Here is a 115,343-nt window from a genome sequence, read left to right on the forward strand (position 1 = left end):
GCGACCGCCAGCACGAGGATCCGCTCCAGTACGATCTTCGAGATGTTCTGCTGGCGGGCATCGGTCCCGGGCGGCACGTCCTTCTGGGTGCTGACGATGATGTCGACGTAGTTGCCCGGCAGCGCGAAGCCGGCCACGCCGATCACGTCGTTCACGCGCACCGTGATCGCACGCTTGCCTTCCGTGATCAGTGCCGACAAGCCGCCGAGCGTGCCGGCCGGCGCCAGCTTGGTCTCGCTGACCGGCTCGCCCATCAGCAGGTTCGTCTTGAGAACGCGGCCGCCGAGTTTCTGCGGATCCGTGAAAGCACCTTTTGGCACGCTGTTGGCGGGCCAGTCGGCCAGCTTGAACATCTCGGGCGTCAGGCGCTGGCCGAGACTGATGTCGGCGGCGGCCACGACGATGCGGCCGCTGCCACTGCCCGGCTGCTTCAGCAGCCAGCGCGATGCGAACACGACGGCCGCGAATCCGAACAGGATCGCGACGGTCATGACGAGGATGGCACGCTTGTTCTTCATTTTTGATTCTCCGTCGGGCAAGCGATGAACATGCTGCGCCAGGCTTGCTCGACCGCCGCGATCGTGAGGCGCGCTTCGGTCCCGGCAAAGCCGGCGAAATCGGCGACCCGGTCGAGCAGTTCGCCCGGGTAGCAGGCCAGCAGCGCGCGCCCGGATTGCGGGTGCAGCCGCTCGATCAGGTGGTCGACCGCGGTGTCTTCGACATCGATGCGGCGCAGCCGGCACTGGCGGCACAACAGGGCGCGGTAGGCATTCGCCGACCAGGCGCCGATGTCGGCCTTGTAGCCGATACGGCGCAGCGCGGCGTCATCGAAAACGCTGGTCGGGGCCAGGTTGGTTGCGAACACCACGGCGGCATCGAACGGCACCAGTTCCGCCTGGCCGCCCTGCAGCGACAATTGGTCGGTCCCCGCATCCAGCGGACCGATGAAGCGGTTCAGCAGCTCGGCCGCGGCGATGCGCTGGCGGCCCACGTCGTCGAGTACCAGCATCCCGTTGTTCGCCTGAAGGTGCGGCGGCGCGTGGTACACGCCCTGCTCCGCGTCATAGCGCAGGTCGAGCATGTCGCGCCCCAGTTCGGCGCCGACGTGGACGAGCGGACGCTGGCACACGGTCCAGCGCGCATCGCAACTGCGCCGTTCTTCCTGCTGGCGCGCGACCGGCGGCGGCGCCACGTGGACGGCGGGATCGTACAGGCGGATCACCTGGCGTCCGGCCATCAGCGCATACGGCACCGCGATGGGGCCCGGCAGAAGGCGCCCGAGCTTGCGCGCCAGCGTCGTCTTGCCGCCACCGGACGGTCCGTACAGCAGCAGCGAACGGCGCGCGTACAGCGCCGCACCCAGCACGTCGCGCGCGGTCTGCGACAGGCCCTCGTCGCCCAGCGCACCCGCCAGTTGCGCGGGTGTGATGCGCTCCGCATCCGCATGGCGCAACGCCTGGCGTTCGACCACGGCGCGATACGACGCGAGCGTGACAGGCGCCGGGCCGACATAGCCGCAGCGCGCCATGGCGTCGGCGGCGCCGCGCTGGCCATATGCGGTCAGCTGGTATTGCATGTCGATGTCCGACTCGCCGCACCAGGCCACTTCCACCTGCTGTTCCGCGATCAGTGGATTGAGGACCTCGCGCAGCACGCTGATCGACAGCCGCAGCTTGCCGGCCAGATGGGTCAACGGGGTCTTGCCGCCGGCCTGGATTGCCTTGAGCACCAGGTCCGTCACGAAGCGCGGTTCGAGTCCGGTATCACGCACGGTCTTTGCCTGGCGCGGCAGGACTGGCGCGATCTCCGGACCGCCCGCAGGCGCAGGGTGCGCGGCACGGAATCCCGCCGCGGTATTGTCTGTCGATAGCGTTTCAAACATCGGAACCCCCTTGCCTTGCTTGTTTTCCGAAACAGGTCAGAATGATTCTAACGACCGGTCTTTTGGCCACCCTTGAGCTTTGCCAAGAGCGGGCTCATCCATATTGAGTGACCAGAACGACGATCGTACCGGCCGCGATGGCCAGCCCGTAGGGCATCGAACCGGCACTTTGCGGGAGCGTCATGTCGGCTAATTTCGAGCCCGGTACGATGAGTCCGGACAGCAGGTGGCCGATGTTGACAAGGGCCAGTCGCAGGCGACTGCGCAGCAGTATCAGCAAGAGCGCCATCACCCCCCCGGCACACCATGTGAAAACGGCGATCTGGAATGCTTCGGCCGGACCGGTGAAGAAGCCGATCACGGCCATCATCTTGACGTCGCCGGCCGCCATTCCCCGCACCAGGTAGAACGGCAGGAAGATGGCCAGGCCCAGCAGCATGCCGCCGACGGCGGACAGCAGGGCCGCGCCCGGTTCGGGGGACAGCAGGTGGAGGAACAGCGCACCGGTCATGCCGGCGGACAGAAGACGGTTCGGGATACGCCGCGTGGCCAGGTCGTTGACGGCGGCAATACTGACCATGAGCAGCAGCAGCGCATCGCGGTATTGGTCGATTTGCATGACGGCTCCCAAAAAAAAGCCCCCCGGGCTCGGGGACCCGGAGGGCTACCACGGCATGACGATTACGGGGTAACCAGCTTGCCTGCGACGTAGGTGAATACCCCTTCCACTTTCTCACCGACGGTTGTTGCCGCAGCGGCCATCGCCACGCCGATCAGGGCGGCGATCAAGCCATACTCGATGGCCGTTACACCGTTCTCGTCAGCAGCGAAGGTTTTGACTGCGGAGATGAAGTTGCTCATGACAAACTCCCATATGGTGGGTTAATAAGAACTGCTACTGGCCGGCGACGCTGGTCAAGTCACCACTTCCAGCTGACTTGCTACGTTCCGTGCCAGTGAGTTCACTATAAGTTTTGATGCCGTACGGCAAGTTGACCACCAACAACTTTGCTGCGCGGAACTATTTTTTGTTCATCAGAATCAAAATCCGCCTAGCCAGGGGAACACGTTGTAGTTTGGCTTTGAGAAAATTCACTCAGGCTAAAAAAATTGCATTTGCATAATTGCCTAGAATGCAAAAACGCTATATCCTGTTTCGCTTGCCCTTTGTGAAACGCCTGATACCTGCGAACGCGACGGCGGCTGTGCCCAGCCTGCAGGTCGGTTGATTACATTGCTGAGAACGACATGGATTCGCTTCTGAAACACATGGTGGACATGACCGGCCACCGCGATCACGCGATGCTCGATATTTCCGTGATCTCGGCAGTGCAGGAGCTTGCCGGTGCGGCACAAACGCGCATATTGGCCATCACGTCCGTGTCGGGACAGCAATACCTACGTGCGCGCGCGACCATCGTGCAGGGCGGTGCGGCGCGCCTGGAAGAATCGCAGGACGGCGTGCTGGGCGAACCGGTGGCCGCCCTCCCCGAACTTAAACGCTGCCTGGCCGAGCATCAAGCGAGCGCGGAAGCGATCACGGCCGACGGCATGCGCGTGCTGTGGCTGCCGATCTGGTTCGGCGACAAGGCCACGACGTGCCTGGAAATCCGCGACGACAAGGCGTTTTCGCGCGAGACCGTGTACGTGATCGGCGGCATCGTCGGCGTTTACCGGAATTTCCAGAACCTCCTCGACTACAGCGAGCGTGATTCGCTGACCGGCCTGCTCAACCGCAAAACGTTCGACGACCAGCTGGCGCGCATGCTGCAGAATGCCCACGAACGGGATCCGCGCCTGCCGGGCCAGCCGGAGCGGCGCCAGCACCATGCCCAGGAAAAGCAATGGCTGGCCGTCGTCGACGTCGACCATTTCAAGGCCGTCAACGACAAGTTCGGCCACCTGTACGGCGACGAAGTGCTGATCCTGATCGCAAACCTGCTGCAATCGTCGTTCCGCGCCCAGGACCGCGTGTTCCGCTTCGGCGGCGAAGAGTTCGTCGTGCTGCTGCGCTCGACCACGCTCGACAATGCCTGGAAGATCATCGAGCGCTTCCGCATCAACGTCGAGAGCCATGTCTTCCCGCAGGTGGGACGGGTGACGGTCAGCGTCGGCTTCGTCAGCATCAGCGCATACGATTCGCCTGTGGTCACGCTGGGCCACGCCGACCAGGCGCTGTACTACGCGAAAAGCAATGGGCGCAACCGCGCCTGCCATTACGACGACCTCGTCGCGCACGGCCTGCTGCAGACCGTCGCCTCCAACGACACCGCCGAATTCTTTTGAGGCTCAGGCCACCTGCAGGAAACGCAGCGGGTCGACCTGCCATTTGTCGGGCGATTCGTGGCGCACGATCTTGTCGGCGCCGCCGAAGCCCACGCCACGCGCCAGGTCCACCGTCTCCGGCTTGATATAAGTCTGGCTCTTCGTGCTGTAGAACACGTTGACCTTGGGCGTGAGCAGACTCGTTTCGTGCGGCTCGACGACCACGGCCAGCCGGCCAGATTCCAGCAGGACGAGCGTCCCGACCGGATAAATGCCGACGCAACGCATGAATTCCTGCGTCAGCGCGGGATTGAAGTGGAATTTGCTCCACTCGTACATCTTGCGCAGCGCCTCCGCCGCCGGGATGCCCTTGTGGTAGCAGCGGTCGGCCGTGATGGCATCGTAGACGTCGACGATCGCGGCCATCTGCGCGAGCTCGCTGATCTCCTGTTCGCCCTGGCGGTCCGGATAACCCGTGCCGTCGCGCCGCTCGTGGTGGTGCAAGGTGATGTCGAGAGGGATCGGACCGATCTCGGACGAACGGCGCAGGATGTCGTAGCCGTCCCTGGGGTGGCGGCGCACGATCTCGAATTCCTCGTCGGTCAGGCGGCCCGGCTTGTTCAGGATGGCGTCCGGCACCAGGGCCTTGCCCGTATCGTGCAGCAGGCCGCCGATACCGGCCTGGTACGTGGTCGCGGCATCCAGCTTGCGCGAACGACAGAAGGCGACCAACAGGGTGCAGACGCTGACCGAGTGCAGGAATGTGTAATCGTCCTTGGTCTTGATGGCGGACAGCCCCAGCAACGCGGATGAATTGCGCAGGATCGAGGCGGTGATGCTCTCGACCATCGGTGACACCTTGTCCATTTCCACCGCCTTGCCCAGGCGCGCATCCTGCATCACGGTCTTGACGAGGCCGGCGGCCTGGCGCCGGATCGCCAGGGCACGGTCGAATTCCTCGGCCAGCGTGGTGCGCAGCGGCGCCACCGGTTTGGCGGCGATCGCGGCAACCTCGGCCTCCGTTGCGGCTTCCGCTTCCGCCACCGTCGGCGCGTCGGCCACGTCCAGGCCGCGCGTGCAGTCGATCGTCACGGAGCGGATGCCGGACGTCACGATCTTGCGGACCTCATCCTCGGAGGTGAGGAGGAAGCGGTTGCGCACGAAAGGATGCTCCATCCAGCCGCAATCGAGGTCATGGATGAACATCCCTACGCGCAACCGGGAAGAAGCGACTTTCTTGAGCATGGGCTTCCAGAAGGTGTGTGTTAATCTCGCCGCGACCGACGTCGTTCAAGTATAACAACTTGATGAAAAGAAACTTTTTAATAATGAACTTTTGGTTGCGTTTTGTAGCCATAAAGAGACAGATATTTACAAGATGGAACTCCGTCAGCTGCGCTATTTCGTTGCCATCGTGGACCATGGGTCGCTGTCGCGGGCCGCACTGGTCCTGCACGTGGCGCAGCCGGCACTGACCCAGCAATTGCGCCAGCTGGAGGAGGAACTGGGCGTGCAACTGCTGCACCGTTCGGCACAAGGCGTACTCAACACCGACGCCGGCAAAGTGTTCTACGAACATGCACAAGCCATCCTCAAGCAGGTGGCGGATGCGCAGGCCGCCGTCGTGCAATCGGCCGAACGGCCATCGGGCAGCGTCACGCTCGGCCTGCCGCACAGTATTTCGGACGCCCTCGCACTGCCGCTGTTGACGGCCATCCGCCAGCGCTACCCGGAAATCACGCTGCAGCTGACCGAGGAAATCACCGGCAGCCTCGCCGAGCAGTTGCGTGCCGGCCGCATCAACCTGGCCGTGCTGTTCGACGATGGCCAGCTCGGCAGCTTCACCGCCATTCCGCTCGTCGAGGAAGAACTGCGCTTCATCTGCCGCGCCGACGCGGCCGCCGCGGCCGGCCATGACAGCCTGACCCTGCGCGATGCGTTGGACGCCACCCTGATCCTGCCGGGCCTGCAGCATGGCGTGCGGCCGCGCATCGAAAGCACGGCGCGCGCCGCGGGCCTGGCCACACATGGCGTCATCGAAATCAACTCGATCGCGATCCTGAAATCGGCCATCCTCGCCGGCATGGGCGCCACCATCCTGCCCGTCGCGCCGGTGCTGACGGAGGTCGAACGCGGGGCCATGCGCGCGCTGGCCATCCGCGATCCCGCCATCGCGCGCACCGTCGTCCTGTGCACCTCGCGCAATATCCCGCTCACGAATGCGGCGGCGGCCGTCAGCCGCCTCGTGGTCCAGGTGGCGCACGATCTGTGCGCCGAGGGCCGCTGGATCGGCGCACGGAAAGTGTAGTCCCGAGCCATCATTTTTTCTTATGGCTCCATCCCCATTCCGTATTTCCGTATACGTCAACTTGTCTCTACACTTGGTGTAACAGCCGCCAAAGCGGCACCCGGACCCATTCCGGCCAGCGCCTACCCGGCGCGCCTCCGGCACGGGTCCATCTGAAAACACAAAGTTTGGAGACACCATGCCTGACACCGTCCTGGGCCAGGGCGCATCCGCGTCCATCCCCGCCGCGCCCGCCGTTCCCGCCCCCCTCAAAGACGTTAGCCTCGACGACAAGTACACCGCCACCTCCGGCAAGATCTTCCTGTCCGGCATCCAGGCCCTCGTGCGCCTGCCGATGATCCAGAAACTGCGCGACGAGCAGGCCGGTCTGAACACCGCGGGCTTCGTCTCCGGCTACCGCGGCTCGCCGCTGGGCGGCCTGGACGAGAACCTGTGGAAGGCCAAGGGTCACCTGGAAGCGAAATCCATCCAGTTCGTGCCGGGCGTGAACGAGGACCTGGCCGCGACAGCCGTCTGGGGCACGCAGACCGTGGACCTGATCGGCCCGGCGAAGTACGACGGCGTGTTCGCGATGTGGTACGCGAAAGGTCCGGGCGTGGACCGCTGCGGCGACGTCTTCAAGCACATGAACCATGCCGGCACGGCGAAGAACGGCGGCGTGCTGCTCGTCGCGGGCGACGACCACGGCGCCTATTCGTCGACCCTGCCGCACCAGTCCGACCATATTTTCGCCGCCTGCATGATCCCCGTGCTGTATCCGTCCAACGTGCAGGAATACCTGGACCTGGGCGTGCACGGCTGGGCGATGTCGCGCTTTTCCGGCCTGGCCGTCGCGTTCAAGGCGCTGGCCGACACGGTGGAATCCAGCGCCTCGGTCGACGCCGATCCGTTCCGCGTCGACGTGAAAATCCCGCAGGACTTCGCGATGCCGGAAGGCGGCCTGAATACGAAGCTCTCGTCCATCCCGCTGGGCCAGCAGGCGCGCAATCAGGAAGCCCTGATGCAGGACTACAAGATCTATGCGGCGCTCGCCTATGCGCGTGAAAACAAGCTGAATCGCACGACGATCGACAGCCCGGATGCGAAGCTCGGCATCATCGCGTCGGGTAAATCGTACGTGGACGTACTGGAAGCGCTGGAAGAACTGGGCATCGACGAAGCGATGGCGGCACAAGTCGGCCTGCGCCTGTTCAAGGTGGCGATGATCTGGCCGCTGGAGCCGGAAGGCGTGCGCGAATTCGCGCAAGGCCTGGACGAGATCCTCGTCGTCGAAGAGAAGCGCCAGGTCGTCGAATACCAGCTCAAGGAACAGCTCTATAACTGGCGCGACGACGTGCGTCCGCGCGTGATCGGCAAGTTCGACGAAAAGGGAGAATGGGTCGCGCCGCGCGGCGAATGGCTGCTGCCGCCGAAGGCCGATTTCTCCGTCGCGCAGGTGGCGCGCGTGATCGCCGGTCGCATCACCCGCCTTGCCCTCGACGACCGCACGCGCGATTTGATCAAGGCCCGCCTCGCTTTCCTCGAAGCGAAGGACGCTGTCTTGAAAAAGGCCGTGACGACGCCGTTCCGCCCCGCTTTCTACTGCTCCGGCTGCCCGCACAACACGTCGACGAAGGTGCCGGCAGGGTCGTTCGCGCTGGCCGGCATCGGCTGCCACGTGATGGCCACGTCGATCTACCCGGAGATGAACAAGCTCACGACGCACATGGGCGGCGAAGGCGCGCCGTGGATCGGCCAGGCCGCGTTCTCCACGGTGCCGCACGTGTTCCAGAACCTGGGCGACGGCACCTATTTCCACTCGGGCTATCTCGCCGTGCGCGCCGCCATCGCGGCCAAGGTCAACATCACCTATAAAATCCTGTACAACGACGCAGTCGCGATGACGGGCGGCCAGCCGGTCGACGGCACCACGTCCGTGCCGTTGATCGCGCGCCAGATGGCGGCCGAAGGCGTCAAGCGCATCGCGCTCGTCACGGAAGACCTGTCGCGTTACGAAGACCGTTCCGCGCTGCCGGCGGAAGTGACGCTGTACGACCGCAGCAAGATGGACGACGTGCAGCGCGAGCTGCGCGAGATCCCCGGGGTGACGGTCCTGATCTACGACCAGACCTGCGCGGCCGAGAAACGGCGGCGCCGAAAAAAGGGCGAGTTCCCGGACGTGGCGAAACGCATGGTGATCAACGAGGCCGTGTGCGAAGGATGCGGCGATTGCGGCGTGCAGTCGAACTGCGTCTCGATCCTGCCGAAGGAAACGGAATTCGGCCGCAAGCGCGCCATCGACCAGTCGGCGTGCAACAAGGATTATTCGTGCGCCAAGGGCTTCTGCCCGAGCTTCGCCACCGTCGAAGGGGGCACGCTGAAGAAGAACAAGGCCGGCGTCAGCAGGAAGGATGGCGATGATGGCTGGGGTCCGCTGCCGACGCCCGCCCTCCCCTCGATCGCGGCGCCCTACAACATCCTGATCAACGGCATCGGCGGCACCGGCGTCATCACCGTCGGCGCGCTGATGGGCATGGCGGCCCACCTCGAAGGCAAGGGTGCGTCCGTCCTGGACATGACGGGCATGAGCCAGAAGAACGGCTCCGTCACGTCGCACGTGAAGATCGCCGAGACGCCGGAACGCCTGCGCGCCCAGCGCATCGCAACCGGCGAGGCCGACCTCGTGCTGGGTTGCGACATGCTGACGGCCGGCGCGGCCGACGCCATCTCGAAGATGCGCCCGGGCCGCACGATGGTCGTCGTCAACCTGCACGAGCAGCCGACCGGCACCTTCGCCCAGCAGAGAGATTGGGAATTCCCGGCCGACCAGGTCCGTGCGCTGATCGTGGAAGCGGTCGGCGGCGAGGCCGGCGCCGACTTCCTCGACGCGACGAAGCTGGCGACGGCGCTGATGGGCGATTCGATCGCCGCCAACCTGTTCATGCTGGGCTATGCGTGGCAGAAGGGCCTCGTGCCGCTGTCGGAAGCATCGCTGCTGCGTGCCATCGAACTGAATGGCGTCGCCATCGCATCGAACCAGCGCAGCTTCCTGTGGGGCCGCCGCGCCGCCGTCGACCTGCAACGCGTCGAACGCACTGCGATCCCGGCGCAGCCGGTGTTGCTGCAAATGCCGCAGAGCCTCGACAGCGTGATCAGGAAACGCGTCGAATTCCTGACCGCTTACCAGGACGCGGCCTATGCGGCGCAGTACGAAACGCTGGTCGCGCGCGTGCGCGAACGCGAGTCGGCGCTCAAGCTGGGCAACAAGCTCTCGATGGCCGTGGCGAAATCGTATGCCAAGCTGATGGCCTACAAGGACGAGTACGAAGTGGCGCGCCTGTACACGGACGGCCGTTTCGTGGAACAGCTGCAAAGCCAGTTCGACGGCAAGTTCAGCGTGAAATTCAACCTGGCCCCGCCGCTGTTCGCGAAGAAGGATGCCAAGGGCCACCTCGTGAAAGCCGAATTCGGGTCGTGGATGTGGGGTGCGTTCAAGCTGCTCGCGAAGCTGAAAGGGCTGCGCGGCACGGCGTTCGACGTGTTCGGCTACACGGCCGAGCGCAAGATGGAGCGCGCCCTCGTCACCGAATACCGTGACATGATCGAGGCGCAGCTGGCGTCGCTGGATGCCGCGAACCACGGCGTCGCCGTCGAGCTGGCGGCACTGCCGGAGCAGATCCGCGGTTTCGGCCACGTCAAGGAACAGGCCGTGGCCGAGTATCGCGTGCGCAAGCAGGCGCTCCTCTCTGGCAACATCAAGAAGCGTGCCGCATGATGCCGACAACCATTCTTGACGTTTACGTTAACGTCATATACCGTACAAAGAACCCCCAGTTCGCTTCCGTTTTCCAAGGAACACCATGAACGACATCACGCCTGCCGCCAAGCTCGACCTGCCGGAGCACGCCAAACTGTCCAACAAAGTCCGCTTCGTCACCGCCGCCTCGCTGTTCGACGGCCACGACGCCTCGATCAACATCATGCGCCGCATCCTGCAGACGAACGGCGCCGAAGTCGTGCACCTGGGCCATAACCGCTCGGTCGACGAAGTCGTCACGGCCGCGCTGGCCGAGGACGTGCAAGGCATCGCCATCTCCAGCTACCAGGGCGGCCACGTCGAATATTTTAAATACATGATCGACCTGCTGCGCCAGCGCGGCGGCGCCCACATCAAGGTGTTCGGCGGCGGCGGCGGCGTCATCGTCCCGCACGAGATCGAAGAACTGCATGCCTATGGCGTCACGCGCATCTTCTCGCCGGAAGACGGCCAGCGCATGGGCCTCGTCGGCATGATCCGCTCGATGCTGGAAGCGTGCGACGTCGACCTGTCGACCTATGCGCCGGCCACGCTCGAGCCGCTGCAGACGGGTCCGATCGAGCAGCGCCACCGCCCGCTCGCGCAACTGATCACGGCACTGGAAAACGGCAAGGCTGCTGCCTCCCTGCGCAAGCGCATCATGGACACGGCCGAAGGCCTGAAGGTCCCCGTGCTGGGCATCACCGGCACGGGCGGCGCCGGCAAATCGTCGCTGACGGATGAACTCATCCGCCGCATCCGCCTCGACCAGGGCGACCGCCTGAACATTGCCGTGATTTCCATCGACCCGTCGCGCCGCAAATCCGGCGGCGCCTTGCTCGGCGACCGCATCCGCATGAATGCGATCAACCCGTGGAACGGGCAGGCGCGCGTATTCATGCGCTCGCTGGCTACGCGCGAAGCGGGTTCGGAGATCTCGCAGGCGCTGCCCGACGTGATCGCCGCGTGCAAGACGGCGGGCTTCGATCTCGTCATCGTCGAGACGTCGGGCATCGGCCAGGGCGACGCCGCCATCGTGCCGCACGTGGACGTGTCGATGTACGTGATGACGCCGGAATTCGGCGCCGCGTCGCAGCTCGAGAAGATCGACATGCTGGACTTCGCCGACTTCATCGCCATCAACAAGTTCGACCGCAAGGGCGCCCAGGACGCGCTGCGCGACGTGGCCAAGCAGGTCCAGCGCAACAAGGAATTGTGGAGCAAGTCGCCGGACGAGATGCCCGTCTACGGCACGCAGGCGTCGCGCTTCAACGATGACGGTGTCACCGCGCTGTACCTCGGCCTGTTGCCGGCGCTGGCCGAATTCGGCCTCGAGACGGAAACGCCGAAGCTGCCGAAACCCGCGACCAGATACTCGAGCGGCAAGAACGTGATCGTGCCGCCCGCGCGCGCGCGCTACCTGGCCGAGATCGCGGACACCGTGCGCGGCTACCACCGCAACGTCGGCAAGCAGGTCAAGCTCGCGCGCGAGCGCCAGCAGCTGACGGAGACGAAACGCATGCTGGCCGCCGCCAACCGTGAGGTGGTCCTCGACGACCTGATCACGGAACGCGACAACGCGATGGAAGGCGAGGCGAAGAAGCTGCTCGCGTCCTGGCCGCAGCTGCAAGAGACTTATGCGGGCGACGAGCACGTCGTGAAAATCCGCGACAGGGAAATCCGCACGAACCTCACCTACACGACGCTGTCCGGCAACAAGGTGCGCAAGGTCGCCCTGCCCCGCTTCGAAGACCACGGCGAGATCCTGCGCTTCCTGATGCTGGAAAACGTGCCGGGCGCGTTCCCGTACACGGCCGGCGTGTTCCCCTTCAAACGCGAGGGCGAGGATCCGACGCGCATGTTCGCCGGCGAAGGCGACGCGTTCCGCACGAACCGGCGCTTCAAACTGGTCTCGCAGGGCATGGACGCGAAACGCCTGTCGACGGCGTTCGACTCCGTCACCCTGTACGGCGCCGACCCGGCGCTGCGGCCGGACATCTACGGCAAGGTCGGCAACTCCGGCGTGTCGATCGCGACGCTCGACGACATGAAGGTGCTGTACGACGGCTTCGACCTGTGCAGCCCTGCTACGTCCGTGTCGATGACGATCAACGGCCCGGCGCCGACCATCCTCGCGATGTTCATGAACACCGCGATCGACCAGCAGCTCGACAGGTTCGAGCGCGACAACGGTCGCAAGCCGAACGCCGACGAAACCGCGAAGATCCGTGCCTGGGTGCTGGCCAATGTGCGCGGCACCGTCCAGGCGGACATCCTGAAGGAAGACCAGGGCCAGAACACCTGCATCTTCTCGACGGAATTCTCGCTGAAGGTCATGGGCGACATCCAGGAATACTTCGTCCAGAACCAGGTGCGCAATTTCTACTCGGTGTCGATCTCGGGCTACCACATCGCGGAAGCGGGCGCGAACCCGATCTCGCAGCTGGCCTTCACCCTGTCGAACGGGTTTACCTTCGTCGAAGCCTACCTCGCGCGCGGCATGCACATCGACGACTTCGCGCCGAACCTGTCGTTCTTCTTTTCGAACGGCATGGACCCGGAATACACGGTGCTGGGCCGCGTGGCACGCCGCATCTGGGCCGTCGCGATGCGCGACAAGTACGGCGCGAACGACCGCTCGCAAAAGCTGAAGTACCACATCCAGACGTCGGGCCGCTCGCTGCACGCGCAGGAGATCGACTTCAACGACATCCGGACGACCTTGCAGGCGCTGATCGCGATCTACGACAACTGCAACTCGCTGCACACGAACGCGTACGACGAGGCGATCACGACGCCGACCGACGAATCCGTCCGCCGCGCGCTCGCGATCCAGCTGATCATCAACCGCGAATGGGGCCTGGCCAGGAACGAGAACCCGAACCAGGGCTCGTTCATCCTCGAGGAATTGACGGACCTCGTCGAGGAAGCCGTGCTGCAGGAATTCGAGCGCATTGCCGAGCGCGGTGGCGTGCTCGGGGCGATGGAGACGGGCTACCAGCGCGGCAAGATCCAGGAAGAGTCGATGCTGTACGAGCACCGCAAGCACGACGGCAGCCTTCCGATCATCGGCGTCAACACCTTCCGCAACCCGAAGGCGGCACAGGCCCCGGCGACGATCGAACTGGCCCGCTCCACGGACGACGAAAAGCAGTCGCAGCTCGCGCGCCTGGAAGACTTCCACCGCCGTCATGCGGACGAGGCACCGGCCGCGCTGGCCGCGCTGCAACAGGCCGCCATCGACAACGAGAACGTGTTTGCCCGCCTGATGGACGCCGTACGCGTCTGCTCATTGGGCCAGATCACGACGGCCTTGTTCGAGGTGGGCGGACAGTATCGCCGCAATATGTAGTCCTGCCCTAGAATGGCTCCGGGGACCATCACCGGAGCCATGTATGCCGATCCAGCCGCAACAACTCGCCGCCCTCATGCGCGAAGTCGAACAGGAAGACCCGATCGACTTCGCGGACCTGCCCTTTCCCGAGGACGACTTGCGTGAACTCGTCGCCAGCCACCTGTGCGAGATGGCCGCCTCGATGGAAAACTTCAGTACCGAAGACCGTTTGATGACCCTGCTGGCCGTGTCAGCCAAGCTCGTGCTCGAAAACCTTGTATTGCACGTGCAATTGTTACGTCGCCATGGCTTGCCCGTCGGCGACAACGTCGAAGCCCTGCTGAGCCGGCTGCGCAAAGGCGAAAACGGCCCAGGATCGTAATATAGTCGTCATATTGTCGAGATATGACGTCAAATGTGACCGACTTCCACCACTTTGGTGGGGGGATTTGCAACACGACGGCAAACTTGTGCGTCTTTGTTAGTATTCCTTCAGGTATTATTGTTGAAGAGGAATCCGCACACCATTGCAGTTACGATACATATCTCGAGGAATGCCAGATGCCGCGTCACCCCAACAAGCTGAAACTTACCGCTGCCATCCTGTCCGGCGCGTTCATGGTCGCCGGGCTGTCCGCCTGCGGCCGCTCCACGCAGTCGACCGAGCAGCTGCTGACTGAAGCCAGGCAGTATCAGCAAAAAGGTGACCTGAAGTCGGCAATGATTCAGCTTAAGAATGCGGTCGAAAAGAGCCCGGAAAACGGCGAGGCGCGCATGGAGCTGGGCAACCTCCAACTCAACATGGGCGATTTCCCCTCGGCCGAGAAGGAATTCCGCAAGGCCCGCTCGAATGGGATCGCCGCCGACCGCGTGCTGCCCCAGCTGGCCAGGGCGATGTCGCAGCAAGGCAAGTTCAAGGAAATCCTCGACGAAGTCACGCCGGAAGTGGCCGCCAAATCGGCGCCGTTGCTGACGCTGCGCGGCGACGCCCTGCTGGCCACCGGCAAGCTCGACGAAGCCAAGCAGGCGTTCGAGCAAGCCCTGGCGCTGAACGCCAATGCCGGCGACGCCCTGCTCGGCCTGGCGCGCTACGCCGTCGCCAAGCAGGACAAGGACGCGGCCGCGCGTTACATCGACGAGGCCGTGGCCAAGGATCCGAAGAATGCGGATGTCTTCATGGCGCGCGGCTCGCTGCTGCGCACGCAGGGCAAGTCCGACGAGGCGCTCGCCGCCTTCGACCAGGCGCTGGCGCTGAATCCGCACCATCGCACGGCGCACATCGAGAAAGCCTACGTCAACATCACCCGCGGCAAGTTCGCGGACGCAAAAGCGGAAATCGACGCGGCCGAGAAGAATGCGCCCGGCAATCTGCTCGTGACCTATACCCGCGCATTGTACGAATTCTCGCAAGGTAAGTATTCGGCTGCCCAGGATGCCCTGCAACGCGTACTGAAAGTCGCGCCCGATCACATGCCCAGCGTGCTGCTGGCGGGCGCATCGGAACTGAACCTCGGTGCCTTGCAACAAGCCGACCAGCACCTGCGCAAATACCTGGAATTCAATCCGGACGACGTGTACGCCCGCAAGCTGCTGGCCCAGGCCCAGCTCAAGAGCGCGCAACCGAACGACGCTGCCGCCACGCTCGCGCCGGCACTGAAGAACGCGGCGGACGATCCGCAGGTACTCGCGCTGGCCGGCGAAACCTATATGCAGGTGCGCGACTTCAACAAAGCCAGCGTCTACCTGGAAAAAGCCACGACGCTGGCACCAAAGGCGGCCGGCCTGCGTACCTCGCTCGGCCTGTCCAAGCTGGCCCAGGGCGACCAGGCACGCGGCCTGTCCGAACTGCAGAAGGCCACGGAGCTCGACCCGAAGTCGGCGCAGGCGACGATGGCGCTGGTCCAGACGGAAATCAGCCTCAAGCATTACGACAAGGCGCTGGCCGCCATCGACGCGCTCGAAAAGCAACAGCCCGACAATCCGCAGGTGCTGACCCTGCGCGGCGCCGTCAACATGGTCAAGGGCGACGTGCCTGCCGCCCGTGCCGCGCTGGACAAGGCCGTGGCCCTGCAACCGACCTTCATCCCGGCCGTCCAGAACCTGGCACGCCTGGACCTCGTCGAGAAGAAACCCGACGCCGCCAAGCAGCGCTACGAAAAAGTCCTGCAGAAGGAACCGAACAACGTCGACGCGATGCGCGCCCTGGGCGAACTGGCGACGATGCAGAATCATCCCGAAGAAGCGACGTCCTGGTTCGAGAAGGCCAGCAATGTGAAGCCGGAAGCCGTCGGCCCGGCGCTCAACCTCGGCCGGCACTATCTGCGTACGGGACAGGCACAAAAAGCGCTGACGCTGGCACGCAAGGTCCAGACCGCCAACCCGACCAATCCCGAACTGGTGGAACTGCTGGGCCAGGCCCAGATCGCCAACAAGGACACGGCTGGGGCGCTGGAAACCTACAGCAAGCTCGTCAACCTGGCCCCGAAATCGGCCGCGCCGCACCTGCGCCTGGCCGGTGTGCACATGCTGATGCAGAACAATAATGCTGCGGCCGACGACCTGAAGCGCGCCATCGACCTGCAACCGAACCTGATCGCCGCCCGTCTCGCCCAGGTCGAGCTGGCCGTGCGCATGGGCCGCGGGGACGAAGCGCTGGCCATGGCTCGCCAAATCCAGAAGATCGACGACAAGTCGCCCGTCGGCTACGCCACCGAAGGCGACGTGCTGATGTCGCAAAGGAAGCCGGCGCAGGCATTGCCCGCCTACGACAAGGCGTTCGCGATCGCCAAGGCGCCGGAAATCCTCATGAAATCCCTGCAGGCCATGACGCTGACCGGCAAGGGCAAGGAAGCGCAAGCCCGTGCAGCCCAATTCCTGAAGGACCACCCGAACGACATCCTGGTCGGCATGTACGTCGCCGAGAACCATCTGGTTGCCAAGGATTACAAGGCCGCGATCGCACGCCTGGAAGACATCGTCAAGCGCGCGCCGAACAATGCTGCCGCGCTGAACAACCTGGCGTATGCTTATCAGCAAGTGAAAGATCCGCGCGCACTTGCAACGGCCGAGCAGGCATATAAACTTGCTGAGAACAACGCCGGCATCATGGACACGCTGGGCTGGCTGCTGGTGGAACAGGGCAATACGGGCCGCGGCCTGCCGCTGCTGCAGAAAGCCAGCACCCTGGTGCCGAAGTCGTCGGAAGTGCGCTACCACCTTGCAGTGGGCCTGAGCAAATCGGGCGACAAGGCGGGCGCGCGAAAGGAGCTCGACAAGCTTCTGGCGGACGACAAATCGTTCGCCCAGGCCGATGAAGCGCGCGCATTGCTAAAGGCTTTGTAAGAAGCTAATATACATTAATAAATAAATAATAATCCACGCCCGGCACCGCCAGGGCGTAGGGCGACCAGAACTTCCGTTCGCAGTACGCGAACGTTTTTAAACAATTGGGGAATCCTGCGATGACGACTTTCGACGATTTCAAGGATCCAGAGGGTGGTTCGGCCGCATCCCTATCGGACGCTCATGATTTTGGTGATCGCGATAATATGACGCCCTCGCAATATGAGGATGTTATCGTGAACCACGATTCGTATGGAATCCGGCTTACCGATACTGCGGACGGGCGAAATTCGGCAAGTATGCTGATCAACAAGATGTATGCCTGGCGCGGTTATGCCGGTACCCATCAATTCAGCGACGACCCGAATCGCATTACCCTCACCGCCACCGACAAGGGTGACGTGGTCGGTACGCTCACGATTGGTATCGATTCGCCGATTGGCCTGATGGCGGACCAGATCTTCAAGGAGGAGCTGGACGCGCACCGCAACAAGGGGGCGCGCCTGTGCGAGTTCACGAAGCTGGCGTTCGACCCGTCGGTCCGCTCGAAAACGTCGCTGGCCAACCTGTTTCACCTGGCCGTGATCTATGCCCGCGACATCCACCAGTGCACGGATATCGTCATCGAAGTGAATCCGCGCCATCGCCGTTTTTACGAACGCATGCTCGGCTTCCAGCAAGAGGGCGAACTGAAAGTCAATCCGCGCGTCGAGGCACCGGCCTACCTGCTGCGGGTGAACCTGGAATTCGTGACGGAACAGATCCAGAAATACGGTGGCACATTCAGCGCCGATAACAACGTGTCCGAACGTTCGTTTTACCCCTATTTCTTCTCGCCGCGTGAAGAACGAGGCATCATCAACCGCCTCCTGCGCATGGACGAACAACACGCATAAAACGCGCTGTGCGTAGCAGATATCGGTGCTTTCGGCCGTTTTATCGATAAAACCGTTTTTCCTCATCAATGACAAATCCGTTCCGCTATGAACAGGCGTTTTCGCGCAATATCGGCTGGGTAACGCCTGCAGAACAGCAGACCCTGCGCGGCAAGCGTGTCGCCATTGCCGGCGGCGGCGGGGTCGGCGGCGTACACCTGCTCACCCTCGCTCGCCTGGGCGTGGCGAAGTTTCATATCGCCGACTTCGACACCTTCGACATCGTCAACTTCAACCGCCAGGTCGGCGCCATGATGTCGACGGTCGGCCAACCGAAGGCCGAAGTGCTGGCCCGCATGGCCAGGGACATCAATCCCGAAATCGACGTCAAGATCTTTCCTGACGGCGTCAACCAAGGCAATCTCGACCAATTCCTGGACGGCGTCGACCTCTACGTCGACGCACTCGACTTCTTTGCCTTCGACGCCCGCCAGCAGACGTTTGCCGCCTGCGCCCGCCTCGGCATCCCGGCCACGACGGCCGCGCCGCTCGGCATGGGTGCCGCCCTGCTGAATTTCATCCCGGGCCAGATGACGTTCGAAGAATATTTCCAATGGGGCGACCTGCCCGAACTGGACAAGGCCATTCGCTTCGTCGTCGGCCTGGCGCCGGCCGGCCTGCACCGCCCGTACCTCGTCGTGCCGGACGCCGTCAATTTCGCCGAGCGCCGCGGTCCCTCCACGTTCATGGCCTGCCAGCTGTGCGCCGGCATCGTCGCCACCGAGGCGCTGAAGATCCTGCTGGGACGCGGCAAGGTCCTGGCCGCGCCGCACGGCATGCAGTTCGACGCCTATCGTAACAAGCTGGCCCACACCTGGCGCCCGGGCGGCAACGGCAACCCGTTCCACCGCCTGATGATCGCCGTCGCCAAGCGCCAGATGACGCGCCAGCTCGCCGGGAAAGCGGTACAGGCATGAACCAGACCCTCCGCGACATCCTCGACCTGGCGCGCTGGGCGCCGAGCGGCGACAACACGCAGGTGTGGCGTTTCGAAGTGCTCGGCCCCGACCACGTGGCCGTGCACTTCCACGATACGCGCGAGGATACGGTGTACGACTTCCGCGGCCGCCCGAGCCAGATCTCGCACGGCACCCTGCTGGAAACGATGGCGATCGCCGCCACCGCCCACGGGCTGCGCGCCGAGATCACCCGGCGTCCGGACGACCAGGACCACCTGCCCGTGTTCGACGTACGCTTCGTGCCCGATCCCGCTGTGAAGCCGAGTCCGCTGCTGGGCGCCATCACGACCCGCAGCGTGCAGCGCCGCGCGATGAGCACGCGCCCCCTGCTGCCCGAAGAAAAACGTGCCCTCGAGGACAGCGTCGGCCCCGGCTACGAAGTGCGCTGGATCGAAGGCTTCAGCGGCAAACTGGCCGCGGCGCGCCTGATGTTTTCGAACGCCAAGCTGCGCCTGACGATGCCGGAAGCCTACGAGGTACACCGCCGCATCATCCACTGGAACGCACGCCACAGCCCCGACCGCGTGCCCGACCAGGCCCTGGGCGTCGATGCCGCCACCCTGCGCCTGATGAAATGGGCGATGGTCAGCTGGGGCCGCCTGTCGACGATGAACCGGCTGATGGGCACCTGGGCGCCGCGCCTGCAGATGGACCTCGTGCCGGGTCTGCGCTGCGCCGCCCACTTCGTCATCATGGCCAGACACGCGCCGGAAACGGTCGAGGATCACGTCGCCGCCGGCCGCGCCGTGCAGCGTTTCTGGCTGACGCTGACCCACCTGGGCCTCGCGATGCAGCCGGAGATGACGCCCCTGATCTTTTCCGCCTACGTGCAGCATGGCGAGCCGTTCTCGACCGTCGACAAATTGCACCATTCGGCGCGGCAATTGCAGCAACGTCTGCACAAGCTGATCGGCACCGGCAACGGCCATCCGGTCTTCATGGGCCGGCTCGGCGCAGGTCCGGCGCCCCAGGCCCGTTCGCTGCGCAAGCCGCTCGAAGAACTGATGAAGTAAACCGGCGGCGCGGGATGTCCGCGCCGCCGGCGCCGTCCGCCCGGCACGTTCCCGCAACCATCTTTCTATCGATACCCCTATGGAACGTATCAAAATCCTGTTCTTTGCGGAAGCCGTGACGCTCGCCCACGTCGGCCGCCCCATCGCGCTCGCGCAATCTCTCGATCCCGCACGTTTCGACGTGCACGTCGCGTGCGCGGACGGCTACGAATTCTGCTTCAACGGGACGCAGTTCACCCGCTGGACCATCCACAGCATTCCGAGCCAGCAATTCCTCGACGCGCTCGCGGGCGGCAAGCCGGTGTACAGCACGGCGACGCTCGCCAGCTACGTCGAAGACGACCTGCGCGTGCTCGACGCGGTCCGCCCGGACATCGTCGTCGGCGATTTCCGCCTGTCGCTCTCGGTCAGTGCACGGCTGCGCCGGATCCCGTACGTGTCGCTGATGAACGCCTACTGGAGCCCGTACGTCGTGCAGCATTACGCCGTGCCGCACATCCCGCTGACGCGCCTGCTGCCGATCCGCATCGCGAATGCGATCTTCCGCATGGCGCGTCCGGTCGCGTTCGCCTCGCATTCCGTGCCGCTGAACCGCGTACGCCGCCAGTACGGCCTGCCGTCGCTGGGTACCGACTTGCGCAAGGTCTATACGGACGCCGACTACAGCATGTACGCCGACGTCCCCGATCTCTTTCCGCCGAAGAGCCTGCCCCAGCAGCATGCCTACATCGGCCCCATCATCTGGGCGCCGCCGCTGGCCAAGCCGGACTGGTGGGATAAATTGCCCGAAGATAAGCCGATCGTCTACGTCACGCTCGGCAGTTCCGGCCAGGGCCGCCTGCTGCCGCTGGTGCTGGAAGCGCTGGCGCCGCTGCCGGTGACGGTCATCGCCGCCACGGCCGGCACGATCGACGTGGCCGGTGCGCCGGCGAATGCGTTCGTTGCCCCTTATCTGCCGGGCGACGTGGCGGCCAAGCGCGCCAGCCTCGTCGTCTGCAACGGCGGCAGCCCGACCAGCCAGCAGGCATTGGCTGCCGGCGTGCCGGTGCTGGGCATTGCCAGCAATCTCGACCAGTTCCTGAACATGAGCGGCGTCATCAAGGCCGGTGCCGGCGCCCTGCTGCGCGCCGACCGCTTCCGCGCCAAGAAGCTGACGCGCCAGGTGCGCACAATGCTCGACGATCCGGCGCTGAGGGCAGGCGCCCGTCGCGTGGCCGACGCCTTCTCCAACTATCCGGCGGCGCAACGCATGACGGCGTTTCTGGAAGGCGTACAGGCATTCCATCGCCATGCACCGACCGCTTACGTGGACAGCAATTCCGTTGCAACCGAGAATCAAAAAAACACGTTAACGAACGCTATTCAGTGACTGTCGGAATTTTTTACAGCAGCCCTTCCCCCGAATCGGGTAATTTCTTGCATTTTTTCATAAGTCGTTGATTTAGAACAGTACAACAATTCCTGGCACGGCATTTGCATAAGGGTTGGCATGAGCCGCATCAACGAGCACGCGGTTTAACCGACAAACCCAACACGCATCCACTTTTGGAGCCTACATGAAGAATTCGTTCCGCAAACTGATCCCGGTCGCAGCCGCCCTTGGTCTGGTCTTCGCCGCATCGTCGGCACAAGCATTCACCCTGCAAAATGGTGCTGGCGTAACGTACGCATCCAACGTGAATAGCCTGGACTGGAACTCCACCGGCAGCGGCGTTGCCAAAGGCATCGCCAACGGCGTGGCACTGACGCAAGGCAACCCCTTTAACTTCCTGTATCAGGCGAACCTGTCGTCCGTTAACGGCCAGACCACCGGCAACTTCCGCGGCAACCTGGATTCGACCGCGGACGGCGTGGCGAACGACTCGTCGGCTTTCGAATTCACGATCGTGGCAAAGCTGAGCGAATACGTGAAAACGTCGTCGGTCGATCCGGTCAACAAGACGGTGAGCGCAACCTTCGGCCTGAACAACACCGCCGGCGCCAACAAAGTGGCGATCTTCTACGACACCAAAGCCAACGCCTTCACCAGCGCCGGCACCGGCTTCGACGACGGCGTCATGGTTGCCCTGCTGACCGTCGATCCGGCCAGCACGCTCTCCACGTTCACCACCAGCGTCGTCACCGGCAACGGCCTGGGTTCGACCAAGATGACGGCTTCGATCATGGAAAGCGGCGACTTCATCAATCAGAACTATCTGAAGGGTCTGACGAACGTGAGCTTCAAGTTCGACTCGAACCTGAACCTGCCGGCACTCGACTCGATGACCAGCTCGTTCCACTCTGGCGCCGGCGGCAACACGGACCTGTTCCCGGCGTACGGTGTGACGCCGAACGACCTGGTGTTCAAGGTCGACGGCGCGACCGCCGTCGAGAACGGCCGCGTGCCGGAACCGGCAAGCATCATGCTGCTGGGTATGGGCATGCTGGGCCTGGTCGGCGCCAAGCGCCGCCGCGCTCCGAAGGCCTGATCCGGATAGGCATCGGCATCACGAAAACCGCGGCTTCGGCCGCGGTTTTTTATTGTGCGCAACTTTCTTTATGATATGACCGATTTCCTTTGCGCATTCTTTCCCAAAAACATCTAAAAACTTTACGCAAGGACACATAAAAAATCGGAATTTTTTACAGTTGGCCTACCCGGGACGCAAGTTTGTGACCTAAGCTTTTGATTTATAACGAAAAGAAAAGACTGGCACGGCGTTTGCATTAAGTAGGAACAAGCCCGCAGAACGCGGCGCCTATACCGAACAACTTAATAAGCATCCACTTGGAGCCAACATGAAGATTTCGTTCCGCAAATTGATTCCGGTTGCAGCCGCACTCGGTTTCGCATTCGCTGCATCGTCGGCACAAGCATTTACTCTGCAAGACGGTAGCGGCGGTGTCTACGCTACCAACGCGACCAGCCTGGACTGGAACTCGACCGGTAGCGGCGTCGCGAAGGGGATCCCGAGCGCTCAGCAACTGACCGTAGGCAAACAATTCGACTTCCTGTATCAAGCCAACCTGTCCGCCGTCAATGGCAGCACGACCGCCAATTTCCGCGGCAACCTGGACTCGACCGCAGACGGCGCCCCGAACGACTCCTCGGCTTTCGAATTCACGATCGTGGCAAAGCTGAGCGAATTCGTGAAAACGTCCAGCACGGCGGGCACCACGCTGAACGCCAGCTTTGGCCTGAACAACACCCCGGGCGCGAATAAAGTCGCCATCTATTACGACACCCAAGCCAACGCCTTCACCAGCACCGGCACCGGTTTCGATGACGGCATCATGGTTGCCCTGCTGACCGTCGATCCGAACGTCACGCTGTCGACGTTCACCACCGACAGCGCTACCGGCGTCGGCATCGGTTCGACCAAGATGACCGCTGCGATCCTCGAGTCGGGCGACTTCATCAACCAGGACTACCTGGCTGGCCTGACGAGCGTGACGTTCAAATACGACTCGAACCTGAACCTGCCGGCCGGCGACTCGCTGACCAACGGCTTCCACAAAGGTGGCGACGCCCTGTTCCCGGACTACAGCGTGACGCCGGACGACCTGGTGTTCAAGGTCGACGGCGCCTTCTCGGTCGAAAACGGCCGCGTGCCGGAACCGGCAAGCATCATGCTGCTGGGTATGGGCATGCTGGGCCTGGTCGGCGCCAAGCGCCGCCGCGCTCCGAAGGCCTGATCCGGACAGGCATCGGCACCATGCAAAACCGCGGCTTCGGCCGCGGTTTTTTTATGCGCGGACGGTCAGGCTGCCTGTGTGTCGCTCTTCCCGCTGAGGAAGGCTTTATGAAACAGATGCCGGGCCAGCAGCAGCGGCGGCATGCGCAGCCAGTTCCCGCGCACGTACAAGGCAAAGCGCGCCACGTCGCTGAATGCGTCCGCGCAGCTTGCATGCAGCGGCAGCAGCGCGCGCGCGAACAACCGGTCCATCAGCCACAGCAGGGCCGCGTTCGGTCCCTCGGACGCCACCGCCGCCTGCGCGGCCGGCGGGACGACGGTACCGAGCAGGCGCGGACAATACCGCAACGCATAGAACAGCGGCCGCCCAAGCTCGAGCTCGCGGGCCCGCGCCGGCAACGTCTCCCAGAACCCGGGCGCCTGGCCGAACTGCGTCAGCAGGCGGTGCAGGTCGACGAGGTCGCGCAAGCCCTTGTCGAATTCGCCGTCGAAGAACAGGTGCACGGCGCTGTGCAGGACCATGTCCGCCGGAGACAACGTGGCCAGATGCGGCTCGCCCGGGATCGGACGAGCGCTCGCGCGCAGCCTGGCCGGATCCGGGCGCACGGGGGCCGTTTCCGGCAGGATCGCGTGGTGCACGTCGATCGAGTTGCCGCGCCGGGCGTGCTGCATCGGCGGCAACTCGTGCATCCATTCCCGGTAGTAGCGCTGGTCGTAGGCATCGTGGTGCGTGGTGATCCAGCCATGCATCATCAGCGCCGCCTCGACCTCGGGCAGCCGCGCCTTCGGCACGAGAATGTCGATGTCGGAAAACAGGCGGCCGCGGCCGGCGTCCAGGCCCGCCATCGCGTACGCGGCGCCCTTGAGCAGGATCAGCGGCAATCCCAGCCCGTCGAGCGCCCGGCCGATCTGGCGGACTTCGTAGCGGGCCGCCCTGGCATGTCCGGCGGCGCCCACGCGCGTCCACTCCAGGTGCGCGCGCGGCGCGGCGGGAACGGCATCGAGCAGGCCGGCATCTTCCAGCAGGACGAGCAGGTACGCGTCGAGGTTGGCGGCGTCGGCCTGGCGCAGCAGCAGGTCCCAGCCGGCGTCGTCCAGCCCTTGCACGGTGCCCGGATCGCGCAACACGCGTATCAGCAGCGGCATCATGCGCCCCCCGGCACCAGGCGTTCGAACAGCGCCATCGCCTCGGGCAGGCTGCTGTAGCGGAACGTGTAGGCGTCGCTGGCGTCGATCAGCCCGCCGAGGGCCGTAAAGCCGCGCGCACCCAGCACCTGGTAGTTGAAACAGTTGTCGGCCACCTGCATGAAGGCGCGCGCCTTCGGCAGCGGATCCAATGCGATGGCGGCACCGGCTTCCCAGCGCGGGAACACGATGCAAGCCGGGCGCGCGGGTTCGAGGGCGCGGGCAATGCTTGCTCCCGGCGCCTTCAGGTGGGCGATCGTTCCCTTGGTCGTTTCTTCCACGGGCCGGCTCAGTACGGCGTCCGGACGGAACGCACGGATGATGTCGATCGACGTATTCTTGAGGCTGACCGGGCGCGGCAGCGGCACGAGAACGCCGTCGTCGAGGCGCACGAGCGTCATCTCGTCCGACAGCAGCCGCCAGCCGTGGCCCAGCAGGGCGGCCGTCAGCGTGCTCTTGCCGGAGCCGGGCGGTGCCGGCAGGATAATGGCGCGGCCATGTTTCTCCAGCACGGCCGCGTGGACGATCAGGTAGCCGTGGGCGCGGTGCGAGACGCACCAGTTCATGGTCCATTCCAGCATCGGATACGCCTGCGCCAGCGGCAGGGGCTGGAACGGCGTGGTGCCGTCGTAGGCGAAATGTACCTGCGACTTGTACCAGCGGCGCAAGCCGCCCGAACGTCGCAGTTCGAGGTGGAAGTCGACGAAGCCGCCCACAGGCTCGACGGGGTAATCCGCATACATCAGCGCGACGCTGTCGATCAAGGGCGCCACGTCGCTGCGGATGCGGTTGGTGAAGGGGCCGGTGCGCAACACGAGACCGTCACCGGACAGGTGTGCCGCCAGTTCGGCGCGCGACAGCGAACCGACCGTCAGCATGGCTCGATCAAGTCCAGCCCGGCAAGCGCTGCCAGCATCTCGTCGATCAGGGAAACGAGGTCGTCGTCGCCGGCATCGAAGCGGTCGGCCAGGCGGCCGGCCAGCCCGGCCGCATCGGCGGGCTCGTCACGCAGGGCGAACAACAGGTCGAGCGCGGCGCCATCCAGCAGGTGGGTATTGCCCGACAAGTCGTTGTACAGCACGGCTTCCCCATCCCATTCCCGGCAGGCCAGCGCCTGGCCAGGCATCAGACGCCACATGCGTTTCGCCGCCTGTCTTCAGTCGTGGATCGAGCAGAGGTAGTTGGCGACCTGCGCATTGTCCCAATACACGCCGGCGGTCGGGCTGTAGCGGCCCGTGGTCTGCAGCTCGCTCCACATCGTCTTCAGGTCGTTCAGGTCGATGAAGTCGATGAGTTTCTGCTCGAGGTTCAGGTAAGCCGCCACGAGGTGCATGCCGACCTTGTTCGTGTCGAACGGCTGCGGGTTCAGCATGTCTTCCAGCTTGGCGCAGAAGTACGAACCCGGGTTGTAGCATTTGCCCTCGTCGTACGAGGCTGCCCGTACCGGGCAGGCCGTGCCGGGGCTGGCCGCATAAAAGACATCGGTGAACTTGAGGTCGCGCGACACCGGCCAGGCGTGCTGGGGCTGTTTCCAGTAACCGGGCGACAGGCCGCCGCAGGCCGGCGCCTTCGGCCCATAATGACTCGTCGACAAGCCGTCCGACAGCGAGCCCGAAGGCGATCTGCAGACCATCGACGCCATCGCCGATTTGCTTTCCAGCGTCGCGAGTACCCCCGCGCCCATGCCGGCTTTGGCCAGGCGACGGCGTGCCGCGCCCCGTTTGGTCAAGGACGGCGCCGGTTCGATCTTGTCGTTATCTTGATGTTCGGTAGCCACGTGCGTTCCCCAAAATGTTGTCGCTCACTGAGGGCGACCAGTACCTGATCAAGCAAGTTTTACGCCAACGTGGTTCCTGGAAGAAAAACTTACATTAAATCAGGTGCTTATTTTGGCGCCGTACCACCCAGCAACCACTATTGTATGTTGGAACACTGAGTGGTGTAAAAAATATCGACGACTGATGTTATCAGAAGAAGCTTTCCGGGATGACGAGGACGTCGCCCGGACGCATCGGCACGTTGGCCGAGATGTCGCCATCCTTGATCAGGTCGTCCAGGCGGACGTTGAAGCGTTGTTGCTTGCCGTCCACGTTACGGATCAGGCTGGCGCGATTGCCCGCCGCGAATTCGGTGGTGCCGCCGACGGCGATCATCACGTCCATCAGGCTCATGTCGCGGCGATATGGCAGCGCCTGCGGCTTGGTCGCCTGGCCGATCACACGGATCTGTTCGGAGTAATTGCCGATGAAGTTCGTGACGACGACGGTGACGACCGGTTGCTGGATGTACTTGGCCAGGGCTTTTTCGATGTCACGCGCGAGCGCGGTCGACGTCTTGCCGGCGGCCGGCAGGTCCTCGACGAGCGGCGTCGTGATCTTGCCGTCCGGACGGACCGGCACCGACATCGACACTTCCGGGTTGCGCCAGACGATGATGTTGACGGCATCGCCCGGCCCGATCAGATATTGGGAATCGGTCACCTGCGTCTCGATCGGCTGTTGGCCACCACGCGTTGCGCAACCGCCCAGCGCCAGCACGCATGCAGCGGCGAGCACGATCGCCGAATATTTCCCCAGGTTCGCCTTGTACTTGCCCACGTCAGATCCCTTTCGGTAAAGCCATTGTTATAAAGCCATTAACAGATTGGTATTGTATAGCATAGTGCCAAATGAACAGACGCCGCACAATATAAATTGTTCATGGTCATGACGTGCTTGCGGCTTTTCTGCCTATTTTTTTCGCAACAAGTCCCGGACATGGTTCACCGGAATCGCATACGTGATCCCGCTCGGCGCCGAGATCGCCGTCTCCTTCAATCCTTTGACGAACACGGCATTGATCACGCCGAGCACCTTGCCAGTGGCGGGATCGTAGACGGGACTGCCGCTGTTGCCCGGATACGCCGTCCCGTCGAGCTGGAAGATATTGAAGGGTTCGCGTTGCAGTGCGGCGATCTGGCGCGGGTCGAGGCTGCGTGCGCCGAGCGACGGACGGACGATGGGCGTGATCGCCGCGAGCGTCGCCCGGTGCGTGGCTGCATGCAGGCCCAAGGCCATGGCCAACGGAAAACCCGTCAATGCCAGTTCCTGGCCTTCCTGGACCGTATCCGAATCGCCCAGCTCGAGCGCGGGCAGCGGTGTGCCGGACAGGCGCAGGTGGGCCAGGTCGTGTTCGTTGTCACGCGCCACCAGTTCGGCCGGGCGGAAGCGCACGCCTTCTCCGTCCGGCAAGACGATGCCGAGCTGTACCATTTTGCCGTCGGCCGGCGTGGCCGGTACGACGTGGGCATTGGTAATGACGTCCAGGCCGTCCCCGACGACGAAACCGGTACCGTTGAAGACGGTCGACGGGCTGCGGGTCCGCTCGAACGTACCGATACCGACGACCGAGCGTTTGATGACCGGCACGATGGGCCGCAGGTCGGTCGCCATCGACTGGCCAGGCAACACGCCTGCCGCCAGCGCGCCTGCCGCCAGTAACGCCGTCAATCCGCGGCGGCGTGACCAGAATCTATTACGAAACGGCATCAACCGTGCACCCCCTTTTGCAATTTAGACATTACAATAAAGCGTTAGAATTTGAAAAATTGCTGAAACGTAAGTCTACGCGATGCGATCGCTCACCGTCCGCTGTCAGCGTTGAAGGCGTACAACGGTTTAACGATTTTTTATTAAATCCATGCTAATAATTCACGGATATTAAGCAAAAAACCCCACGGTCCTCAGCTTGCTCGGTGGCATTTGCGTTGCAGATGAGGCACTCCCGAATGAGCTCACCATATTTTTCTCGCGTGTAATTGCAATTGCTCGGGGTACAAGCGATCATGCGAGATATTTGATTATTTTTTAGGCCCCTCTTCCCCACGGGTAACGGGTCGTTCATGGCGAGACTGACGAGATGGCAGAGATCACAGCCGTACTTCTAAACTTCCTCAAGGCGATTGGCAAATACCGTTGGCATGCCGTCGTCATCACCTGGGTTGTCGCATTGATCGGCTGGGCGGTGGTATTGCGCCTGCCCAATCAGTACGAAGCGTCGGCACGCGTGTATGTCGACACGCAAAGTATTCTGAAGCCACTGCTTTCGAATATGACGACCGTGCCCAACCTGGAGCAACAGGTCACGTTCATGCGCCGCACGCTGATCAGCCGCCCGAACGTCGAGCGCTTGATGCGCATGGTCGACCTCGACGTCAAGGCCAAGGACAGCAAGGAACACGACAAGATCGTCGATGAACTGATATCGCAGATCAAGATCACCGGCACGGAGCGCGACGACATTTATACGCTGACGTATATGTCCGACAATCCGAAACTGGGCAAGGACGTCGTGTCGTCCCTGCTCACGATCTTCGTCGAGGGCAGCTTCAGCGGCAAGAAACAGGACTCCGAAAAGGCGGTCCAGTTCATCGACGACCAGATCAAGACGTACGAGGAAAAACTGGCCGCGGCCGAAAACTCGCTGAAAGAGTTCAAGCTCAAGAACCTCGGCATGCTGCCGGGTGGCGGCAGTGGTACCGGCGACTTCGGCGGACAGCTGCAAACGGCGACCGACCAGCTGAGCCAGGCCCGGCTGGAACTGGCCGAAGCGGAACAGGCGCGCAATGCGATCCGCCGCCAGATCGACGGCGAACCGGCCAAGCCGGGCACCGTGACGGTCGACCCGGCCCTCGTGGATCCGGAACTGGAATCGCGCATCGCACTGGCCCAGAAGAACCTGGACAACCTGCGCCTGCAATACACCGAACAGCATCCGGACGTGATCGCCAACCGCCGCCTGCTCGAGCAGCTGATGGCGCAGAAGGCCGATCTCGCCAAGAACAAGAAGCGCAGCCTCGACCCGGGCGCCAGCTACAGCCCGATGCTGCAGCAGCTGAACGTGTCGCTGTCGCAGGCCGAGGCCCGCGTGGCGTCGATGCGCGCCCGCGTCGCGGAATACGAGAATCGCGTGGCACGCCTGCGTAACCAGAGCACGACGGCGCCGGAAATCGAAGCGCAGTTCGCCCAGCTGAACCGCGACTACAACGTCAACCGCGAAAACTACCAGAAGCTGGTCGAACGCCGCGAGTCGGCGCGCCTGTCGGGCGACCTGTCGTCCGCCACCGACATGCTGCAGTTCCGCGTGATCGATCCGCCGACCGTGCCGAACCACCCGAGCGGCCCGAACCGCCTGCGCCTGTTCTCGCTGGTGTTCGTCGGCGCCCTCGTCGCCGGCCTGGCCGTCGCGTTCCTGATGAGCCAACTGCGTCCGACCTTCCTGAGCCAGAGCACGCTGCGCGACGTGACCGGCCTGCCGGTGCTGGGTTCGATCGGCATGAACTGGACGCCGGAACAGACCGTCAAGCGCAAGCGCCGTCTCGTCGCTCTCGCGAGCTCGGTCCTGCTGCTGTTCGGCGCCTATGGCGTCGGGATGGCTGCCATCCTGGTCCGTCCCACGCTTTAAGATTAAGGAGTACACCGTGAGCATCATCGAAAAAGCGGCCAGCCGGATCGACCTGCAGCGCAACGCGCCCGCCGTCGCCAAGACGCCGGAAACGGCCACCGTCGACGTCGTCGAGGCGGACGCGCCTGTCGTAGCGCCCACTGTGCCGGCGCACGCGGCACCGGCAGCAGAAGCCGCAGCGGCCCAGGCAAGCGCAGCCGCCGCTGAAGCGCCTCCGGCGCAAAAATTCTCGACCCGCCGCGTGGAGCTGGACCTGAACCGCATGCGCGACCTGGGCATGGTCACCGCCGCCAGCGGCCGCACGCGCCTGCTGGAAGACTTCCGCGTCATCAAGCGTCCGCTGCTGCAGCGCGCCTTCGCCGAACGCGCGGAAGGCGAGAAGCCGGGCAACCTGATCATGGTGACGAGCTCGCTGCCGGGCGAAGGCAAGACCTATTGCGCGATCAACCTGGCGATGAGCATCGCAATGGAACTCGACCATACGGTGCTGCTGGTCGACGCCGACGTCGCACGCCCGTCGGTGCTGCGCTCGCTCGGCCTGCCGGCGCACCGCGGCCTGATGGACATCCTGCTGGACGACAAGATCGACATGGCCGACGTCATGCTGCGCACCAACGTCGACACGCTGTCGATCCTGCCGGCCGGCACCAGCACCCCGCGCGCGACCGAGTTGCTGGCCAGCTCGGCCATGAGCTCGCTGGTGGACGAGATCGCCCACCGCTATCCGGACCGCGTCGTGATCTTCGACTCGCCGCCTCTGCTGCTGACGAGCGAATCGCGCGTGCTGGCCTCGCACATGGGCCAGATCGTCATGGTGGTCGAAGCCCAGACGACGACCCAGCATGCGGTCAAGGAAGCGCTGCACCAGCTGGAAGGCTATCAAAACGTCAATCTCATCTATAACAAGACCAGGGAGTTCCCCGGCATCGAAGAAACGTATGACTATCACTACGGCTAATTTGTCCGTCCACCGGCCGGTCAAATGGCCACGCAGCGCCACCCTCCGGCTCACGCCGCTTGCAGTGGCGGCACTGTTGCTGTCGAACCAGGCGTGGGCACAATGGCGGGTCACCCCCACGATCCAGTTGCGCGAAACGTATTCCGACAACGCGAGCAACCAGGCGGACGATCAGGCCCACGGCAGCTTCATCAGCGAAGCGGCGCCCAGCCTGAGCATCACCGGCACCGGTCCGCGCCTGAAGGTCGCGGCGAGCGCGGAATGGCGCAAGTTCGCCTATAGCAACGACGACATCGGCAACACGCGCAACAGCGACCGCCGCTACCAGGCCACGGCCAATGCCATCGCCGTCAAGGACTGGCTGTACGTGGACACCAGCGCGAGCGGCTCGCGCCAGGCCGTGTCGGCGTTCGGCCCGCTGCCGAACAATTCGTACACGGCCAACAACGGCACGGACATCCGCACCTGGAGCATCAGCCCTTACGTGCGCCACCAGTTCGGCACGACGGCCACCCTGAACGCCCGCTACCAGCGCGATTCGGTCGAAGGCGGCACCGGCAGCGGTTTCGGCAACAGCCTGGCCAGCACGGGTGCGTTCGACGTGACTAGCGGTCCCGCATTCCCCGACCTCGGCTGGAACGTGCATTATTCGCACCAGGACATGAGCGCGCAGCGCACAGGCAAGACGACCAACGAGAACAGCCTCGCCGGCCTGCAGTACCGCGCCACGTCGCACCTGAGCCTGACCTCCAGCGTCGGCTACGACAAGTACGAATACCGCGCGCTCTCCGAAAAGACGCGCGGCCGCAGCTGGTCCGCCGGTTTCATCTGGCAACCGTCGACCCGCACGCGCATCGCGGCCACGGTCGGCCACCGTTACTTCGGCAACACGGGTTCGCTCGACGCCAGCTACCGCACGCCGCACACCGTGTGGACGGTGACCTATGCCGACATCGTCACGACGTCGCGCCAGCAATTCCTGCTGCCGGCCGCGGTCGATACGGCCGCCATGCTGGACCAGATGCTCGTCAGCCGCTATCCCGATCCGGTGCAGCGCCAGCAGATCGTGCAGGCGTATATCGCGCAGGCGGGCCTGCCGCCCACGCTGCCCAGCGCAGTCCCCTACCTGAGCAACCGCTACATGCGCAACAAGCGCCTGCAGGGCGGCGCCACGCTCCGCGGGGCGCGCAGCACGCTGCTGTTCACCGTGTTCAAGGAACGCATGAACGCCCTGTCGCTGCAGCAGGAAGACAGCACCCTGCTGCCGTCGCAGTTGAGCACCCTGAACGAGGACACGGACCAGAAAGGCGCCAGCGCGAGCGCCGACTACAAGCTGTCCTCGCGCACGTCGGCCCACGCGAGCCTGTACGGCGTGAACGTCAAGTCGCTGCGCACCGGCGTCACCAACGATATCCGCCAGGTGAGCATGGGACTGAGCAGCCGCTTCGACACCAAGACCACCGGATCGCTCGACCTGCGCCACTCGAAAGGCCGCGCCGGCGTATTCGACAACCGCGACTACCACGAGAACGCGATCGTGGCGACGCTTACCGTCCAGTATTGAGCCCGCGGAGGCATACGATGTACGAGTCTTTTTACGGATTATCCGCCAAACCTTTCCAGCTGCGCCCGGACCCGCATTTCTTCTTCGGCAGCAAAGGCCACAAGCGCGCCATGGCCTACCTCGAGTACGGCCTGTCGCAGGGCGAGGGCTTCATCGTCATCACCGGTGAAGTCGGCGCGGGCAAGACCACGCTCGTGCGCAACCTGTTCAACCGGCTACCCTCCGACCAGATCGTCGCCGCCCACATCGTCAACACGCACCTCGATCCGGACGACACGCTGCGCATGGTCGTCTCGGCCTTCGGCCTGCCGTACGAGGGCGCCAGCAAGACGGACCTGCTCACGCGCCTGGAAAAATTCCTGTGCGACGTCGACCACCAGGGCAAGCGCGCCCTGCTCGTGATCGACGAAGCCCAGAACCTGTCCGCGCGCACGGTCGAAGAGCTGCGCATGCTGTCGAACTTCCAGACCGACGACAAGTCGCTGCTGCAGACCTTCCTGCTCGGCCAGCCCGAATTCCGCGCCACCCTGCACAGTCCCGGCATGCAGCAGCTGCGCCAGCGCGTGATCGCCAGCTACCACCTGGGCCCGATGGATGCGCAGGAAACCCGCGCCTACGTCGAGCACCGCCTGACCACCGTCGGCTGGAAGGGCGACCCGGCGTTCGACGACGGCGCGCACGACGCGATCTATGCCTACAGCGGCGGCATCCCGCGCAAGGTCAACACGCTGATGGACCGCGTGCTGCTGATGGGCTTCCTGGAAGAGATGCACGCGTTCGGCGAGCCGGACATCAATACCGTCGTCAAGGACATCAGCGAAGAATTCCAGGTGCCCGACCCCGTCGGCACGCCGGCGCCGGACACGCTGCCGGGCCACCTGCCCGAAGACGATGGCGACGCGGACTACAAGACCGGCCTGCGCACCATCGACCAGCGCATCGGCGAGCGCCGCGCCAGCAGCGTCGAAGTGCTCGACGAACGCATGATGCGCCTGGAGAAATCGATCGTTTCCGTGCTGTCGATCCTGAAGAAGATCGTCGCCACGCCCCACGGGGCAGTAACCCACCCTATGGATAATCAAGAATGAACATGGTCGAACTCGCCCCGCGGCCCGTGCCGGCCCCGGGACAACGCATCCGCAATGCGATGACCTGCGACGTCGAGGATTACTTCCAGGTCTCCGCGTTCGCCCCCTACATCGATCGCGCCAGCTGGCCGACGCGCGAATGCCGCGTCGAAGCCAACATGGATCGCATCCTCGGACTGTTCGAACGCCACGGCGTGCGCGCCACCTTCTTCACGCTGGGCTGGATCGCCGAGCGCTATCCGCAGGTGGTGAAACGCATCGTCGCCGCCGGCCACGAACTGGCCAGCCACGGCTACGGCCACCTGCGCGCGTCGGACCAGACCCGCGCGGAATTCGCCAACGACATCCGCTCCGCGAAAGCGCTGCTGGAAGACATCGGCGGCCAGGCCGTGCTGGGCTACCGCGCGCCCAGCTTCTCGATCGGCCGCGACAATCTGTGGGCGCTCGACGAGCTGCTCGACGCCGGCTACCGCTACAGCTCCAGCATCTACCCGGTCGTGCACGACCATTACGGCATGCCGGAAGCGCCGCGCTTCGCGTTCTACCCGAACGGCACCGACGGCCTGCTGGAAATCCCGATCACGACCGTGCAGATGATGGGCCGTAACCTGCCGGCCGGCGGCGGCGGCTACTTCCGCCTGCTGCCGTACGCGCTGTCGCGCTGGATGATGGCCAAGGTCAACCGCGAGGATGGCCAGCCCGCCCTGTTCTACTTCCACCCGTGGGAAGTCGACCCCGGCCAGCCGCGTCCCGAAGGCCTCGGCGCCAAGGCCCGCTTCCGCCACTACATCAACATCGACCGGATGGAACGCCGTATCGAATCCCTCGCGCGCGACTTCGCGTGGGACCGCATGGACAACATCTTCCTGAACCGCCCATGAACTCCATCATCGAAGCCGCACAGGCCAAACGGGCCGCTCCCGTCATGGCCTCCTCGCCCATGACCCTGCACGTGCTGCAGCCGCACGAATACGGCCGCTGGGACGCCTTCGTGCGCGCCTGCCCGGACGCCACCTTCTTCCACCTGTCCGGCTGGCAGAAGGTCATCGAAGGCTCGTTCGGCATCAAGACCTGGTTTTATTACGTGCAGCAGGACGGCCAGATCCTCGGCGTCCTCCCCCTCGCGGAAATCAGGAGCCGCCTGTTCGGCCATTCGCTGGGCGCGATGCCGTTCTGCGTGTACGGCGGCCCGGCCGCGACGAACGATGCGGCGCGCGCCATGCTCGACCAGGCCGCGCACGAACTCGCGCAGAAGCTCGGCGTCGGCCACCTGGAATACCGCGGCATGCAGCGCTTCCACCCGGACGACGCCAGCTGGCACACGAAGGAGTTGTACGTCACGTTCCGCAAGGAGATCACGGGCGACGACGAGGCCAACCTGAACGCCATCCCGCGCAAGCAGCGCGCGATGGTCCGCAAGGGCATCAAGCTGGGCCTGCGCGGTGAGGTCGACAGCAACGTCGACCGCATGTTCGAAGCCTATGCCCACAGCGTGCACCGCCTGGGCACGCCGGTGTTCCCGAAAAAATACTTCGCCATGCTGCAGGAAGTCTTCGGCGACGAGTGCGAAGTGCGCACCATCGTCACGGACGACAACCGCCTCGTGGCCGCCGTGCTGTCGTTCTACTGGCGCGACGAAGTCGTGCCCTATTACGGCGGCGGCATGGACCTCGCGCGCGAAGTGGCCGGCAACGACTTCATGTACTGGAACCTGATGCAGGCAGCAAGCGCGCGCGGCTGCCGGCTGTTCGACTTCGGCCGCAGCAAGCTGGGCACCGGCGCCTACGATTTTAAAAAGAACTGGGGCTTCACGGCGCAGCACCTGCCGTACGAGTACAAGCTGTACGGCGCGACCGCGCTGCCGGACAACAATCCGCTGAACCCGAAATACCAGCTGTTCATCAAGATGTGGAAGAAGCTGCCGCTGCCAGTGGCGAACTTCATGGGCCCCTACATCGTCCGTAACCTGGGGTAAGCGATGGAAGACCTGCTGCTGCTGATCCACCGGATCCCGTATCCGCCCAACAAGGGCGACAAGATCCGCTCGTACCACCTGCTCAAGCACCTGGCCCGGCACTACCACGTGCACCTGGCCACGTTCGTGGACGACCCCGACGACTGGCAGTACGTGCCGCATGTCGAGGCGCTGTGCGCCAGCAGCCATTTCGCCGGCATGAAGCCCCTGCTGGCGCGCGTGCGCAGCCTGCAGGCGCTGCTGAAGAACCGCTCGCTGTCGCTCGAGTACTACCGCGACGCCTCGCTCGCGCGCTGGGTCGACGCCACCGTGGCGAAACACAAGATCGAGCGCGTGCTCGTGTTCTCGTCGGCGATGGCGCAGTACGCCGACCCGTACCGCTCGGCGCGCCGCGTCGTCGACTTCTGCGACGTCGACTCGGACAAGTGGAGACAGTACGCCGAACAGAAATCGTGGCCGATGAACTGGCTGTACCGCTACGAGGCGCGCCAGCTGCTGGCGTACGAACGCCGCGTGGCGCGCGACTACGACGCGTCGCTGTTCGTCTCGGCGCCGGAGGCGGACCTGTTCCGCCAGCTGGCGCCGGAAAGCACCGCCAAGATCGGCCACTTCAGCAACGGCGTCGACACCGACTACTTCTCGCCCGAGCAGCCGCATGCAAATCCGTACCCGCCGGACGAGCGCGCCCTCGTGTTCACGGGTGCGATGGATTACTGGCCGAACGTGGATGCCGTGCAGTGGTTCGCGGCCGACGTCTTCCCGCGACTGCGCGAACGCTTCGGCGACGTGAAGTTCTACATCGTCGGCTCGCGCCCGGCGCCGGCCGTGCAGGAACTGGCCAGGCTGCCGGGCGTCGTCGTGACGGGCACCGTGCCGGACGTGCGGCCGTATATCGCGCATGCCGCCGTGTCGGTGGCCCCCCTGCGCATCGCGCGCGGCATCCAGAACAAGGTGCTGGAAGCGATGGCGATGGCGACGCCGGTCGTCGTGTCGCCGCAGGCGCTGGAAGGCATCGACGCCGTGCCGGGCAGCGAACTGGTACTGGCCGAGGATGCCGGCGCCTTCGTCGACGCCGTGAGCATGCTGCTGGCCGGCCAGGACAGCGCGGCCGCCGCGATCGGCGCCGCCGCCCGCGCCAAGGTCCAGCGCCGCTACAGCTGGTCCAGCAACCTGGCCTGTATTGGAGAGAGTCTCGAATGTTCCTGAAACCGCCGCCCGGCGTGATCAACGCCACTTCCGCTCCCATCTCGCGCCAGGGCACGGCGCTGATCGCGCTGGCCCTGCTCGCGCCGTTCCTGCTGTACCTGGGCACCGTGCGCTCGATCGTCTCGGTGTGGAACAGTTCCGAAACCTTCGCCCACGGCTACGTGATCCTGCCGATCAGCCTGTGGCTCATCTGGCGCCGGCGCGAGAATTTCAGCCTGTACCCGCCGCAGCCCTGGCCGCCCGCGCTGCTCCTGCTGGGCGTCCTCGGCGCCGGCTGGCTCGCGGCCCAGCTGGGCGAGGTGCAGGTCGTGTCGCAATACTCGTTCGTCGCGATGTTCCCCGTCGCCGCGCTGGCCCTGTTCGGCCCGCGCCTGGCCGGCTCGCTCGCCTTCCCCCTGCTGTTCCTGCTGTTCGCGGTGCCGTTCGGCGAAATCTTCGTGGGACCGCTGATCCAGTTCACGGCCGACTTCACGGTGTGGGCGGTGCGCGCCACCGGCATCCCCGTGCTGCGCAGCGGCACCCGCTTCGAACTGCCGACCGGCAGCTGGTCCGTGGTGGAAGCCTGCAGCGGCGTGCGCTACCTGATTTCTTCGATCACGCTGGGTTGCCTGTACGCCTACCTCACCTACCGGTCCGCGCTCCGGCGCGCGTTGTTCATCGGCCTGTCGGTCATCGTCCCCGTCATCGCCAACGGCCTGCGCGCCTACATGATCGTGATGATCGGCCACCTGTCGGGCATGGAGCTGGCGACGGGCGTCGACCACATCATCTACGGCTGGCTGTTCTTCGGTCTCGTCATGTTCGTCATGTTCTGGATCGGCAGCTTCTGGCGCGAAGACACCGTCGCCACGCCGGCTTCCGCCTCCGCGACTGCGGCCACGTCCGCATCCGCGCCGCGCGCCGCCGGCACGCCACGCCGCCTGCCGGCGATGGTGATCGGCGTGCTGCTCGTGTGCGCGTTCTGGCCCGCGCTGGCGCTGGTGGGCGAGCGCGCCAACCACAACCCGGCCCCCGTGCGCCTGGCCGACGTCGCCGTGACGGCGCCGGCCGCGGCCGACTTCGCGGACTGGAAGCCCTTCTACATGGAACCGGATGCGCGTTTCCACCGCGCCTACCAGGCCGGCGGCGTGCCCGTCAGCCTGACCGTCCTGTACTACCGCAACCAGAACCCGGACAAGAACCTGATCAGCTCCATGAACCGCCTGAACGGCTACGAGGATGCCTGGCACGAGGTCGAAGGCACGTCGCGTGCCGAGACCGTCGCCGGCACGCCGGTCACGCTGCACGAAGGCATCCTGCGCACGCCGCAGAGCGCAATCATGGTCTGGTCGTTCAAATGGGTCGGCGGTCATTACACGGGCACCGACCCCGTGGGCAAGCTGTGGCAGGCCGCGAACAAGGCGATGCTGCGCGGCGACGACGGCGCCGCCGTGATGCTCGCCGTCCCGTACGAGAACGACAAGGGGCGGGCGCGCGCCGCGCTGCACCGCTTCCTGGCCGAACAGGGCCCGGCACTGGACCAGGCACTGAACGCGACCCGCACCCGCCAATAACACAACGCGACAACCAGAACGGAAAACGACCATGCGTGTACTGCACGTCCTCGACCACTCGATCCCGCTGCACAGCGGCTATACCTTCCGCACCCGTTCGATCCTGCGCGAACAACGCGCGCTCGGCTGGGAAACCTTCCACGTCACCGGCGCCAAGCAGAATTCCGGCGACATGCTGGAAGAAACCGTCGACGGCCTGCACTTCTACCGCACGCCGGAATCGAAGGGCGCGCTGGCGAAGATGCCCGTGCTGAACCAGGTGAACGTGATCGACGGCCTGGCCAAGCGCCTGGCCGAGATCATCCCGCTCGTGAAACCGGACGTCCTGCACGCGCACTCGCCGTCGCTGAACGCGATCGCCGCGCTGCGCGCCGGCAAGCGCTTCAACATCCCCGTCGTGTACGAAGTGCGCGCGTTCTGGGAAGACGCCGCCGTCGACCACGGCACCAGCACGGAGAACGGCCTGCGCTATCGCCTCACGCGCGCGCTCGAGACCTATGCGCTGAAGCAGGCCGACGCCGTCACCACGATCTGCGAAGGCCTGCGCAAGGATATCGTCGCGCGCGGCGTCCCGGCCGACAAGGTCACGGTGATCCCGAACGCGGTCGACATCGAAAAATTCTCGATGGGCGGCACGCCCGACTTCGGACTGAAGGAACAGCTGGGCCTCGCCGGCTCGCGCCTGATCGGCTTCATCGGCTCGTTCTACGCCTACGAAGGCCTGGACGTGCTGCTGCGCGCCGTGCCGAACCTCGTCGCACGCATGCCGGACCTGCGCGTGCTGCTCGTCGGCGGCGGCCCGCAGGATGCGCAATTGCGCCAGATGGCGAAAGACCTGAACATCGCCGACAAAATCGTGTTCACGGGCCGCGTGCCGCACGACCAGGTCAACAAGTACTACGACCTGCTCGACGTGCTCGTGTACCCGCGCCTGTCGATGCGCCTGACGGACCTCGTCACGCCGCTCAAGCCGCTGGAAGCGATGGCGCAGGGCCGCATCCTGGCCGCCTCCGACGTCGGCGGCCACCTCGAGCTGATCGCCGACGGCAAGACCGGCGTGCTGTTCCGCGCCGACGATCCGGACTCGCTGGCCGACAAGGTCGGCGCGCTGCTCGCCGCGCAGGACACGTGGCCGCAATTGCGCCAGGCCGGCCGCCACTACGTCGAGACGGAACGCAACTGGAAAGCCAGCGTGGGCCGCTACCCCGCCATCTACGGTCGCCTGACGAAGAAGGCGCTGGCGGCATGATGGAACTGCGACGATGAATGCACCGGCTCCTGCACTCACCCCGGCCGGCGTCGACACCCGGCCGCTGGTCGTGCACCTCGTGTATTCGCTCGGCGTGGGCGGCCTGGAGACGCTGCTCGTCGACTGCATCAACCGCATGCCGGCGTGGCGCCACGCCGTCGTCTGCCTGACGACCTACACGTCGTTCGCCGACCGCATCGCCCGCCGCGACGTCGAACTGCACGCGCTCGGCAAGCCACCGGGCCTCGGCCTCGGCACGCACCTGACGTTCTGGCGCCTGATGCGGCGCCTGCGCCCCACCGTGCTGCACACGTACAACCTGGCCGCGCTGGAATACGCGTTCACGGCGACGCTGGCCGGCGTCCCCGTGCGCATCCACGCGGAACACGGCCGCGACGCGAGCGACCCGCACGGCCTGAACCCGAAGCACAACTTCCTGCGCCGCCGCCTGGTGCCGTTCGTCGACCGCTTCATTCCCGTCTCGGAAGACCTGAACCGCTGGCTCGGCGACGTCGTGCGCATCCCCACCGCGAAGACGCTGTTCATCAAGAACGGCGTCGACACGGACAAGTATGCGCCCGGCGGCACGCCGGCGGCGGACGCGCCCTTCAGCGCGGACGACATCGTGATCGGCACCGTCGCGCGCGTGCAGGACGTCAAGAACCACCGCGCCCTCGTCGACGCGTTCGCGCGGCTGCGCGCGCAGCTGCCTCAGCTCGCGCCGCGCCTGACGCTGGCGATCGTCGGCGACGGCCCGCTGCTGCCGGCCGTGCGCGAACAGGTCGCGCAGCTCGGTCTCGAGGGCGCCGTGTGGCTGCCCGGCGCACGCGCCGACATCGCCGCGGTGCTGCACACGTTCTCGATCTTCGCCCTGCCCTCGCTGGCGGAAGGCACGCCCGTCTCGATGCTGGAAGCGATGGCATGCGGCCTGCCCGTCGTGGCCTCGCGCGTCGGCGGCATCCCGGAAGTCGTCGACGAAGGGGTGCAGGGCCTGCTGGTGCCGGTCGGCGACGTCGACGCGTTGGCGGCCGCGCTGGCGCGCTACGCCCAGGATGCCGGCCTGCGTACCACCCACGGCGTTGCTGCCCGCGCGCGCGTGGAAGACCGTTTCAGCCTGCGCGCCATGGTGGCCGCGTACGGCGCGCTGTACGACGGACTTTGCCGAAACAAGGCACACTGACGCGTTACCGTTTCACCCTCTACAAGCAAGAAAGCCAACACCATGTGCGGAATAGTCGGAATCTTTGACACCCAGGGCAACCGGGAGATCGACCGCGAAGCGCTGCGGCGCATGAACGAAAGCCAGCACCATCGCGGTCCCGACGAAGGCGAGCTGTATCTGGAAAAAGCCCTGGGCATGGGCCACCGCCGCCTGTCCGTGATCGACGTGGCCACGGGCCAGCAGCCGTTCCTGAACGCCGCACGCGACGTGGCCCTCGTGTTCAACGGCGAGATCTACAACTACCGGCTGCTCCGCGACGAACTGGTCGCGCTGGGCCACGTGTTCCGCACGAAGTCGGACACGGAAGTCGTCATGAACGCGTGGATCGCGTGGGGCGAGGACTGCGTGCGCCGGCTGCGCGGCATGTTCGCGTTCGGCGTATGGGACCGCAGGAAGCAGACGCTGTTCCTCGCGCGCGACCACGTGGGCGTGAAGCCGATGTTCTATTCGCTGCTGCCCAGCGGCCTGTTCGTGTTCGGCTCGGAACTGAAGTCGATCATGACCTTCCCCGAACTGTCGCGCAAGCTGAACCCGCGCGCCGTCGAGGATTACTTCGCCTACGGCTACGTGCCGGAGCCGAACACCATCTTCCACAACGCCTATAAACTCAGTCCCGGCCATTCGATCCTGCTGAAGGTCGGCGACCGTGCCGTGCAGTCCAAGCGCTGGTGGGATCTGTCGTTCAACGTCGCGCCGGCGCGGCCGGAAGCGGACGTCGAGGCGGAGCTGATCGACCGCGTGCGCGAAGCGGTGAAGAGCCAGATGGAAGCGGAGGTGCCGCTGGGCGCCTTCCTGTCCGGCGGCGTGGACTCCAGCGCCGTCGTCGCGATGATGGCGGGCGAGCGTGACGGCACGGTCAGCGAAGGCGTGACGACATGCTCGATCGGCTTCGACGATCCGGAATTCGACGAGACCCAGTACGCGATGCAGGTGGCGCAGCGCTACCGCACGCACCACCACGCGCAGATCGTCGACAAGGACGACTACGGCCTGATCGACACGCTCGCGCATTTGTACGACGAACCGTTCGCCGACAGCTCCGCGATCCCGACCTACCGCGTGTGCCAGCTGGCGCGCCGCCACGTGACGGTGGCGCTGTCGGGCGACGGCGGCGACGAGAACTTCGCGGGCTACCGCCGCTACCGCTTCGCGATGGCCGAGCACAGCGTGCGCTCGAAGGTGCCGGAAGCGATCAGGAAGCCGCTGTTCGGCACCCTGGGCAGCCTGTACCCGAAGGCCGACTGGGCACCGCGCGTGTTCCGCGCCAAGACGACGTTCGAGTCCATTGCGCGCGACCTGGTGGAGGGCTACTTCCACGGCGTGTCGCGCCTGCCGGACCGCCAGCGCGACCTGCTGTTCTCGGATACGTTCCGAAGCGACCTGCAAGGCTACCGCGCGATCGACGTGATGCGCGCGCACGCCAAGGAGGCGCCGACCGACGATCCGCTGTCGCTGATCCAGTACCTCGACTTCAAGACCTGGCTGCCGGGCGACATCCTGACGAAGGTCGACCGCGCCAGCATGGCCCACTCGCTGGAAGTGCGCGTGCCGCTGCTCGACCACGAATTCTGCGAATACGCGGCGACGCTGCCCCCGAGCCTGAAACTGCGCGGCGGCGAGGGCAAGTACATCCTGAAAAAATCGCTGGAACCGCACCTGCCGCACGACATCATGTACCGCGCCAAGAAGGGCTTCTCGATCCCGCTGGCGGCCTGGCTGCGCGGCCCGCTGCGCGACGCCGTGCGCGAGGCCGTGCTGGGCGCGCGCCTCGTCGATACCGGCATCTTCAACCGGCGCTACCTGGAAAAGCTGGTGGCCGAGCACCATGCCGGCACGGCCGATCACAGCGTGGCGTTGTGGTCGCTGATGATGTTCGACGCGTTCCTGCGGGTCAGTGTCGCGTCATAATCTGCATCTGTTCGAACTCATCTCTCCATAAAACTGCCCCGCCATGCGTGATGTCATACTGTTGTTGATGATGCTTGCCACCCTGCCGTACGCCTTCAAGCGCCCGGTCGTCGGTGCCCTGGTGTATGCCGTCTTCAGCCTGATGAGCCCGCAGCGGCTTTCCTTCGGCTTCGCCTATTTCTTTCCGTTCGCGATGATCCTGGCGACCGTTACGATCCTGAGCCTGTTGGCATCGAAAGAGCAAAAAAAGTTGCCGTTCACGCCGCCGGTCATCCAGCTCATCATCTTTACCGCGTGGATTACCCTGACCACATTCTTCGCACAGAATCCGGAAGGGGCGTGGACCGAATGGAATCGCGTTATCAAGACGATGCTGATGACGCTCCTGACGATCATGACGATACGGACCGTCAACGACGTCAAGGCGTTGCTGCTCACCATCGGGGTGTCGCTCGGCTTCTGGGGGTTCAAGGGCGGCGTATGGACCATCCTGAGCGGCGGCCACAACGGCGTCCTCGGCCCACAAAGCACGTACATCGGCGACAACAATACCCTGGCGCTGGCCATGGTCACGACTGTTCCCCTGCTGGTGGCACTCTCCAACATTGCCCCAACCAAGTGGACCAAGCGCATAGCCCTCGGCCTGGCCATGCTGACCGCGATCTCCGCGCTGGGTTCGTACTCGCGCGGTGCGTTGCTGGGCGGGCTGGCAATGACGTTTTTCCTCTGGTTGAAATCCAATTCTAAGGCCAAGACCGGTGCGATTCTGCTGTTGCTGGTCCCGATACTGCTGACGGCAATGCCGGCCGAATGGACGGGACGCATGCACACGATCGACAACTATCAGGAAGACGGGTCGGCCATGGGGCGGATCAATGCCTGGCAGTTCGCGATCAACGTCGCCAACCACCTCCCGCTCGGCGGCGGTTTCATGTGCTTCACGGCGCCGATGTATCAACTATTCGCGCCGAACCCGAATTTCGTCATCGTTGCGCACAGTATTTATTTCCAGGTACTGGGCGAACATGGGTATATCGGGCTCTTCTTCTTCCTGCTCCTGTTCTTCTTGAGCTGGCGCACCGGCTCGCGCGTCGTACGCAAGTGCGGCACGAATCCGGAATACGCCTGGGCAGCAACGACGGCCAAGATGTGCCAGGTCAGCATAATCGGCTACCTGACGGCAGGTGCATTCCTGGCGATGGCGTTTTACGAGCTGCCCTACTATATCCTCGCCGTCCTGGTCAGTATCGAGAAAGTCCTGTTCATCGCCCCCCAGCCCGACAACACACCGCCGTTGCGCTTGCCGTTCCTGAACCGCAAGCCAAAGCGGCGCCTTCCGGGCCAGGTTGACGCCACGGCAACGACGCGTCTGCCTCGACGTTGACTTGTATCACGAAAAATGCTTTCATCTGATACTTAAGACAATATTCGGCTGCCCATCGGGCATGCTTCCGATCCTGTGCAAGTTTCCATCTCCGCCCTGACCCCGAACACAAGGATCGGCACATGAACAAGCCGCGCGCAAATGAAATCGATCTGCTGCGATTTCTGGCAGCACTTGCGGTGGTCCTTTTTCACTATGCGTTTCGCGGCTACGCGGCGCATAGTTCCAGCTTGCCTTATCCACTCCTAGAGCCGGTCGCCAAATACGGCCGGTACGGCGTCGATCTTTTTTTCCTGATCAGCGGGTTCGTCATCCTAATGACGGCCTCTGGCGGAAGCCTGAAGCATTTTGTCGTGTCGCGGATCGTGCGCCTTTATCCCGCTTACTGGGTCTGCTGCACGTTGACGTTCCTCGTGCTGATTCTGTTCGGGATCGGCAAGCCGACCGTGGTCCAGTATTTGTTGAACATGACCATGCTGAGCGGTTTCGACGTCATGCAGAAAGTTGCACCGGTATCGCTCATGGACGGTTCCTATTGGTCCCTGGTTGTCGAGATGCGTTTTTATGCATTCGTCGTCGTGGTACTGTTGTTGCGACAAATGCATCGTGCCGAATTCTGGCTGACCGGGTGGCTGGTGGCAATCATTCTGTTCGAACTGGCGCGAATCGATCACTTGCGCGAGGTGCTGATCGTCGACTATGCAGCGTATTTCATCGGCGGCGCCATGATGTACCAGATCTGGTCGCGGGGACGGTCGATGTTGCGTATCGGCGTCATCCTCGGCAGTTGGGGGCTGTCGCTCTACGAGGCCTGCATGATGCTGCCGAAATTCGAGACCGCAACCCGCACGGTGATGGATCGTGGGGTGGTCATCGGGCTGATCACCGCCTGTTTCATCATGATGTATCTGGTCGCGACGAAAAAAACGTCCTGGGTAGGCCGTCGCAACTGGATGCTGCTCGGCGCGCTGACCTACCCGCTGTATCTGGTGCATCAAGCCATCGGCTACGTCATCTTCAACCACCTCTATCCGGGATCGAACCCGCATCTCCTGCTCTGGGGAACGGTAGCCCTGATGATGGCGATCGCCTACCTTGTTAATGTGCAAGTCGAAAAGCGTTATGCGGGCGCGTTCAAGCGGCAACTGAACGATGGCTGGGCATCGTTGCAGACCCTTATCGTGCCAGCCCGCTAGACGAAAACTTCCAATGCCATCGGATGCCCAAGAAAGGCGCCCGGGCTGGCCGACGGGCCGTAGGCGCCCGACTGGAACACGACGATCAGGTCGCCGACCTGCGCATGCGCCAGCTCCATGCGGTCGGCCAGGATGTCGAGCGGGGTGCACAGCGGTCCCGTCACGCTGGCCGGGCCGCTGTCCACCGCCGACATGCGGTTGCCCACGGCGACCGGATAATTCTTGCGGATGACCTGCCCCAGGTTGCCGGATGCTGCCAGGTGGTGGTGCATGCCGCCGTCCGTCACGAGGAAGACTTCGCCGCGCGAGACCTTGCGGTCGACGACGCGCGCCACGTACACGCCGCATTCGCCGACGAGGTAGCGCCCCAGTTCCAGCGCCAGCCGCGCCTGCGGCAGCGCCGCGGTCAGTTTTTCGACCTCGGGCGCCAGGCGCGCGGCGATCGGCGCCACGTCGAGTCTTTCCTCGCCCGGAAAATACGGAATACCGAAGCCGCCGCCGATGTTCACCTGGCGCACGGACACGGGCGCCGCCTCGGCCAGGCGCAGCGCGAGCGCGATGCTGCGCGCCTGCGCGTCGATGATTGCGTCGGCGCGCAGGCTCTGCGAACCGGCGAAGATGTGAAAGCCCTGGAAGTCGACGTTCAACGTCCCCGCCAGGCGCAGCACGCGCGGCACCTCTTCGGCGTCGATGCCGAACGGCTTGGCGCCGCCGCCCATCTTCATGCCGGAGGATTTCAGTTCGAAGTCGGGGTTCACGCGCAGGGCGATGCGCGGTGCGATGCCGAACGCGTCGCCGATGCGCGCGAGCGCGATCAGTTCGCGCTCCGATTCCACGTTCACGCAGACGCCGGCCGCGACGGCCTGCGCCAGCTCGTCCTCCTGCTTGGCCGGACCCGCGAAGCTGATGCGCGCCGGCGCCATGCCGGCATCCAGCGCCGTTTTCAGCTCGCCGCCGGACGCGACGTCGAGACCATCGACGAGGCTCGCCATGTGCTGCACGAGCGCCGGCATCGGATTGGCCTTGATCGAGTAGTGCAGCAGGACGCCTTGCGGCAGCTGGGCGCGCAGGTCGCGCACGCGCTGCGTGCACAGGGCGCGGTCGTAGGCGAAGAACGGCGTGCGGCCCACACGCTGCGCGAGCCGGGTCAGCGGAATGCCGCCGACCTGCAGGACGTCGTCGACGACGGGAAAGTGGATCTGCGGTGCGTGACGCGGTTTGTTCATTGTGCTTCGTTCGTGTGCAGGGTTTGGCGCAGCAAATTGCGGTCGATCTTGCCGTTCGGGTTGCGCGGCAGCGGACCGGCGCGCAGGTCGATGCGGGCCGGGACCATGTAGGCCGGCAGGCGGCGCTTGCATTCGGCCAGCAGGGCGGCACCGTCGATGGCCCCCTCCTCCACCGGCACGGCGATCACGGCGATCGCCTGGCCCAGTTGCGGATGGTCGATGCCGAAGGCGGCCACCTCGGCGACGAGGCCGGTCGCGTGCAGCACGGATTCGATCTCGGTGGGGCTGATGCGGTAGCCGGACACCTTGATCATGTCGTCGCTGCGGCCGATGAAATACAGGTAACCGTCGGCGTCGCGGCGCACCGTGTCGCCCGACCACACCGCGAGTTCCGGCACGGGCAGGCCGGGGTCCTGGCCGGGCGCGGGGCGGAACCGCTGCGCCGTGCGGGCCGGGTCGTTCCAGTAGCCCAGCGCGACGAGCGCGCCGCGGTGCACGAGTTCACCCGGCTCGTCGGCATCGCAAGGTGTGCCGTCCGGGCGCACGACGAGGATCTCGGCGTTCGGGATCGCGCGGCCGATCGAATCGGGACGGCGCGCGACTTCCTCCGGCGGCAGGTACGTGGAGCGGAACGCTTCCGTCAGGCCGTACATCAGGAAGATCCGCGTGTCGGGCAGGATCTCGCGCAACGCCTGCACCGTCGGCACCGGCATGGCGCCGCCGGAATTCGTGATGAAGCGCAGCGTGCAACCGGCGGGCCATGCGAGGCGCGCCAGCGCGATCCACAGCGGCGGCACGGCGGCGAGGCCCGTGATGCGCTCGCGCGCGACCATCGTCACGATGTCCTTCGGGAACAGGTAGTTCATCAGCACGACACAGGCGCCGCGCAGGAAGGCCGTCGTCAGTTGCGACAGGCCGTAGTCGAAACTGAGCGGCAGCACGGCGAGCAGGCGGTCGTCGCTGCGCAGGTCCAGGTAGCTGGCCACGCTCTGCGCGCCCGCGACCATGTTCCGGTGCGACAGCACGACGCCCTTCGGCTGGCCCGTGCTGCCGGACGTGTACAGGATCGCGGCGACGTCGGTGTCGATACGGCGGTGCGGCGCCGGATCGCCGGTTGGCGGTTCGGGCCATGCAAGTACCGGCACGGCGGCGGGTACGGACGCGGCGTCGCCGTCGGCCAGCAGCACGGCACGCAGGTCCGGACAACGATCCAGGACGGGTGCCAGCTGCGCGAGGCGTTCGGCCGTCGTGGCCAGCAGGCGCACGTTGCAGTCTGCGAGGATGTACGCGACCTGCTCGGGCTTGAGCAGCGGATTGACGGGCACGAAGACACAGCCGGCGGCTGCGGCGCCGAACATGGCGGCCACGTTCTCGATACGCTTTTCCATGTACACGGCCACGCGCGCGCCGGGTTCCAGGCGTGCGTCCAGCAGCAGCGCGGCGACGGCGCGCACGTCATCGGCCAGCTGCGCATAGCTGCAGCGCCTGTCGCCGTACGCGAGCGCTTCGGCGGCGGGTGCGCGCGCCGCGGTCTCGAACAGGGAGTCGTGGATCAGGTGGTTCATCAAAGCCGGCGGGACGTAGTCAGGCAAACGCTCATCTTACCAGTTCGCCTCTGGGAAGCGTACCAACCGGGCACGTCGCCGGCCCCGCCGACCGGGCGATAGCGATATCAAGAAGGCATGATGTCGTAAATAGACACAACAAGAGCGCTTTTATTATAAAATCTACAACTAACGACATTCACCTGGCAAAACCGGTTATCGTAAGCGGTCTTGACCAGCCGGCGGTGCCGGTCGTGTTGGCCCGATACGGCAGAATCAGAATAATGGAAAACAAAGCAGCTTTTTCTCACTCGTCGAACGTGTTGCAACCGAATCTGTCGGTGTATCTGGACCTGCTCAGGTATTTTGCCGCGTTGATGGTCTATCTCTTCCACGCTGGCCACTTCTCGCACTACAAACTCCCGTTCTTCGGCACCTATGGCGGCCTGGGCGTCGCCGTATTTTTCGTACTGTCCGGGTTCGTGATCGCGTTTTCTTCGACGGGCAAACGCCGGGACATCGTCGATTATTTCATTGCACGCTTCGCCCGCCTGTGGTCGGTCGCTCTGCCGGCAATTCTCCTCACCCTCGTCCTCGATACGGTGGGTCAATGGCTTGCGTTGTCGGCATATGCGCCGATGCAGCCGTATCCGGCCTACAAATGGATTGCGGCTTCCGGCATCACTGCGCTGTTCCTCAACGAAATCTGGTTCCTGGATATCTGGCTGGGAACGAACGGGCCGTTCTGGTCCTTGTCGTATGAATTTTGGTACTACGCGATTTTTGCGACGCTGATCTATTTTCGTGGATGGCAGCGCGTTGCCATGGCAGGTCTCGTGATGTGTATTGCCGGGCCCGGCATCATCATCGCCTTCCCGGTATGGCTCCTCGGCGTAGGTCTGTTCCATTTACTGCGCAAACATGTGTCAGCGGACAGGACACGGCTTGGCCTTGGTGCTCTGCTTGTCTCCATCGTATGCCTCACCCTTTACGTCATGATGGGTGGATCGAAGATCTTTACCGCTCTCCCGATCGCTTACCCGCTGGCCAATCTGAAGTCATGGGGCATCAATTTCTGGCCGCAGAGCTATGTCGTGGGCTTCCTCATCGCACTGAACATCTACGGCTTCGCCCGCATGCAACGAGTTTTCAGGAGCCCTTCCGAATCAACGGTACGCCTCGTCCGTACGACGGCGGAAACGAGCTTCGGCCTGTACCTCTTCCATTATCCTTTGATGTACTTCTGCAAGGCCCTCCTGGCCGTCGCCCACGTCCCCCAAGGCATGTTCTACGTTCTGGCCATCTATATCGCTCCATTCGTTGCGGCGACATGGTTGTCCCTGAAATGCGAACCCCTGAAGTTTGTCTTGTCCAGGATCCTGAAAACGTTATTGAAAAAGGATAAGGCACAGTCGGCACACGGCAAGGACGTCCCCATCGTCCCGGACTATCCCATGGCCGCACCGCTGGCGACCAACGACCACGAGCGACGCCTCGACATCTGACAGGTCGGTCTTCTTTCACCCCACCTCATCGACCTGTACCGGGCATGCATCTGCATGCACCCCGCATGTGTCGATATTTCGCTTTTAAATACATTTCAGCAAATTTGTTGTTTTCACACCGCAATCTCTTCATTTCATAACCGTAACTTGTGTATTTACACCGGCGTATATATGCTGAATTTAAGCAAATTTCCCTGGTGTCAATATGCGTACCCAAGTGTCCATCACCGTTGACACCGAGTTCAGCATCGCGGGCGCGTTTCGCGATCAGACGGTGTGCCCGATCGCAGAGCAGCGGGTCTGGTGCGTGAGCGGTTACAAATCGCATGGCCTGGGCTATATGCTCGACTGCTTCGCGCAGTACGGCATCACGGCGACCTTTTTCGTCGAGGTCCTGAACCGGCATTACTTCCATCGCGACCCCATGCGCGACATCGCCGAAAAACTGCATATGGCAGGACACGACGTGCAGTTGCACCTGCATCCATGCTGGACCGTCTTCCGGCACGAGGACTGGCGCGAACGCGCGCGCGTGCGCACGAGGCCCGGCATCGACGCCTTTCATGGCCGCGCCGAAGACGAATCGCTCAAACTGATGGAGTACGGGCTCGAGACGTTCCACACGTGGGGATTGCCGGCGCCGACGGTGTTCCGCAGCGGGAGCCTGCACCATGACGACGCGCTGTATCGCGCCCAGGCCCGCGCGGGGATTCCTTACAGTTCCCATGTCGGCGTGGCCGTGTTCGACAGCGGCGACGAGAACTATCGCCTGTACAGCGGCCGCCACGAACGCCATGGCGTGATCGAATGTCCGATCCTGACCTTCCGCGACTGGAAGGTGCCCGGCAAGACCCACCTCAAAAGCCTGACGATCACGGGCAGCAATTTTGCCGAGACGCGCATGCTGCTGGAGCAGGCGCACCGCGAAGGCGTCGAGCAGGTCGTGATCCTCTCCCATCCGTTCGAGTACGTGCATACCTCGGACCAGCAGATGTCCCGGATGCGCCGCCATCGCGTCAACCAGCGCCGCCTGGCCCGGCTCTGCGAATTCCTGAGCGAGAACACCGACCGGTTCGCGACGGATGGCCTGGCCGCCGCCGCCGCCATGCCGATGCGCGCCGAATCGTCGCGTAACGTCCTCCTCAAGGGAAGCCTGCTGAAGGCCGTGCCGCGCATGGTCGAGCAGGCCGTCTACGACAACTACGCCATGTGGCGCCTGAAGCACCAGGACGCCGGCGCCGTGGTCGACGTCGAGGCCTGCGCCTGAGATTCCAGGGCCGTGCCGGGGGCACGGAAACGGGGCCGCATGTTATATTAAATGCATGACGTCAACAGCTCCCGTCCGCCGCGCCATTCCTCCCGTTCCCGTGCTGTCGCTTGCCGCATTCTCGGGCGGGCGCCGTGCCGCGCTGCCATCGCTGCTGGACGGGGCGGACGCGCGCCTCGTCACGAGCGGCCGCGTCGCCATCGGCCTCGCCTTGCGCGCGCTCGGCGTGGGTGACGGCGACGTCGTGCTGGTGCCCGCCTATCACAGCCCGTCGATGGTCCCGCCCGCGCATTGGTGCGGCGCCGAGGTCGCGTTCTACCGCGTGCGGCCGGACACGGCGCCGGACCTCGCCGACATCGAAGCGCACGTCGCCAGGGGGCGGGTCAAGGCGATCCTCGCCACGCACTTCTTCGGCATCCCGCGCGACCTCACGCTGCTCCGCGCGCTGTGCGACCGGCACGGCATCGGCCTCGTCGAGGATTGCGCCCATTGCTTCTTCGGTGCGCGCGACGGTGTCGCGGTGGGGAGCGTGGGCGACTACGCGATCGGCAGCACGATGAAATTCTTCCCAATCTACGAAGGCGGCTGCCTGGTCTCGCGCCGGCACCGGCTGGACGTGGCCCTGCACGGCGCCGGCGCCGGCTTCGAAATGAAGGCCGCGTTGAACGCGCTCGAAACGGCGTTCGCCTACGGCCGCCTGCCCGTGCTGCGGATGCTGCTCGCGCTGCCGCTGCGCGCGAAAAGCGCGCTGTGGGGCGCATTGAAATCACGCGGCGGCAAAAGCGGCAACAAGAGCGGCGGCACGACGGCGCCCGCGCCCGCGCTGGCGCCGTCATCGTCGGACAGCAGCTTCGAGTTCGATCCGCGCTGGGCCGACAAGCGTTCGTCCTGGTTTTCGCGCGCGGTGCTGCGCGCTGTGTCGCCCGCGCGCATCGTCGCGCGGCGGCGGCGCAACTACCTCGACCTGCAGCGCGCGCTGGACGGCGTGCCCGGCTGCCGCCCGCTTTATTCGAGCCTGCCCGACGGCGCCTGTCCGTGGATGTTCCCGCTGCTCGTCGACCGGCCGCAGGCCGTGTTCGACGCCTTGCTGCGCGCCGGCGTGCCGATGACGCGCTTCGGCGCGACGCTGTGGGCGGGCGTCGACGCGAGCGTGTGCGCCAACAGCGCGGACCTGGGCCGGCGCCTGATCGCCTTCCCGTGCCACCAGGCGCTCGACGACGGCGAACGCGCATGGCTGCACGCGCAGGTGCGCCAGGCGCTGGAAACCTGCGCGGCGGTGCCCGCATGAACTGGACGGTCGTCCCTGCGCGCGACTTCGCGCGGCATGCCGCCCGCTGGCAGCGCCTGCACGCGGCCGGCGCCGCATCGCCGCTGCTCGCCTTTGACTTCGTGCAGCCGCTGCTCGACGTGTTCGGCACGGGCCGCGAGCTGCTCGCGTGGCACGGCCATGGTGAAGACGCGGACGCGATGACGATCGTGGCCCCCGGCCGCCCCGGCGTGTGGAACACGTTCCAGCCCGCGCAGGCGCCCGTCGGCCTGTGGCTGCAGCGCGATACCCGTCCCGCCGACGGCCTGCTCGCGGATCTGCTGCGCGCCCTGCCCGGTCCCGCGCTGATGCTGGGCCTCACGCAGTGCGACCCGATGCTGACGTCACGCCCGGCCGGGCCGCACAGCTTCGACTACATCGAGACGGCACGGATCACGCTGCAGGGGACCTTCGACGACTACTGGAACGCGCGCGGCAAGAACCTGCGCAACAACCTGAAAAAGCAGCGCAACCGCTTGCGCCAGGACGGCATCGCGACGCGCCTGGAGATCGTGCGTGATCCCGCGCTGATGGCCGCTGCCGTCGCCGACTACGGCCAGCTGGAGACGAGCGGCTGGAAGGCGTCCGAAGGCACCGCCGTCGCGGCCGACAACGACCAGGGCCGCTTCTACCGCGCGATGCTGGAAGCGTTCGCGCGGCGCGATGCGGCCAGCGTCTACCGCTACTGGTTCGACGGCCCGGATGGCCCGCGCCTGGCCGCGATGGACCTGTGCGTCGAAGGCGGCGGCTGCATCGTGATCCTCAAGACGGCCTATGACGAAGCACTCGGTCCGCAGCTGTCGCCGGCCCTGCTGATGCGCGAGGAAGCGACGCGCGGCCTGTTCGACGAAGGCCGGTTCGAGCGCATCGAATTCTATGGACGGGTGATGGAATGGCACACCCGCTGGACCGACGAGATCCGCACGATGTACCACCTGAACGGCTACCGCTGGCCGTGGCTGGGCCGCCTGCATGCGCTGGCGGCACGTCGCGCGGGTGACGTCAGCGCTGCGCCGCCAGCGCCTGCCGCAACTGCGACAGGCTCATGAACTCGCCGCCGACGCGGTCGCGGAACCACGCGCAGTAATCGTACACCGTCGTGATCAGGCGCTCGAGGTCCGCCTCGCAGCGCACGTACGGCGTGTGGCCCGGCATCATCGACGGGCTGTGGTACGTCAGCGAAAAGACCTGGCAGCCGCCGGCCAGCAACGCTTCGGTCAGGCGGCGCATCTCGGCGCCGGACGCCACTTCGGGGCTCAGGCGCACGCGCTCGAGCGCGCGCGAGCGCGCCAGCACGCCGCCCAGGCGCAGGCGCCGTGCCCAGCGGCGCTGGGCGAGGTCGTACAGGCGCGGCCCGACGTGGCGCAGCCAGCCGCAGTAGCCGGTCGTGACCGGCAATTCGAGCAGTTCGCGCCGCCCCGCCTGGAACCAGAACGGGTGCTCATCGAACGTGCGGAAATCCGGGCCGCCGTCTTCCGTAAACGCGCTGTAGGGGACGACGCTCGCATCGACCTCGTAGCCGAGCGACGCGATCGACTCGGCCGTGTGCGGACCGAGGCCGTAGCGGCCGGCCTTGAATGCGAGCGGCTGGCGGCCGAACGCGTCGGCGATGGTTTCGGTCAGGAGGCGCAGCTTGTCGTATTCGAGCTGGCGCGGCAGGTTGCCGCCATACGAATTGAAATCCGACAGCGCTTCTTCGTACGGGGGCGAGACCCACGGGTGCAGGTGGGCACCGATCTCACAGCGCTTCGCATCGAGCAGGCGGCGCAGCGTCGCGACCGCGCCGGGCGTCGTGGCGACCGGCCAGTCGACCATGTAAGTGGGCAGGATGCCGAACTCGTCGAACACGCGCGCATGCATCAGCGGCTGGCTGGCGATCGAGGTCGTCCCGATCGCGCTGCGATTGAACGGCTGGTCCCAGGCGAATTCGCCCTCGGTGTCGACGATCACGAGCAGGACTGGACGCTGTCCGGGTGCCAGTTGTGCCGGCACATGCTGAGCTTTTGTTAACATTACTTGCGTTCTTGCGTCCCATGCCCCCGACGTTGCCACGATAAGTATGGCCGTCGGGCGTTCTTGTTGATGCCGCTAAAAATGTTGCAATCCTAGCACAACAGCTTATTGTTAAGTATCAACCGTGCGGCAATCGGGACCCGGCTGAACAAGATGATTTCATTACAACACCTGCGTAAGAATATGGCAGCTCAGGCGGCGCCCGCTGCTACACTTGCGGTCGTGCCCGCTGTACGGACAATCAACGAAAGAATCGGAATCCATGGTGCCCGCAAAAAACGAAAATCCGGTATCCGATTTCAAATTCGATGCGCTGACGTCCCTCCGGGGTATCGCTGCCCTGTGCACGGTGCTGGCGCACCTGATCGTCATCTGGGGCGACGTGTTCCCCGCTTTACAGCAGGGATCCCTGTTCCGCGATTTTGCCCTGCACACCTACCTGTTCGTGGATTTCTTTTTCGTCCTGAGCGGTTTCGTGATGAGCCATGCGTACGGCAGGCATTTCGCGGATGCCGTCAGGCCCGGCAGCTACATGCGGTTCCTGCGCGCGCGGTTCGCGCGCGTCTATCCGCTCCACCTGCTGTTGCTGCTCGTGTATGTCGGCCTGGCCACCATCGGGATCAAGCAGGCCCAGGAAAATCCTGACTGGTCGATTACCGCCCACCTGCTGCTGCTGCACGCGATGGGATTCTTCAACCACACGACGTGGAACCAGCCTTCGTGGTCCATCAGCGTCGAGTGGTGGACGTATATCGTGTTCCCGTTTGCGATTCCGCTGGCCCGCCGTTATTTCTCGAACACCGCTGCGATGCTCGCCCTGCCGGTCATCCTCGGGCTGTTCGCATTCCTGGCCATGCATTTCGGCAGCGCGAACCTGACGGTCGGTTTCGCATTCTTCCGCTGCCTGATCGGATTTTGCGCCGGCGCGTGCCTGTATGCGATCGTCCGGCACCGGCGCATGGCAGCGTTCGCCGACGCTGCCGCCAACGGCGCGCTGGCCGCGGTGTTCCTGGTCCTGCTGTTCGTACCGTCGCCGTATGCCGACATGCTCGCCTTCGTGGGCTTTTGCGCGCTCGTGGTCGCGGCCAGCGTGGGAACCGGCGGCGGCCACTGGCTGCATCATCCGGTCCTGGTCTGGATCGGCGACATCTCGTATTCGATCTATCTGTGGCACAGCCTGCTGCTGCACGTGTTTGCAAAAGCCCTGGGCGCGGCCGCCCGGGCGCTGCCGTTCTTCCACAACCACCCGGTCCTGTTCTTCATCGCCGCGCTGGTGCTGTTCGAAGCCGCGATCCTGTTGCTGGCGCACATGAGCTACCGGTTCTTTGAATTGCCGCTGAGGAACTTCTTGGGACCAAAGAAGCATGCCGAGGCGCGCACGTTACAAGTGTTGCATTTTAGATAGCTTATCAATAGGCTATAATTTCGCGCCGGTTGTTGTCAAAGTGAAACTAAAGCCGGCCGAACAAAATTGCCGGAGAACAGGGTGGCCGCAGCGGACAAGCCAGGAATCGTATTCACCATGCGTTATCCCGACGATACGGGGTACGTATGGAATTTCACCGCCGCCGTGCGCGACCGGGCAAGTGCCGACCTGCGCGACAGGGCGAACGTGTACATGGCGTTTCCCAAGCTGACCGGCAATCCCAGCTACCAGCCGAAGAATTTGCAACCCGTCGAACTGGATTGCTACGATACGTCCCCGGCCGGACGGGCCGCGATCGAACAATTCGTGCGCACCCATAATGTAAAAGTCATGGTGTTCATGAGCGCGCTGTCGAACACCGTGTGCCTGGACCTGCTGCGCCGCCTGGGCGTGCGCACGATCAATACGGAAAACGACAGTTTCGACCCGCGCCAGCGCGACGGCGCAATCAAGAAAGTGGCGAAATTCCTGCTGCGGCGCGTGCTGCGCCTGCAGCAGCACGACCTGCACCTCGCCAACTCCGTCGCCCAGGAACACTTCCTGCTGAATTACCAAAAGCTTCCGCGCGACAAGGTGGTCCTGATGCGCAATTCGGTCGATTCGGTCAAGTTTCATCCAGGCGACCGCAACGAAGCACGCGCGCAGCTGGGCCTGGCCCCCGATTGCTTCTGGATCCTGGCCGTTTCGCAGGCGCGCCCGGAAAAACGCGTGGACCGGCTGCTGCAAGTGGTGCGCGACGTCATCGACGCGCGCCCGGCCAAGCGCATCGGCTTCATCTACGTGGGCGACGGTCCGCCGGCCGCGCAGTGGAAACAGCTTGCGCAAGAACTCGGCCTCGCCGATGTATGCGTGTTCGCCGGCCGCCAGAACGACCTCGTGCCGTACTACCGCGCCGCCGACCTGCTCGTGCACGCGGCCGAGCGCGAAAGCTTCGGCAATGCGATCGTCGAGGCCATGGCATGCGGCATCCCCGTCGTCGCCAGCGCGGCATTGGGCCCGAAGGAAACGATCCTCGACGGCAAGACCGGCGCCGTGATCGGCCTGGACGATTTCGCGGGTTTCACCCAGGCCGTGCTGCGCTATGTCGACGATCCGGAAATGACAAAAATGCATGGTAACTACGCGCGTGCGCACGTCGATACCGCATATAATGTTGTGCGTCAAAGCAAGGAGTTCGCTGCACACATTGCGCGGTTCCTATGATTGCCCAGCAAACGCAACCGCTTTGAATTCGATCAGCAGAAAAGGGAGTCCCGAGGAATGTCTTTAGTCGAGAGGGTGGTCCAGCGCGTCAGGCGAGACTATTTCCGATGGCAGTACCAGAAAGTCGCACGCCAGATCCTGGACACCCGCCCCGTCAAGCGCGGCGACCTGCCCTTTACGCTGCTGTCGATGGTGCACCAGCGCGACGTCCATTCCTACCTGGTCGCGGTCAAGTCGTTTACCCATTTCCTGAATCCGTCCCGCATCGTGGTCGTGTGCGATCCGTCGATCGACGAGACCGACCGCGCCGTGCTGAAGCACCACCTGCCGCACGTGATCCTGCGCGAGGCGGGCGAATTCACGCATCCGGACATCCCGCGCGGCGGCACCTGGGAGCGCCTGTTCGCGATTTCCGGCTATGCGCTGGACAGCTACGTCATCCAGCTCGATGCCGATACGCTGACCATGCAGCCGATCCCGGAAGTGCTGCAGGCCATCCAGACCGGCGCCGGCTTCGTGCTGGGCGAAATCCCGGACACGCCGATCCGCCCGCTGGACGCGGTACGCGCCCACGCGCTGCCGAAGGTGAAGCCGGGCGCGCACATCCAGACCCTGTCGGAAGCCGAGATGGCCAACGTCGGCCTGCCGGGCGATGCGCGCTACGTGCGCGGCTGCTCCGGCTTCACGGGGTTCCCGCCGTCGACGACGATGCGCGACAACCTGCTCGACTTCTCGCGCCGCATGACGGGCAAGCTGGGCGAGGACTGGAAACGCTGGGGTACCGAACAGGTGACCTCGAACTACCTGGTGGCGAACGCGTTCGCCGCGAAATCGCTGCCGTTCCCGAAATACGGCACGCCCGACTGCGCCACGGCGGAGACGGCGTTCTTCCACTTCATCGGACCGATGCGCTTCATCAATAACAAGTACAAGACGACGTCGCGCCAGGCCATCCACCTGATCTCCAACGCGCCGGCCTGATACCCGGCGCGTTTTTCTCTCCCCGGTTGCGTTGTCATGGCAGATTTGCGTCGTTCGCTGGTCATTAATTTCTTCGCGACGTCGGGCACCAAGGTCCTGCAGTTCATCGTCAGCATCCTGCTGGCGCGGATCCTGAGCCCGAGCGAGATCGGCATCTATTCGATGACGGTCGTGTTCGTGAATTTCGCCCAGGTGTTCCGCGACTTCGGCGTCAGCTATTACCTGCAGCGCGAACCGGATCTCGACAACGACAAGATCCGCTCGGCGACCGGCGTCGTGTTCACGACGTCGTGGGTCATCGCGGCCGCCCTGTTCGCGGCCAGCGGCTGGCTCGGCACGTGGTTCAAGGAACCGGGCATCGTGCCGGTGATGCGCGTGCTGGCCATCGGCTTCGTGTTCATCCCGTTCGGCACCGTCACGGGCGCCCTGCTCGCCCGTCACTACGAGGCCGAGAAACAGGCCGTCGTCCACGTCGTCGGCACCGTGTGCTTCTGCGCCAGCACGCTGATCCTCGGCGAGATGGGCCACGGCGCCATGTCGATGGCCTGGGGTAACCTGATCAACATCGTCGCCTGCGGCATCGCCTACGTGCCGCTGCGCCCGAAAGGCATGCCGTGGCTGCCGGGCTTCCGCCACTGGAAGAGCGTGGCGCACTTCGGCGTCGGCTCGCTCGTGACGAACTGCGCGACGACGCTGAACAACTCGATTCCCGATATCCTGCTCGGCAAACTGGGCTCGGCGCGCCACGTGGGCCTGTTGAGCCGGGCGAATTCCACGGTGTCGATCTTCAGCTACGTGGCCGGTTCGACGATGAACTACGGCGCCGTCCCGTATCTGGCCCAGACGTATCACAAGGGCGAATCGCTGGCGCCGATCCTCGCCCGTTCCACCTTGCTGCTGACGGGCGTCGGCTGGACCGCGCTGGCGTTGACGGCCGTGCTGGGCCAGGACGTCGTCGTCGCGCTGTACGGCGCCAAATGGATCGAGTGCGTGCCGGCGATCCTGCCGCTCGTGCTGGCCGCCGTCGTGACGCTCGCCTTCAACTACATCCCGATGGCGGTGACCGCGATCGGCAAGCCGTACCTGAGCGCGTTCCCGGTCGTCGTCACCCTGGCGACCCGCATCCTGTTCGGCGTGCTGCTGTTCGACGGCAGCCTGAACGGATTCGCCTGGGCGCTGTTCTTCGCAACGGTCGCCAGCGCCCCCGTCACCGCGATCCAGCAGAGCCGGTATTTCGGCCTCACGACCGCGATGATGTTCCGCGCCCTGCTGCCCAGCGCCGTCGTGGCGGCGGGCACCGGCGCCGTCGCCTGGCTGCTGGCGGCGCTGCTGCCGGCGTCCATCCCGGCCATGGCGCGGCTGCTCGTGATGATGCTGCCGCTGGCCCTGGCCTGGTACCTCCTGCTGCGCGCCACGCGCCACGAACTGGTGGGCGAAGTGCACCGCCTGGCCGCACCGTTGAAAGCCCGGCTGGCCCTGTTGCGCCCGAATGTATAATCGACCGCTCGCCCTCTCGTGGCGTGGCGCTTACTGAACCGAATGACCATCATGACGTATCTCGACGAAGTCAAAGCGACCCTGATCGACGTGCTGAGCCTGGGCGATGCCGGCCAGCGCCTCAATGCCGACTCTCCCCTGCTGGGCAGCCTGCCCGAACTCGACTCGATGGCCGTCGTCAGCCTGATCGGCGCCCTCGAAGAGCGCTTCGGCATCGCCATCGACGACGACGACCTGAGCGCCAGCACCTTCGAAACCCTGGGCAGCCTGGCCGACTTCGTGGCCGCGAAACGCGCCGAATGACACCGGACCGGGCCGAGGTGGACACGGAACCGTTCTTCCTCGGCAGCGGCGCGGACCGGCGCTTCTGCCTGTTCCACCGGCCCGCGGGCCCCTGCCGCGGCGCCGTCCTGTACGTGCCGCCGTTCGCCGAAGAACTCAACCGCACCCGCCGCATGGCCGCCCTCGGCGCGCGCCGCCTGGCCGCGCACGGGGTTGGCGTGCTGCAGATCGATTTGCTCGGCACCGGCGACAGCGCCGGCGACTTCGCAGACGCCCGCTGGGACCTGTGGAAGCAGGACCTGGACACGGGCGCCGCCTGGCTGCGCGCGCGCGTCGACGCCCCGCTCACGCTGTGGGGCCTGCGCCTCGGCGCCTTGCTTGCGCTCGACTTTGCGCTCGACCATGCGCGCACATCGGACGTCCCGCTCGCGCCCATGCTGCTGTGGCAGCCGGTGGCCGCGGGATCCACGTACCTGACCCAGTTCCTGCGCCTGCGCACCGCGAACGCGATGCTGGGAGAAGACGCGGCCGCGCAGAGCGGCACGAAGGCGCTGCGTGCCGCGCTGCAGGCCGGGGAAACGCTGGAAATCGCGGGCTACGATCTCACGCCCGAACTGGCGCTCGCCATCGACGCCCTGCCCGCGCCCGACGCGATGCTGCCGCCCGTACCCGTGCACTGGTTCGAGGTGCTCGGCGCACCTGGGCAGGCGCCGGGACCGGCCGCGGCGCGCGTCAAGGCGGCCTGGGAAGCACGCGGCACACAACTGCACGTGCACACGGTGACAGGCGCGCCGTTCTGGGCCACGACCGCCATCTCGACCTGTCCGGCCCTGCTCGACGCGACCGCCGACGCCACCCTGGAGCGCGCCCATGTCGTATGACGAACGCGCCCTGTCGTTCCGCTGCGGCGACGCGGCGCTGGTCGGGATCGCGTCCGTGCCGGCGCAGGCGTGTACGCGCGGCGTGCTGATCGTCGTCGGCGGTCCGCAATACCGCATCGGCAGCCACCGCCAGTTCGTCCTGCTGGCGCGCCATCTCGCCACGCACGGCATCGCCGCGATGCGCTTCGATTACCGCGGCATGGGCGACAGCGACGGCGAGGAACGCGATTTCGAAGCGATCCAGGACGACATCCGCGCCGCGCTCGACGCCTTCGTCGAAGCCGTGCCTGGTCTCACCGACATCGTGCTGTGGGGCCTGTGCGACGGCGCGTCCGCGGCCGCGATGTATGCGCCGGACGATGCGCGCGTACGGGGGCTCGTGCTGCTGAATCCCTGGGTGCGCACGGACGACGGCGTCGCCCGCACGACGTTGAAACACCATTACCGCGACCGCCTGCGCAACCCGGAATTCTGGCGCAAGCTGGCGCGCGGACAGTTCGATTACGCGGGCTCGCTGTCGTCGATGCTGAAACTCGTGCGCACCGCGCTTTCAAGCCGACCGGCGGGGCGCCCGGCGTCGGAAGACGAACCGGCGTCGCTGCCCGAGCGCATGCGCCAGGGCCTGCACGGGTTCAAGGGCGACACCCTGCTCGTGATCGGCGGCGCCGACCTGACGGGCCGCGAATTCTGCGACGTGGCCGGTTCGACGCCGGCCTGGAAACGCCTCCTGGCCACGCCGCGCGTGACGTGGCACCGCCTCGAGGAGGCCGACCACACGTTCTCGCGCCGCGCGTGGCGCGACCAGGTGGCCGAGTGGACCCGCGAATGGGTCAAGGCGTTGCCAGGCACGCCGTAAAGCGGGCGAAGGCCCCGTACACGGCAGGCGCGCCGCGGCGCGTGCCGCACAGGTCGAGCGCGTCCGCCGGCCGTTCTCCCGCATCCGCCTCGGCGCGCAGCGGCGCGTCGTCGCGCCAGGCGAAATCGCCGGTCTCGGGCGCGCGGAACAGGCCGCGCACGGGATGGCTGCCCAGGTAGGCGCGCCACAGCGGCGCCTCACGATTGTCGCCCAGGTGCACGATGCCGCCGTCGCGCGCGCGGATCGGACCGTCGACGAGGTTCCCGTCCACCTGGGCACTGCTGGCCGGGTAGCGCACGTCGATGCCGGTCGTGTCGACGAGCGTGTTGTCGAAGACCTTGCTCCCCGCCGCTTTGTTCAGGTAGATGCCCGCATCGGAACAGCCGACGATCAGGTTGGCGCGCAGGGTGCCGCCCTCCTGTTCCGTGATGCAGCGACCGTCGCGGCAGAATTCGTGCCCGGTGCCGCCGCCGCCCAGCGACAGGCCCACGCGCTGTCCCGGCAGGCCGCGCAGCATCTGTTCGCACCACACGACGTTACGCTCGAAGACGTTGTTCCTGCCGCCGCCCTTGGCGAACGCGCCGTAGCTGACCTGGTTGCCGTCGCGCTTGGCGAAGTCGGTGATCAGGTTCGCGCGCAGCGTCCAGCCGCTGGCCGCCACGAGGTCGACGGGCGTCACCGGATTGGCGGTCGCGCGCGCGCGCGTGGCGGTGAGGGTCGTGTGTTCGATCAGGCCGTCGTCCGGAAAGCGGCCGCCGGCGCCGTTGATCTTGATGTGCGCGTTGAAGTCGCGGATCGTGTTGTTGACGCTCGCGAAGTGGTGGCCGTTGCCGATGACGTGGAAGGCGTGTTCGCAGTCGTCGTCGGCCCGGCACACGCCGTCGATGTTCAGGTTTTCGAAGCGCCAGTACGGCGCGCCGACGACGAAGCCCTCGAGCGTCTCGAGTTCGATGTGCACGGTGCCCGGCTGCGCCGCGCGCACGACGATGGGCGCATCGGCCCGGCCGGGGCGCGGTACGTCGATGCTCTTGCCCTGGAACCGGTAGGTGCCCGGCGCCAGCGTGATGAGGTCGCCCGGAGACGCCTGCAGGAGCGCCGCGCGCAAGGCCTCGGGCGTGGCGACCTGGATGCCGGCGCCGTCCTGCCCGACGGGCCGCGGCTGGGCGCCGGCCGCGAGCGCCAGCCGCGCGGGCGGCGCGGCGGCGCTGCCGCGGTCGAGCGACGTCAGGATGGCGGCGACGCGGCGGCCCGTGTTCTCGATGAGCGGATTGTGGCCGCTGCTGCGTTTTTCGATGTACGGCGCGAGCGTGCGCGGCGCGCGTCCGACGTGGTCGATGGCGGCCAGCAGCACGCCGCCCGCCACGGCGGCAAGTACGCCCGCCGCCAGCAGGCCGCGGCGCGCCAGCCTGGCCGCCGTCACGCGCTGGCCTTGATGCCGTGGCGTCCCATCAGGTCGTACAAGGTGGGCCGGCTGACGCCCAGCATCTCGGACGCCTTGACGATGTTCCCGTCCGTGCGCGCGAGCGCGCGGGCGATGGCCTTGTACTCGGCTTCGTCGCGCACCTGGCGCAGGTTCAACGGCTCTTCCTCGGCACCCGTGTCGGGCAGGCCGAGATCGTCGGCGACGATCGTGTTTCCGTCGGCCATGATGACGGCGCGCTTGATGCAGTTTTCCATCTCGCGCACGTTGCCGGGCCACTGGTAGGCTTCGATCGCGGCCAGCGCGTCCGGCGCGAAGTGCAGCGACGCGCGCGATTCCTGCGCGCAGAACTTGTTCTTGAAGTGATGGGCCAGCAGCGCCGCATCGCCCTCGCGCTGGCGCAGCGGCGGGATCGTCACGACGATTTCGGACAGGCGGTAATACAGGTCTTCGCGGAAGCGGCCCTGCGCGCACAAGTCCTTCAGCTTCTGGTGCGTCGCGCAGACGATGCGCACGTCGACGGGGATCTCGTCATGGCCGCCGATACGCTCGATCACGCGCTCCTGCAGGAAGCGCAGCAGCTTGGCCTGCAGCGCCATCGGCAGGTCGCCGACTTCGTCGAGGAAGAACGTGCCGCCGTGGGCCAGCTCCACCTTGCCCTTGGTCTGCTTGGCGGCGCCCGTGAAGGCGCCCTTCTCGTAGCCGAACAACTCGCTCTCGAGCAGGTTTTCCGGAATCGCCGCGCAGTTGATCGCCATGAAGCGCTCCTTTGCGCGCGGCGACAGCGCATGGATGGCGCGTGCCAGCACCTCCTTGCCGGTACCGGATTCGCCCAGCAGCATGACGGACGCGGACGTCGGCGCCACCTTCTCGATGGTGCGGCAGACTTTCGACATGCCCGGGTCGCGCGAGATCACGCCGGCCAGCGGCGAGTCGGCCTGCGACTGCTGCATGCGGCGGTTTTCCTCCTGCAGGTTATGCAGGAAGAAGGCGCGCTGGATCACGAGGTTCAACACTTCCGGATCGACCGGCTTCTGGTGGAAATCGTAGGCGCCCATGCCGATCGCCTTGACGGCGTTGGCATGGTCCTGGTTGCCCGTCAGGACGATCACGCGCGTGTCCGGCGCCAGCGCCAGGATCTGCTGCAAGGTGGCCAGGCCTTCGGTGGAGCCGTCCGGATCGGGCGGCAGGCCGAGGTCCATCGTGCAGACGGCCGGCTCGTGGCGGCGGATCTGCGCCAGCGCCGCCTCGCGGTCGCCGGCCACTACCACGTCGTACGCGTCCAGGCTCCAGCGCAGCTGTTTCTGCAGGCCCGGATCGTCTTCGATGATCAACAGCTTGGGTTTTTGTTGGGTCATGGTGTCTTCTTTCAGGCGATCGTCGCGGCGGCCGCGACGCGGTGCAGCGGCAGGACGACCTTGAACGTGGTACCGAGTCGGGGTTGGCTGGTCACGTCCAGCGTCCCGCCCAGCTCGGTGATGTATTCGCGGCTTTCGAACACGCCGATGCCCATGCCGGCCGACTTGGTGGAGTCGAATGGCTTGAACAGGCGCTCGCGGATGAATTCTTCCGTCATGCCTTCGCCGGTGTCCGTGATCTCGACCTCGACGGCGCTCTCGCGCCCGTCGGCGGGCAGGGCCACGCGGACCATCACGTTGCCGTCGCGCGGCGTCGCCTCGATCGCGTTCTGGATCAGGTGGCCCAGCACGCGCTCCAGGCGCTCGCGGTCGGCCAGCACGCACAGGCCCGCCTGCTCGACGAGCAGTTGCGGATGCGGCTCGAACGCGCTCTTGAGGGCGAGCGCCTGGCGCACGACGTCGTCGACGGCCAGCGGCTGCGGCTTGTCGGCATTCTCGCTGCGCGACAGCTTCTGCAGCAGCAGCTTCATTTTCTGCACGGAGTGGTTCAGCGTCTCCAGCATGTCGCGCTGGAATTCGGGGTTGTCCTTGTGCTTCTCCGCGTTCGCGTTCATCAGCGACAGCTGGGCGACGAGGTTCTTCAGGTCGTGCACGACGAACGTCGACATGCGGTTGAACGACTCGAACTGGCGCGCCACCATCAGCGCGTTGGCGGCGTCTTCCTGCGCGAGGTAGCTGGCGGCCTGGCTGCCGGCGATCTCCAGCAGGTCGATGATTTCCCAGTTCAGTTTCACCGGGCTGCGCGCGCGCTGCAGCACGACGAAGCCGAACAGTTTTTCCTGCAGCATCAACGGCACGACGAGCCAGCGGCGCGGGGAGTCCAGCAGCCAGCCGGGCAAGGCGAGACCTTCGTATTTGTCGGGGCGCTCGACGTATTCGTCGACATCGACGACCCACTGCGTGCTCTCCAGGAAGCGGCAGAACGGCGCGTTGGCCGGCTCGCTCACGTGGGTGTCGACCGTCGGCCAGCCCGCCATCGCCGTGAAGCGGCCGCCGGCATCGCGCTGCCACAAGGTGCCGCCGGGGCTTTCGACGAGCACGGCCAGCGCCTGGATCGCGCGCTCGCCCAGGTTCGGGCCGCGCTCGGACAGCGTGCGCGTAAAGCGCATCCACTCTTCGCGGTAATCGTAGTTGTAGCGGTAGAAGTGCTTGCTGATCGAGACCTTCAGCCAGGAGCGCGCCGTGCCGGAGAACAGGATCACGCCCAGCAGGGAGATGGCGCCGAACAGGAAGCCCGTCTGCATCACCGTGCCCCAGCTGCCGCCCACGTAGCGCAGGTAGTAGCCGACCGTGCCCATGGCCAGCAGGTAGATCGCGGAACCGAACAACGCGGCCGAATGGAAGACGACGCGGCGCGACACGGCGAACGACGTCGTCCACGACTTGCGCCGCGTGATCGACAGCGCGATCAGCGGCACGGTCAGCGCGTTGACGAAACCGCGCGCCGTCCACAGGTCCGCGCTCAGTTTGCGGAACAGCAGCGCATTGCTGTACATGTAGAAGTCGTAGGCGAACATGCCGCCGATGCCCAGGCAGGCGAACTTGATCGCCCAGCGCTCTTCGATGGTCTTGTTGCGGTAGACCTGCTCGACGAGCAGCATGCCGTACACGGACAGGCCGACATAGCCGATCAGGAGCGGCAGCCCGAGCACGGGCAGGAGGTCGTTGTCCCAGTGGGCGACGCCGACGCCGGTCAGCAGCAGCAGATAGACGCAGCCCGCCGCCAGCAGTCCCGCGCGCGGCGCGGGGAAGCGGCCGAGGATCAGGCGCGCCGGCTGGCTGTCCGCGTCGCTGCGCCAGTCGCCGAGCAGGGCCACGAGGAACAGCGACCAGGTGCCGTCGCGCAGCACCTCGAGCGCGGCCGTGCCCGTGTTCCACAGGATCTCCCGGGCGGCATCCACGCCCAGCGCCGCAGCCCACGCGGCCGTCGCCAGGCAGGCGGCGCTCAGCGTGCCGCGCTGGACGCGGCCGTGCCAGCCCGACAGGACCGACAGGCCCAGTGCGAGGAAGCCGATGGCGGCCAGTGCGTAGCAGGAAGCAGCGATATTGATCACGTTACTGGGCACGATGCGGCCGCAGGGAACATCAGCGTCCGCTGCGGAACAGGACGACCTTCAGGGTGTCGATCAGGATCAGGACGTCCAGGAACAGGCTGTTGTTCTTCACGTAGTACAGGTCGTACTGCAGCTTCTGCAGCGCGTCCTCGGCCGAGGAACCGTAGCCGTAGCGCACCTGGGCCCAGCCGGTGATGCCCGGCTTGACGCTGTGGCGCACGTTGTAATACGGGACCACTTCGATCAGCTGGTCGACGAAGTACTGGCGCTCCGGGCGCGGACCCACGAACGACATGTCGCCCTTGAGCACGTTGAGCACCTGCGGCAGCTCGTCGATACGCGTCTTGCGCATGAAATTGCCGACGCGCGTGATGCGCGGGTCGTTCTGCTGCGCCCATTGCGGCTTGCCGCCCTTTTCCGCGTCGGTGCGCATGCTGCGGAATTTGTGGACGAAGAACGCGGCGCCGTCCTTGCCGACCCGTTCCTGGGAATAGAACACGGGACCGCCGTCTTCCAGCTTGACGGCCAGCGCCGCCAGCAGCATCAGCGGAAGCGTCAGCACCATGATGATCAGGCTGCAGACGATGTCGAAGCTGCGCTTCATGAACGTGCGCACAAAGCTCTGGTCGAAGCCGCCGCCGAACACGAGCCACGACGGCTGCAGCGAATCGACGCGGATCTGGCAGGTCTCGCGCTCGAAGAAGGTCGCGGCGTCGGTGACCTTGAAGCCCTGCAGCTTGCACTCGAGCAGATCCTTGATGGGGAAGCCGCCGCGGCGGTTCTGCACGGAGACGACGATTTCCTCGACGTTGTACTGGCGCGCCAGCGCGACGAGCGATTCGCCCTCGCGCGACTTCAGCAGGCTGGTCCCCGGCACGCACAATTCCTCGGTCGGCGTCGGCACGAAGCCGGCGATGTTGTAGCGGTGGTAGCTGGTGCTCTGCATCGCCAGGTCGCTGCATTCCTTGGCGAGCGGGCCGCTGCCCAGGAACAGGATGCGGGTTTCCAGGAAGCGCAGCTCGGACGACTTGAAGAACACCATGCGCGCCAGGAAGATGCCTCCCGCGGCGATGCCGAACACGAGCGCCATGATGCCGCGGCCGAAATACAGGTCGGGCGCCACGTAGAACACCAGCGTCAGGATCAGGAAGCCCATCAGGAACGAGGGCATCAGCTTCATGAAGAACGGATGGCGCAGGCCTTCGTTGAAGTCGAGCTGGTACATGCCCATGGCGCTCATGCTGAAGATGATCGCGGCGGTGAATGCGATGGCGGATGTAAAGAAGTGATGGTCGAGGTTGGGCAGGGACGCGTTCTGGCCCAGTTCCATGAACCGCACCGTCGCGCCGATGTAGGCTGCGCCAAGCAGCACCAACACTTCGACGAACAGAAGGACGAATACGATCTTCGACACATAGTGATTAGAAATCCTAAGCACAATTGCCTCCGGTGTAGCTGTTATTGCTGATTTGCACAACCAATAGTCGAGCCGGGATACGCGTGCGCGTTCCCAAAAGTTCTTGACTCAAGGAAATAAAACAAGGCCGGAAATAGCCTGGAACTGTCATTGTCATCATCACATGCAAAACGGCAAGGCTCGGGGGTCCAAGCGGCCTGCCCTCGGCACGACCCATCGAATAGTCACGGCATCTGCAGCTGCGGATGCCGGCGATACATTACAGACGCCAGAGGCAGTAGCCAGCCTCGCGGATCCCGTTCGGATCGAACTGGGCCTTGACGTCGACGAAGCAGCCGCCGTCGTTCAGCTTGGACTGGAAATCCGTCAGCGAACGCGCCAGCACTTCCTTGTGCGGCACCGCAACGATGAGGGCATCCCCCTTCGGCAGGTCTTCCCAGCGCTCCAGTGCGATGCCGTATTCATGCTGCGCTTCGTCCGCTTCGGCCACCGGGTCGTGCACGTGCACTTCGACACCGTAAGACTGTAGCTCGTACACAATGTCCGCGACTTTGGAATTGCGCAGGTCCGGGCAATTTTCCTTGAACGTCAGGCCGATCACGTTGACTTTCGAACCCTTGACGTGGAAGCCCGCCGAGATCATCGATTTGACGGTCTTTTCGGCCACGAACTTGGCCATGCCGTCGTTGATGCGGCGCCCCGCCAGGATCACCTGCGGGTGGTAGCCGATCATCTCGGCCTTGTGCGTCAGGTAGTAGGGGTCGACGCCGATGCAGTGGCCGCCCACCAGGCCCGGGCGGAACGGCAGGAAGTTCCATTTCGTGCCGGCGGCCTTCAGCACTTCCAGCGTATCGATGCCGATCTTGTCGAAGATGATCGCCAGTTCGTTCATCAGCGCGATGTTCAGGTCGCGCTGGGTGTTTTCGATGACCTTGGCCGCTTCCGCGACCTTCAGGCTGGACGCGCGATGCACGCCGGCCTTGACGACGGTCTCGTACATGGCCGCCACGCGTTCCAGCGTCTCCGCGTCGTCGCCGGACACCACTTTCATCACGTTGGTCAGCGTGTGTTCCTTGTCGCCCGGGTTGATGCGCTCGGGCGAGAAGCCGACGTGGAAGCCATCCTTCCACTTCATGCCGGAGAATTTTTCCAGGACGGGGATGCAGACTTCCTCGGTCGCGCCCGGATACACGGTCGATTCATAGATGACGATCGCACCGCGCTTCATGTGCTTGCCGACGGTCTCGCTGGCGCTGATCAGCGGCGCGAAGTCGGGCACGTGGGCGATGTCGACGGGGGTCGGAACGCCGATCAGGATGTAATCGGCCTTGGCCAGCGCGGCCGGGTCGGTAGTGACGCTCAGGTGGCGCGCCGAACGCAATTGCTCAGTCGACACCTCACCGGCGGGATCGACAAATTTCTTGTAGCTCTCGACCTTTGTCGTCGACAAATCGAAACCGATCGTCGGGCCGAGCTTGCCGAACTCGACAGCCAGCGGCAAACCTACATAACCCAATCCCACTACTGCGATGACCTCGTCTGGCTTCATATTGATTCCGTTCCGCTTGGTTGCTATTACGATAACTTTGAGTCAGCACGGAAAAACGTCTGCCCGCTCGACGAGTCAACTCGCCTTGCCGACAACGGCGCCTTGTGCCATCGTCGTTTGCAGACCAACGTTCACATCGTGGGAGCCCATCGAATTTTCACGAATCCTCACCGCCGTGCTGATGAGATAATAACATTTTATCGATTACAAGTTAGCAACAAGACATACCGTGCGCATGAATCGAAACGTTCCGAGAACAGCAGAATAAGTGGCTGCGGTCTAAACAGGCAAGCAATACCTTGTCCTTACGTCCCGGAGTGTTGTAAGCGCGGTTATTGAGCGCTCGTAACTTGTCGTAATGTTATGTCTTTCGGGTAGGCGGTGACATTGCCTGCGTCGAGATCGAGGAAGGCGGCGCGGCCGGTCCTGCTACGCTCGCGGTTGGCGGCGATGGCCGCCTTGTCGATGCCGGCCAGCAGGCGGATCTTGGCCAGCTGCAGCTTGACGTCCTGCATGTTCACGCGCGCCAGCGCATAGCCGAGGTGGGCGAACACGGACACCCATTCCCGGCCGAAGGAGAAATGCGTGTTCGGGTTCGAGCTGCGCGCGATGACTTCGCGCCGGAAGGTTTCGCCCGATTCGAAGAATTTGCTGGGCGGGCGCTGTTCGCGGTCGTGATAGATACGCGACGTGGGCAGGACGCCCAGTTTCAGTTTGTGGAACTGCAGGCGCTGCGTGTAATTGTCATCCTCGCCGTAGTGGAAGAACGACGGGCTGAAGCCGCCCACCTGTTCCAGGCATGCGCGCGTCACCAGCCAGGCGGCGGCATTCACGAAACCGACGTCGTACACGTCCTTGATGCGGCCGAGGAAGAGATCCGAGTACAGGCCCCGGCATTTGTTCGGCGCGATGTAGTTCGAAAAGCCGTAATCGAGGCCGTCGCCGGCGCCGTTCAGGTGCATCGGGCTGATGACGCCATAGGCGGGATGCCGCTGGTGCGCCTCGACGAGTTTTTGCACCGCGTCCGGATCGATCCAGGCATCCTGATTGAGCAGGAAGACATAGTCCGCGCCGCGCTGGTACGCCATTTCCATGCCAATGTTGTTGGCCTTGCCAAACCCGTGGTTCGTTCCGGTAGCGACGACCTCCACTTCCGGATACTCGGCCGCGATGCGCGCCAGGGTGTCGTCCTTCGATCCGTTGTCGATGACGATCGTGTGCAGCGGCACGGTCGACTTGCGCAGGCTGGAAAAGCACGGGGTCACCCACTTGGATCCGTTGTAGGTCACTATCACCACAAAAACCTTGGCGCTCATCGTCGTCCTCTTTGAAATGGCTGGAAAATCGGCTGCAGTGCCGGATGTTGACACATTTGCAGCAAATTCGGAAGGAAACGGGCACTACGGTGTGCGGGGAGACAGGAAGGCATGGCGCGGCTGGCGGGGATCGAACCCACGACCCTTGGCTTCGGAGGCCCAAAAATAGCCATAGATAAGCACTATATTTATTCGAGACATTATCTTTATTGGCACAATCTTGGCACACTAACAGCTCAGCTAGAACTTTCGAACGACAAATGCCAGCCCATCCGCGATGTTGGCCATAACGTTGTCCAACTGGGTCAATAGGCAACTTTATCTTGCGTGCCAAGTAGCAGCAGCGCCGGGGGCACCATCACGCCCCCGTAGCTGCGGAGCCGGCGGCGTGTCGACCGTGACTACTACAAGTCCTGGATATTCAGCCGCACCACAACGCCAAATCCCGGCGTTTCCGCCGCTGGTCGCGATGGTCCCGGCTCCCTCCAGGAAAGCTCCACCGGCGGGTTTACGGTGACGACGAACACTTGCATAGGCGGAAAGTGAAGCACCACGACACGCCACCGTTGAGTAGTTTGGTAAGTCATCTCCCGTAATCAATGCCGGCATTTTCGGCAGTTGGCCCTGGTCTTTGCCGGGGCCAACGCTTCACTGGGGTCCGAAACTATGATGATCTCTTGCATTCGAAGCTATACGGTATTGGCCGCTGTGTTCGCCACGTTGCTCTCAACTTCTGCTGCCGCTGCTGCCACGGCGCCGCGCGCATGGCTAGTCAGCAAAGGCAATACACAGGCCGTGCTAGTCGGCGAGTCTCACGTCGGTACCCCAGTTGAGAACGATCACTACTTTGAGACCGTCGTGAAACCGAGTTACGCGGTGGCGGAGGTGGCCGTAATGGAGACTTATTTCGTTCCGGACCAGCTCCGGAACGGATCGTTCGCGCTCGGCGCGCCCTGCTTTGACGATCCGAAGGGTTTGCACACGCAGCGCTTGCATCTTGCCTTTGACGCTCTGATTAAGGCGACACGGGATAGCCATCTTGACGTGCCAAACTGGCTCGAAAGCTGGGCGCTCGTGCCGGAATACCTGACTTTGACGTTGTTGGACACGTTTACGACAGCGTCGCTCGGGCCGGCATATGACGTCGTCAGTGAAACAGGCATTTCCTTCCGCCTGCGTGGCACGGACACGACATCGAAAAAGACGATTGGCCTAGATACGCTCGGGGACAGGCGAACGCACTTCTGCAGCGCGAGTGCCGCTGACCGAGCAGATTTCGTTGCTGATAAAGCCCTGCAGGTTTCGCGCCTGCTGCGCCTGAAGCAATCGGATCCGTTGTATGGCTCCCTTGGCAAACTAGCAGTCGTCGCCGGGGAGGTTACTGACGAAAAGGTCCGCTGCGTCGACCGCCCGACGCCCTGTGCCATTGATCCGGTTTCTCCTGGCGATCAGATCTTGCAGGACAAGGGACTGGAGACAAACTATAGTTCGGGTACTTTTGAGATCATGATCAAGCAACGTACCCATGCCTGGGTTCCCCTCATCGCCAAAACCATTTCCGAACATCACAGAACCTTCGTCATCGTCGGTGCGCTGCACCTTCCCGACCTACGAGTTGGCACCCGGGTCGAGCCTGGTTTGATCAGTCTGCTGCGCCAGCAAGGCTTTTCGGTCACCAGTATCTGCGGGGCCAATGACATCAGTGCGACATTCCTATCGCCTTCCTGGTTCGACCGCGTGCGCTCCGCGCTGGGTAGCTTATGAAGACCATATTACAGACCGAAGCAAGCGAGTTCGGCTTGGCCAGCCTTGCCATGCACGGCTCGTGCACTATGCCGCCATGCTGGAACGGGCAGCGCGGCCACTGAGTCTGCCTAGATGTGCCGTGACTTGTTTCGAAACGTACGAGACGCCGGCACAAATTTGGCACATTCAATATGCCAAGAAATGAATTCAATGCGCGACACTGCTGCGTATCGCAGCACGTAAATGATTGAATTTTATAGGGATTGTGGCGCGGCTGGCGGGGATCGAACCCACGACCCTTGGCTTCGGAGGCCAATACTCTATCCACTGAGCTACAGCCGCGCTGGAGGAGGCGATGCGAAGGATACAGTCTTTCCCGGGCGTCGTCTATGGCAACGCGCCGCTCCAGTGGGAAATTGCGTTTCCACCAAGTGTCTTTGGGTCTATAATCGCCCGGCGGCATTGCATATAAATAAGTATTCCACGTATTCCGCAGGGCAGAAGCAGGTTTTTTTAATTTGTATTAAGGAAATCATGAGCGACGCGCACAACGAACACCAATCCTTTATCCGGACCCCCAAGCAACTGATCATCGCAGTGGCTGGTTTTTTCCTGGTCATCGTCATCGGCATCATCCTGCTGGTGATCTTTGCCACCAACAAGCCCCTGGGTGGCGCCGGGTCCGAAAGCCAGAGTGCGCAAGCCGTCGCGACGCGCGTGCGCCCGGTGGCCGAGGAAGGGTTTGCGTTCAAGGACGTGAACGCGCCCAAGGTGCTGCAATCGGGCCAGGCCGTGTATAACGCCACCTGCGTCGCCTGCCATGGCTCGGGCGCAGCAGGTGCGCCTAAGGCTGGCGACGCAAGTGCCTGGGGCGCCCGCATCGCGCAGGGCTACGACACCCTCGTCCAGCACGCCGTGCAAGGCATCCGCGCCATGCCGGCCAAGGGCGGCAATCCCGATCTCGACGACATCGAAGTCGCCCGCGCCGTGGTCTACATGACCAACCAGTCGGGCGCCAAGTTCAAGGAGCCGGAAGCCCCGGCGGCAGGCACCCAGGCGCCGGCCCAGGCCGCAGCCGCACCGGCAGCCGCCGCCGCACCCGCCCCGGCCCAGCCGGCAGCAACGCCGGGCACCCCGCCTACCGCAGGCGCGATCGCGACGCCGGCCGTCGCCGGCAACAACGAAGCCGGCAAGGCCCTGTTCAATACGGCCTGCACGGCCTGCCATACCGCGGGCATCGCCGGCGCACCCAAGGTCGGCGACAAGGCCGCGTGGGCACCGCGCATCGCGCAAGGCACGAATACGCTGTACGAGCATGCCATCAAGGGCTTCCAGGGCAAGGCCGGCGTGATGCCGCCGAAGGGCGGTTCCACAGCGCCCGACGCCGACGTGAAAGCCGCCGTGGACTATATGGTCGCGGCCGCGAAATAAGCCGAAAAAAACCGTCCTGCGGGACGGTTTTTTCATGAATGAGATAAGGAATGAACGTGTCACCGTCGTACACCCCCGTCATCCGCCTGTCCCTCGCCGCGGCACTGCTGGCCACGGCCGGCGCCGCGGGCGCCGCCACGCTGTCGGTGGGTCCGGGCAAGACTTATGTCGCGCCGTGCGCGGCCTTCGCCGCCGCCAGGGATGGCGACACCATCGAGATCGTCGGCGACTGGACGTACAGCGGCGACACCTGTGCGATCGCCCGCAGCAACCTGACCATCCGCGGCGTGCAGGGCCGGCCGGTCATCGACGCGGCCGGACGCCAGTTCGGCAACAAGGGCACCTGGGTCGTCACCGGCAACAACATCACGGTCGAGAACGTGGAGATGCTGGGCTCGAAAGTCATGGACGGCAACGGCGCGGCGCTGCGGCTGGAAGGCACGAATTTCACGCTGCGCCAGGCCTTCATCCACGACAACGAAAACGGCATCCTGATGGGTGCGAACCGCAACAGCAACGTCGTGATCGAACACAGCGAATTCGGCCACAACGGCCACGGCGACGGCCAGACGCACAACCTGTACATCGGCAACGCCAAAAGCCTGACCTTCCGCTACAACTATTCACACGACGCGAACATCGGGCACAACCTCAAGTCGCGCGCGATGTTCAACATGATCGCGTACAACCGCTTCTCGAGCACGCCCCCGGGCAAGCCCGGCAGCACGGCGAGCGGCAAGCCGTCGTACGAAATCGACCTGCCGAACGCCGGTACGTCCTACATCATCGGCAACGTGATCGAGCAGCCGGCCATCAACGACAATCCGAACATCGTGGCGTATGGCGAAGAAGGGGCGACGAATCCCGGCCAGGATCTGTATGTCATCAATAACACCTTCCTGAACGACTTCAGCAGCGGCACGTTCCTGTTCATCAGCGGCAAGGTATCGACCCCTGCCCTAATCCAGAACAATGTCTTCGCCGGTCCCGGCACCGTGAGCACGCAGGGCAGCGCCGTGCAGAAAGACAACCGTCGCATGGACAAACCGGGCTTCATCGACCGCGCCGGCTTCACGCTGCGGCCGCTGGTCAACGGGGTCGTCCTGAAAGCGGGGCCGGCGGCGGATCCGTGGACGAGCGGCACCGGCGGCCGCTGACGCTTATACGCAACATTTCGCCTCCGTAAGCGTTTTTTCCGCTGACTTTTCTCAAAAAAGTGAAAGCGGCCGCGTTGTGCCTAAACGCTAAGACCTCTTATAAATTTTTAACTATTGGTCTCTGGTTACCGAAACTCGTGCGTTTCATAGGGAGAATAAAAGTTGGGTTGAAGAAACACAAACACCGAAAGACCGAATAAAATGTTCAAGAAGTCATCAAGATGGAATTTTTGGCATGCATAATGCTGAACGACGCGGCAAACGTTTTGTTCCAGGTCTTTTTAATTGACCAACTATTGTTACACGCCGTTACAAAGGGTGAATCGTAAACCTCGTATTCTGCATCTTGCCCTTGGGAATTACTTCCCGCACAGAAACTTTACGAGGAATCTCATGCACACTTTGCGTAACCATTCACTCCTGGCTGCCACCATTCTGATGGCCTTCGCAGGTGTGACCTCCGCTTCCGCAGCCACGCTGTCCGTCGGCCCCGGCAAGACCTATGCCAAACCCTGCGCCGCCATCGCGGTCGCCAAGGACGGCGACGTCATCGAAATCACCGGCAATACCACGTACAGCGGCGACGCCTGCAGCATCAACCGCCACAACCTGACCATCCGCGGCGTCAACGGCCGTCCGAAGATCGACGCCGCCGGCAAGAACGCGGCCGACAAGGGTATCTGGGTCGTCAACGGCAACAACCTGACGGTCGACAACGTCGAGATGTACGGCGCGAAGGTCATGGACGGCAACGGCGCCGCGTTCCGCCTGCAGGGCGCGGGTTTTACGCTGCGTAATTCGTTCATCCACGACAACGAGAACGGCATCCTGGCGAATGCCAACCTGAACAGCGACATCCTGATCGAATACACGGAATTCGGCCACAACGGCCGCGGCGACGGCCAGACGCACAACCTGTACATCGGCCACGTGAAGAGCCTCACGTTCCGCTACAGCTATTCGCATGATGCGAACATCGGCCACAACCTGAAGTCGCGCGCGGATACCAACATGATCGCGTACAGCCGCTTCTCGAGCACGCCGCCGGGCGAAACGGGCAGCACCGCCACCGGCCAGCCGTCATACGAGATCGACCTGCCGAACGCCGGTACGTCCTACATCATCGGTAACGTCATCGTCCAGCCGGCCGCCAACCAGAACCCGGCCATCGTGGCCTACGGCGAAGAAGGCGCGATCAACGCCGGCAGCGACCTGTACGTCATCAACAACACGATCCTGAACGAGTACGGCGACGGCACGTTCCTGTTCGTCAGCGGCAAGGTCCCGACCCCGGCGGTGGTCCAGAACAATATCTTCGGCGGCATCGGTACCCTCAGCTCCCAGGCGAGCTCCATCGTGAAGAACAACTACCGTTCGGTCTCCCCGGGCTTCGTCGACCGTGCCAAATGGGACCTGCATCCGACCGCCAGCGCGCTGGTGATCAATGCCGGTACGGATCCGGGCAAGTCGGCCAAGGGCGTGTCGCTGACCCCGGTCGCACAATATAAAGCCACTGCATCCGGTGAAGCACGTCCGGTGGCCGGCCAGTTGGACATCGGCGCCTATGAAGTGACGGGCGACGCTGCGAACACCACGCCCGTGACCTGGACCGCCTGCGGCAACGAAGGCTCGACCTGCTCGTTCAGCGGTACGCGTGAAGTCCGCTTCGGTGCCAACGGCATCTATACGTCGAAAGTGGTCACCGGCTCGACCGCGTGCACGAGCGCCGTGTTCGGCGATCCGATCCGCGGCGTCGCCAAGACCTGCAGCTATTCCAGCGCACTCTCGACCGTGACGGCGACCGCGGCCACGGGCCCGTCGTGGATCCCGTGCTCCGGCGAAGGCGGCACCTGCGTGTTCAGCGGCACCCGCGAAGTCCGCTACGGCGCCGGTACCTCGTTCTCGACCAAGACGTTCACGGGTTCCATCTACTGCGCGAATACCGTGTTCGGCGACCCGGCAAAAGGCCAGCTGAAGACCTGCAGCTACTCCAGCAACACGATCACGACCTCGGGCACCTCGACCACGACCCCGGCCCCGGCCCCGACCGCACCTGCCGCCAACGATACCGGCTGGACGGCGTGCGCGGCCGAAGGCGGTACCTGCTCGGTCACGGGTACCCACCAGGTCCGCTACGGCGCCAACGGCTACTATGTGACGAAGACCGTGACGGGTCCGGTTGCCTGCACGAACGCCGTCTTCGGTGACCCGGCTTACAGGATCGCCAAGTCCTGCAGCTACAAGTAATTCGCGGGGCGTGTCCCCTTCCGAAAAACGCGGCCTCGTGCCGCGTTTTTTGTTTTGGAACGAACGGATCAGCGCCCGTTTGTGGCGTCAAAGTCGCATTAATAGTCCGCAATTACTCCAGATACAACTTTTACTCATAAAATAGTTTCCAGGACTGAACTTTTTCTGTACAGTCCACGAATGGGCTGGTCACCAGCACAAATTTTTTCGAAAAAAAATGCGGCGTGAACGCAACATCGACTTGATTTCGAAAATTTTTTTTCGTAGCCATTCCGACCACGGGTGTCAGCTCGGCACTTGCCAGTCAGATATGCATATTGTCACTCTGGCTCTGTCGATAAATTTTCCACCGGAAATTACATTCCATAGGGAAAAACCGTAAAAAGTCGTTTCAGGCTTCCTTTTTCTTGCATTGGATACTAGAAAAAGCGATCACAAAATGTTCTTTTGCTCTACTAAATAAGGCTAAAAGGAACAATAATTAGCCTCTTTTCAGGATTGCCGTTCAGCTATTTTCGGTTACACTTCGTTACAAACCGTCGATCTCAAACCTCGTATTCTGCAACTTTCCAGCAGGCACAACTGCTGACAGGCAATCGCTTACGAGGACATCGACATGCAACAAACCGCATCGCGCAACACCCAATTCTCTGCATCGCACCTGGCTGTTGCCGTCCTGATGGCGTTCGCAGGTGTGACCACTGCATCCGCAGCGACGCTGTCGGTTGGCCCGGGCAAGACCTACGCCAAGCCGTGCGCCGCGATCGCCGCCGCCAAGGATGGCGACGTTATCGAAATCACCGGCAACACCACGTATAGCGGCGATGTCTGCTACATCCTGCGCCACAACCTGACCATCCGCGGCGTCAACGGCCGTCCGAAGATCGATGCGGCCGGCAAGAACGCCGGTGGCAAAGGCATCTGGGTCGTCGACGGCAACAACCTGACCGTGGACAACGTCGAAATGTACGGCGCTAAAGTGCCCGACGCGAACGGCGCCGCGTTCCGCCTCGAAGCGGCCGGTTTCACGCTGCGTAACTCGTTCATCCACGACAACGAGAACGGTATCCTGGCGAACGCCAACGCGAACAGCGACGTCGTGATCGAGAACACCGAATTCGGCCACAACGGCGCAGGCGACGGCCAGTCGCACAACCTGTACATCGGCCACGTGAAGAGCCTGACGTTCCGCTACAACTTCTCGCACGACGCCAACGTCGGCCACAACCTGAAGTCGCGTGCGGACACCAACCTGATCGCGTACAACCGCTTCTCGAGCCTGAACCCGGGCGAGACGGGCAGCACCGCCGCCGGCAAGCCGTCGTACGAGATCGACCTGCCGAACGCCGGTACGTCCTACATCATCGGCAACATCATCCAGCAACCGGCATCGAACTCGAACCCGGCGATGCTGGCCTACGGTGAAGAAGGCGCGGTCAACGCCGGCAGCGACCTGTACGTCATCAACAACACGTTCCTGAACGACATGGGCAGCGGCGGTACGTTCATGTTCGTCAGCGGCAAGGTGCCGACCCCGGCCGTGGCCCAGAACAACATCTATGCCGGCGTGGGCACGTTCAGCACGCAGGGATCGACGATCGACAAGACGAACTACCGTTCGGCATCGCCGAGCTTCGCGAACCGCGCCGCGTACGACCTGCATCCGGTCGGCAGCGCGCTGGTGATCGATGCCGGTTCGGATCCGGGCGTGTCGGCCAAGGGCGTGTCGCTGAAGGCTGTCGCGCAGTACAAGGCTGTCGCCGCGGGCGAAGCCCGTCCGGTGGTCGGCCAGATCGACATCGGCGCGTACGAATCGCTGACCGCGCCGACCACGACGACCACGTCCTGGACCGCGTGCGGCAACGAAGGCTCGACCTGCGCGTTCAGCGGCACCCGTGAAGTCCGCTTCGGCGCGAACGGTGTGTACACGTCGAAAATGATCACCGCGTCGACCCCGTGCACGACCGCCGTGTTCGGCGATCCGATCCGCGGCGTTGTCAAGTCGTGCAGCTACGCCGGCACGACCACGGCGGCCGCGCCGGTGACCGGCACGCCGACCTTCACGGCCTGCGCCACCGAAAACGGCACCTGCTCGTTCACCGGCAAGCGTGAAGTCCGCTACGGCACCAGCACGATCTACACCTCGAAGGTCGTGACCGGTCCGGTCAAGTGCACCAACGCCGTGTTCGGCGACCCGGCACGCGGCCAGGTCAAGTCGTGCTCCTACTCGAGCGTGACGCAGTAATCGCTTTACCCGCACCATGAAAAAGGCCGCTTCGATGAACTGACCCCGTAAAGTTGGACGGTTAGTTTGCTAGGCAGCCAAGGCCTGAGTTCTGTATTGCACAGGACTCAGGCCTTTTAGTTTGAGTTTGATACGGTCGTGATTGTAATAATGGATGTACTCAACCAGGCCATCCCGTAACGCATCGACGCTGTCGAATTTGTTCAGGTAGAAGAACTCTGACTTGAGCACCCCGAAGAAGCTTTCCATGGCCGCGTTGTCATGGCAGTTGCCTTTGCACGACATGCTCTGCACGAGTTCCCGCTCCCGAAGCTGATGCTGGTAAGCCGGCATCCGATACTGCCATCCCTGGTCGCTGTGAAGCAGTGGCTTCTCATGAGGCTGCAGCTTGGCCAAGGCTTTCTTGAGCATTGAGCTCACCATGTCGAAGACGGGACGCTTGTTCATTTCGAAGGAAATGATTTCGCCGTTGTACAGGTCCAGCACGGGCGAGAGGTACAGCTTCTCGCCGGCGACGTTGAACTCGGTCACGTCCGTCACCCACTTCCGATTGGCGGCATCAGCCTTGAATTGGCGTTGCAGTTCATTGGGCGCAGCTTGCCCCACTTCGCCCTTGAACGAGCGGTACTTCTTCGGTCGCACGAGCGATTTCAGCCCCAGTAATCCCATCAAACGCTGGACGAGCTTATGGTTGACTGGACTGCCTGACTGGCGAATCGCGGCGGTAACGCGTCGGTAGCCATAACGTCCCTTGTGGCGTTAGAAGACAGCTTTGATTGTCTCTTTCAGCTTCCCGTACTTGTCCTCCTGTCGCAGCAAACCCTGCTGATAATAGAAGGTGCTGCGCGGGAGCTGCGCCAGCTGGAGCAAACTGGCGATCGGGAACTGCTGCCTTAGTTCTTGCACTACTTGCGCTTTTTGCGCGGCGCTTGCTTTGGCCGGGCTTGAACTAAGGCCTGCAACTTTTTTACGTAAGCTAGCTCCATACGCAGTTGATTTACCTCGGCCAGCAAATCCTCGCGGCTGCGCTTGTCGTCATCCGGAGCCTGATCCGGCTTACTTGTGTCTGACGCCGTCATCGGCCTGGGTCTTCCTCTACGGCGTGGTTTCAACGCCTCGATGCCGCCCTCCTGGTACGCACGCTCCCACATGCTACCCATCGCATAACTGCGAATATCGAATCTGGCGGCAGTTTGATTAATCGAGAGCCGATTGTCCCACATGTGCTGCAACACAGACAGCTTGTACTCAGCGCTGTATCCGCTGGACTTCTTGCGCAAACCTGCCCCGCCGTGGAGCTGGTAGGCCGCGACCCACCGCTGCAAAATGACATGGCTACTTAACCCGTGCCGTCTTCCGATCGCACGGTAGCCTTCAGATGTGTCCGCTAGATAGTCCTGGACAACGGCGAGTTTGAACTGCTCGCTGTACTTGGCCATGAAAAAACCCCAAAAGTTGGTGTCCAACTTTTGGGGTTTAGTTCAATCGCGCGGCCGTTTTTATTGCACCGCGCGCCGCTCGGCGAACACCGCGCGCTTGGAGATCACGAAGTTGAACATCAGCGCCACCGCCGACCCGGCCACGACGCCGAGGAACAGGTTCAGCGTGCTGTGGTCGGTGAACCAGAGCCAGGTCTGGTAGACGGCCACGTTGATGAAGCCGCCCACGCCGGTGAACGCCAGATACTGCAGCCACTCGCGCACGGAGCCGGCGTCCTGCTTCACGAACGTGAAATGGCGGTTGACCTTCCACGTGACCGTGGCGGCCACGAGGAACGACACGATGCGCCCGCTCATGGGGCCGAGGCCCAGGCCCTTGACGACGGCGTACAGGACGCCGAAGTCGGTGACGAAGCCCAGCGCGCCGACGAGGCAGAAACGGAAGAACTGCTTCAAGCCTTTTTCTCGCGCGTGGCCCCGACCGACGGCACGGTCAGGTAGGCCAGGCGCTTCATTTCGCGCCGGCCATGGGTGACGGTGTCGAGCACGAGGCCGCAGGTGAGCGCCAGGAAGGCCAGCAGCATCATGCTGGCGGCCAGCACGGCGGTCGGCAGGCGCGGCACCAGGCCCGTCTCGAGATAGGTCACGAGCACGGGGATCGACACGCCGATCGACACCAGCGCCAGCAGCGCGAACAGGATCGTGAAGAACAGCAGCGGCCGCTCGTTCTTGAACAGCTTCGTGATCATCAGCAGGATGCGGAAACCGTCGCGGTAGGTCGACAGCTTGCTGGTGGAGCCTTCCAGGCGCGCGCCGTACGGCGTGTCCAGTTCGCCGATCGGCATGCGCAGCTGCAGCGCGTGCACGGTCAGCTCGGTCTCGGTCTCGAAGCCGTTCGACAGCGCCGGGAACGATTTCACGTAGCGCCGCGAGAACACGCGGTAGCCCGACAGGATGTCGGTGAAGCGGTTGCCGAACAGGTGCGCGACGAAGCCCGTGAACAGGGCATTGCCGAAACGGTGGCCGGCGCGGTAGGCGGCTTCCTCGGAGTCGACGCGGCAGCCGACGACCATGTCCAGGTTTTCCTCGACAAGCTTGGCGATCAGCGCCGGGGCGCTCGCGGCGTCGTAGGTGATGTCGCCGTCGCACATCAGGTAAATGTCGGCATCGATGTCGGCGAACATGCGGCGCACGACGTTGCCCTTGCCCTGCAGGGTCTCGGCGCGCACGATGGCGCCCGCGGCCGCTGCCACTTCGGACGTGCGGTCCTTGGAATTGTTGTCGTAGACGTAAATCCGCGCCTGCGGAAGTTCGCGCCGGAAGCCTTCGACGACGGCGCCGATGGCGGCCTCCTCGTTATAACAAGGCAGGATCACTGCGATGTCGAGGCCGGCATATGCGGCGCGGGCCGCTTCGATCGGCAATACATTGGTTTTCAGTGTGGAAGGCATGCTGCGTCCTCGCTGCGGATACTGTTGTGTGACGGGTGAACTGGGATTACTGCAATTTGGTGAGCGCCGTCGCCTTGGCCGGCAGGCCCATGTTGCGGACGGCCGCGATGTCGGGCCGGGCCGGGGCGACGGCGTCGTAGACTTCGGTGACGCCCGACCGGTACTGGTGCGGCAGGGTCTGGCCGAGCCGGAAGCCGGAATCGGCGCGCGCCAGTGCCGCGCGCACCTGGGCACTGTGCGGATAGGCGTCCTTGCCGCCCTCGCGCACGATGACAACGTGCTGGACGCCCAGCCGGTGCAGTTCGGCCAGCACGTCCGCGGTGTCGTGGTACTTGAGGGTATAGGTGGTGCCCATGAAATTCGAGTCGGCCAGCAGCTTCGATGCGCGCACGACGTAGCCGCGCAGCGCGCTGTCGTGCACGGCCATGTCGGCGATGAACCAGCCTTCGGTGGAGGCGCTGCCGTCGATGACGGTCAGCACGGGTTTGGCGGCGGCCAGGCGGTCGGTCACGGCGGCGATGCCGGTATCGGCCTTCGGCGCGCGCTGGACCAGGTGCACGATGCCCGGCACGGCCATCACGACGGCCAGCGCGGCGAGCGCCGGTGCGGGCGTGCCCGCGCGCAGAAGGGAGGGCAAATGAGCCAGCAGGCGCACGGCACCGAGCACGGCCAGCACGACGACGGCCGGCAGCGCGGGCGCCATGTAGCGTTCGACGATGTCGACCGGCACCAGCGACTGCAGCAGCAGGGTCGCCAGCAGCAGGCTGATCACGGCGCTGACGATCGTCCAGCGTTGCGGCGCCGCGCGGCGTGCGCGGAACTCGGCCACGATGGCGTACAGGGCCAGCAGGCCGCCGACGGGCGTCACGTTCCGCCCCAGGGCCTGCAAGTTGTACAGCAGCGCCTTCGTCGCATACGGCAGGCCCGCCTGATAGTTGAAACCGTCGGCGGCGATCTTGGCCGTCAGCATGTACCACGGCACGACGATGGCGGCCGCCAGCGCGGCGGCGACGTACAGCCGCACCGACAGCAGCAGTTTCCAGTTGGCCGTCAGCAGGATGTGGAAGACGGGAACGAACACGACGAGCCAGCCGTTGCCCTTGACGAGCACGGCCGTTGCGGCGAGCAGCGCGAACCCGAGCGCACTGCCCCAGCCGGGACGCACGCTGAACGCGATCCAGACGGCGGTGGCGGCGACCAGGCAGGCGGTCAGCGGCTGGTCCGCCATGAACATCACGTGGCCTTCGAGCACCAGCGGCGTCACCGCGTAGACGAGCGCGCCGGCCAGCGCGGCGCGGCGGTCGGCCAGCATGGACAGCGCCGCGGCGACGCCGATCGCCGGCAGTGCGGCGAACAGGACGTTGACGGCGAAGATCACCGGCAAGGTCGGCGGCAGCACGAGGAACACGAGACCGAGGATGCCGTAATAGGCCGGTGGCCAGTGCCCGATCGAGATTTTCGGATAATGGACGTAGAAATCGGTGGCCGCGCCCATCGGATTGCTGCCGAAATGGCGGGCAATGTAATCGGAGACAAAATACCCGTTGAGGAAGTGCGACGGTTCATCCGCCCCGGAAAAACCGGACTGGTACGACTTCGCCATGAACACGGCCAGCGCGCCGACGAGGACGGCGCACAAATAAGCCAGGCAAAGGAACCGGGACGAGGGTTTCTGGAAAACCGCTTGCATGAATGTCGGGGAAAGGTCAACGATGGGACAGCGTCGCGAACTTTAGCATATTTGCAAGCTTTAAGAGCATCAAGTTGTAACCATGTTGTATTTGCGACCGCTAACAACGACAACGCCATCCCCGGGACTGCGGGATGGCGTTGGGGCCGGAATTACCAGATGATGACGCGCTCCTGCGGCGCCAGGTACATCTTGTCGCCCTGCTTGACCTTGAAGGCGTCGTAGAAGCCCGGCTGGTTGCGCAGCGTGCCGTTGGCGCGGAACTGGCCCGGCGAGTGCGGGTCGGTCTTCACCTGCACGATCTGCTGCTGCTCACGCATCTTGGTGCGCCACACCTGGGCCCAGCCCATGTACAGGCGCTGTTCGCCCGTCAGGCCGTCGATCACGGGCGCCTTCTTGCCCTTCAGCGAGATCTTGTAGGCTTTATAAGCGATCGCGAGACCTGAGTTGTCGGCGATGTTCTCGCCCAGCGTCAGTTCGCCGTTCACGTGGTAGCCCTTGATCGGCTCGAACTGGTTGTACTGGTTCACCAGCATCTTGGTCTTGGCCTCGAAGTTCTTGTGATCGGCCGCCGTCCACCAGTCGCGCAGGTTGCCGTCGCCGTCGTACTGGGCGCCCTGGTCGTCGAAGCCGTGGCTGATCTCGTGGCCGATCACGGCGCCGATGCCGCCGTAGTTCACGGCATCATCCGCATTCGCGTCGAAAAACGGCGGCTGCAGGATCGCGGCCGGGAAGACGATCTCGTTCATCTCCGGGTTGTAATACGCGTTGATGGTCTGCGGCGTCATGCCCCACTCGTCGCGGTCGATCGGCTTGCCCAGCTTGTTCAGCTCGCGGTTGTACTCGACGTCGCGCGAACGCATCACGTTGCCCACCAGGTCGTCACGCGACACGACGAGGGCCGAGTAATCCTTCCACTTGTTCGGGTAGCCGATCTTCGGCGTGAACTTGGCCAGCTTGGCCTGCGCTTCCTTCTTGGTCGCCGGCGACATCCAGTCCAGCTTGTCGATGCTCTGCTTGTAGGCGACCAGCAGGTTCTTGACCAGCGCTTCCATGCGCGCCTTGCGCTCCGGCGGGAAGTACTCGGCCACGTACAGCTTGCCCAGCGACTCGCCCTGCGAACGCTCGATCGCGCCCACGCCACGCTTCCAGCGCGGTTCCATCTCCTTCACGCCCGACAGCGTCTTGCCGTAGAAGTCGAAGCGTTCGTCGACGAAGGCCTTGTTCAGGTAGTTCGCGTACGCGTCCACCAGGTGCATCGTCAGGTAGGCCTTCCAGGTGTCCAGCGAGGTCTTGTTGGAGATCTCGGCGAAGCCTTTCAGGTAGGTCGGCTGGCTGACGATCACATAGGTCGTCTTGCCGGCGATGCCGGTGGCCTGCAGGTAGCCGTTCCAGTCGTAGTCCGGCGCGACCTTGCCCATGTCGGCCAGCGGCACCTTGTTGTAGGCCTTGATCGGGTCGCGCAGTTCGACCTTGGTCCACTGCACCTTGGCCAGCTCCGTCTCGAAGTCGACGATCGCCTTCGCGTTGGCGGCGGCATTCTTGTCGCCGGCCAGCGCCAGCGTCTTCTCGACGTGCGTCAGGTACTTGGCCTTCGCGTCGGCCAGCTTGGCGTCGTCCGCCTTCAGGTAGTAGTCGCGGTCCGGCATGCCGAGGCCACTTTGATAGATGTCGGCGACGTACTTGGTCGAATCCTTGTTGTCCTGGTGGATGCCGAAATCGTACGGCACGTTCACGCCGATCTTGCCCAGGTGCGCCAGCAGCGCGGGCAGCTCGGACTTGTCCTTCAGCGCCGCGATCTTCGCCAGTTCGCCGTTCAGCGGGGTGATGCCGAGCTGCTCGAGCTTCGCTTCGTCCATGAAGCTGGCGTAGTAATCGCCGATGCGCTGGGCGTCGGTGCCCTTGGCCGGGTTGCCGGCGGCGGCTTTCTCGATGATGCCGCGCAGCTGCGGCAGCGTGTCGTCGCGCAGCTTGGCGAACGAGCCCCAGCTCGATTTGTCGGCCGGGATCTCGACCGTCTTCATCCACTTGCCGTTCAGGTATTCATAGAAATCGTCCTGCGGGCGCACGGCCGGATCGATGTATTCGGTGGCGACGCCGGCGGCCAGGGTCTGGCCCTTCTTGATGGCCGTGTTCTTGGCGGCGGCGCCTTCCGCCGCATGGCCGGCGTTGGCAAGCAGCGCCAGGGTCAGGGCGCTCAACAGGGTGTGCTTCTTCATCATCTCTTCATCTCCCTCGGGTTGTTATGGGTGGGATGGTGGGTTGCCGGCGGGGGTACCGCCGGCTTCGATTATCGCTGATGGCGATCCGTTTTGTTACCAAATCGTGACGCGCTGCTCCGGCGGCAGGTACATCTTGTCGCCTTCCTTCACGCCGAATGCCTCGTAGAACGCGGCCTGGTTGCGCAGCGTGCCGTTGGCGCGGAACTGGCCCGGCGAGTGCGGGTCGGTCTTCACCTGCACGATCTGCTGCGCCTCGCGCATCTTCGAGCGCCACACCTGGGCCCAGCCCATGAAGAAGCGCTGGTCGCCCGTGAGGCCGTCGATGACAGGGGCCTGCTGGCCGTGCAGCGAGATTTTATAAGCCTTGTACGCGATGGCAAGGCCCGAGTTGTCGCCGATGTTTTCGCCCAGCGTGAGGGCGCCGTTGACGTGGTAGCCCGGCAGCGGCTCGAAAGAGTCGTACTGCTTCACCAGCATGTCGGTCTTGGCCTTGAAGCGCGCCTGGTCGTCCGCCGTCCACCAGTTGCGCAGATTGCCCTCGCCGTCCGACTGGCTGCCCTTGTCGTCGAAGCCGTGGCCGATCTCGTGGCCGATCACGGCGCCGATGCCGCCGTAGTTGACGGCGTCGTCCGCGCTCGCATCGAAGAACGGCGGCTGCAGGATCGCGGCCGGGAACACGATCTCGTTCATGCGCGAGTTGTAGTACGCGTTCACCGTCTGCGGCGTCATGCCCCACTCTTCGCGGTCGATCGGCTTGCCCAGCTTGTCGATGTTGCGGTTGTAGGCGAAGGCCGCGGCGCGCATCACGTTGCCGACCAGGTCATCCTTCCTGACGCTCAGGCGGGTGTAATCGCGCCACTTGTTCGGATAGCCGATCTTCGGCGTGAACTTCGCCAGCTTGGCCTGGGCTTCCTTCCTGGTCTCCGGGCCCATCCAGTCCAGCTGGTCGATCGATTCCCGGTACGCGGCGAGGACGTTCTTGACGAGTTCCTCCATGCGCGCCTTGCGCTCCGGCGGGAAGTATTTCGCCACGTATTCGCGGCCCAGCGCCTCGCCCAGCGCGCCCTCGACGACGGACACGCCGATCTTCCAGCGCGGACGGTTGACGTCCGCGCCGGTCAGCGTCTTGCCGTAGAAATCGAAGTCCGCGTCGACGAACGCCTTCGACAGGTAAGGCGCGTATTCGCGCAGCAGCTGCCACTGGAAATACGCCTTGACCGTCTCGATGTCGGTGTCGGCGAGGAGCTTGTCGAAGGCCCGCAGGTAAGTCGGCTGGCCGACGATCACGTAATCGACCTTGTTGCCCACGCCGGCGGCGCCGAACGCGGTCTTCCAGTCATAACCCGGCGTCAGCGCGGTGAGCTGCGCCACGTCCATCTTGTTGTAGTTCTTGTTCGGATCGCGCAGTTCGACCTTCGTCCACTGCGCCTTCGCCAGTGCCGTCTCGAACGCGACGATGGCCTTCGCCTTCGCGTCCGCCTCCTTGTCGCCGGCGAGCGCCAGGATCTTCGCGACGTGCTGTTCGTACTTCGCCTTGGCCGCGGCCATCTTCGCGTCGTCCGCCTTCAGGTAGTAGTCGCGGTCCGGCATGCCGAGGCCGCCCTGGCGGATGTAGGTGGCGTACTTCGTCGACGCTTTCGCATCCTGCGCCACGCCGATGCCGTACGGCGTCGCGACACCGATTTTAATGAGGTGCGCAATCAGGTCCGGCACGCCCTTCTTGTCCTTCAGCGTGCGGATGCGCTGCAGTTCGCCCGTCAGCGGCTTGTAGCCCTGCGTCTCCAGCTTCTTCTCGTCCATGAAGCTCGTGTACAGGTCGGCGATCTTTTGCGCGTCCGTGCCGGCCTTCTTGTGCGGATCCTTCTGGTCCGCTTCGATGATGCCGAGGAGCTGCGGCTGCGTGTCCTCGCGCAGCTTCATGAAGGTGCCCCAGCTCGAGCGGTCGGCGGGGATCTCGGTCGTCTTGAGCCACTTGCCGTTCAGGTAAGTGAAGAAATCGTCCTGCACGCGTACGCTCGGGTCGATGTATTGCGTGTCGATGCCGGCGCGGTCCGCCGCCGCGGTTGCCGCGGAGACGAAGGTGGTCAGCATGGAAAAGGTCAGGGTACTGAGAAGGTAACGTTTCACGAGGGGTCCTTGTGTGCTGCGGTGTGGCTTGTGGCCATCCGCGAATGTAACACGGCCCAGTGTGCCGATACACCGGGCCGCCGTCGCCGCGCTCTGCACGAGAATCGCTGGCGGCGGGCTCTTGAGGACTTCGCTGGTGCTCATGACTATCGTTGTTATCGGTTGCGCGGCGGCACCAATTTTAGCGGGGAAGGATAGTCGAATCAGCGACGGGCGGCGGATTTTTACTTAACGATACATTGTATGTACGCCTCAGCCGCCGAGATTGATCGACGCGCCGCCGGGGCCGCCCATGCCGCCGCCCATGCCGCCACGCCCGTGACCACCCATGCCGCCCGGACGGCCGCCGCCGCGCTCCCCGCCACGTTCGCCGCCGCGCTCGGTGCCCGAACGCCCCTCCGGCACCACGCGCATCAACTGCTCGCCCATGAACGTCGCGACCTGGGCGCGCTGCTTGTCGTCGAGCGCATCGTTCACTTCCAGCCACGCTTCGCGCAGCTGCTTGTCCTCGGTATTGGTCGCCGCGGCTTCCGCCTCGACGGCCCGGTTCAGGTCGCGCAATTCGACCTCCGGCTTCGCCAGCAGCGTCTTCGCCTGTTCCTGCAGCGCCTCGCGGCGGCGCTGGCGCTCGCGCAGGATGGAGCGCGAACGGCCTTCCACCTGGTTCCACAAGGTCTGCTGGTTCGGGGTCAGGTTCAGGGATTTCTTTACGTCGGCGGACATGAACAGCAGATCCTCGACGCGCATGTCCATCAGCGGGACGGCGAACGAAGGGACGGCGCTGCCGATGGCGAGCGCGCACAGGACAGCGCGGGCGAACCGGGTCGTGATCATCTTTGGGCTCCGGGCAGAAAAAAGCCCACGGTGGGGGAACCGTGGGCAAAGACCACTTCAAGAGTGGAGAGAGAGAGAAAAACTGATAAGAACTATATGCTCCGCCCCCCACCCTGTCCGGGCACTTTACAAATGCTTACGCCGTGTTTGCCGGGAGATACAAGGATTAACAAGAACCCCGAGGTCGTATTTACGGCGGGTACTTACAGCGGCAGGTGCCGGCTCCACCCATCGGCCATCGCCCGCGCGAGATCCGCATGATTCGCGTGCCGGCTGGCGCGGTCGCGCTCGCGGCAAAAGGCCTCGTCGCGGTTGAACAGCGACGCCGCCAGGCCGCGGCCGGCCAGCGTGATGCCCGCCGTCTTCTGGAAGCGCAGCGCGGTGAACGCTTGCAGGGCCTGGCCCACATCGCCCGGATGCGCGTCGATGCGGTTCGCCAGGTGCCACGCGTCTTCCAGCGCCTGGCACGCGCCCTGGCCGGACGTGGGCAGGGCCGCGTGGGCCGCGTCGCCGATCATGACCAGGTTGTCCCGGTGCCAGGTCGGCACGGGATCGTGGTCGTGCACATAGATCTTGTTGATGCGCGCGGCGGGCGTGGTGGCGACGATGCGCCGTACCGGTTCCGGCCAGTCCGCGAAGAGGCGCTGCAGCTCGTCCCGATAAGCGTCCGGATCGCGCGTGCCGATCGTGGCCTGCGCCGCGCCGCCGGCCCAATACGCCTTGTCGCGCGCGACGGGCACGATGCCGAAGCGTTCGCCCGTGCCCCAATAGTCCGAGATCGTGTCCACGTCGAACTCGCCCTCGCAGACGCCGATCCAGTTGATGAAGCCCTGGTAGATGGGCGCATTGCCGCCCGTGACGTAGCGGCGGGCGCACGATGCCATGCGGCCGTCGGCGCCGACGACGAGATCCGCCGTCAAGGTCGTCCCGTCGTCGAAGTGGACGACCGCACCCGGTTCGATGCGCGCGACGTTGCGGCCATACCGGACGGCGACGCCCAGCGCCTGCAGCCGCGCCGACAGGATGCGCTGGAAATCGCTCCTGAGGATGGACAGGCTGGGATAGCCCATCCGCGCGTCGATCAGGCCGATGTCCAGCGCGCCGAGGTCCGCGCCGGCACGCGACAGGCGACGCATCGCGCGCGGGCGGCCGGCGACACCCGCCACGCCACCGCCGAGAATGGCTATGTGCATGTGAATAAAAAAGGCTGCCGCGGCAGCCTTTTCAACGAGGGTCGAACGCAGGTCAGGTGTTGAGCTGCTCGGCGTCGCCCAGTTTGTCCTTGTACGAATCGAAGATCTTGACCAGCGCGTCGCGCATGGAGACCTGCGGCTTCCAGCCCAGTTCCGAGACCGTGTTCTCGATCTTCGGCACACGGTTCTGCACGTCCTGGTAGCCGGTGCCGTAGTAGGCGCCCGAGCTCGTTTCGACCAGCTTCACCTGCTTGGCCGTCTCGCGGTATTCCGGATACTCGGCAGCCAGGTCCAGCATCATGCCGGCCAGTTCGCGGATCGAATAATTGTTGACCGGGTTGCCCACGTTGAAGATCTTGCCGGTGGCCTTGCCGTCCTTGTTCTCGATGATGCGCATCAGCGCGTCGATGCCGTCGTCGACATAGGTGAACGAACGCTTCTGCTGGCCGCCGTCGACCAGCTGGATCGGTTCGCCGCGCACGATGTGGCCCAGGAACTGGGTCAGCACGCGCGAGGAGCCCTCTTTCGGCGTGTGGATCGAATCCAGGCCGGCGCCGATCCAGTTGAACGGACGGAACAGCGTGAAATTCAGGCCTTCCATGCCGTAGCCCCAGATCACGCGGTCCATCAGCTGCTTGGCGCAGGCGTAGATCCAGCGCGGCTTGTTGATCGGGCCGTAGACCAGTTCCGAGTTCTCCGGATCGAATTCCGAGTCCGGGCTCATGCCGTAGACTTCCGACGTCGACGGGAAAATCAGGTGTTTCTTGTACTTGGCGGCCGAGCGGACGATCGGCAGGTTCGCCTCGAAGTCCAGTTCGAAGACGCGCAGCGGCTCCTTCACGTACGTCGACGGCGTCGCGATCGCCACCAGCGGGAGGATCACGTCGCACTTCTTGACGTGGTACTCGACCCACTCCTTGTTGATGGTGATGTCGCCTTCAAAAAAGTGCATGCGCGGATGGTCCAGCAGATGCGCGATCCGCTCGGAGTTCATGTCCATGCCATACACTTCCCAATCGGTCGTCTCCAGGATGCGCTTGGAGAGATGGTGGCCGATAAAACCGTTGACGCCGAGGATGAGGACTTTTTTCATTTCAGGTAGGAAACATTTTCACGTATCGCCCGATTATACCACCGCGCAAATTCACGCAAACCCGCCTCCAGTGACGTCGTGGGTTTGTAGCCGACCCAGTCCTGCAGCTTGCTGGTATCGGCGTGCGTGGCCGGCACGTCGCCCGGCTGCATCGGCTGGAAGTCCAGCGTCGCCTTGACATCGAGCGCGCCTTCCAGCGTGCGAATGAAGTCCAGCACCTGCACCGGCGTCTGGTTGCCGATGTTGAAGATGGCGTGCGGCGGCTTGCCTTCCGGTTTGGTCGGCTTGAACAGCAGACGGACGACGCCTTCGACGATGTCGTCGATATAGGTGAAGTCGCGGTACAGCTTGCCTTCGGCGAACACGGGGATCGCCTCGCCCGCCAGCATCTTGCGCGCGAAGCTGAAATAGGCCATGTCCGGGCGGCCCCACGGTCCATACACCGTGAAGAAGCGCAGGCCCGTCGTCGGAATGCCGTACAGATGGCTATACGAATGGGCCATCAGCTCGTTCGACTTCTTCGTCGCGGCATACAGCGACACGGGCGCGTCGGTGACGTCATCCTCGCTGAACGGCGTCTTGGCGTTGGCGCCGTAGACGCTGCTGCTGCTCGCGTACAACAGGTGCTCGACCTTGTGGTTGCGGCACGCTTCCAGCATGTGGCCGAACGCGACGAGATTCGCCTGTACGTACGCGGCCGGGTTCTTCAGCGAATAGCGCACGCCGGCCTGGGCGGCCAGGTGCACGACGAGCGCCGGTTTCACGCGCTCGAACAGCGCGGCCACCTGCTCGCCGTCGCTCAGTTCGACGGTCTCGCAAGTCACGCCGGCCGGTTTCAACAGCGCCTCGACGCGGTGGTGCTTCAGCGCCGGGTCGTAGTAATCGTTGAAGTTGTCGCAGCCGACCACGGTGTGACCCATGGCGGTCAGGCGCACCGCCACCGCGCTGCCGATGAAGCCGGCGGCGCCGGTGACGAGGATCGTTCCCTTGTTGCTCACTGCGTCCGTCATTGCTCGACTTTCCCCGAACGGCGGCCGATGCCTTCGTAGACGAGGCCGGCGGCGGCGAAGGCGTCCGGATCGTAGATGTTACGACCGTCGAACACGGCCTTCAGTTTCAGGTTCTCGGCCAGGAACGGCAGGTCCGGCGCGCGGAATTCCTTCCATTCCGTGACCAGCACGAGCACGTCCGCGCCTTCGACGGCCTGTTTGGCCGACTCGACGATGCGCAGACGGGTATTGCACAGGTCCTCGCCATGCTCGGCCACCAGGACACGCTTCGCCTCGGTGCTGGCGACCGGGTCGTAGGCGACCACGTTGGCGCCCGCGTCGAACAGCGACTTGACCAGGATGCGGCTCGGCGCTTCGCGCATGTCGTCCGTATTCGGCTTGAACGACAGGCCCCACAGGGCGATCGTCTTGCCGTTCAGGTTGTTTGCGCCGCCGAAGAAGCGCACCAGCTTCGTGAACAGCACGTTCTTCTGTTCTTCGTTGACCTTCTCGGTCGCGGTCAGCAGGTGCAGCTGCTTGTCATGGTCGGACGCGGTCTTGATCAGCGCCTTGACGTCCTTCGGGAAGCAGGAACCGCCATAGCCCATGCCGGCGTACAGGAAGTCCGGACCGATGCGCGGGTCCATGCCGATGCCCAGGCGCACGGCCTCGATGTCGGCGCCCAGCAGTTCGGACAGGTTGGCCAGCTCGTTCATGAAGCTGATGCGGGTGGCCAGCATCGCGTTCGCCGCGTACTTCGTCAGCTCGGCGCTGCGGATGTCCATCTCGACGAATTTCTCGTGGTTGCGGCTGAACGGCGCGTACAGCTGGCGCATCTGCTTGCCGGCTTCGGCGTCGTCGAAACCGACCACGATGCGGTCCGGCTTCATGAAGTCGTCGATGGCGGCGCCTTCTTTCAGGAATTCGGGGTTGCTGACGACATGGAACGCGACGTTCACACCGCGTTTCTCCAGTTCGCCCGCGATGGCGCGTTTCACTTTTTCAGCGGTGCCGACGGGCACGGTCGACTTGTCGACGATCACGGCCGGCTTCGTCAGGCGCTCGCCGATGCTGCGCGCGGCCGAGAGGATGTGGGTCAGGTCGGCGCTGCCGTCTTCGTCCGGCGGCGTACCGACGGCCAGGAAGATGATGTCGGCGTGGCTGACGGCGTCGTCGTAGTTCGACGAGAACAGCAGGCGGCCGGCGGCGGCGTTGCGCTGGACGAGGTTGTCCAGGCCGGGTTCGTGGATCGGGATGACCCCGTCCTTCAACATCGTGATCTTGCGCGTATCGACGTCCAGGCACAGCACGGTGTTGCCGACGTCGGCGAAGCAGGCGCCAGACACCAGTCCGACGTAACCAGTCCCGATAACTGAAATTTTCATGATCTTCTACAGATTGAGGTAAGGGACCATGGGACGCCCGCGCTGCATGCCGGTTCGCCTCATGAGGGAGTGGGCCGGAGGACTTGCCGCCGGGTTAATAACTAGACGAATTTATCACAGATTTCTGGCGAGCACGCTACACGTTTGCTTTTTTGCTATTAAACTGGAGGACGTTCCGTTAGAAAAGCCAAGTAATTGCAATCTATTACATAATAGATGCTACGCTCTGCTATTCCGCCCTGCGCACATCGTCGATGAAGCTCCTTACATTCAGTTCCCTCTTCCCGAACACGGTCAAACCCAGCCACGGCATCTTTGTCGAGACAAGATTGCGTTACCTGCTCGCCAGCGGCCAGGTCGAATCGAAAGTCGTCGCGCCCGTGCCCTGGTTCCCGTCGCAGCACCCGCGTTTCGGCGACTACGCGGCCTTTTCCAAGGTGCCGGCGCGTGAAACCCGCTACGACATCGAGGTCACGCACCCCCGCTACCTCGTCATTCCGAAGGTCGGGATGACCGCGGCGCCGTGGCTGATGGCCCAGGCCTGCAAGAAAGAGATCGGGCGCATCATCGACGAGGGCTATGACTTCGACGTCATCGACGCGCACTATTTTTATCCGGACGGCGTCGCCGCGGTGATGCTGGGCAAGTACTTCAACAAGCCCGTCGTCATTACGGCCCGCGGTACCGACATTAACCTGATTCCGCAGTTCACGCTGCCGAGAAAGCAGCTCATGTGGGCGGCAAACAACGCGGCCGGCATGATCACGGTGTGCCAGGCATTGCGCGAAGAAATGATCGGCCTCGGCATTCCGGGCGACCGCATCGTCTCGCTGCGCAACGGCGTCGACCTGCAGCGCTTCGTGCCGATGGACCGCGCGGCCGCGCGCGCCCAGCTGGGCATCGACGGCTTCACCGTCATTTCCGTCGGCGTGCTCGACCCGCGCAAGGCGCACGACCTGACCATCGGCGCGCTGCCGATGCTGCCGGACGTGAAACTGCTCATTGCCGGCATCGGACCGGAGCGCAAGAAGCTGGAAGCGCTGGCCGCCAGCCTGGGCGTGACCGACCGCGTCAAATTCCTCGGCGCCGTCGCACAGACCGAGCTCAAGCATTACTACAACGCGGCCGATGCGATGATCCTCGCGTCCAGCCGCGAAGGCTGGGCCAACGTGCTGCTCGAGTCGATGGCCTGCGGCACGCCGGTCGTTGCATCCAACGTGTGGGGCACGCCGGAAGTCGTGGCCAGGCCGGAAGCCGGCGTGCTGATGAAGGAACGCACGGCGAAAGGCATCGCCGAGGCGCTGACGGAACTGCGCAGCAGCTACCCGGACCACGCGGCCACCCGCCGCTATGCCGAGGGTTTCAGCTGGGACGACACGACCAACGGGCAACTGACGTTGTTTTCGCGCATCATCAACAGCCGCGGCAGCTTGCCGGCCGGCAAGCGCGCCGTCGCCTGACGGGACTCCCGCGCATCCCGGCGTCGCACCGGGGCCGCGGGAGGGTTATACTGGACCGCAGTCCCCTTTCGCTCATCGCCCATGCGCTCCAGCTTCAAGAACGTTGCCCTGGTCACCCTCGGTGTGATCCTCGGGGTCGGCGTCACGATGCAATATTCGGCCCTGGCCCACAAGCCGGTGGACGGCATGCCCATCGAGGGCCTGCACCAGCTGGCGCATGCCTACAACACGATCAAGGCCGACTACGTCGAGCCCGTCGAAGACCGCAAGCTCCTCACGCAGGCCGTCTCCGGCATGGTGGGCGCGCTCGACCCGCACTCGGCCTACCTGGACCGCAAGGCCTACCGCGAACTGCGCGAAGGGACCGAAGGCAAATTCGTCGGCCTGGGCATCGAGATCAACCAGAGCGAAGAAGGCTATGTCCGCATCGTCACCCCGATCGAGGACGCCCCGGCCGCCCGCGCCGGCATCCAGGCGGGCGATTTGATCACGCACGTCGACGGCGCGGCGGTGAAGGACATGGACCTCGACGAGGCCATCAAGCGCATGCGCGGCGAGCCGCACACGAAGGTCGTGCTCACGGTGCTGCGCAAGAACGCCCCGGCGCCGCTGTCGTTCACGATCGTGCGCGACGAGATCGTGCAGAAGAGCGTGAAGGGCAAGATCGTCGCGCCCGGCTACGCGTGGGTGCGCGTGTCGCAGTTCCAGGAACCGACCGTCGAGGATCTCGCGAATAAACTGGCCGCGCTCGCGCGCGCGGAACCGAACCTGAAAGGTCTCGTGCTCGACCTGCGCAACGACCCGGGCGGCCTGCTGCAGGGCGCGATTGGCGTCTCCGCCGCGTTCCTGCCGAAGAATGCCGAGATCGTCTCGACGAACGGCCAGCTGGACGATTCGAAGGCCCGCTTCTACGGCAGCCCCGAGTACTACCTGCTCAGCCGCGGCAACGATCCGCTCGACAAGGTGCCGGACCTGTATAAAACGATTCCGATGGTCGTCCTCGTGAACACGGGTTCGGCATCGGCATCGGAAATCGTCGCGGGTGCGCTGCAGGACCATAAACGCGCCGCCATCGTCGGCAGCCAGACGTTCGGCAAGGGTTCGGTGCAGACGATCCGCCCGCTGGCCGGCGACACCGCGGTGAAACTGACGACCGCACGCTATTACACGCCCAGCGGCCGCTCGATCCAGGCGCGCGGCATCGTGCCCGACGTCCCCGTCGACGAGAACGCCGACGGCGACGGCCTGAACGCCCTGCGCATGCGCGAAGCCGACCTGCAGCACCACCTCAAGAACGACACCAGCCGCGCGGGCGAGGAAGCGACGAACCACGACGACATCGAGGAGCAGATGCGGATCCTCGCCGCCGAACGCACCCGCAAGCCGCTGGAATTCGGCAGCGCGGACGATTTTCAGTTGACCCAGGCGCTGCACCATCTGCAAGGCCTGCCCGTACAGTTATCCAAACGCGCCACGCCGCCCGCCTCGCTCGCCCAACAGGCTCACTGATTCCGCACAACGCCTGTACTGACGGGCTTCCTGTGGAATGGACCCTCGGTTCCCACCGTCAGTACGATTGTGTAGAATCGCCTGATTCAGGGAGTGTTGCCTCCCGTTATAGTCTATGAAAGCTAGTCAAACATGAAACCTGTCGTCATCAGCGGCACCGGCCTGTTCACGCCACCGAATTCGATCTCCAACGATGAGCTGGTGACGGCGTTCAACCAGTACGTCGAGCTGTTCAACGCGGAGCACGCCGGGAAGATCGCGGCCGGCGAGGTTACCGCGCTGGAACCGTCCAGCAGCGCCTTCATCGAAAAAGCGTCGGGTATCAAGTCGCGCTACGTGATGGAAAAGGCCGGCATCCTCGATCCCACGCACATGACGCCGCGCATCAAGGAGCGCGCCGACGAGGAACTGTCGCTGCAGGCCGAGATCTGCGTCGCCGCCGCCCGTGAAGCCCTCGCGCGCGCGGGCCGCACGCCGGCCGACATCGACATGGTCCTCGTCGCCGCCAGCAACATGCAGCGCGCCTACCCGGCGATGGCTGTCGAGGTGCAGGAAGCGCTCGGCATCGACGGCTACGGCTTCGACATGAACGTGGCCTGCTCGTCCGCCACGTTCGCGATCCAGACCGCCGCCGCCGCCGTCCAGACGGGCCAGGCGCGCGCCGTGCTCGTGCTCGATCCGGAAATCACGAGCGCCCACCTGAACTTCCGCGACCGCGACAGCCATTTCATCTTCGGCGACGCGTGCACCGCGATGGTCATCGAAGCGGCCGACACGGCCACGAGCGCCCACCAGTTCGAGATCCTCGATTCGAAACTCAAGACGAAGTTCTCGAACAATATCCGCAACAACTACGGCTTCATGAACCGTTTCGACGAAGACGGTATCGGCCAGCCCGATAAACTGTTCCGCCAGCAGGGCCGCAAGGTGTTCAAGGAAGTGTGCCCGATGGCGGCCGCGATGATCCGCGACACCGTCGAGCACGCGGGCCTGAAGATCGAGGACATCTCCCGTTTCTGGCTGCACCAGGCGAACCTGAGCATGAACCAGCTGATCGCGCGCACCCTGCTGGGCCGCGACGCCACGCCGGACGAAGCGCCGGTGATCCTCGACCGCTACGCGAACACGTCGTCGGCCGGCTCGATCATCGCATTCCACTCGCACCAGGACGACCTGCCCAGCGGCGCCAACGGCGTCATTTGCTCGTTCGGCGCCGGCTATTCGATCGGCTGCGTCGTCGTGCGTAAAAGGTAGTTCCAGTCCTACAAAGGTGCGCTCCCTCTTCCTCTGGAATAGCCCGTTCCCCGCGCGCATGATCCTCTTGTCAGCCCAGCTCACAGGAGGATCAAATGTCGAAACAAAAAGGACCGGACACCACGCGTTCGCGCGGCATCGCCAAGGAAAAAACCGTCACCGTCGCGGAAGACAGCCAGCAGCCGCGCGCGCCGGGCTGGGTGGCGCCGGGTGGGGCCAACGTCCAGTCGGCCAATATCGAACAGCAGGGCGCATCGCTGCGCGCGCGCGGCTCGCTGCAGGGTAGTCTCAACGACAACGTGGGCGGCCAGCGCGGCGGTCCCGGCGCCCAGCAGGCCGGCTGGAGCGCCCGCCAGAGCGCCCAGCGCATGCAGGCGCGCGGCGAAGAAGACCGCCTGAACGCATCGCGCCAGTCGGGCTACGGCGGCATGGAACAGCAACAGAAAGGCGGCTCGCTGGAATCCTCGACGGGCTCCCGGCAGAGCGACCTCGACACGCCGCGCCAGGGTGACCAGACGGCGCAGCCGGCGTCGGATTCCCGCAGCAAGAAGAGCAAGAAACGCAGCAGCTAGGACCCGGCGGCTCGTCTTATAAACGCGCCGCCAGCTCCGCGCCTTCGCGGATCGCCCGCTTCGCATCCAGTTCGGCCGCCAATGCCGCGCCGCCGATCTTGTGGAATGCGGGCCCGCCCTGCAGCCCTTCCGGCGGCATCAGTTCCGCCAGGCTTTCCTGCCCGGCGCAGATCACCACATTGTCCACTTCCAGCAATTTCGCCTGCCCGCCCACGGTGATGTGCAGGCCCGCGTCGTCGATGCGGTCGTACTGCACGCCCGCCAGCATCGCGACACCGTTGCGTGCCAGCGTGGCGCGGTGCACCCAGCCCGACGTCTTGCCCAGGCCCGCGCCCGGACGCGTCGACTTGCGCTGCAGGAGCCAGATGCTGCGCGCGGGCGTCACGCCATGCGGCTTCACGAGGCCGCCCGGCGCGGCCACGGCCAGGTCGACGCCCCATTCGCCGGCCCAGTCCGCGACGGGTTGCGGGCGCGGCGCGTTGGCGTCGTGGACCAGGAACTCCGCCGTGTCGAAGCCGATGCCGCCGGCGCCGATGATCGCCACGCGCGGGCCGACGGGCGCGCGGTCGCGCAGCACGTCCAGGTAGGACAGCACCTTCGGATGCGCTATGCCCTCGATGCGGGGACGGCGCATCGTGACACCGGTCGCCACGATCACGTCGTCGTAGCCGGCCGCGACGAGTTCCTCGCGCGTGACGCGCTGGCCGAGCCGCAGTTCCACGCCCGTCAGCGCCAGCTGGCGGCCGAAATAGCGGATGGTTTCCGCGAATTCTTCCTTGCCGGGGATGCGCATGGCGATGTTGAACTGGCCGCCGATCCGCTCAAGCGCATCGAACAGCGTGACGGCATGGCCGCGCTGCGCCGCCACCGTCGCGGCGGACAATCCCGCCGGCCCGGCGCCGACGACGGCGATGCGCTTGCGCTGGCGTGTCGGCGTGTACACCAGTTCCGTCTCGTGGCATGCGCGCGGGTTCACGAGACAGGTCGCGCGCTTGTTGACGAACGTGTGGTCCAGGCACGCCTGGTTGCAGGCGATGCACGTGTTGATGCGGTCCGCGTGGCCCGCCGCGGCCTTGTTCACCCAATCGGGATCGGCCAGGAACGGCCGCGCCATCGACACCATGTCCGCGCTGCCCTCGGCCAGCAGCTGCTCCGCGTCGGCCGGCATGTTGATGCGGTTCGACGCGACGACAGGAATCCTGACGGCATCCCGCAGCCGCGCCGCAACCGACGCAAAGGCAGCGCGCGGCACCGACGTGACGATGGTCGGGATGCGTGCCTCGTGCCAGCCGTAGCCCGTGTTGAGGATCGTGGTGCCGGCGTCCTCCAGTGCCTGCGCCACCTGTACGACTTCGTCCCACGTGTTGCCGCCGTCGACGAGGTCCAGCACGGAGTGACGCACCATCACGATGAACTCGCGCCCGACGGCCGCGCGGATGCGGCGCACGATCTCCACCGGCAGGCGCATGCGGTTCTCGATGCTGCCGCCCCACGCGTCCGTGCGGCGGTTCGTGCGCGCGCACAGGAACTGGTTGATCAGGTAGCCCTCGCTGCCCATCACCTCGACGCCGTCGTAGCCGGCGCGTCTGGCAAGTGTCGCGCAGCGGACATAGGCCGCGATGGTCGACTCGATGCCGCGTGCCGTCAGCGCGCGCGGGCGGAACGGGGAAATCGGCGACTTGACGTTCGAGGCGGAGACGACGAGCGGCTGGTAGCCGTAGCGGCCCGCATGCAGGATCTGCAGCAGGATCTTGCCGCCCTCTTCGTGCACGGCGCGCGTGACGCGGCGGTGATTCAGGACGTCGGCGCGGAAGTTCAGCGTGCCGCCGAACGGCAGCAGCCAGCCCTGGCGGTTCGGCGAGATGCCGCCGGTGACGATCAGGCCCGCGCCGCCGCGCGCACGCTCGCGGTAGAACGCGGCCAGTTTCCCGTAGTTCCAGAAACGGTCTTCGAGCCCCGTGTGCATCGACCCCATGATCACGCGGTTCTTCAGCGTCGTGAAGCCGAGGTCGAGGGGAGACAGCAGGTGGGGATAAGCGGTGTCGGGGAGCGAGGCGGTCATGGGCACGACGTGAGTGATGATCCCGGCATTACACCGGGATTTCGTCGAGCCGTGGTTCTAATCGCGACACGCGCGAACGTCAGGCCGGATAACTCTCCGGCGTGCGCAGTTCCGCGAACTGCTCGATGCTGCCGATGCGCACGCTGACAGGGTTCAGGCTGGTATGCGGCGCCAGGGAGCGCCACGCGAACTTCCACTCCTTTTCGCGCGCGTCGGAAATCGGGCGGGAAAAGGCCGAGCCCAGGCGCGAGCGGATGCCGTATTCGACGGGGCCGTCGATGCCGGCCCAGTTGGGCAACGTGCGCTGGACGGCGCGGTGCAGGCGCTCGCCGAATTCTTCCGTGTTGTGGATGACGAGGCAGCTGTCGGCCGGGCCGAGGACGTCGAACAGGCTCCGGTTCCACGCCGTGGAAAGCGACAGGGTCAGGAAGCCGTTCTCGGGCTGGAGCTTGAACTGGCCGGTGGACAGCGCCAGTTCCAGCTCGGCGCGCAGGCCGTAGCGATGCAGGGTGGGGGGACGTTGATAGTCGTTCATGATGGTCTCGATTCGTAAAAACTAGTCCGGCCCGACCGGAACGTCGTGGCGGTGGATGCGCATGTAGCGGAACGAGACGGACACTTCGCGCAGCAGGAAAATGAAGCTGGCAATCAGGGCGACCATGGCCACCACGAACATGCCGGCGATGTAGCGGTCGAGCGGCAGATTGGTGGTATCGCCGAGGAACAGGCAGGCGATGATCACGCAGATCAGGAAGCCGCAGCCGGTGCTGGCCGTGATCGCATAATTGATCAGCCGCCAGCGCTGGTACAACACGTCGAGCTCCTCGCTGCAATCCGGATCCGGCCCCTTGCTCAGTTCGATCTTGAGGTCGCGGGTACGGTCGATGATGCGCGCGAGGCGGTTCATCAGTACCGTCAGCTTGGTCGCCACGCCGGTCAGCAGGAACACGGGCGCGATCGACAGCTGGATGACATGGCCGATGTCGTTGGTCTGGATATTCATGCGGGTAGCTTGTCGTTATTGTAAGAAGCTGGGGACAGTGTAGCAGGCGGCGGCCTCGGTCCAAATCGACGCCGTTTCAATCGAAACGGCCGTGTCGCTTGAACTGTTCCGTGGCGGCGACGAGGGCGCGGGCGATGCCCGCTTCCAGCGCGCCGTGGCCGGCGTCCGGGATCATGCGCAGGCGCGACCCGGCCCAGGCCTGGTGCAGGCGGTACGCGGACAGCGGCGGGCAGATCACGTCGTAGCGCCCCTGCACGATCACGGCCGGCAGGTGGGAGATACGGCCGACGTCGCGCAGCAGCTGGTCGGGCTCGAGGAAGCCGCCGTGCGCCATGTAGTGCGATTCGAGCCGGCCCACGCCCAGGTCGAGCGTGTCGGACGCGTGCTCTTCTTCCTGCGGCAGCAGGAACACGCGGCGGCCCTCGAAGCGGCTCCACGCGCGCGCGGCGGGCCAGTACTGCTGCGGATCGTCGCACAGCAGGCGCTTCGTGTACGCCTTCAGCAAATCGCCCCGTTCCTCGACGGGAATCGGTGCGATGAATTCGTCGTACAGCTCCGGATAGAACCACTGCACGCCGTACAGGAAGAATTCGATCTCGGCCGGCGTGCACAGGAAAATCCCGCGCAGGACGAAGCCGAGGCAGCGCTCCGGGTGCGCCTGCCCGTAGGCCAGCGCCAGGGTCGAGCCCCACGAGCCGCCGAACACGAGCCAGCGCTCGATGCCGAACATGGCGCGCAGGCGTTCGATGTCCTCGATGAGCAGCTGCGTCGTGTTGTTGCGCCACTCGCCCAGCGGCGTCGACTTGCCGGCGCCGCGCTGGTCGAACAGGATCACGCGGTAGGTGCTCGGGTCGAAGAAGCGGCGGTGCTGCGGCGACAGGCCCGCGCCCGGACCGCCGTGCAGGAACACGACGGGAATGCCGTTCGGGTTGCCCACTTCTTCCCAATAGATCGTGTGCAGGTCGTCCACGGCCAGCATGCCATGACGGTGCGGGAGGATGGGCGGGAACAGCGACGGCGGGGTGGCGGGCATGATCGGTCAGCGAAAAAACGACAACCGATTGTAGCCTACCGCCCGGCCATTCTAGAAGAAAGTGTTGAGCGCGAAGCGTACCGCGTAGTCGTCGTCCACGGCCAGCAGCAGCGGCCAGCGGTCGAACGTCGTGCACGGATGCGAGATGCCGCAGCCGACCAGGTCCCCCACCGCGAGCATGTCGCGCACGGGGCCTTCCGGCAGGCGCAGGTACGCGTGCTGGTCGTTCATCTTGACGATCTCGCAGCCGTCCGGCAGCGCGTGCGCGGCGCCGGGACCGGGCCGGTGGTGCCACAGCGGCACCGGCAGGCCGGCATCGTGCGACGCGTCGCGCTTGCCCATCGTGAGGATCGCGAGGCCCGGTTCGGGGCGCGACTGCACGACGCTCCAGATCTCCAGCGCCGGCCGCAGGCCCGCTTCCGGCTCGACGCCTTCGCGCGCGTCGAGTGCGGCGATGTGGCGCTGGTACATGCCGTGGTCGCTCGTCAGGTAGCAGCCGCTGCGCAGCACGGGCACGAGCGGCAGCGACAGGCCGTGCAGCTCCTGGAAGCCGCGCGCGACGAGGTCGAAGTACGACGAGCCGCCCGCCGTCACGAGGATCTCGCGCGTGCCGAACAGGCCTTCGTCATCGGCCTCGCGCACGAGCGCACACAGGCGCGCGACGAAGCTCGAGACGGCCCGCAGGTCGGCATCGTGGTCGTCCGATACCAGCAAGCCTTCATAGCCTTCGAAGCCGGCCAGCACGAGACCCGGCGCGCGCTCGATGGCCCGCGCCACCGTCAGCGCTTCCTCGGGCGTGCGGCAGCCGGCGCGCTTGCCGGACAGGCCCAGTTCGACGAGCACGGACAAGGGTCGCGTGAGCGGGTGATTTTCGACTTCCTCGGCCAGGCGCGCCGCGCCCGCGAGCGAATCGGCCAGCACGACGCATTCGAAGCCGGGATCCTCGTGCAGCAGCTGCAGCACCATGCGCACGTCGCTGCGCGCGACGAGCTGGTTCGCGACCAGCACACGGCGCACGCCGAAGCGGTGCGCGACCCGCACCTGCACGGCGTTCGCCAAGGTGATGCCCCAGGCGCCATTCGCGAGCTGGGCGCCGAACAGCTGCGGGCACATCGTCGTCTTGCCGTGCGGGGCGATGCGCACGCCGTGGCGCTCGCAGAAATCGCGCATCCATTCGAGGTTGTGGCGCAGCGCAGACGTTTTCAGTACCGCGACGGGAAAACTCGTGTCGCCATGCAGCACGTTCCAGCCCTGCACGCCGATCGCGCCCTGGCGCAGCGGCGCCGTCAACGGCAAGCCCTTCACACCGGGCTGCAGCATCTGTTCTTCGAGACTGGACAAGGCCAGCGCGCCGTGCGGCAATGCGTTCATGGTGTTTCCCTTCGCAACTCGTCCTCGAGATCGACGCGCAGCAGGCCCGGCGTCGGCATCACGCCCTTCGAACCGGGCGTGCGGAAGATGCCGGGCAAGAGGCCATCCTGCTGCAGCTGGGGCAGCAGCTCGGATAGCAGCTCGTCCAGCGAAAAGGCCTGGGGTTCATAGCCTTCCCATTCGAATTCCGCGCACAGCCGGGCGAATTCCTCGTCCGGCCACATCGCGAACACGAGCGTGCCGTCGTCCTTGTTCGCGAGCGCCCAGCCGTTGCGGTACAGGCCCCACACGGTGCCCGACGCGGCGACCCGCTTGACGAAATATTCATAGCGCTGCGGCGCCGGCAGGCGCACCACGGCCTTCACTTGTTCAGCATCGATCATTCAATTATCCCACGCGCGCCCGGCGGCGGCCGTCGGGACGAGCATACGACATCTGCCCTCCACCGCGGCGCGCAGGCCAACACCGGGGTCAGAGCCCGTTTTTTGGAAATTGCCCAAAATCGGGCTCTGACCCCGGTGTTTAGACGCAGATCGGCATAGGGGCGGCCAGTTGTCTGGCCGGTCCCCTGCCACACCACCCGGCGTGCGGGTCCGCACCGGGCGGTTCGAGTAGTTGAGGTTAGGTGAGGCGTGGCATGCCAAGACGGTCGAAGTAGGCAATCGTTAGCGCATTGTTCAAGGCAAACTTGCTGTTATGCCACCAGCGACGGCTGTTTCTTGCCACCAGCAGTGCAACGTTCGGTTTTGCCCCTAGCTTCAGCAGTTCACGGTAGATCGTCGTCCCTCGCTTCCAGTGCTTGAGGTGAAGTGCTCGCATCCGGTGCCGCATCCATTCATCCAGCCTGTTTAGGACCTTTGGGGTTTGCGCCAGACCGAAGTAGCCTTTCCATCCCAGCACATAAGAGCGCAGGCTTTCAATCACCTGCATGATGCTGCGTCCGCCGGACCGGCGGGTGAGTTCTCTGATCTTTTGCCGAAACGCCTCCTGCGCCTTCTTCGACACCGCACGTTTTACCTCGCCTTTTCCGGTCATATAAAGCTCGTAGCCGAGAAATTTGCGGCCAAACGCCTGGCTTACCGCACTTTTCGATTCGTTGATCTTCAAGTGCAGCTTGTCATATTGACGCTTGAGCAGAGCCATCACCCGCTCGCCTGCCTTCTGGCTGCGCACGTACACGTTGCAGTCATCGGCATAGCGGGCGAAGCGGTGTCCCCGTCGCTCCAGCTCACGATCCACCTCGTCGAGAAGCACATTGGCCAGTAGCGGAGAAAGCGGACCGCCTTGCGGCGTCCCTTCTCCCCGCTCGAGCACCACGCCGCCATTCATGATGCCCGCGTTCAGGTAGGCGCGCACTAGCCGGATGATTCCGGCGTCCTTCACGCGTTTCCCTAGACGGTCGATCAGAATGTCGTGGTTGACTCGATCGAAGAACTTCGACAGATCGACGTCGACCACGGTGCGGTAGCCCTGCTGCACGTACCACTGTGCTGCAAGCACGGCATCTCGCGCACGACGGCCGGGCCGGAACCCGTGGCTGTGTTCACTAAAAGTGGGATCGATCAGGGGTTGCAGCACCTGCAACAGCGCCTGCTGAATCAAACGGTCGGTCACGGTGGGTATCCCCAGTTCACGCTCGCTCCCGTCCGGCTTCGGTATGCCGACGCGCCGTACCGGCATGGGCCGGTACGTGCCTTCCATCAGTTGCTGCCTGATGGTGGGCCAAGCGTGCTTCAGGCGTTGTCCGGTTTGGGCAATGTCCAGACCGTCGGCGCCTGCGGCTCCCTTGTTCGCCTTCACGCGTTTCCACGCGCGTTGCATGTTCTCCCTCGCGAGCGCTTGCGTGAGCAAGTCTCGCCCTGTGCCTTCCAGTCCCTGTCGCGGGAGCCGTGTTTCATCGCTGGACGCTTGGGACGGGGCTTCACCCCGCCTTGCCGCGACCCGCCCCGCTTTTGCGGGCATCTGATGCCGTACACAGTTCATCGACACGTTGTTGGACACTCCTACTCGTTCGGCCCTTCGCTGAAAAAAAAAAAAAACTCAGCTACTACGGCCTCTGCTGACTTCTCGCTCCGATTTTTTTTTTCGTCGCCCTTTCAGGCGTGAGGCGAGATCTCCCCAGGTAAGAACGCACTCCTTCCCTGCACAACCGCCGGATCTACGCCGCTTCGCCTTGACCACAAGAGCTTCGCGGTTTTTGGCCCGCTCGCCCTGCTCGGCAGCGCCTTGTATCCGATTCTTGTTCATCGGCTCGCAGTTTCGCTCCACGCTTCCTCCCCACAGTCGGTCGCCCTCGTGCAGTTGCGCTTCGCTTCGCTCGCTGTGGTCAGCTCGCGGCGGGACTTCCACCCACAAGAGTGCGCCCATGCTGGGCGCACCAAAAAAAACACCGCCCGGAGGCGGTGTCGATGCGTCGCAAGCGCGGCCGCTTACTGCATGTGCTGGCCGCCGTTGATGGCGATGTTAGCGCCGGTGACGAAGGCGGCTTCGTCCGACGACAGGTACGCGACCAGGCCAGCCACTTCTTCCGGCTTGCCCAGGCGGCCCATCGGGATCTGCGGCAGGATCTTCGATTCCAGCACTTCGGCCGGGATGTCGGTGACCATCTTGGTGCCGATGTAGCCCGGCGAGATGGTGTTCACGGTGACGCCCTTGCGCGCCACTTCCAGCGCCAGGGCCTTCGTGAACCCGTGGATGCCGGCCTTGGCCGCCGAGTAGTTGGTCTGGCCGAACGCGCCCTTCTGGCCATTGACGGACGAGATGTTGATGACGCGGCCCCAGCCGCGCTCGACCATGCCGTCGGCGACGGGCTTGGTCATGTTGAACACGGAATCCAGGTTGGTCTTCATGACCGCATCCCAGTTGACCTTGTCCATCTTCTTGAAGGTCATGTCGCGCGTGATACCGGCGTTGTTGACCAGCACGTCGACGGGGCCGACTTCCTGCACGACCTTGGCCACGCAGGCCTGGGCGGAGTCGTAATCGGACACGTCGCATTCATACGCCTTGAAGTCATGGCCCTGTTCGCGCATTGCAGCAAGCCAGCCTTCCGCTTTCTTGCTGCCCGGCGAGTACGTCGTCACGACCTTGTAGCCGAGCGCCGCCAGCTTGATACAGATCGCTTCACCCAGGCCGCCCATGCCGCCGGTCACTAATGCCACTCTAGCCATTGTCTTCTCCTAGTTTTGCACACACTTGTTAACTACGGATACCGGCACGGCGCCCCAGCGGTAGCGCCGTGCGGGTGTTTAATCGCGCTCGACTGCCAGGGCAACGCCCATGCCACCGCCGATGCACAGGGCAGCGAGGCCCTTCTTGGCGTCGCGGCGGACCATTTCGTGCAGCAGGCTCACCAGCACGCGCGCGCCCGAGGCGCCGATCGGGTGGCCCAGCGCGATCGCGCCGCCGTTGACGTTGATCTTCGACGTGTCCCAGCCCATCTGCTTGTTGACGGCGACGGCCTGGGCGGCGAAGGCTTCGTTGATTTCCATCAGGTCGACTTCTTCGTGCTTCCAGCCGGCCTTTTCCAGCGCCTGGCGGGCGGCGTCGACGGGGCCCATGCCCATGATGGCCGGGTCCAGGCCGGCCGACGAATACCCCTTGATGCGGGCGATCGGGGTCAGGCCCAGTTCCTTCGCTTTCGAGGCCGACATCATGATCACGGCGGCGGCGCCGTCGTTCAGGCCGGATGCGTTGCCGGCGGTGACGGTGCCCTCCTTGTTGAAGGCCGGACGCAGGCTGGCCAGGCCTTCCAGCGTGGCGCCGTGCTTCGGATACTCGTCGGTATCGAACACGGTGGTGCCCTTCTTGGAGGCGATCTCGATCGGGATGATCTCGTCCTTGAACTTGCCGGCCTTTTGCGCGGCTTCCGCCTTCAGCTGCGACTGCAACGCGAATTCGTCCTGTTCCTGGCGCGAGATTTCGTACTTGCGCGCGACGTTCTCGGCCGTCACGCCCATGTGGTACTGGTTGTAGACATCCCACAGGCCGTCGACGATCATCGTGTCGGTCAGCTTGGCATCGCCCATGCGGAAGCCGTCGCGCGAACCGTTCAGCACGTGCGGCGAGGCGCTCATGTTTTCCTGGCCGCCGGCGATCACGATCGAGGCGTCGCCGCACTTGATGGCCTGGGCCGCCAGGTGGGTGGCGCGCAGGCCGGAGCCGCATACCATGTTCAGGGTGAACGCCGGGACCTTGTCCGGCAGGCCGCTCTTGATGACCGCCTGGCGCGCCGGGTTCTGGCCGACGCCGGCCGTCAGGACCTGGCCCATGATGACTTCGCTGACCGCGGCCGGATCGATGCCGGTCTTCGTCAGCAGGTGCTTGATGACCTGGGCGCCTAGCTCGGCAGCCGGAATTTTTGAGAGCGTGCCACCGAACTTGCCGATTGCAGTACGGCCTGCGGCCACGATTACGACATCTTCCATATCAATCTCCGGTATCCCGGCCCCAGCGGCCGGGGTTCAATGAGTGGACAGCCCTGCTGTCGGCCTTTTTCTGCCCAGGCCTGGAAGAATTCGAACACCAGCACAACGCGCGCTTGAGGAATCACAATCTCCGCTCAAGCTTGGACAGAAAGCCAACAATATTAGTGACCTCGCTTAAATCTTGTTTAAGCAAAATCAATCTTATCAGCTTATTCATCGGAAAAAACAGCCTTTTTATTGATTTTGCTTAAGGCTGAGCATCTTTCTCAGACATTATTTTTGTTCAGGAAACAGGAGTTTCCAGTCATCCAAACTCGCCCAAAACCCTTTTCCGTTGAGTGAAATTTCACAGTAGAATGCACGGGCTAAGCCAACCACATTGATTTATGCCCAAAAGCTCGAGCTCCCTGCCCATCGAAATCAAGATCTCCACGGTCGTGGCCATTTCGACCATCCTGCACTCGGCCGATCCGATCGCGATCGATGCCGCGCTGAAGCAGATGACCGGGGGTGTGTCGGATTTTTTCGAGGATGAATTTGCCGTCATCGACGTCGCCGGCATCGCCGACGACGCCGCGCACCTCGATTGGGAGGCGCTGGTCGCGCTGCTCAAGAAGTACCGCCTGAACGCCGTCGCCGTGCGCGGCGCGCCGGCCGCGCTGCACGACGTGATCCGCGCCCACGACCTGTTCCTGGACGACGGCACCAGCGGCTTGCAGACGAGCGCCGGCCGCGAACGGGAGGTGCCCGCGGCACCGGTCGACACGGCAGAGCCCACAGCCGAACCCGCACCATCGCCCGCGCCGGCCCCTGCGGCACCGGTGCACGCAATGATCGTCGACACGCCGGTCCGTGCCGGCCAGCGCATCTACGCGCGCGGCACCGACCTGATCGTGACCGCCGTCGTGAACAATGGCGCGGAGCTCATCGCCGACGGCAGCATTCACGTGTACGCGCCGCTGCACGGCCGCGCGCTGGCGGGGGCGTCGGGCAATGCGGGCGCGCGCATCTTCGCGCTGCAGTTACAGCCAGAACTGGTGTCGATCGCGGGCGTTTACCGGACGTTCGACGAAGGTTTCCCGGCGGAGGTCGCACGCCAGCCGGCACAAATCCGTTTGGTCGGCGACCGAATCGATATATCATCGCTGGGTTCGGCGACCCGCAATTAAAGCGCGCCCCTGTACCAGCACTGACCAGATACTGAAAAGGACACAATTTTTTCATGGCAAGAATTATCGTTGTAACGTCCGGTAAGGGTGGTGTGGGCAAGACCACCTCGAGCGCAAGCTTCTCGACCGGCCTCGCACTGCGCGGGCACAAGACCGTCGTCATCGATTTCGACGTCGGCCTGCGCAATCTCGACCTGATCATGGGTTGCGAACGCCGCGTCGTGTACGACCTGATCAACGTCATCAACGGCGAAGCGAGCCTGACCCAGGCCCTGATCAAGGACAAGCACTGCGACAACCTGTTCATCCTGCCGGCTTCGCAGACGCGCGACAAGGACGCGCTGTCGGAAGAAGGCGTGGAAAACGTGCTGAACGAGCTGGTCAAGATGGACTTCGAATTCATCATCTGCGACTCGCCGGCCGGCATCGAGCACGGCGCCCTGATGGCACTGACGTTCGCCGACGAAGCGCTGATCGTCACCAATCCGGAAGTCTCGTCCGTGCGCGACTCCGACCGCATCCTCGGCATCCTGCAAGCCAAGTCGCGCCGCGCCCAGAGCGGCGGCGAACCGGTCAAGGAACACCTCTTGATCACCCGCTACTCGCCGCGCCGCGTGGAAAACGACGAAATGCTGTCGTACGAGGACGTGCAGGAAATCCTGCGCATCCCCCTGCTCGGCATCATTCCGGAATCGGAAGCCGTGCTGCACGCGTCGAACCAGGGCAACCCGGCCATCCACTTCAAGGAGACGGACGTGGCCCAGGCCTACCAGGACGTCGTGTCCCGCTTCCTGGGCGAAGACATCCCGCTGCGCTTCACCAGTTACGAAAAGCCGGGCTTCCTGCAGCGCCTGTTCGGAGCGAAGTGATATGCCTCTGCTCTCATTCCTGTTCCCCAAGAATCAGAAAAGCGCGACGGCGGCCAAGGAAAGGCTGCAGATCATCATCGCGCGCGAACGCAGCGGCCGCGGCGGCCCGGATTTCCTCCCCGCCCTGCACCGCGAGCTGATCGAAGTGATCTCCAAGTACACCAAGGTCAACGCCGAGGACATCAAGATTTCCCTCGACCGCCAGGGCAACCTGGAAGTGCTCGACGTCAACGTCGTCCTGCCGGACGCCTGACCCCGTTCTTTCTGCCGCGCCGGGGTGATCACGCCGGCGCGGCGGCCACCTCGCGCACGACGCGCGTGCAGGCATCGATGTGCTGGTAGCCCATCTGCCTGAATAACGCAAAGCCGATCGCGGCCGACGCGACCTGCCCCGCCAGCGGCACGATCTTCGCCGCCGACTTGGCCGCCAGCTTGGCGCCCGACTTCTGCAACAGCTTCAGCACCAGCTCCTTCGTCACGATCTTGCCCACGAGCGTACTGCCGATGGCCGCCACGGCCTGGTAAGTGGCGATGCGCATGCGCGGCTGCAGCCGGTCGATCTGCTCCGGCGACAGGCCGAACGCCCGGTTGATCTCTTCCACCATGACGGCAAAGCTGGACAGGTCCGCAACGATGTCCACGCCCGGCACCGGGATCACGGATACGCCTGCCGAAATGGCCGCGCGCTTGCGCACGAGGCCGCGGCAGCGTTCGCGCACGCGTTCGATGTCCTCGCTGGAGACCGGCAACAGGGCCAATTCGTCGCCCTGACTCTTCTTCTTGAACATGTTAGCTCCTCAACCACAATGTTGACGTCAGTGTAACCGGGAGTTTGTCTACGGCCTGACACAACTATGACGCAATTTCCCAACGAAAATGTGAATTTATCTGAGGCATCAGTAGCTTTGCGTTTTAAAAGTCTGATATATTTAGTGACATTGTAGGAATGTTCCTACAGTGATGTCCTTCAGTCCCACAAGCCGAGACAGCCTGAAAATCATGAGAATATCCGTACTGGACAACGACACGACCCAGGCAGAACTCATCTGCCAAGTTCTGAACGGAGCTGGGCACAGCTGTCAAGCCTTCGACAGTGGTAAAGAATTGCTGGGGCAACTCCGCAAGGACAGCACCGACCTGCTGATCGTCGACTGGCAAGTGACCGACGTCCCGGCGGCGGAACTCCTGCGCCGCGCCAAGGAAAAACTGGCGCCGAATACCCCGACGATGTTCCTGGCCGGCAGCTCGGCCGAAGACGACATCGTGGCCGGCGTCACGGCCGGTGCCGACGACTACCTCGTCAAGCCGCTGCGCCGCGGCGAGCTGGTGGCACGCACGCAGGCCCTGCTGCGCCGGGCGTACCCGTCGCAGAATGGTGCCGAACAGTTACAGTTCGGTCCGTACGTGTTCGAGACCCGCCCGGGCCGCCTGATGATGGACGGCGAACAGATCGACGTCACGCACAAGGAATTCAACCTGGCGCTGCTGTTTTTCCGCAACCTGGGCCGTCCGCTGTCGCGTGCGTACATCCACGAATCGATCTGGGTGCGCGAAACGGCCGTCCCGTCGCGTACGATGGACACCCACGTTTCGCGCGTCCGCAACAAACTGCGCCTGCGTCCGGAAAACGGTTTTCGCCTCGTGCCGGTCTATAGCTACGGCTACAGGCTGGAAAAGCTGGGCGCGTGAAACCCTGACGCTGTAGGGGTATAATGGGCGCGCTGCCCAATTTTTGATCACCCATGCAACTGCTCGCCGTCGGCCTCAATCACACTACAGCACCGGTCTCGCTGCGCGAGCAACTGGCGCTGGCGCCTGAGCAGCTGGGCGATGCGGTGCAGGCGGCGCGCGGCTGGTTCTCGAAGTTCAATACTCGCGGCGAAGACGAAGCGGCGCTGCTCTCCACGTGCAACCGCACCGAGATGTACGCCGCCAGCTGCGCACCCGACCCGCTCGACGCGTCCGCGCGCTTTCTCGCGGATTACCACGACCTGAATTTCGCCGACCTGCGCCCGCATTTGTACATGCTGCCGCAGCACGACGCCGTGCGCCACGCGTTCCGCGTCGCCTCCGGCCTCGATTCGATGGTGCTGGGCGAGGCCCAGATCCTCGGCCAGATGAAGGATGCCGTGCGCGTCGCCGACGAAGCGGGCGGCCTCGGTACTTATCTGCACCAGCTGTTCCAGCGCAGCTTCGCCGTCGCGAAGGAAGTGCGATCGACGACCGAGATCGGCGCGCACAGCGTGTCGATGGCCGCCGCCGCCGTGCGCCTGTCGGAACGCATCTTCGATCGCGTCAGCGAGCAGAACGTGCTGTTCATCGGCGCCGGCGAGATGATCGAGCTGTGCGCCACGCACTTCGCCGCCCACAATCCGAAGTCGATCACGATCGCCAACCGCACGCTGTCACGCGGCGAGGCGCTGGCCGCGCGCTTCAACGGCAGCGCGATCGGCCTCGCCGACCTCTCTGAACGCCTGGCGCAGTTCGACGTCGTCATCGCCTCCACCGGCTCCACCTTGCCGCTGATCGGCAAGGGCCTCGTCGAACGCGCAATTAAAGCGCGCCGGCACCGGCCGATGTTCATGGTCGACCTGGCCGTCCCGCGCGACATCGAACCGGAAGTGGGCCGCCTGAACGACGTGTTCCTGTACACGGTCGACGACCTGGCCGAGGTGGTGCGCACCGGCGTCGAAAGCCGCCAGGCGGCCGTCGCGCAGGCCGAGGCCATCATCGAGACGCGCGTGCAGTCGTTCATGCACTGGATCGGCGACCGCGCCGTGGTGCCCGTCATCCGCGACATGCACGAATCGAGCGAAGCGATGCGCCTGGCCGAACTGGAACGGGCGCGCAAGCTGCTCGCCAGGGGCGAAGACATCGAGACGGTGCTCGACGCCCTGTCGAAGGGCCTCACCGCGAAATTCCTGCACGGCCCGCAACAGGCCCTGCACCGCGCCCAGGGCGACGAACGCGCCCGCCTCGCGAGTTTGCTGCCCCAGCTGTTCCGCGGCCGCCGTTAGCGGCCCGCACTCCTTCGTCGTACCCGCGTGCCGCTTCCCGCGGCTTGTCCGCTGTCATTCCCCATAAGAGCCCTATGAAACCATCCATGCTGGCCAAGCTGGACCAACTGGCCAACCGCCTCGTCGAACTGGACGAACTCCTGATGTCCGAAGGCGCCACCGCGAACATGGACAGCTTCCGCAAGCTGAACCGCGAACACGCCGAACTGAGTCCGCTGGTGGCCGTCTATCGCCAGTACCAGACCGCGCAGGCCGACATCGACGCCGCGCAGGAGATGCTCGCCGACCCGGACATGAAGGAATTCGCGCAGGACGAGATCGACGCGGCGAAGGCGCGCATGGCGGAACTGGACCTCGAGTTGCAGAAGATGCTGCTGCCGAAGGACGAGAACGACGAGCGCAACATCTTCCTCGAGATCCGCGCCGGCACGGGCGGCGACGAATCCGCGCTGTTCGCGGGCGACCTGCTGCGCATGTACACGCGCTACGCGGAGCGCAACCGCTGGCAGGTGGAGATGGTGTCGGAATCGCCGTCCGACCTGGGCGGCTACCGCGAAGTCATCGTGCGCATCGTCGGCCAGGGCGCCTACTCGAAACTGAAATTCGAGTCCGGCGGCCACCGCGTGCAGCGCGTACCGGCGACGGAGACGCAGGGCCGCATCCACACCTCCGCCTGCACCGTCGCCGTGATGCCGGAGGCGGACGAAGTGGAGGACGTGCAGATCAATCCGGCCGACCTGCGCATCGACACCTACCGCGCTTCGGGCGCCGGCGGCCAGCACATCAACAAGACGGATTCCGCCGTCCGCCTGACGCACCTGCCGACCGGCATCGTCGTCGAATGCCAGGACGACCGCAGCCAGCACAAGAACAAGGCGCAGGCAATGAAAGTCCTCGCCGCGCGCATCAAGGACGTGCAATTGCGCGAGCAGCAGAGCAAGGAAGCGGCAACCCGTAAAAGCCTGATCGGCTCGGGCGACCGCAGCGAGCGTATCCGCACCTACAACTTCCCGCAGGGCCGCCTGACCGACCACCGCATCAACCTGACGCTCTATAAACTGGACATGATCATGGACGGCGACCTGGCCGAACTGACGAACGCCCTGTCGGCCGAGCACCAGGCCGAACAACTGGCGGCGCTGGGGGATTGATCAACAACAAACCGGGGTCAGAGCCCGTTTTTGGGAAATTTCCAAAAATCGGGCTCTGACCCCGGTGTTAAGACCGGTATAAGTTGCTAGACTGAAAATATCCTTTTCGACTTCAACCAGGAAGCCCATGTCCTCGTCCCGCAATCTCCTGCTCGCCATCGCCGCCGTCAGCATCGCCCTGATCGGCGCGGCCCTGTATCTCCAGCACGTGAAGGGCCTGCTGCCCTGCCCGCTGTGCGTGATCCAGCGCTACCTGTACCTCGGCATCGCGATCTTCAGCCTGATCGGGGCCTTCGCCAACAAGATCAAGGCCGGCGCCGGGCTTGCACTGCTGTGCGCGCTGGGCGGCCTCGGCTATGTCGGCAAGCATCTGTACGTGCTGGCCCATCCGGGCTTTTCGTGCGGCATCGATCCGATGCAGACGACGCTCAACAAGATCCCGACCGCGACCCTGCTGCCCGGCCTGTTCCGGGCGGACGGCCTGTGCGAAGCGGCGCAGGAGACCGTGTTCGGCCTGAACGTGCCGCAGTGGTCTGCCGTGTGGTTCACGATCCTCACGCTGGCCCTCGTCTGGGTGCTGGTGCGGCGCGCGCGCTGATGACGATCCAGCCCGGCGCCA

Annotated in this window: 93 protein-coding genes, 1 tRNA gene and 1 pseudogene (2 of these 95 running past the window's edge); 53 read left to right on the forward strand and 42 right to left on the reverse strand. The window is 64.4% G+C overall.

Going from position 1 to position 115,343, the window contains the following annotated elements:
• From cpaB to ACEN9G_RS11895, 4 genes are all read right to left on the reverse strand, one after another.
• Nucleotides 1-518, reverse strand: the 5' portion of a protein-coding gene (cpaB, locus tag ACEN9G_RS11880) for a Flp pilus assembly protein CpaB (RefSeq protein WP_483126666.1). 337 nt of this gene lie to the left of the window's left edge; only the first 518 of its 855 coding nucleotides appear in the window; the start codon lies at nucleotides 516-518; its stop codon lies off the left edge, out of view.
• A complete protein-coding gene (locus ACEN9G_RS11885) occupies nucleotides 515-1,771 on the reverse strand; it encodes a DUF8689 domain-containing protein (protein ID WP_413337334.1) in 1,257 nt (418 codons plus the stop codon). Before ACEN9G_RS11885 ends, cpaB begins: the two co-directional genes overlap by 4 nt.
• Nucleotides 1,772-1,976: 205 nt before the next feature.
• Nucleotides 1,977-2,501: an A24 family peptidase gene (locus tag ACEN9G_RS11890; RefSeq protein ID WP_413337333.1), complete on the reverse strand. Its 525-nt coding sequence runs from the start codon at nucleotides 2,499-2,501 to the stop codon at nucleotides 1,977-1,979.
• 62 nt (nucleotides 2,502-2,563) lie between these two features.
• Nucleotides 2,564-2,743 carry a Flp family type IVb pilin gene (locus tag ACEN9G_RS11895; protein ID WP_056134270.1) on the reverse strand — a complete coding sequence of 60 codons (180 nt, stop codon included), beginning with the start codon at nucleotides 2,741-2,743 and terminating at the stop codon, nucleotides 2,564-2,566.
• A 387-nt stretch (nucleotides 2,744-3,130) separates the two neighbouring features.
• Here ACEN9G_RS11895 and ACEN9G_RS11900 point away from each other — a divergent pair, with 387 nt between their 5' ends.
• A complete protein-coding gene (locus tag ACEN9G_RS11900) occupies nucleotides 3,131-4,168 on the forward strand; it encodes a GGDEF domain-containing protein (RefSeq protein ID WP_413337332.1) in 1,038 nt (345 codons plus the stop codon).
• A 3-nt stretch (nucleotides 4,169-4,171) separates the two neighbouring features.
• Here ACEN9G_RS11900 and ACEN9G_RS11905 read toward each other — a convergent pair whose 3' ends face one another.
• The gene (locus tag ACEN9G_RS11905; protein WP_413337331.1) at nucleotides 4,172-5,392 is read right to left on the reverse strand and encodes an HD-GYP domain-containing protein; all 1,221 of its coding nucleotides are present in this window, start codon (nucleotides 5,390-5,392) and stop codon (nucleotides 4,172-4,174) included.
• Nucleotides 5,393-5,525: 133 nt separating this feature from the next.
• Here ACEN9G_RS11905 and ACEN9G_RS11910 point away from each other — a divergent pair, with 133 nt between their 5' ends.
• The 11 genes from ACEN9G_RS11910 to ACEN9G_RS11960 all read left to right on the forward strand — a co-directional run bounded on the left by ACEN9G_RS11910 (nucleotide 5,526) and on the right by ACEN9G_RS11960 (nucleotide 23,488).
• Nucleotides 5,526-6,455 (forward strand): LysR substrate-binding domain-containing protein, encoded by a 930-nt coding sequence (locus ACEN9G_RS11910; protein ID WP_413337330.1) that lies wholly within the window; start codon nucleotides 5,526-5,528, stop codon nucleotides 6,453-6,455.
• A gap of 178 nt (nucleotides 6,456-6,633) precedes the next feature.
• Nucleotides 6,634-10,209: an indolepyruvate ferredoxin oxidoreductase family protein gene (locus ACEN9G_RS11915; RefSeq protein ID WP_413337329.1), complete on the forward strand. Its 3,576-nt coding sequence runs from the start codon at nucleotides 6,634-6,636 to the stop codon at nucleotides 10,207-10,209.
• 85 nt (nucleotides 10,210-10,294) lie between these two features.
• Nucleotides 10,295-13,582: a fused isobutyryl-CoA mutase/GTPase IcmF gene (gene icmF / locus ACEN9G_RS11920; protein WP_413337328.1), complete on the forward strand. Its 3,288-nt coding sequence runs from the start codon at nucleotides 10,295-10,297 to the stop codon at nucleotides 13,580-13,582.
• Between the two features lie 43 nt (nucleotides 13,583-13,625).
• On the forward strand, nucleotides 13,626-13,946 hold the full coding sequence (locus ACEN9G_RS11925) for a hypothetical protein (RefSeq protein WP_413337327.1): 321 nt from the start codon (nucleotides 13,626-13,628) through the stop codon (nucleotides 13,944-13,946).
• A gap of 179 nt (nucleotides 13,947-14,125) precedes the next feature.
• A complete protein-coding gene (gene prsT, locus ACEN9G_RS11930; RefSeq protein WP_413337326.1) occupies nucleotides 14,126-16,906 on the forward strand; it encodes an XrtA/PEP-CTERM system TPR-repeat protein PrsT in 2,781 nt (926 codons plus the stop codon).
• 119 nt (nucleotides 16,907-17,025) lie between these two features.
• Nucleotides 17,026-17,802 (forward strand): N-acyl amino acid synthase FeeM domain-containing protein, encoded by a 777-nt coding sequence (locus ACEN9G_RS11935; protein ID WP_413337325.1) that lies wholly within the window; start codon nucleotides 17,026-17,028, stop codon nucleotides 17,800-17,802.
• Nucleotides 17,803-17,870: 68 nt separating this feature from the next.
• Entirely contained in the window at nucleotides 17,871-18,758 is an 888-nt protein-coding gene (locus ACEN9G_RS11940) for a ThiF family adenylyltransferase (RefSeq protein ID WP_413337324.1), read from the forward strand.
• Nucleotides 18,755-19,813 carry a nitroreductase family protein gene (locus ACEN9G_RS11945; RefSeq protein ID WP_413337323.1) on the forward strand — a complete coding sequence of 353 codons (1,059 nt, stop codon included), beginning with the start codon at nucleotides 18,755-18,757 and terminating at the stop codon, nucleotides 19,811-19,813. Before ACEN9G_RS11940 ends, ACEN9G_RS11945 begins: the two co-directional genes overlap by 4 nt.
• A gap of 79 nt (nucleotides 19,814-19,892) precedes the next feature.
• Nucleotides 19,893-21,182 (forward strand): glycosyltransferase, encoded by a 1,290-nt coding sequence (locus tag ACEN9G_RS11950; RefSeq protein WP_413337322.1) that lies wholly within the window; start codon nucleotides 19,893-19,895, stop codon nucleotides 21,180-21,182.
• Nucleotides 21,183-21,369: 187 nt separating this feature from the next.
• Nucleotides 21,370-22,281 (forward strand): PEP-CTERM sorting domain-containing protein, encoded by a 912-nt coding sequence (locus ACEN9G_RS11955; protein ID WP_413337321.1) that lies wholly within the window; start codon nucleotides 21,370-21,372, stop codon nucleotides 22,279-22,281.
• A gap of 310 nt (nucleotides 22,282-22,591) precedes the next feature.
• The gene (locus ACEN9G_RS11960) at nucleotides 22,592-23,488 is read left to right on the forward strand and encodes a PEP-CTERM sorting domain-containing protein (RefSeq protein ID WP_413337320.1); all 897 of its coding nucleotides are present in this window, start codon (nucleotides 22,592-22,594) and stop codon (nucleotides 23,486-23,488) included.
• A 65-nt stretch (nucleotides 23,489-23,553) separates the two neighbouring features.
• Here ACEN9G_RS11960 and ACEN9G_RS11965 read toward each other — a convergent pair whose 3' ends face one another.
• The 6 genes from ACEN9G_RS11965 to ACEN9G_RS11990 all read right to left on the reverse strand — a co-directional run bounded on the left by ACEN9G_RS11965 (nucleotide 23,554) and on the right by ACEN9G_RS11990 (nucleotide 28,160).
• Nucleotides 23,554-24,636 carry a nucleotidyltransferase domain-containing protein gene (locus tag ACEN9G_RS11965; RefSeq protein ID WP_483126669.1) on the reverse strand — a complete coding sequence of 361 codons (1,083 nt, stop codon included), beginning with the start codon at nucleotides 24,634-24,636 and terminating at the stop codon, nucleotides 23,554-23,556.
• Nucleotides 24,633-25,550 carry an HprK-related kinase A gene (locus ACEN9G_RS11970; RefSeq protein WP_413337318.1) on the reverse strand — a complete coding sequence of 306 codons (918 nt, stop codon included), beginning with the start codon at nucleotides 25,548-25,550 and terminating at the stop codon, nucleotides 24,633-24,635. The genes ACEN9G_RS11965 and ACEN9G_RS11970 overlap by 4 nt, the downstream gene beginning before the upstream one ends.
• On the reverse strand, nucleotides 25,544-25,810 hold the full coding sequence (locus ACEN9G_RS11975; protein WP_056134231.1) for an HPr-rel-A system PqqD family peptide chaperone: 267 nt from the start codon (nucleotides 25,808-25,810) through the stop codon (nucleotides 25,544-25,546). The genes ACEN9G_RS11970 and ACEN9G_RS11975 overlap by 7 nt, the downstream gene beginning before the upstream one ends.
• A gap of 18 nt (nucleotides 25,811-25,828) precedes the next feature.
• A complete protein-coding gene (locus ACEN9G_RS11980; protein ID WP_413337317.1) occupies nucleotides 25,829-26,449 on the reverse strand; it encodes a hypothetical protein in 621 nt (206 codons plus the stop codon).
• 190 nt (nucleotides 26,450-26,639) lie between these two features.
• Nucleotides 26,640-27,269: an XrtA/PEP-CTERM system exopolysaccharide export protein gene (locus ACEN9G_RS11985; protein WP_056134225.1), complete on the reverse strand. Its 630-nt coding sequence runs from the start codon at nucleotides 27,267-27,269 to the stop codon at nucleotides 26,640-26,642.
• Between the two features lie 132 nt (nucleotides 27,270-27,401).
• A complete protein-coding gene (locus tag ACEN9G_RS11990) occupies nucleotides 27,402-28,160 on the reverse strand; it encodes a S1C family serine protease (RefSeq protein ID WP_413337316.1) in 759 nt (252 codons plus the stop codon).
• A gap of 409 nt (nucleotides 28,161-28,569) precedes the next feature.
• Here ACEN9G_RS11990 and ACEN9G_RS11995 point away from each other — a divergent pair, with 409 nt between their 5' ends.
• From ACEN9G_RS11995 to ACEN9G_RS12055, 13 genes are all read left to right on the forward strand, one after another.
• The gene (locus tag ACEN9G_RS11995) at nucleotides 28,570-30,114 is read left to right on the forward strand and encodes an XrtA system polysaccharide chain length determinant (RefSeq protein WP_413337315.1); all 1,545 of its coding nucleotides are present in this window, start codon (nucleotides 28,570-28,572) and stop codon (nucleotides 30,112-30,114) included.
• Nucleotides 30,115-30,130: 16 nt separating this feature from the next.
• A complete protein-coding gene (locus ACEN9G_RS12000; protein WP_413337314.1) occupies nucleotides 30,131-31,072 on the forward strand; it encodes an XrtA-associated tyrosine autokinase in 942 nt (313 codons plus the stop codon).
• The gene (locus ACEN9G_RS12005) at nucleotides 31,053-32,636 is read left to right on the forward strand and encodes a TIGR03016 family PEP-CTERM system-associated outer membrane protein (RefSeq protein WP_413337313.1); all 1,584 of its coding nucleotides are present in this window, start codon (nucleotides 31,053-31,055) and stop codon (nucleotides 32,634-32,636) included. Before ACEN9G_RS12000 ends, ACEN9G_RS12005 begins: the two co-directional genes overlap by 20 nt.
• 17 nt (nucleotides 32,637-32,653) lie before the next feature.
• Nucleotides 32,654-33,724 (forward strand): XrtA/PEP-CTERM system-associated ATPase, encoded by a 1,071-nt coding sequence (locus ACEN9G_RS12010; RefSeq protein ID WP_413337312.1) that lies wholly within the window; start codon nucleotides 32,654-32,656, stop codon nucleotides 33,722-33,724.
• On the forward strand, nucleotides 33,721-34,605 hold the full coding sequence (locus tag ACEN9G_RS12015) for an XrtA system polysaccharide deacetylase (RefSeq protein WP_413337311.1): 885 nt from the start codon (nucleotides 33,721-33,723) through the stop codon (nucleotides 34,603-34,605). Before ACEN9G_RS12010 ends, ACEN9G_RS12015 begins: the two co-directional genes overlap by 4 nt.
• Nucleotides 34,602-35,699, forward strand: a complete 1,098-nt coding sequence (locus ACEN9G_RS12020) for a FemAB family XrtA/PEP-CTERM system-associated protein (RefSeq protein ID WP_413337310.1) — start codon at nucleotides 34,602-34,604, stop codon at nucleotides 35,697-35,699. The genes ACEN9G_RS12015 and ACEN9G_RS12020 overlap by 4 nt, the downstream gene beginning before the upstream one ends.
• 3 nt (nucleotides 35,700-35,702) lie before the next feature.
• Nucleotides 35,703-36,905 carry a TIGR03087 family PEP-CTERM/XrtA system glycosyltransferase gene (locus ACEN9G_RS12025; RefSeq protein WP_413337309.1) on the forward strand — a complete coding sequence of 401 codons (1,203 nt, stop codon included), beginning with the start codon at nucleotides 35,703-35,705 and terminating at the stop codon, nucleotides 36,903-36,905.
• Nucleotides 36,896-38,458 carry an exosortase A gene (gene xrtA / locus ACEN9G_RS12030; RefSeq protein WP_483126670.1) on the forward strand — a complete coding sequence of 521 codons (1,563 nt, stop codon included), beginning with the start codon at nucleotides 36,896-36,898 and terminating at the stop codon, nucleotides 38,456-38,458. The genes ACEN9G_RS12025 and xrtA overlap by 10 nt, the downstream gene beginning before the upstream one ends.
• A gap of 31 nt (nucleotides 38,459-38,489) precedes the next feature.
• Complete coding sequence (locus ACEN9G_RS12035) at nucleotides 38,490-39,707, forward strand: TIGR04063 family PEP-CTERM/XrtA system glycosyltransferase (protein ID WP_413339310.1); 1,218 nt, start codon at nucleotides 38,490-38,492, stop codon at nucleotides 39,705-39,707.
• Nucleotides 39,708-39,720: 13 nt separating this feature from the next.
• Nucleotides 39,721-40,887 (forward strand): TIGR03088 family PEP-CTERM/XrtA system glycosyltransferase, encoded by a 1,167-nt coding sequence (locus ACEN9G_RS12040; protein ID WP_413339312.1) that lies wholly within the window; start codon nucleotides 39,721-39,723, stop codon nucleotides 40,885-40,887.
• Between the two features lie 42 nt (nucleotides 40,888-40,929).
• Complete coding sequence (locus ACEN9G_RS12045; RefSeq protein WP_413339314.1) at nucleotides 40,930-42,837, forward strand: XrtA/PEP-CTERM system amidotransferase; 1,908 nt, start codon at nucleotides 40,930-40,932, stop codon at nucleotides 42,835-42,837.
• A gap of 43 nt (nucleotides 42,838-42,880) precedes the next feature.
• Nucleotides 42,881-44,221: a putative O-glycosylation ligase, exosortase A system-associated gene (locus ACEN9G_RS12050; RefSeq protein ID WP_413339316.1), complete on the forward strand. Its 1,341-nt coding sequence runs from the start codon at nucleotides 42,881-42,883 to the stop codon at nucleotides 44,219-44,221.
• Nucleotides 44,222-44,343: 122 nt separating this feature from the next.
• Nucleotides 44,344-45,417 (forward strand): acyltransferase family protein, encoded by a 1,074-nt coding sequence (locus tag ACEN9G_RS12055; RefSeq protein ID WP_413339318.1) that lies wholly within the window; start codon nucleotides 44,344-44,346, stop codon nucleotides 45,415-45,417.
• Here the strand turns inward: ACEN9G_RS12055 and ACEN9G_RS12060 are convergent.
• Nucleotides 45,414-46,643 (reverse strand): pyridoxal-dependent decarboxylase, exosortase A system-associated, encoded by a 1,230-nt coding sequence (locus ACEN9G_RS12060; RefSeq protein ID WP_413339321.1) that lies wholly within the window; start codon nucleotides 46,641-46,643, stop codon nucleotides 45,414-45,416. The two genes, ACEN9G_RS12055 and ACEN9G_RS12060, sit on opposite strands and share 4 nt — an antisense overlap.
• The gene (locus ACEN9G_RS12065) at nucleotides 46,640-48,208 is read right to left on the reverse strand and encodes an acyl-CoA ligase (AMP-forming), exosortase A system-associated (protein WP_413339331.1); all 1,569 of its coding nucleotides are present in this window, start codon (nucleotides 48,206-48,208) and stop codon (nucleotides 46,640-46,642) included. The genes ACEN9G_RS12060 and ACEN9G_RS12065 overlap by 4 nt, the downstream gene beginning before the upstream one ends.
• Nucleotides 48,209-48,471: 263 nt before the next feature.
• Here ACEN9G_RS12065 and ACEN9G_RS12070 point away from each other — a divergent pair, with 263 nt between their 5' ends.
• The 4 genes from ACEN9G_RS12070 to ACEN9G_RS12085 all read left to right on the forward strand — a co-directional run bounded on the left by ACEN9G_RS12070 (nucleotide 48,472) and on the right by ACEN9G_RS12085 (nucleotide 53,314).
• Nucleotides 48,472-49,692, forward strand: coding sequence for an acyltransferase family protein (locus ACEN9G_RS12070; RefSeq protein WP_413339323.1), 1,221 nt, complete (start codon nucleotides 48,472-48,474; stop codon nucleotides 49,690-49,692).
• Between the two features lie 217 nt (nucleotides 49,693-49,909).
• Complete coding sequence (locus tag ACEN9G_RS12075; RefSeq protein ID WP_413339325.1) at nucleotides 49,910-50,959, forward strand: polysaccharide deacetylase family protein; 1,050 nt, start codon at nucleotides 49,910-49,912, stop codon at nucleotides 50,957-50,959.
• Nucleotides 50,960-51,014: 55 nt separating this feature from the next.
• The gene (locus ACEN9G_RS12080) at nucleotides 51,015-52,247 is read left to right on the forward strand and encodes an aminotransferase class I/II-fold pyridoxal phosphate-dependent enzyme (RefSeq protein ID WP_483126671.1); all 1,233 of its coding nucleotides are present in this window, start codon (nucleotides 51,015-51,017) and stop codon (nucleotides 52,245-52,247) included.
• Nucleotides 52,244-53,314 (forward strand): GNAT family N-acetyltransferase, encoded by a 1,071-nt coding sequence (locus ACEN9G_RS12085; RefSeq protein ID WP_483126672.1) that lies wholly within the window; start codon nucleotides 52,244-52,246, stop codon nucleotides 53,312-53,314. The genes ACEN9G_RS12080 and ACEN9G_RS12085 overlap by 4 nt, the downstream gene beginning before the upstream one ends.
• Here the strand turns inward: ACEN9G_RS12085 and ACEN9G_RS12090 are convergent.
• Nucleotides 53,268-54,278 (reverse strand): polysaccharide deacetylase family protein, encoded by a 1,011-nt coding sequence (locus ACEN9G_RS12090; RefSeq protein WP_413380628.1) that lies wholly within the window; start codon nucleotides 54,276-54,278, stop codon nucleotides 53,268-53,270. The two genes, ACEN9G_RS12085 and ACEN9G_RS12090, sit on opposite strands and share 47 nt — an antisense overlap.
• 262 nt (nucleotides 54,279-54,540) lie before the next feature.
• Here ACEN9G_RS12090 and ACEN9G_RS12095 point away from each other — a divergent pair, with 262 nt between their 5' ends.
• The 7 genes from ACEN9G_RS12095 to ACEN9G_RS12125 all read left to right on the forward strand — a co-directional run bounded on the left by ACEN9G_RS12095 (nucleotide 54,541) and on the right by ACEN9G_RS12125 (nucleotide 61,404).
• A complete protein-coding gene (locus tag ACEN9G_RS12095) occupies nucleotides 54,541-55,683 on the forward strand; it encodes an acyltransferase family protein (RefSeq protein ID WP_413342178.1) in 1,143 nt (380 codons plus the stop codon).
• 117 nt (nucleotides 55,684-55,800) lie between these two features.
• Nucleotides 55,801-56,907 carry a glycosyltransferase family 4 protein gene (locus tag ACEN9G_RS12100; protein WP_413342179.1) on the forward strand — a complete coding sequence of 369 codons (1,107 nt, stop codon included), beginning with the start codon at nucleotides 55,801-55,803 and terminating at the stop codon, nucleotides 56,905-56,907.
• Nucleotides 56,908-56,964: 57 nt separating this feature from the next.
• Complete coding sequence (locus ACEN9G_RS12105) at nucleotides 56,965-57,888, forward strand: hypothetical protein (RefSeq protein ID WP_413342181.1); 924 nt, start codon at nucleotides 56,965-56,967, stop codon at nucleotides 57,886-57,888.
• 36 nt (nucleotides 57,889-57,924) lie between these two features.
• Nucleotides 57,925-59,385 carry an oligosaccharide flippase family protein gene (locus tag ACEN9G_RS12110; protein WP_413342183.1) on the forward strand — a complete coding sequence of 487 codons (1,461 nt, stop codon included), beginning with the start codon at nucleotides 57,925-57,927 and terminating at the stop codon, nucleotides 59,383-59,385.
• A 51-nt stretch (nucleotides 59,386-59,436) separates the two neighbouring features.
• Nucleotides 59,437-59,688: an acyl carrier protein gene (locus ACEN9G_RS12115; RefSeq protein WP_036231460.1), complete on the forward strand. Its 252-nt coding sequence runs from the start codon at nucleotides 59,437-59,439 to the stop codon at nucleotides 59,686-59,688.
• Nucleotides 59,685-60,548, forward strand: a complete 864-nt coding sequence (locus tag ACEN9G_RS12120) for a hydrolase 2, exosortase A system-associated (RefSeq protein ID WP_413342186.1) — start codon at nucleotides 59,685-59,687, stop codon at nucleotides 60,546-60,548. The genes ACEN9G_RS12115 and ACEN9G_RS12120 overlap by 4 nt, the downstream gene beginning before the upstream one ends.
• A complete protein-coding gene (locus ACEN9G_RS12125; protein WP_413342188.1) occupies nucleotides 60,538-61,404 on the forward strand; it encodes a hydrolase 1, exosortase A system-associated in 867 nt (288 codons plus the stop codon). The genes ACEN9G_RS12120 and ACEN9G_RS12125 overlap by 11 nt, the downstream gene beginning before the upstream one ends.
• On the opposite strand, the gene ACEN9G_RS12130 is transcribed toward ACEN9G_RS12125, so the two are convergent.
• From ACEN9G_RS12130 to ACEN9G_RS12155, 6 genes are all read right to left on the reverse strand, one after another.
• Nucleotides 61,379-62,824, reverse strand: coding sequence for a right-handed parallel beta-helix repeat-containing protein (locus ACEN9G_RS12130; protein ID WP_483126673.1), 1,446 nt, complete (start codon nucleotides 62,822-62,824; stop codon nucleotides 61,379-61,381). The two genes, ACEN9G_RS12125 and ACEN9G_RS12130, sit on opposite strands and share 26 nt — an antisense overlap.
• A complete protein-coding gene (gene prsR, locus ACEN9G_RS12135; RefSeq protein ID WP_413341112.1) occupies nucleotides 62,821-64,182 on the reverse strand; it encodes a PEP-CTERM-box response regulator transcription factor in 1,362 nt (453 codons plus the stop codon). The genes ACEN9G_RS12130 and prsR overlap by 4 nt, the downstream gene beginning before the upstream one ends.
• Before the next feature lie 11 nt (nucleotides 64,183-64,193).
• The gene (prsK, locus tag ACEN9G_RS12140) at nucleotides 64,194-66,296 is read right to left on the reverse strand and encodes an XrtA/PEP-CTERM system histidine kinase PrsK (RefSeq protein ID WP_483126675.1); all 2,103 of its coding nucleotides are present in this window, start codon (nucleotides 66,294-66,296) and stop codon (nucleotides 64,194-64,196) included.
• A gap of 31 nt (nucleotides 66,297-66,327) precedes the next feature.
• Complete coding sequence (locus ACEN9G_RS12145) at nucleotides 66,328-67,710, reverse strand: TIGR03013 family XrtA/PEP-CTERM system glycosyltransferase (RefSeq protein ID WP_413341115.1); 1,383 nt, start codon at nucleotides 67,708-67,710, stop codon at nucleotides 66,328-66,330.
• Between the two features lie 262 nt (nucleotides 67,711-67,972).
• Entirely contained in the window at nucleotides 67,973-69,262 is a 1,290-nt protein-coding gene (locus tag ACEN9G_RS12150) for a nucleotide sugar dehydrogenase (RefSeq protein WP_413341117.1), read from the reverse strand.
• A 332-nt stretch (nucleotides 69,263-69,594) separates the two neighbouring features.
• Entirely contained in the window at nucleotides 69,595-70,527 is a 933-nt protein-coding gene (locus tag ACEN9G_RS12155) for a glycosyltransferase family 2 protein (RefSeq protein ID WP_495605544.1), read from the reverse strand.
• A 909-nt stretch (nucleotides 70,528-71,436) separates the two neighbouring features.
• Between ACEN9G_RS12155 and ACEN9G_RS12160 the strand changes: the two genes are divergently transcribed.
• The gene (locus ACEN9G_RS12160; RefSeq protein ID WP_413341120.1) at nucleotides 71,437-72,342 is read left to right on the forward strand and encodes a TraB/GumN family protein; all 906 of its coding nucleotides are present in this window, start codon (nucleotides 71,437-71,439) and stop codon (nucleotides 72,340-72,342) included.
• Nucleotides 72,343-72,590: 248 nt separating this feature from the next.
• Here ACEN9G_RS12160 and ACEN9G_RS12165 read toward each other — a convergent pair.
• Nucleotides 72,591-72,666 (reverse strand) — tRNA-Arg (locus ACEN9G_RS12165).
• Between the two features lie 192 nt (nucleotides 72,667-72,858).
• On the opposite strand from ACEN9G_RS12165, the gene ACEN9G_RS12170 reads away from it, so the two are divergent.
• The 4 genes from ACEN9G_RS12170 (at nucleotide 72,859) to ACEN9G_RS12185 (ending at nucleotide 79,404) form a co-directional block, all read left to right on the forward strand.
• Nucleotides 72,859-73,755: a c-type cytochrome gene (locus tag ACEN9G_RS12170; RefSeq protein ID WP_483126677.1), complete on the forward strand. Its 897-nt coding sequence runs from the start codon at nucleotides 72,859-72,861 to the stop codon at nucleotides 73,753-73,755.
• A gap of 50 nt (nucleotides 73,756-73,805) precedes the next feature.
• Nucleotides 73,806-74,912: a right-handed parallel beta-helix repeat-containing protein gene (locus tag ACEN9G_RS12175; RefSeq protein ID WP_413337632.1), complete on the forward strand. Its 1,107-nt coding sequence runs from the start codon at nucleotides 73,806-73,808 to the stop codon at nucleotides 74,910-74,912.
• Nucleotides 74,913-75,305: 393 nt separating this feature from the next.
• The gene (locus tag ACEN9G_RS12180) at nucleotides 75,306-77,159 is read left to right on the forward strand and encodes a right-handed parallel beta-helix repeat-containing protein (RefSeq protein WP_413337633.1); all 1,854 of its coding nucleotides are present in this window, start codon (nucleotides 75,306-75,308) and stop codon (nucleotides 77,157-77,159) included.
• 616 nt (nucleotides 77,160-77,775) lie between these two features.
• Nucleotides 77,776-79,404: a right-handed parallel beta-helix repeat-containing protein gene (locus tag ACEN9G_RS12185; protein WP_413337634.1), complete on the forward strand. Its 1,629-nt coding sequence runs from the start codon at nucleotides 77,776-77,778 to the stop codon at nucleotides 79,402-79,404.
• A 69-nt stretch (nucleotides 79,405-79,473) separates the two neighbouring features.
• Here ACEN9G_RS12185 and ACEN9G_RS12190 read toward each other — a convergent pair.
• The 11 genes and pseudogenes from ACEN9G_RS12190 to ACEN9G_RS12240 all read right to left on the reverse strand — a co-directional run bounded on the left by ACEN9G_RS12190 (nucleotide 79,474) and on the right by ACEN9G_RS12240 (nucleotide 93,827).
• Nucleotides 79,474-80,843, reverse strand: a pseudogene (locus ACEN9G_RS12190) (IS3 family transposase).
• 60 nt (nucleotides 80,844-80,903) lie between these two features.
• On the reverse strand, nucleotides 80,904-81,299 hold the full coding sequence (locus ACEN9G_RS12195; protein WP_413337636.1) for a GtrA family protein: 396 nt from the start codon (nucleotides 81,297-81,299) through the stop codon (nucleotides 80,904-80,906).
• On the reverse strand, nucleotides 81,296-82,294 hold the full coding sequence (locus tag ACEN9G_RS12200) for a glycosyltransferase family 2 protein (protein ID WP_413337637.1): 999 nt from the start codon (nucleotides 82,292-82,294) through the stop codon (nucleotides 81,296-81,298). The genes ACEN9G_RS12195 and ACEN9G_RS12200 overlap by 4 nt, the downstream gene beginning before the upstream one ends.
• Before the next feature lie 46 nt (nucleotides 82,295-82,340).
• Entirely contained in the window at nucleotides 82,341-83,984 is a 1,644-nt protein-coding gene (locus ACEN9G_RS12205; protein ID WP_413337638.1) for an ArnT family glycosyltransferase, read from the reverse strand.
• A 152-nt stretch (nucleotides 83,985-84,136) separates the two neighbouring features.
• A complete protein-coding gene (locus ACEN9G_RS12210) occupies nucleotides 84,137-86,203 on the reverse strand; it encodes a M13 family metallopeptidase (RefSeq protein WP_413337648.1) in 2,067 nt (688 codons plus the stop codon).
• Nucleotides 86,204-86,299: 96 nt separating this feature from the next.
• The gene (locus ACEN9G_RS12215) at nucleotides 86,300-88,333 is read right to left on the reverse strand and encodes a M13 family metallopeptidase (RefSeq protein WP_413337639.1); all 2,034 of its coding nucleotides are present in this window, start codon (nucleotides 88,331-88,333) and stop codon (nucleotides 86,300-86,302) included.
• Nucleotides 88,334-88,585: 252 nt separating this feature from the next.
• The gene (locus tag ACEN9G_RS12220; protein WP_413337640.1) at nucleotides 88,586-89,167 is read right to left on the reverse strand and encodes a Spy/CpxP family protein refolding chaperone; all 582 of its coding nucleotides are present in this window, start codon (nucleotides 89,165-89,167) and stop codon (nucleotides 88,586-88,588) included.
• A gap of 203 nt (nucleotides 89,168-89,370) precedes the next feature.
• On the reverse strand, nucleotides 89,371-90,360 hold the full coding sequence (locus ACEN9G_RS12225) for an FAD-dependent monooxygenase (RefSeq protein WP_413337641.1): 990 nt from the start codon (nucleotides 90,358-90,360) through the stop codon (nucleotides 89,371-89,373).
• A 52-nt stretch (nucleotides 90,361-90,412) separates the two neighbouring features.
• Nucleotides 90,413-91,453: a bifunctional UDP-4-keto-pentose/UDP-xylose synthase gene (locus tag ACEN9G_RS12230; protein ID WP_056134049.1), complete on the reverse strand. Its 1,041-nt coding sequence runs from the start codon at nucleotides 91,451-91,453 to the stop codon at nucleotides 90,413-90,415.
• Nucleotides 91,450-92,463 (reverse strand): NAD-dependent epimerase/dehydratase family protein, encoded by a 1,014-nt coding sequence (locus ACEN9G_RS12235; RefSeq protein WP_413337642.1) that lies wholly within the window; start codon nucleotides 92,461-92,463, stop codon nucleotides 91,450-91,452. Before ACEN9G_RS12235 ends, ACEN9G_RS12230 begins: the two co-directional genes overlap by 4 nt.
• Complete coding sequence (locus ACEN9G_RS12240; RefSeq protein WP_413337643.1) at nucleotides 92,460-93,827, reverse strand: UDP-glucose dehydrogenase family protein; 1,368 nt, start codon at nucleotides 93,825-93,827, stop codon at nucleotides 92,460-92,462. Before ACEN9G_RS12240 ends, ACEN9G_RS12235 begins: the two co-directional genes overlap by 4 nt.
• 254 nt (nucleotides 93,828-94,081) lie before the next feature.
• Here ACEN9G_RS12240 and ACEN9G_RS12245 point away from each other — a divergent pair, with 254 nt between their 5' ends.
• The 4 genes from ACEN9G_RS12245 to ACEN9G_RS12260 all read left to right on the forward strand — a co-directional run bounded on the left by ACEN9G_RS12245 (nucleotide 94,082) and on the right by ACEN9G_RS12260 (nucleotide 98,622).
• Nucleotides 94,082-95,287 carry a glycosyltransferase family 4 protein gene (locus ACEN9G_RS12245; protein ID WP_413337644.1) on the forward strand — a complete coding sequence of 402 codons (1,206 nt, stop codon included), beginning with the start codon at nucleotides 94,082-94,084 and terminating at the stop codon, nucleotides 95,285-95,287.
• 81 nt (nucleotides 95,288-95,368) lie between these two features.
• Nucleotides 95,369-96,796, forward strand: a complete 1,428-nt coding sequence (locus tag ACEN9G_RS12250; protein WP_413337645.1) for a S41 family peptidase — start codon at nucleotides 95,369-95,371, stop codon at nucleotides 96,794-96,796.
• A gap of 132 nt (nucleotides 96,797-96,928) precedes the next feature.
• Nucleotides 96,929-98,050, forward strand: a complete 1,122-nt coding sequence (locus ACEN9G_RS12255; protein ID WP_413337646.1) for a beta-ketoacyl-ACP synthase III — start codon at nucleotides 96,929-96,931, stop codon at nucleotides 98,048-98,050.
• A gap of 95 nt (nucleotides 98,051-98,145) precedes the next feature.
• Nucleotides 98,146-98,622 (forward strand): hypothetical protein, encoded by a 477-nt coding sequence (locus ACEN9G_RS12260; protein ID WP_413337647.1) that lies wholly within the window; start codon nucleotides 98,146-98,148, stop codon nucleotides 98,620-98,622.
• 16 nt (nucleotides 98,623-98,638) lie between these two features.
• Here the strand turns inward: ACEN9G_RS12260 and ACEN9G_RS12265 are convergent, their stop codons facing one another.
• From ACEN9G_RS12265 to ACEN9G_RS12305, 9 genes are all read right to left on the reverse strand, one after another.
• On the reverse strand, nucleotides 98,639-100,684 hold the full coding sequence (locus tag ACEN9G_RS12265; protein WP_483126678.1) for a 2,4-dienoyl-CoA reductase FMN-binding domain-containing protein: 2,046 nt from the start codon (nucleotides 100,682-100,684) through the stop codon (nucleotides 98,639-98,641).
• Between the two features lie 79 nt (nucleotides 100,685-100,763).
• Entirely contained in the window at nucleotides 100,764-101,219 is a 456-nt protein-coding gene (locus ACEN9G_RS12270) for a hypothetical protein (RefSeq protein WP_413343399.1), read from the reverse strand.
• Between the two features lie 21 nt (nucleotides 101,220-101,240).
• Nucleotides 101,241-101,687: a DUF2721 domain-containing protein gene (locus ACEN9G_RS12275; RefSeq protein ID WP_413343401.1), complete on the reverse strand. Its 447-nt coding sequence runs from the start codon at nucleotides 101,685-101,687 to the stop codon at nucleotides 101,241-101,243.
• Nucleotides 101,688-101,763: 76 nt separating this feature from the next.
• Nucleotides 101,764-102,720 (reverse strand): prolyl aminopeptidase, encoded by a 957-nt coding sequence (gene pip / locus ACEN9G_RS12280; RefSeq protein ID WP_413343403.1) that lies wholly within the window; start codon nucleotides 102,718-102,720, stop codon nucleotides 101,764-101,766.
• Nucleotides 102,721-102,771: 51 nt separating this feature from the next.
• Nucleotides 102,772-104,091, reverse strand: a complete 1,320-nt coding sequence (locus tag ACEN9G_RS12285) for an amino acid deaminase (protein ID WP_413343405.1) — start codon at nucleotides 104,089-104,091, stop codon at nucleotides 102,772-102,774.
• Nucleotides 104,088-104,474, reverse strand: coding sequence for a DUF2750 domain-containing protein (locus ACEN9G_RS12290; protein ID WP_413343407.1), 387 nt, complete (start codon nucleotides 104,472-104,474; stop codon nucleotides 104,088-104,090). The genes ACEN9G_RS12285 and ACEN9G_RS12290 overlap by 4 nt, the downstream gene beginning before the upstream one ends.
• Nucleotides 104,475-104,712: 238 nt before the next feature.
• On the reverse strand, nucleotides 104,713-106,074 hold the full coding sequence (gene ltrA, locus ACEN9G_RS12295) for a group II intron reverse transcriptase/maturase (protein WP_413345805.1): 1,362 nt from the start codon (nucleotides 106,072-106,074) through the stop codon (nucleotides 104,713-104,715).
• A gap of 446 nt (nucleotides 106,075-106,520) precedes the next feature.
• The gene (gene phbB, locus ACEN9G_RS12300) at nucleotides 106,521-107,261 is read right to left on the reverse strand and encodes an acetoacetyl-CoA reductase (protein ID WP_413341947.1); all 741 of its coding nucleotides are present in this window, start codon (nucleotides 107,259-107,261) and stop codon (nucleotides 106,521-106,523) included.
• Nucleotides 107,262-107,339: 78 nt separating this feature from the next.
• Complete coding sequence (locus tag ACEN9G_RS12305) at nucleotides 107,340-108,518, reverse strand: acetyl-CoA C-acetyltransferase (RefSeq protein WP_413341949.1); 1,179 nt, start codon at nucleotides 108,516-108,518, stop codon at nucleotides 107,340-107,342.
• Nucleotides 108,519-108,904: 386 nt separating this feature from the next.
• Between ACEN9G_RS12305 and minC the strand changes: the two genes are divergently transcribed.
• From minC to minE, 3 genes are read left to right on the forward strand one after another with little or no spacing between them, the layout of a single operon-like run.
• Nucleotides 108,905-109,687 (forward strand): septum site-determining protein MinC, encoded by a 783-nt coding sequence (gene minC / locus ACEN9G_RS12310; RefSeq protein ID WP_413341950.1) that lies wholly within the window; start codon nucleotides 108,905-108,907, stop codon nucleotides 109,685-109,687.
• Between the two features lie 53 nt (nucleotides 109,688-109,740).
• A complete protein-coding gene (gene minD, locus ACEN9G_RS12315; protein ID WP_413341953.1) occupies nucleotides 109,741-110,556 on the forward strand; it encodes a septum site-determining protein MinD in 816 nt (271 codons plus the stop codon).
• Nucleotide 110,557: 1 nt separating this feature from the next.
• Complete coding sequence (minE, locus tag ACEN9G_RS12320; RefSeq protein WP_036231293.1) at nucleotides 110,558-110,809, forward strand: cell division topological specificity factor MinE; 252 nt, start codon at nucleotides 110,558-110,560, stop codon at nucleotides 110,807-110,809.
• A gap of 28 nt (nucleotides 110,810-110,837) precedes the next feature.
• On the opposite strand, the gene ACEN9G_RS12325 is transcribed toward minE, so the two are convergent.
• Nucleotides 110,838-111,344, reverse strand: coding sequence for a hypothetical protein (locus tag ACEN9G_RS12325; protein WP_413341954.1), 507 nt, complete (start codon nucleotides 111,342-111,344; stop codon nucleotides 110,838-110,840).
• 211 nt (nucleotides 111,345-111,555) lie between these two features.
• Between ACEN9G_RS12325 and ACEN9G_RS12330 the strand changes: the two genes are divergently transcribed.
• From ACEN9G_RS12330 to prmC, 5 genes are all read left to right on the forward strand, one after another.
• Nucleotides 111,556-112,245, forward strand: coding sequence for a response regulator transcription factor (locus ACEN9G_RS12330; RefSeq protein WP_056133996.1), 690 nt, complete (start codon nucleotides 111,556-111,558; stop codon nucleotides 112,243-112,245).
• A 53-nt stretch (nucleotides 112,246-112,298) separates the two neighbouring features.
• Nucleotides 112,299-113,573 carry a glutamyl-tRNA reductase gene (gene hemA, locus ACEN9G_RS12335; RefSeq protein WP_413341955.1) on the forward strand — a complete coding sequence of 425 codons (1,275 nt, stop codon included), beginning with the start codon at nucleotides 112,299-112,301 and terminating at the stop codon, nucleotides 113,571-113,573.
• Between the two features lie 74 nt (nucleotides 113,574-113,647).
• Nucleotides 113,648-114,724 carry a peptide chain release factor 1 gene (prfA, locus tag ACEN9G_RS12340; RefSeq protein ID WP_056133989.1) on the forward strand — a complete coding sequence of 359 codons (1,077 nt, stop codon included), beginning with the start codon at nucleotides 113,648-113,650 and terminating at the stop codon, nucleotides 114,722-114,724.
• 127 nt (nucleotides 114,725-114,851) lie between these two features.
• Nucleotides 114,852-115,322 carry a disulfide bond formation protein B gene (locus ACEN9G_RS12345; protein WP_056133985.1) on the forward strand — a complete coding sequence of 157 codons (471 nt, stop codon included), beginning with the start codon at nucleotides 114,852-114,854 and terminating at the stop codon, nucleotides 115,320-115,322.
• Nucleotides 115,322-115,343 carry the 5' end (the start) of a peptide chain release factor N(5)-glutamine methyltransferase gene (gene prmC, locus ACEN9G_RS12350; RefSeq protein ID WP_413340910.1) on the forward strand. Its footprint extends 806 nt past the window's final position, so 22 of the gene's 828 nt are visible here — the first part of the coding sequence; the start codon lies at nucleotides 115,322-115,324; the stop codon falls past the right edge of the window. The genes ACEN9G_RS12345 and prmC overlap by 1 nt, the downstream gene beginning before the upstream one ends.

It is taken from the genome of Massilia sp. Masssp94, from assembly GCF_059491305.1.

Coding starts and splice junctions, on each gene's coding strand:
- ACEN9G_RS11890 (WP_413337333.1), bottom strand. CDS start 2,501: ATGCAAATCGACCAATACCGCGATGCGCTGCTGCTGCTCATGGTCAGT.
- ACEN9G_RS11895 (WP_056134270.1), bottom strand. CDS start 2,743: ATGAGCAACTTCATCTCCGCAGTCAAAACCTTCGCTGCTGACGAGAAC.
- ACEN9G_RS11900 (WP_413337332.1), top strand. CDS start 3,131: ATGGATTCGCTTCTGAAACACATGGTGGACATGACCGGCCACCGCGAT.
- ACEN9G_RS11905 (WP_413337331.1), bottom strand. CDS start 5,392: ATGCTCAAGAAAGTCGCTTCTTCCCGGTTGCGCGTAGGGATGTTCATC.
- ACEN9G_RS11910 (WP_413337330.1), top strand. CDS start 5,526: ATGGAACTCCGTCAGCTGCGCTATTTCGTTGCCATCGTGGACCATGGG.
- ACEN9G_RS11915 (WP_413337329.1), top strand. CDS start 6,634: ATGCCTGACACCGTCCTGGGCCAGGGCGCATCCGCGTCCATCCCCGCC.
- icmF (WP_413337328.1), top strand. CDS start 10,295: ATGAACGACATCACGCCTGCCGCCAAGCTCGACCTGCCGGAGCACGCC.
- ACEN9G_RS11925 (WP_413337327.1), top strand. CDS start 13,626: ATGCCGATCCAGCCGCAACAACTCGCCGCCCTCATGCGCGAAGTCGAA.
- prsT (WP_413337326.1), top strand. CDS start 14,126: ATGCCGCGTCACCCCAACAAGCTGAAACTTACCGCTGCCATCCTGTCC.
- ACEN9G_RS11935 (WP_413337325.1), top strand. CDS start 17,026: ATGACGACTTTCGACGATTTCAAGGATCCAGAGGGTGGTTCGGCCGCA.
- ACEN9G_RS11940 (WP_413337324.1), top strand. CDS start 17,871: ATGACAAATCCGTTCCGCTATGAACAGGCGTTTTCGCGCAATATCGGC.
- ACEN9G_RS11945 (WP_413337323.1), top strand. CDS start 18,755: ATGAACCAGACCCTCCGCGACATCCTCGACCTGGCGCGCTGGGCGCCG.
- ACEN9G_RS11950 (WP_413337322.1), top strand. CDS start 19,893: ATGGAACGTATCAAAATCCTGTTCTTTGCGGAAGCCGTGACGCTCGCC.
- ACEN9G_RS11955 (WP_413337321.1), top strand. CDS start 21,370: ATGAAGAATTCGTTCCGCAAACTGATCCCGGTCGCAGCCGCCCTTGGT.
- ACEN9G_RS11960 (WP_413337320.1), top strand. CDS start 22,592: ATGAAGATTTCGTTCCGCAAATTGATTCCGGTTGCAGCCGCACTCGGT.
- ACEN9G_RS11965 (WP_483126669.1), bottom strand. CDS start 24,636: ATGATGCCGCTGCTGATACGCGTGTTGCGCGATCCGGGCACCGTGCAA.
- ACEN9G_RS11970 (WP_413337318.1), bottom strand. CDS start 25,550: ATGCTGACGGTCGGTTCGCTGTCGCGCGCCGAACTGGCGGCACACCTG.
- ACEN9G_RS11975 (WP_056134231.1), bottom strand. CDS start 25,810: ATGTGGCGTCTGATGCCTGGCCAGGCGCTGGCCTGCCGGGAATGGGAT.
- ACEN9G_RS11995 (WP_413337315.1), top strand. CDS start 28,570: ATGGCAGAGATCACAGCCGTACTTCTAAACTTCCTCAAGGCGATTGGC.
- ACEN9G_RS12005 (WP_413337313.1), top strand. CDS start 31,053: ATGACTATCACTACGGCTAATTTGTCCGTCCACCGGCCGGTCAAATGG.
- ACEN9G_RS12010 (WP_413337312.1), top strand. CDS start 32,654: ATGTACGAGTCTTTTTACGGATTATCCGCCAAACCTTTCCAGCTGCGC.
- ACEN9G_RS12015 (WP_413337311.1), top strand. CDS start 33,721: ATGAACATGGTCGAACTCGCCCCGCGGCCCGTGCCGGCCCCGGGACAA.
- ACEN9G_RS12020 (WP_413337310.1), top strand. CDS start 34,602: ATGAACTCCATCATCGAAGCCGCACAGGCCAAACGGGCCGCTCCCGTC.
- ACEN9G_RS12025 (WP_413337309.1), top strand. CDS start 35,703: ATGGAAGACCTGCTGCTGCTGATCCACCGGATCCCGTATCCGCCCAAC.
- xrtA (WP_483126670.1), top strand. CDS start 36,896: ATGTTCCTGAAACCGCCGCCCGGCGTGATCAACGCCACTTCCGCTCCC.
- ACEN9G_RS12035 (WP_413339310.1), top strand. CDS start 38,490: ATGCGTGTACTGCACGTCCTCGACCACTCGATCCCGCTGCACAGCGGC.
- ACEN9G_RS12040 (WP_413339312.1), top strand. CDS start 39,721: ATGAATGCACCGGCTCCTGCACTCACCCCGGCCGGCGTCGACACCCGG.
- ACEN9G_RS12045 (WP_413339314.1), top strand. CDS start 40,930: ATGTGCGGAATAGTCGGAATCTTTGACACCCAGGGCAACCGGGAGATC.
- ACEN9G_RS12050 (WP_413339316.1), top strand. CDS start 42,881: ATGCGTGATGTCATACTGTTGTTGATGATGCTTGCCACCCTGCCGTAC.
- ACEN9G_RS12055 (WP_413339318.1), top strand. CDS start 44,344: ATGAACAAGCCGCGCGCAAATGAAATCGATCTGCTGCGATTTCTGGCA.
- ACEN9G_RS12060 (WP_413339321.1), bottom strand. CDS start 46,643: ATGAACAAACCGCGTCACGCACCGCAGATCCACTTTCCCGTCGTCGAC.
- ACEN9G_RS12065 (WP_413339331.1), bottom strand. CDS start 48,208: ATGAACCACCTGATCCACGACTCCCTGTTCGAGACCGCGGCGCGCGCA.
- ACEN9G_RS12070 (WP_413339323.1), top strand. CDS start 48,472: ATGGAAAACAAAGCAGCTTTTTCTCACTCGTCGAACGTGTTGCAACCG.
- ACEN9G_RS12080 (WP_483126671.1), top strand. CDS start 51,015: ATGACGTCAACAGCTCCCGTCCGCCGCGCCATTCCTCCCGTTCCCGTG.
- ACEN9G_RS12085 (WP_483126672.1), top strand. CDS start 52,244: ATGAACTGGACGGTCGTCCCTGCGCGCGACTTCGCGCGGCATGCCGCC.
- ACEN9G_RS12090 (WP_413380628.1), bottom strand. CDS start 54,278: ATGTTAACAAAAGCTCAGCATGTGCCGGCACAACTGGCACCCGGACAG.
- ACEN9G_RS12095 (WP_413342178.1), top strand. CDS start 54,541: ATGGTGCCCGCAAAAAACGAAAATCCGGTATCCGATTTCAAATTCGAT.
- ACEN9G_RS12100 (WP_413342179.1), top strand. CDS start 55,801: ATGCGTTATCCCGACGATACGGGGTACGTATGGAATTTCACCGCCGCC.
- ACEN9G_RS12105 (WP_413342181.1), top strand. CDS start 56,965: ATGTCTTTAGTCGAGAGGGTGGTCCAGCGCGTCAGGCGAGACTATTTC.
- ACEN9G_RS12110 (WP_413342183.1), top strand. CDS start 57,925: ATGGCAGATTTGCGTCGTTCGCTGGTCATTAATTTCTTCGCGACGTCG.
- ACEN9G_RS12115 (WP_036231460.1), top strand. CDS start 59,437: ATGACGTATCTCGACGAAGTCAAAGCGACCCTGATCGACGTGCTGAGC.
- ACEN9G_RS12120 (WP_413342186.1), top strand. CDS start 59,685: ATGACACCGGACCGGGCCGAGGTGGACACGGAACCGTTCTTCCTCGGC.
- ACEN9G_RS12125 (WP_413342188.1), top strand. CDS start 60,538: ATGTCGTATGACGAACGCGCCCTGTCGTTCCGCTGCGGCGACGCGGCG.
- prsR (WP_413341112.1), bottom strand. CDS start 64,182: ATGACCCAACAAAAACCCAAGCTGTTGATCATCGAAGACGATCCGGGC.
- ACEN9G_RS12150 (WP_413341117.1), bottom strand. CDS start 69,262: ATGAAGCCAGACGAGGTCATCGCAGTAGTGGGATTGGGTTATGTAGGT.
- ACEN9G_RS12170 (WP_483126677.1), top strand. CDS start 72,859: ATGAGCGACGCGCACAACGAACACCAATCCTTTATCCGGACCCCCAAG.
- ACEN9G_RS12175 (WP_413337632.1), top strand. CDS start 73,806: ATGAACGTGTCACCGTCGTACACCCCCGTCATCCGCCTGTCCCTCGCC.
- ACEN9G_RS12180 (WP_413337633.1), top strand. CDS start 75,306: ATGCACACTTTGCGTAACCATTCACTCCTGGCTGCCACCATTCTGATG.
- ACEN9G_RS12185 (WP_413337634.1), top strand. CDS start 77,776: ATGCAACAAACCGCATCGCGCAACACCCAATTCTCTGCATCGCACCTG.
- ACEN9G_RS12200 (WP_413337637.1), bottom strand. CDS start 82,294: ATGCCTTCCACACTGAAAACCAATGTATTGCCGATCGAAGCGGCCCGC.
- ACEN9G_RS12205 (WP_413337638.1), bottom strand. CDS start 83,984: ATGCAAGCGGTTTTCCAGAAACCCTCGTCCCGGTTCCTTTGCCTGGCT.
- ACEN9G_RS12210 (WP_413337648.1), bottom strand. CDS start 86,203: ATGAAGAAGCACACCCTGTTGAGCGCCCTGACCCTGGCGCTGCTTGCC.
- ACEN9G_RS12220 (WP_413337640.1), bottom strand. CDS start 89,167: ATGATCACGACCCGGTTCGCCCGCGCTGTCCTGTGCGCGCTCGCCATC.
- ACEN9G_RS12225 (WP_413337641.1), bottom strand. CDS start 90,360: ATGCACATAGCCATTCTCGGCGGTGGCGTGGCGGGTGTCGCCGGCCGC.
- ACEN9G_RS12230 (WP_056134049.1), bottom strand. CDS start 91,453: ATGAAAAAAGTCCTCATCCTCGGCGTCAACGGTTTTATCGGCCACCAT.
- ACEN9G_RS12235 (WP_413337642.1), bottom strand. CDS start 92,463: ATGACGGACGCAGTGAGCAACAAGGGAACGATCCTCGTCACCGGCGCC.
- ACEN9G_RS12240 (WP_413337643.1), bottom strand. CDS start 93,827: ATGAAAATTTCAGTTATCGGGACTGGTTACGTCGGACTGGTGTCTGGC.
- ACEN9G_RS12245 (WP_413337644.1), top strand. CDS start 94,082: ATGAAGCTCCTTACATTCAGTTCCCTCTTCCCGAACACGGTCAAACCC.
- ACEN9G_RS12250 (WP_413337645.1), top strand. CDS start 95,369: ATGCGCTCCAGCTTCAAGAACGTTGCCCTGGTCACCCTCGGTGTGATC.
- ACEN9G_RS12255 (WP_413337646.1), top strand. CDS start 96,929: ATGAAACCTGTCGTCATCAGCGGCACCGGCCTGTTCACGCCACCGAAT.
- ACEN9G_RS12260 (WP_413337647.1), top strand. CDS start 98,146: ATGTCGAAACAAAAAGGACCGGACACCACGCGTTCGCGCGGCATCGCC.
- ACEN9G_RS12265 (WP_483126678.1), bottom strand. CDS start 100,684: ATGACCGCCTCGCTCCCCGACACCGCTTATCCCCACCTGCTGTCTCCC.
- ACEN9G_RS12270 (WP_413343399.1), bottom strand. CDS start 101,219: ATGAACGACTATCAACGTCCCCCCACCCTGCATCGCTACGGCCTGCGC.
- ACEN9G_RS12275 (WP_413343401.1), bottom strand. CDS start 101,687: ATGAATATCCAGACCAACGACATCGGCCATGTCATCCAGCTGTCGATC.
- pip (WP_413343403.1), bottom strand. CDS start 102,720: ATGCCCGCCACCCCGCCGTCGCTGTTCCCGCCCATCCTCCCGCACCGT.
- ACEN9G_RS12285 (WP_413343405.1), bottom strand. CDS start 104,091: ATGAACGCATTGCCGCACGGCGCGCTGGCCTTGTCCAGTCTCGAAGAA.
- ACEN9G_RS12290 (WP_413343407.1), bottom strand. CDS start 104,474: ATGATCGATGCTGAACAAGTGAAGGCCGTGGTGCGCCTGCCGGCGCCG.
- ltrA (WP_413345805.1), bottom strand. CDS start 106,074: ATGAACTGTGTACGGCATCAGATGCCCGCAAAAGCGGGGCGGGTCGCG.
- phbB (WP_413341947.1), bottom strand. CDS start 107,261: ATGGCTAGAGTGGCATTAGTGACCGGCGGCATGGGCGGCCTGGGTGAA.
- ACEN9G_RS12305 (WP_413341949.1), bottom strand. CDS start 108,518: ATGGAAGATGTCGTAATCGTGGCCGCAGGCCGTACTGCAATCGGCAAG.
- minC (WP_413341950.1), top strand. CDS start 108,905: ATGCCCAAAAGCTCGAGCTCCCTGCCCATCGAAATCAAGATCTCCACG.
- minD (WP_413341953.1), top strand. CDS start 109,741: ATGGCAAGAATTATCGTTGTAACGTCCGGTAAGGGTGGTGTGGGCAAG.
- minE (WP_036231293.1), top strand. CDS start 110,558: ATGCCTCTGCTCTCATTCCTGTTCCCCAAGAATCAGAAAAGCGCGACG.
- ACEN9G_RS12325 (WP_413341954.1), bottom strand. CDS start 111,344: ATGTTCAAGAAGAAGAGTCAGGGCGACGAATTGGCCCTGTTGCCGGTC.
- ACEN9G_RS12330 (WP_056133996.1), top strand. CDS start 111,556: ATGAGAATATCCGTACTGGACAACGACACGACCCAGGCAGAACTCATC.
- hemA (WP_413341955.1), top strand. CDS start 112,299: ATGCAACTGCTCGCCGTCGGCCTCAATCACACTACAGCACCGGTCTCG.
- prfA (WP_056133989.1), top strand. CDS start 113,648: ATGAAACCATCCATGCTGGCCAAGCTGGACCAACTGGCCAACCGCCTC.
- ACEN9G_RS12345 (WP_056133985.1), top strand. CDS start 114,852: ATGTCCTCGTCCCGCAATCTCCTGCTCGCCATCGCCGCCGTCAGCATC.